Source organism: Pseudomonas sp. H11T01 (assembly GCF_048515765.1).
In the GTDB taxonomy this organism is placed as follows: domain Bacteria; phylum Pseudomonadota; class Gammaproteobacteria; order Pseudomonadales; family Pseudomonadaceae; genus Aquipseudomonas.
The window spans coordinates 1-99,535 of sequence record NZ_JBLYED010000022.1 but is presented as its reverse complement, the minus strand read 5'-3'; the positions used below and the strand labels follow the sequence as shown (position 1 = coordinate 99,535).

The window sequence follows — 99,535 nt, the reverse complement described above, 5'->3', positions numbered from 1 at the left end:
GCGTCAATTGATGGCATTGATGGGCTGAAAGGCCCTTTTTTCCTGAGCACCTCAGAAAAACAAATGCCCCGACAAGTCGGGGCATTTGTTTTTTGGCCTTGGCCGGCTGTGTTTTCACACAGTCTGCTCTCAGCCGGGTTTTTTATGCCTGACGCGCAGCTTACAGCTTGCCGGCGTTCTCGGTCAGGTAAGCAGCAACGCCTTCTGGCGAAGCAGTCATACCTTTGTCGCCTTTTTTCCAGTTGGCAGGGCAAACTTCGCCGTGCTCTTCATGGAATTGCAGTGCGTCGACCAGACGGATCAGCTCTTCCATGTTACGACCCAGTGGCAGGTCGTTGACGATTTGCGAACGGACTACGCCTTTGTCGTCGATCAGGAATGCGCCACGGAAAGCCACGCCGTCTGCGGACTGAACGTCGTAGGCTTTCATGATTTCCTGCTTGATGTCGGCAGCCATGGTGTATTGAACCTGGCCGATGCCGCCATTGTTGACCGGGGTGTTGCGCCAGGCGTTGTGGGTGAAGTGCGAGTCGATCGACACAGCGATCACTTCAACGTTGCGAGCCTTGAAGTCAGCCATGCGGTTGTCCAGAGCGATCAGCTCGGACGGGCAGACAAAGGTGAAGTCCAGTGGGTAGAAGAACACCAGGCCGTATTTGCCTTTGATGGCCGAGGACAGGGTGAAGCTGTCAACGATCTCGCCATTGCCGAGTACGGCCGGTACGGTGAAGTCAGGGGCTTGCTTGCCTACGAGTACGCTCATTGGATATCTCCTGGTGTAATAACGTGAAGAACAGGGTTCGCACCAGCCTGCCACCCTTAGGCGACAGCCCTGTGACACGAACCCGCTTCGCAAGGGCCGACCATCATACACTGCGATTTTGACCTGTCCTTAGCGGTTTTTTCGAGGCAGGTAAAAAGGCCGCTGCTGTATTTCCCCATGGATGGCGTGAAGGGAAAACCGTTCGTCAGTCACATGCCTCTCTGAGGCAAAGCTTTCAGAAAGCACTTTGACAATCATTCTCGTTAACATTAAGATCCATCGCAATTGAGCCACAACCAGCGACGGTTCTCACTTATGTATGTCTGCCTCTGCACTGGCGTCACTGACGGGCAAATCCGCGATGCGATCTTTGAAGGTTGCTGCAGCTACCGTGAGGTGCGCCAAGCCACCGGCGTTGCCAGCCAATGCGGTAAATGCGCGTGCCTTGCCAAGCAAGTGGTACGCGAAACCCTGACCGAACTGCAAAGCAGCCAGGCAGCGATCCCCTACCCCGTAGAATTTTCCGCCGCTTAAATAATGTATTTTAAAGAACCGGACTTAGTGTCCGGTTTTTTATGCCTAGAATTCAATCGCTTAGGATCAAGACGCGGAACACAAACATTCTTATTCCGATTAATTTTTATATATTATTCAATAACTTAGGTTTGACACATGTAACTACGCGGCTCAAACTCGGCCTTATATACAGTGCATACAGGGCAGGATTCCCATCATGAAAGGCGACATTACAGTCATCCAGCATCTCAACAAGATCCTTGCCAATGAGCTGGTCGCGATCAATCAGTACTTCCTGCATGCGCGCATGTATGAAGATTGGGGCCTGAACAAACTCGGCAAGCACGAGTATCACGAATCCATCGACGAAATGAAGCATGCGGATAAGCTGATCAAGCGCATCCTGTTCCTCGAAGGCCTGCCGAACGTACAAGACCTCGGCAAGCTGCAGATCGGCGAACACACCAAGGAAATGCTTGAGTGCGACCTGCGCATCGAGAAGACCGGCCATGCCGACCTTAAGGTGGCCATCGCGCATTGTGAAGTGACGGGTGATTTCGGCAGCCGTGAACTGCTCGAAGAGATTCTCGAGTCAGAAGAAGAACATATCGACTGGCTGGAAACCCAATTGGGCCTGATCGATAAAGTCGGTCTTGAGAACTACCTGCAATCGCAGATGGGCGAGTAACCTGGCGCCCTGCTCTCGATACAAAGTCTCGATACAACAAAAGTCTCGATGTAACAAAAAGCCCCGCCCTCTTTCGAGAGGCGGGGCTTTTTATTGCCCGGGGTTTTAGGCAAGACCTAAAACCAATGTGGGATCAGGCTTCGGTCTTGTTCGCTGCGGCTTTTTCGACAGCAGCTTTGATCGTGGCCTGCAATGAACCGTCAGCAGCCATTTCAGTCATGATGTCGCTACCGCCGACCAGCTCACCACCGACCCACAATTGTGGGAAAGTTGGCCAGTTGGCGTATTTTGGCAGGTTGGCGCGGATTTCCGGGTTCTGCAGGATGTCCACGTAAGCGAACTTCTCACCACAGCCCATGACGGCCTGAGCGGCTTTGGCGGAGAAGCCACACTGCGGGGCATTCGGCGAGCCTTTCATGTAAAGCAGAATGGTGTTGTTGGCAATCTGCTCTTTAATAGTTTCGATGATATCCATGGAGCACCTCGGCTGAACTTTCCGACTCAGTTGTCGGCACGGTGGCGCATTGTAACGGAAAGCCGAGCGCTATGCTCGGCCTCCCCGACAGACACTCATCATCGCAAATTCCTTGCGCAGCACTCAGGCCGCCGCCACCTTTACCGGCACGCCGTTCAACGCCGCATTGCCCGAAAGCTCATCCAGCTGTCGCTCATCAGTAAGGTCATTGGCGCTCGCACCCGGCTGGCCGCAAGCAATTCCCATCTGCACGCCAGGCCGTGCATGCCCCCAACCATGGGGCAGACTGACCACACCCGGCATCATCTCAACGCTGGCCAGCACTTCGACTTCGATAGCGCCGACTCTCGAGCTGACACGCACCCGCTGCCCATCACTGAGGCCGCGGCTGGCCAGGTCATCCGGGTGCATCAACAATTGATGACGCGGCTTGCCTTTCACCAGGCGGTGATAGTTGTGCATCCAGGAATTGTTACTGCGCACATGCCGACGCCCGATCATCAACAACTCGTCAGCCAATGGCGCTTGCAGCGCAGCAAAACGCTTCAGGTCCGCCAGAATCGCCGCCGGCGCTGCTTGAACACGCTGATTCTCGGTCTTCAAACGCGGCCCGAGATTCGCTTTGAGTGGCCCCAGATCGATCCCATGAGGATGATCGAACAAGGTCGCGACAGACAACTTATGCATTGAAGCATCGCCATACAGGCCGGCACGCAACCCTCGGTCGATCATTTGCGCTGGAGCGATGGTCGGCTTCAGTTCTTTACCGGTCTTCGCTGCAAAGGCCTGTGCCAGTCCAACAAATATTTCCCAGTCGTGCAACGCACCTTCAGGCTTGGCCAGAATCGCCCGATTGAAACGACTGACGTTACGCACCGCGAACATATTGAAGGTGGTGTCGTAGTGGTCGTTCTCCAGTGCCGACGTCGACGGCAGGATCAGGTCGGCATAACGGGTGGTTTCATTGATGTACAAGTCGATGCTGAGCATGAACTCCAGACCGTCCAGCGCCTGTTCCAGTTGCCGACCATTGGGCGTGGACAGCACCGGATTTCCGGCCACCGTGATCAGTGCGCGCACCTGACCTTCGCCTTCGGTGAGCATTTCTTCGGCCAGCGCCGATACCGGCAACTCGCCGCCGTACTCCGGACGCCCTGATACTCGGCTTTGCCAGCGATTGAAATGCCCACCCGAAGTGGAAGCCACCAGATCCACCGCAGGCTCCGTGCACAGCGCACCGCCCACCCGGTCGAGATTGCCGGTCACCAGATTGATTAACTGCACCAGCCAGTGACACAAGGTGCCGAACGACTGGGTGGAGACACCCATCCGGCCATAGCAGACCGCTTTGTCCGCTGCTGCGAAGTCTCGCGCCAACTGGCGGATCTGCCCGGCAGGGACAGCGCAAAGCGGGCTCATCGCCTCGGGGGTGAAGCGGCTGATCGCCTGACGGACCTCGTCCAGACCCTCCACCGGTAAATGGCTCTCGCGGGTCAAGCCTTCATCGAACAAGGTGTTGAGCAACCCGAACAATAGCGCAGCATCTCCACCTGGGCGGACAAACAGATGTTGATCGGCGATGGCCGCCGTTTCGCTGCGTCGAGGATCGACCACCACAACCTTGCCACCCCGCGCCTGGATCGCCTTCAAGCGCTTCTCCACATCCGGCACAGTCATGATGCTGCCGTTGGAGGCCAACGGATTGCCACCCAGAATCAGCATGAAATCGGTGTGATCGATGTCCGGAATGGGCAGCAACAAGCCATGGCCATACATCAAATAGCTACTCAGGTGCTGGGGCAACTGGTCGACCGAGGTGGCGGAAAACCGGTTGCGGGTTTTCAGCAGACCGAGAAAGTAATTGCTGTGGGTCATCAGCCCATAGTTGTGCACGCTGGGGTTGCCCTGATAGACCGCCACGGCGTTCTGTCCATGGAGCTCCTGAATCGCCCCGAGCCGCTCGGCCACCAGCGCAAACGCTGCATCCCACTCGATCGGCTGCCATTCGTTGCCGACCCTGAGCATGGGTTGGTGCAGACGGTCCGGGTCGTTCTGGATATCCTGCAGCGCTACCGCCTTGGGGCAGATATGACCGCGACTGAAGCTGTCCTGCGCATCCCCCTTGATCGAGGTGATCTGCACAGCAGCGCCGTCGACTGCAGTGGTTTCGATGGTCAAGCCGCAGATGGCCTCACACAGATGGCAAGCACGGTGATGGAGAGTCTTGGTCATGGCCAGCCTCTATTTTATTCGGAGCAGCCAGCATCAGGCCGCGAGAACAAAACTATGGCGTCTGACCGGCCACTGCGCCAGAGACGTTCGTTTTGTGAATCCAGAGGCATCAGGCCAACCGATACCGGCCAGCCACCCTTCAGTTCAACGGAAGCCCGAACGGGGTCTTCAACTGAACTTCCTCAATGGTTTCGATCTGCTCATGGGCCACATGGACCCCGGTGAGTTCGCCGATCAATCGCCAGTGCTCGTCGAGCCCGGCACTGATGGTTGCCATGCGGTCGATCATGCGCCGACCCGCGGCCTTGGTCACTTCGTCCTCACTGCGCAGCAACTCGAAAGACATCGAGGTCACGGAGGCGGTGAGGTGGGTCAGGGAGCGCGACATCAGTCCCAGTAACTCCATTAATTGCTGCTCTTTTGATTCCATTCCAGAAACTCCTTCTATCGCCCATGACACTTTCACAGCCTAGCACCTTGTGCCAGGAAATGTTTCGGCTGGGACAGCCTTACCGAGACTGCCCGCAAAAACCCCCGCCTGACCAGTCAGAAACCGACCATTACGGCGCTTTGCCCGTCCCGTTTGATTGCCAAGCCGCGCGAGGGCAGTGTACAAATGGCGGGCTGCAGTCAGGAAACAGGCTTCAAAAGCGCTACCGCGACATCCTCGTAGCACCGCTGAACTCCCCTAAGAACCGTAGCCCTATTGGTAAGGCGCGACATTTAATGTCAAGATCGCGCCTTCCCCTATTTCGTCGCCCCGCGCGGCTTTCGCCGCAGGTCTCGCCCGTTTTTCAATTAAACAAGGCTTTGAGTATCTGCGGTCTGTTGCAAAAAGGTAGTTAATGATGAGCGCAAGGCACTTTCTCTCCCTGATGGATTGCACGCCCGAAGAGCTGGTCAGCGTGATTCGTCGAGGCATCGAGCTGAAGGACCTGCGTAATCGCGGCGTACTCTTCGAGCCATTGAAAAACCGCGTTCTCGGGATGATTTTCGAGAAGTCCTCGACCCGTACCCGCCTCTCCTTCGAAGCCGGCATGATCCAGCTGGGTGGCCAAGCGATCTTTCTCTCGCCACGCGATACTCAATTGGGCCGTGGCGAGCCGATTGGCGATTGCGCCATCGTCATGTCGCGCATGCTCGATGCAGTGATGATCCGCACTTTTGCCCACAGCACCCTGACCGAATTCGCCGCCAACTCCCGCGTGCCTGTGATAAACGGCCTGTCCGACGACCTGCATCCGTGCCAGTTACTGGCCGACATGCAAACCTTCCTCGAACATCGCGGCTCGATCCAGGGCAAGACCGTTGCCTGGATCGGCGACGGCAACAACATGTGCAACAGCTATATAGAAGCCGCCATTCAGTTCGACTTCCAACTGCGCATCGCCTGCCCGCAAGGTTACGAGCCGAACCCTGAGTTCGTCGCCAAGGCCGGCGATCGCGTGACCATCGTCCGCGATCCTCGGGATGCAGTGATCGGCGCTCATCTGGTCAGCACTGACGTCTGGACCTCCATGGGCCAGGAAGAGGAAACCGCCAAGCGCCTCGCGCTGTTCGCCCCCTTCCAGGTGACACGCGCCCTGCTCGACATGGCCGCACCGGACGTGCTGTTCATGCACTGTCTACCCGCTCACCGTGGCGAGGAGATCAGTCTCGACCTGCTCGACGATCAGCGTTCTGTCGCTTGGGATCAGGCGGAAAACCGTCTTCACGCACAAAAAGCCCTGCTCGAGTTTCTGGTCGAGCCGGCGTACCACCACGCATGAGCCAGCCATTACTGCTTAACCTGCGTAATCTGGCCTGCGGCTACCAAGACCAACGGGTCGTGCAGAACCTCAACCTGCACCTCAATGCCGGGGATATCGGTTGCCTGCTCGGCTCGTCCGGTTGTGGCAAAACCACCACCCTACGAGCGATTGCCGGTTTCGAGCCAGTGCACGAAGGTGAAATCAAACTGGCCGGTGAAGTCATCTCAAGCGCCGGTTTCACCCTGGCGCCAGAGAAACGTCGGATCGGCATGGTGTTCCAGGACTACGCGCTGTTTCCGCACTTGAGCGTGGCCGACAACATCGCCTTCGGAATTCGCAAACATCCGCAAAAGGATCGCGTGACCGAAGAACTGCTCGAACTGGTCAACCTGAAAAACCTCGGCAAGCGCTTCCCCCACGAACTGTCCGGTGGTCAGCAGCAGCGTGTCGCGCTGGCTCGCGCACTGGCGCCAGAACCTCAACTGCTGTTGCTCGACGAACCCTTCTCCAACCTCGACGGCGAACTGCGACGCAAGCTCAGCCATGAGGTGCGGGACATTCTCAAAGCCCGTGGCACCAGCGCGATTCTGGTGACCCACGATCAGGAAGAAGCCTTCGCGGTCAGCGACCACGTCGGCGTGTTCAAGGAAGGTCGGCTGGAGCAGTGGGACACGCCGTACAACCTTTACCACGAGCCATTCACCCCCTTTGTCGCGAGCTTTATCGGCCAGGGTTATTTCATTCGCGGCCAGTTGCTGAGCCCGGAATCAGTGCAGACCGAACTGGGTGTACTGCGAGGCAATCGCGCCTATACATGGCCGATTGGCGGTGCCGTCGACGTGCTGTTGCGTCCCGACGATATCGTCTATGCGCCGGACAGCGAACTGAAAGCACGAATCACCGGCAAGACTTTCCTCGGTGCTTCGACCTTGTATCGCCTGCAATTGCCGACCGGCAGCCAGCTGGAATCGATCTTCCCAAGCCACGCTGATCATCGGGTCGGTACGGACGTCGGGATTCGTGTCGCGGCAGAACATCTGGTGTTGTTTCAAGCGTCCGGCAGTACGGCGGCGCAGATTCCGTAGGAGCTGCCGCAGGCTGCGATCTTTTGATCTTGCTCTTTGGCACTCCCGGCACCGCTAAAAAATCGTCCGAACGCGGCCCAAACCTGCGGCAGCTCCTACGCCGATTAGATACACCCGCAGATCTTCGGGTGTACACAAATCCTGTAGGAGCTGCCGCAAGCTGCGATCTTTTCAAGGTCCACGCAATATAGCGTCAACCCAGCATCAACTTCCCACTCGCCACTAACGTCGCATTCCCGCCGATCTTTACTCGATCCCCTTCCAGACGACAGAACAACTCGCCACCACGCGCCGAACATTGATACGCCGTCAGGCTCGATTTGCCCAAGCGTTGCGACCAGTACGGGATAAGGCTGCAATGGGTCGAACCGGTCACAGGATCTTCGTTGATCCCTATCGCCGGGGCGAAATAGCGTGAGACGAAATCATGCCGAGTCCCTCGCGCTGTAACGATCGCTCCTGGCCACGGCAATTTCGCCAATGCAACCATGTCAGGCTTGCAATCAAGCACTGCCTGCTCGGACGCCAACACCACAAACAATTCGTTGCTGCCCAATACGTCGACCGCCTCGACCCCCAACGCGCGCTCCACATCCAGCGTCACCCCGACCTCGCGGGGCACAATCGCCGGAAAATCCAGCCACAGACGCTCGCCTTCGCGGCTGACGCTCAAGGGACCGGACTTGCTAATGAAGTCCAGTCGCTCGACTGGTTCCTTATACATCTCAAACAAGACATAGGCGCTGGCCAGGGTGGCATGACCACACAGCGGCACCTCAGTGGTGGGTGTGAACCAGCGGATATGCCAACCCTGACCTTCGCGTACCACAAAAGCGGTTTCTGCCAGATTGTGCTCGGCGGCAATCTTCTGCATCAGCTCATCGGCGAGCCATGCATCGAGCCGATAGACCATTGCCGGGTTGCCACTGAATGGCCGATCGCTGAACGCGTCGACCTGATAAAACTCAAGTTGCATGACCATACCTCTCCTTGAATATGCGACAGCGAGCATGCCCCCGGACGTACTCCGGGGCTAGTCACAGAGAAGGGTAATTTTCGCCATACAGCGACGATTCAAACCATCAAGCCCGACCAATATCGGCGAACTTCGCCTGAGTATGCTCGGCCAGTACAGCAGCTGACAGCTCGACCTCAAGGCCCCGGCGCCCCGCGCTGACAAAAATACTGACGAAGGGCTGAGCGCTGTTATCGACGAAGGTTCGCAAACGCTTCTTCTGCCCCAAGGGGCTGATCCCACCCAGCAGGTAACCGGTCGCCCGTTGTGCAGCGGCCGGGTCAGCCATCTCGACTTTCTTCACTCCCGCAGCATGGGCCAGTGCCTTCAGATCCAGACTTCCGACGACCGGCACCACCGCCACCAATAATTCGCCCTTTTCACTGGAGGCCAACAGCGTCTTGAACACCTGAGCCGGATCGAGCCCAAGCTTTTCCGCGGCCTCCAGACCATAAGAAGCAGCCTTCGGGTCATGTTCGTAACTGTGCACCCGATGTTCGGCTCGAACTTTTTTCAACAAATCCAATGCAGGTGTCATGGCGGCTCCGGGCTTGGCCAATGGAGAAAAACGCTGATGGAAGATTCTAGGCCATCAGTCGATAAAAGGCTCTATTGCACGGCCGTTACGCCAGCTCACTGTTGAATCCATTGGTCATCATCCTACTCATTGGCAGCGTTTTCGCACGCCCGCCACGCGATCATTCTGACGGCTAATAGTTTAAAAATGACTGACGGTTCACTTTCGACCTTTGACATCAGTGTTTCTTGTCTATATTTTTTCGAATCTGAATATGGATCCAACAACTCCAAAGTCGTACCCGGCCGCAAGCCGAGACAAAGATCGGGATTCTTGCCTTGGTGAAAATCGCGCTCTGACCCTTTCGAAAAGCGCCAGACAACAACAATAAACGAGGTTTTCAATGACGACTGCTCTACAACAACCTTCGCTCTCGAGCCAATGCATGGCCGAATTCCTGGGTACTGCTTTATTGATTTTCTTTGGTACCGGCTGCGTTGCCGCGCTCAAAGTCGCGGGTGCCAGCTTTGGCTTATGGGAGATCAGTATCATCTGGGGGATCGGCGTGAGCATGGCGATCTACCTGACCGCGGGCATTTCCGGCGCGCACCTCAACCCGGCAGTCAGTATTGCACTGTGCATTTTTGCCGACTTTGAAAAACGCAAACTGCCGTTCTATATCTTCGCTCAGGTCGCCGGAGCCTTTTGCTCAGCGTTGTTGGTTTACACGCTTTACAGCAACCTGTTCTTCGATTACGAACAAACTCACCAGATGGTTCGCGGCACACAAGCCAGCCTCGAACTGGCCTCGGTGTTCTCCACGTTCCCGAACCCAACCCTGTCGACGGGCCAGGCGTTTCTGGTGGAGGTGATCATCACCGCCATCCTGATGGGCGTGATCATGTCCCTCACCGACGACAACAATGGTCTGCCGAAGGGTCCACTGGCGCCGCTGCTGATCGGCCTGTTGATTGCCGTCATTGGTAGCTCGATGGGCCCGCTGACCGGTTTTGCGATGAACCCGGCACGGGACTTCGGTCCTAAACTGATGACCTTCGTCGCCGGCTGGGGTGAAATATCCTTCACCGGTGGACGTGATATTCCGTACTTCCTGATTCCGATATTTGCACCAATCATGGGTGCCTGCCTCGGCGCTGCCGCCTACCGCGGGCTGATTGCTCGTCATCTGCCCATCGCCATACCTGCTACAAAGGATGCAGAACACGCCATTGACGGCAAAGTAAGAATTTCTTGAAAACGGCGGCGCGCAATCCTGCCCAACCCTGATCTCGCGCCTCACCCCACTCCCTTATTTCGTCCAAGGCAATCGACATGACCGACACTCAGAATAAGAACTACATCATTGCCCTCGATCAGGGTACAACCAGCTCCCGGGCGATTATTTTCGACCGCGACGCCAACGTGGTCTGTACCGCTCAGCGCGAATTCGCCCAGCACTACCCGCAAGCCGGTTGGGTGGAACACGACCCGATGGAAATCTTCGCCACCCAAAGCGCGGTAATGGTCGAGGCCCTGGCTCAAGCCGGCCTGCATCACGATCAGGTCGCGGCCATTGGCATCACCAACCAGCGCGAAACCACCGTGGTCTGGGACAAGACCACCGGCCGCCCGATCTACAACGCGATCGTCTGGCAGTGCCGTCGCAGCACCGAGATCTGCCAGCAACTCAAGCGCGACGGTTATGAGCAGTACATCAGCGAAACCACCGGTCTGGTCACCGACCCGTACTTCTCCGGCACCAAGCTGAAATGGATTCTCGACAACGTCGAAGGCAGCCGCGAACGCGCCCGCAACGGCGAACTGCTGTTCGGCACCATTGACAGCTGGCTGATCTGGAAATTTACCGGTGGCAAGACCCACGTTACCGACTACACCAACGCCTCGCGGACCATGCTCTTCAACATCCACACCCTGGAGTGGGATGCGAAGATGCTTGAGGTGCTGGACATCCCGCGCGAGATGCTCCCGGAGGTCAAGTCGTCGTCAGAAATCTACGGCCACACCAAGAGCGGCATCGCCATCGGCGGTATTGCCGGCGACCAACAGGCGGCGCTGTTCGGCCAGATGTGCGTCGAACCCGGCCAGGCGAAAAACACCTACGGCACCGGTTGCTTCCTGCTGATGAACACCGGTGACAAAGCGGTGAAATCCAAACACGGCATGCTCACCACCATCGCTTGCGGCCCACGCGGCGAAGTCGCTTATGCGCTGGAAGGCGCGGTATTCAACGGTGGCTCCACCGTGCAATGGCTGCGTGACGAGTTGAAAATCATCAACGACGCTCACGACACCGAATACTTCGCCAACAAGGTCAAGGACAGCAACGGCGTGTACTTGGTCCCGGCGTTCACCGGACTGGGTGCACCGTACTGGGACCCGTATGCCCGTGGCGCGCTGTTCGGCCTGACCCGTGGTGTACGCGTGGATCACATTATTCGCGCAGCCCTGGAGTCGATTGCCTACCAGACCCGCGACGTGCTCGACGCCATGCAACAGGATTCGGGCGAACGCCTCAAAGCCCTGCGCGTGGATGGCGGTGCGGTGGCGAACAACTTCCTGATGCAGTTCCAGGCGGACATTCTCGGCACGCATGTCGAACGCCCGAAAATGCGCGAAACCACCGCCCTCGGCGCTGCCTATCTGGCGGGCCTGGCCTGCGGTTTCTGGGGCAGCCTGGATGAGCTGCGCGGCAAGGCTGTGATCGAGCGCGAGTTCAAACCGCAACTGGCCGAAGCAGAGAAGGAAAAACTCTACGCTGGCTGGCAAAAAGCCGTGAGTCGCACCCGTGACTGGGAACCGCACGAAGAGGTTAAATAAGCCACACGACAGAGTCGTATCTGTATGTAACTGGCCGGGAGTAGATTCCTGCGGCATCATGGGCAAATTTTGCACGGCAGCCCAAAGGAAGCCCCATGAATCTGCCTCCCCGTCAGCAGCAAATCCTCGAACTGGTCCGCGAACGCGGCTACGTCAGCATCGAAGAAATGGCTCAGCTGTTCGTCGTTACACCACAAACCATTCGCCGCGATATCAATCAATTGGCGGAACTGAACCTGTTGCGCCGCTATCACGGCGGCGCAGCTTACGATTCGAGCGTAGAAAACACCGCCTACGCCATGCGGGCCGATCAAATGCGCGATGAGAAACAACGCATCGCCGAAGCCATCGCCGCTCAAGTCCCCGATCATGCCTCGCTGTTCATTAACATCGGTACCACTACCGAATCCATCGCCCGAGCGCTGCTCAATCACACCCAGCTCAAGGTGATCACTAACAACCTGCATGTCGCCTCGATCCTCAGCGCCAAGGATGACTTCGAAGTCCTGCTGGCCGGCGGCAATGTGCGCCGCGACGGCGGTGTCGTCGGCCAGGCCAGCGTTGACTTCATCAACCAGTTCAAAGTCGACTTCGCCCTGGTCGGCATCAGCGGCATCGATGAAGATGGCAGCCTGCTGGATTTCGACTATCAGGAAGTGCGGGTTTCCCAGGCGATCATCGCCAATGCCCGACAAGTCATACTGGCAGCCGACTCCAGTAAATTTGGTCGCAACGCCATGGTCCGACTGGGACCGATCAGCCTGATCGATTGTCTGGTCACCGATCAGCCGCCAGTGCCAGCGCTGGCGCAACTGCTGAGTCAGCACAAGATTCGGCTGGAAGTGGTTTAAGCCTCTATTAAGCTGGGCACGCTCCCCTGTGGCGAGGGAGCTTGCTCCCGCTCGGCCGCGCAGCGGTCGCAAAACCGATAAATGCGTTATATCTGAAAACTCGCGTATGCAGTTTTTAGGGCTGCTGCGCACCCCAGCGGGAGCAAGCTCCCTCGCCACATAGACCGCTCCCGCCCCTTCCCTTTGTAAAATGTTCGAAAATTTTCCTTTAGCCCCCGTTCGATCAGTATTTTCAATCGAAGTTGACTGGCTGTGCCCGTGTTTATGCGCTACTATTTTCGAAATTGAACATAAATGTTCGAATTCCAATATAAAGAGACTCCCGAGGCCAGCCGATGCCCACTTCTACCTTGCCTACGTCCCCTCTTGCCGAGGTTTACGATATCGCCGTCATCGGCGGTGGGATTAACGGTGTAGGGATTGCAGCTGATGCCGCCGGTCGCGGTCTGTCGGTGTTCCTTTGCGAAAAAGACGACCTGGCCAGCCACACCTCATCCGCCAGCAGCAAGCTGATCCACGGCGGTCTGCGTTACCTCGAACATTATGAATTCCGTCTGGTGCGCGAAGCTCTGGCCGAGCGCGAAGTGCTGCTGGCCAAAGCGCCACACATCGTCAAACCGATGCGCTTCGTGCTGCCACACCGCCCTCACCTGCGTCCAGCCTGGATGATTCGTGCCGGCCTATTCCTTTATGACCACTTGGGCAAGCGGGAAAAGCTCGCCGGTTCCAAAAGCCTGAAGTTCGGTGCCGACAGCCCGCTCAAAGCGGAAATCAGCAAAGGCTTCGAATATTCCGATTGCTGGGTCGATGACGCCCGCCTGGTCGTCCTGAACGCCATGGCCGCCCGCGAAAAAGGCGCCCACGTTCACACCCAGACTCGTTGTGTCAGCGCCCGTCGCAACAAAGGGATGTGGCACCTGCACCTGGAACGCACCGATGGCAGCCTGTTCTCGATCCGCGCCAAGGCGCTGGTGAACGCCGCCGGCCCGTGGGTCGCCAAGTTCATTCGCGATGACCTGAAGATGGAATCGCCATATGGCATCCGCCTGATCCAGGGCAGCCACCTGATCGTGCCGAAACTCTACGACGCGCCGAATGCCTTCATTCTGCAGAACGAAGACCAGCGCATCGTGTTCGCTATTCCGTACCTGAACCACTTCACCCTGATCGGTACCACCGACCGCGAATACACTGGCGACCCGGCCAACGTAACGATTACCGAGGGCGAAACCGATTACCTGCTTAACGTGGTCAACGCGCACTTCAAGAAGCAACTGACCCGCGATGACATCCTGCACAGCTATTCCGGTGTTCGTCCGCTGTGCAACGACGAATCCGACAACCCATCGGCCGTAACACGCGATTACACCCTGGCGTTGTCTGGCAACGCCGAAGAAGCGCCGCTGCTGTCGGTGTTCGGTGGCAAGCTGACGACTTATCGCAAACTGGCCGAATCGGCGTTGGCTCAACTGGCGCCGTACTTCAAAGACATCAAGCCAAGCTGGACCGCCCAGTCGACACTGCCAGGCGGCGAAGACATGACCACCCCACAGGCGTTGAGCTCAAAGATCCGCGATAAATTCGACTGGGTGTCGAGCGAAATCGCTCGCCGCTGGGCCACCACCTATGGCAGCCGCGTCTGGCGCTTGATGGAAGGCGTGCAGAACCTTAGCGACATGGGCGAGCACATCGGTGGCGGCCTCTACACTCGCGAAGTCGATTATCTGTGCAGTGAAGAATGGGCCGTGAGCGCGCACGATATTCTGTGGCGCCGCAGCAAACTGGGACTGTTCACCACCCCGGCAGAGCAGGAAAAATTGCAGCAGTATCTGGACAAAGTCGTAAAGAACCGCAGCAAGATCGAAGCGGCCTGATCGGGAATCCGGTCATAGAAACGCCCCTGAGCCGAAAAACTCAGGGGCGTTTTCGTTTGTGCAAAAGCCTGGCCCCCACAGAGGACGAGGAATGCCAATCAATCATTCGGTTTTCCGAACGTGCCTTACAGCCTGATTCGGTTTACCGGATATTCCACCCGCGAAATTGTCGCCATAAATATTTAATACCCTTTTAAATCAATTACTTGATCTGACCAACCTGGCCTGGCACGAGTCATGCTCTACACTCTTGGACGAATGCCTGATGTGCCAACACTTCAGAAGCCCTCAAGGTATTTGCAGTACAGAAAGGCCGATGACCTGGCTCCATAAAAAAAACAATGTCGAGGAAAATTTGATGCGTATCGTTCCCCATCTTCTGGGCGCAGCAATCGCTGTTGCTCTGATTAGCACTCCAGTTTTCGCAGCCGAACTCACCGGCACCCTGAAGAAAATCAAAGAGTCCGGCACCATCACCCTCGGACATCGCGACGCTTCCATTCCGTTTTCCTACATCGCAGACGCTTCCGGCAAACCGGTCGGCTACTCCCACGATATTCAACTGAAAATCGTCGAAGCCATCAAAAAAGACCTGGACATGCCGAACCTCAACGTCAAGTACAACCTGGTCACCTCGCAAACCCGTATCCCGCTGGTGCAGAACGGCACCGTGGACGTGGAATGCGGCTCCACCACCAACAACGTCGAGCGTCAGCAGCAAGTTGACTTCTCCGTCGGCATCTTCGAAATCGGCACCAAGCTGCTGACCAAAAAAGACTCCGTGTACAAAGACTTCGCTGACCTCAAAGGCAAGAACGTCGTCACCACCGCCGGCACCACGTCCGAGCGCATCCTGAAGTCGATGAACGCCGACAAGCAGATGGGCATGAACGTCATCTCCGCCAAAGACCACGGTGAGTCCTTCCAGATGCTGGAAAGTGGCCGTGCCGTTGCCTTTATGATGGACGACGCGCTACTCGCCGGTGAAATGGCCAAGGCCAAGAAGCCGACTGACTGGGCCGTGACCGGTACTCCACAGTCGTTTGAAATCTACGGCTGCATGGTCCGCAAGGGCGACGAGCCGTTCAAGAAAGCGGTCAACGACGCCATCATCGCGACTTACAAATCCGGCGAAATCAACAAGATCTACGAAAAATGGTTCATGCAGCCAATCCCGCCAAAAGGCCTGAACCTGATGTTCCCGATGAGCGAAGAGCTCAAGGCATTGATCGCCAATCCGACCGACAAAGCGGCTGACGAAAAGAAATCCTGATTTCTGACTAACCTTACATCCTGAAAGGGCAAAAGCTCTTTCAGGAGTCTGTCACTACCTGCTGGCATTTTTGGAAACACTCGAACCGGTGGTTGTCGAGCCGATCGCGTGTGCCTGACGTCAACGTCAGGTGGGAACGGATTTCCTCCAAGCAGGTGCTTGTACATCGATCGATCAGAGGGGAGACCCTAATGAATTACAACTGGGACTGGGGCGTGTTCTTCAAGTCCACCGGCGTGGGCAGCGAGACTTATCTCGACTGGTTCATCGCAGGTTTGGGCTGGACCATTGCCATCGCCGTGGTGGCCTGGATTGTCGCCTTGCTGTTGGGCTCGATACTCGGCGTCATGCGCACCGTACCGAATCGCATCGTATCGGGCATCGCGACCTGCTACGTCGAACTCTTCCGTAACGTGCCGTTGCTGGTTCAGCTGTTCATCTGGTACTTCCTGGTACCGGACATGCTGCCGGAGAACCTGCAGGAGTGGTACAAGCAGGACCTCAACCCGACCACCTCTGCTTACCTGAGCGTTGTCGTGTGTCTGGGCCTGTTCACTGCCGCACGGGTCTGTGAACAAGTGCGTACCGGTATCCAGGCGCTGCCTCGCGGCCAGGAAGCCGCCGCTCGCGCCATGGGCTTCAAGCTGCCGCAGATCTACTGGAACGTGCTGCTGCCCCAGGCCTACCGGATCATCATTCCGCCGCTGACCTCGGAATTTCTCAACGTCTTCAAGAACTCCTCCGTGGCCTCGCTGATCGGCCTGATGGAGCTGCTCGCGCAGACTAAGCAGACCGCCGAGTTCTCCGCCAACCTGTTCGAGGCCTTCACACTGGCCACCCTGATCTACTTCACCCTCAACATGAGCCTAATGCTGCTGATGCGTATGGTAGAGAAGAAGGTCGCAGTGCCCGGTCTGATTTCCGTGGGGGGTAAATAATGGACTTCGATTTCAGTGGAATCGTCCAGGCCACACCGGGCCTGTGGAACGGCATGGTGATGACCCTCAAGCTAATGGCCTTGGGCGTCTCCGGCGGGATCATCCTCGGCACGATCCTGGCGCTGATGCGCCTGTCCCACAATAAACTGCTGTCGAACATTGCCGGCGCCTACGTTAACTACTTCCGTTCGATCCCGCTGCTGCTGGTCATCACCTGGTTCTACCTGGCGGTGCCGTTCGTACTGCGCTGGATCACCGGCGAAGACACCCCGATCGGCGCTTTCGCCTCGTGCATCGTGGCCTTCATGATGTTCGAAGCGGCGTACTTCTGCGAAATCGTTCGGGCCGGCGTGCAGTCGATCCCCAAAGGTCAGATGGGTGCTGCTCAGGCATTGGGCATGAGCTACGGCCAGATGATGCGGTTGATCATCCTGCCGCAAGCGTTCCGCAAGATGACCCCGCTGCTGCTGCAACAGAGCATTATCCTGTTTCAGGACACCTCTCTGGTCTACGCGGTCGGTCTGGTGGATTTCCTCAATGCTTCGCGCGCCAGTGGCGACATCATCGGCCGCTCCAATGAGTTCCTGGTCTTCGCAGGTCTGGTGTATTTTATAATCAGCTTTGCCGCCTCGCAGCTGGTCAAGCGTCTACAAAAAAGGTTTGCCGTATGATCTCTATCAAGAACGTCAACAAGTGGTATGGCGACTTCCAGGTACTGACTGATTGCAGCACCGAGGTCAAAAAAGGCGAAGTGATCGTGGTGTGCGGCCCGTCGGGCTCCGGCAAATCCACCCTGATCAAATGCGTCAATGCTCTGGAACCGTTCCAGAAAGGTGACGTTGTGGTCGATGGCACCTCCATCGCCGACCCGAAAACCGATCTGCCAAAACTGCGTTCGCGGGTCGGCATGGTGTTCCAGCATTTCGAGCTGTTCCCGCACCTGACCATTACCGAAAACCTGACCATCGCACAGATCAAGGTGCTGGGCCGCAGCAAGGAAGAAGCCACCAAGAAAGGCCTGCAATTGCTTGAACGCGTAGGTCTCTCGGCCCACGCCCACAAGCACCCGGGCCAACTCTCCGGTGGTCAGCAGCAACGTGTGGCCATTGCCCGTGCGCTGGCAATGGACCCGATCGTCATGCTGTTCGACGAACCGACCTCGGCACTCGACCCGGAAATGGTCAACGAAGTACTCGACGTGATGGTGCAACTGGCTCATGAAGGTATGACCATGATGTGCGTGACCCACGAAATGGGCTTCGCCCGTAAAGTGGCGGACCGGGTGATCTTCATGGACCAGGGCAAGATCATCGAAGACTGCAAGAAAGAAGAGTTTTTCGGTGATATCAACGCCCGCTCCGACCGTGCCCAGCACTTCCTCGAGAAGATTTTGCAGCACTAAAAACCGGACAACTGCTGGATGCCACACACATCCCCTGTGGGAGCAAGCTCGCTCCCACAGGGGCCGGTGGTGGCTCCCTAGTAAGAGCTCTGGTTGACCCAAGGCATCTGTGATGAAATGCGACCCCACTCTCTATCGCGCCGCGCCGCCATCACTCGCCGTGAAACCCCGCCTGATTCGCCATCTGTTCCTGCCTCCACTGATCATCCTGTTGATGATCGGTTTGGGTTATGTCGGCTTCTGGGTCAGCGAGCACTACGGGATTCGTACCCTCAGCGAGAACGGCGAGCGTCAGTTGGAACTGCACGCCCGCGCCGTCGAAAGCGAGATCAGCAAATACACCTACCTGCCCAGCCTGCTGGAGCTCGAGTCCAGCGTCTCGAAGCTGCTGGCTGACCCGTCCCCGGAAAACCGGCAGACGGTCAATGATTACCTCGAAGGCCTGAACCGGCGCAGCCGCAGTCGGGCCATCTACATTATGGATACCACCGGCCGGGTGATGGCCACCAGTAACTGGCGTGACTTCGACAGTTATCTGGGCGAAGACCTGTCCTTCCGTGCCTATTTCCAGAACGCCGTGCGTGGCCAGCCAGGGCGTTTCTATGGCATCGGCAGCACCAGCGGCGAACCCGGCTATTACCTGGCCCACGGCCTGGAAGAGCAAGGCAAGATCATCGGTGTCGCAGTGGTCAAAGTGCGCCTCGAAGCCATGGAAGAGCGTTGGCAACGGGCGCGCCTGGAAGCCTTTGTCAGTGACGAAAACGGCATCATCATCCTCTCCAGTGATCCCGCACGACGGCTAAAATCGGTTCGTCCGCTCAGTGATGAAACCAAGGAGCGGCTGGCGCGCAGCCTGCAGTATTACTGGTTCCCGCTCAACGAACTGCAACCGCTGGCCCGCGAACACCTGGCCGAAGGCGTAGAGAAACTGACCTTCCCGGCCAACACCGAACTGGTGTCGAATGAAAAGGAAATCAGTTACCTGTCGCAGACCCGGCCGCTGAGCGATACGCCGTGGAACTTCACCCTGCTGACGCCCCTGCAAGACCTGCGGCGCGAAGCCATCAATCAGGGGATTCTGGTGGCCGTGGCGTTTGCCTTGGTCGCGTTTTTGCTGATTGCATGGAACGAACGGCGCAAGGTCATCGCCACCCGCCTCGCAGCCCGCGAAGCCCTGCAAGAAGCCAACAACCAGTTGGAGCGCAAGATCGCCGAACGCACGGCCGACCTGCGCGCCAGCAACGAACGCCTCAAGAGCCAGATCCGCGAGCGGCGCCAGGCCGAAGAAACCTTGCGCCGCGCCCAGGATGAATTGGTGCAGGCCGGCAAGCTGGCAGCCATCGGCCAGATGTCCACCAGCATTGCCCATGAACTGAACCAGCCGCTGGCGGCCCTGCGCACGCTGTCGGGCAATACCGTGCGCTTCCTGGAGCGCGGTGCACTGGACACCGCCAGTGCCAACCTCAAGACCATCAACGAGCTGATCGACCGCATGGGTCGCATCACCGCCAGTTTGCGTTCCTTCGCCCGCCGCGGCGATGACCTGGGCCAGGCCAGCCTCGGCAAAGCCGTCGACGCCGCCTTGCAGTTACTCGGCAGCCGGCTGGAAAGCAGTGAACTGCAACTGCACCGCGATTTCAGTGACGTGCAGGTGCAGATCGACCAAACCCGTCTGGAGCAGATACTGGTCAACTTGATCGGCAACGCACTGGACGCCATGCAGGCGCAACCGTTGCCCGAGTTGTGGCTGGAAGGCGAAACTGTCGACGGCAAATACCGGCTGCGGGTGCGCGATAACGGCCACGGCATCGACGCCGAGACGCGCAAGCATTTGTTCGAACCCTTCTTCACCACCAAACCCGGCGAACAGGGATTGGGCCTCGGCCTGACCCTGTCGGCGAGCCTGGCCGCCGCTACCGGCGGCAATCTGGGCGTCGAACACCCGGCCAGCGGTGGTACCGCCTTCGTCCTCAGTTTACCGTTGGTAAGCCCCCTTCAAGCCGAGCCAATATGAACAACGACCTTACCGTGCTGATCGTCGAAGACGATCCCCATGTCCTGCTCGGCTGCCAGCAAGCCCTGACCCTGGAAGATATTCCCTGCATTGGCGTCGGCAGCGCCGAGGAAGCCCTGGCGCAAGTCGGCGATAATTTCGCCGGGATCGTCATCAGCGACATTCGCTTGCCAGGCATCGATGGCCTGGAATTGCTGACCCGCCTCAAGGCCCGCGATCGCAGCCTGCCCGTGGTGTTGATTACCGGCCATGGCGACATCTCCATGGCGGTGGGCGCCATGCAAAAAGGCGCGTATGACTTCATGGAGAAACCCTTCTCTCCCGAGCGGTTGGTGGACGTGGCCCGACGTGCACTGGAGCAACGCAGCCTGGCCCTGGAGGTTTGGTCGCTGCGTCGGCAACTGGCCGAACGCGATTCGCTGGAAGGTCGGATCATCGGGCGCTCACCGGCCATGCAAAACCTGCGCGAGCTGATCGCCAACGTCGCCGACACCTCGGCCAACGTGTTGATCGAAGGCGAGACCGGTACCGGCAAGGAACTGGTCGCGCGCTGCCTGCATGATTTTAGCCGCCGCCATTCTCAGCAATTTGTCGCACTGAACTGCGGCGGTCTGCCGGAGAACCTGTTCGAAAGCGAAATCTTCGGCCATGAAGCCAACGCCTTCACCGGTGCTGGTAAACGACGGATCGGCAAAATCGAACACGCTCACGGTGGCACGCTGTTCCTCGATGAAGTGGAAAGCATGCCGCTGAACCTGCAGATCAAACTGCTGCGGGTGTTGCAGGAGCGCACGCTGGAACGCCTCGGCTCGAACCAGAGCGTCGCCGTCGACTGCCGGGTGATTGCGGCGACCAAGTCCGACCTGGATGAGTTGAGCAAGGCCAGTCAGTTTCGCAGCGACCTGTATTACCGCCTCAACGTGGTGACCCTGGAACTGCCGCCGCTGCGTGAACGCCGCGAAGACATCCTGCAATTGTTCGAACACTTCCTGCAGCAGTCGTCCCTGCGCTTTGACCGCACCGCACCGGAACTGGACAACCAGACTCTGTCGAACCTGATGAGCCATGACTGGCCGGGTAATGTGCGCGAGTTGCGCAACGTCGCCGAACGTTTCGCCCTTGGCCTGCCGGCCTTCAAAAAGTCCGGTAGTAACGTCAGCCAAGGCTTGGGGTTTGCCGAGGCGGTCGAGGCTTTCGAGCGCAACCTGCTCAACGACGCCTTGCAGCGCAGCGGCGGCAACCTGACTCAAGCCAGCCTGGAATTGGGAATGGCCAAGACCACGCTGTTCGACAAGGTCAAGAAATACGGACTGAGCCACTAACCCTGCACCTGCGAGTACATTGTGGATTTATTGTTGAAAGCGACATTGGGCGCCGCCGTGGTGCTCATCCTGGCCGCTCTGGCGAAAACCAAGAACTACTACATCGCCGGGCTGGTACCGCTGTTTCCGACCTTCGCGCTGATCGCCCACTACATCGTCGGCAAGGGCCGCTCGCTGGATGACCTGAAGACCACCATCGTGTTTGGCATGTGGTCGATCATTCCCTACTTCATTTATCTGGCGACCTTGTATGTGATGGTCGATCGCTTGCGTCTGGAGTTGTCGTTGGCCGTTGCCGCCGTGGCGTGGTTGATGGCGGCGACGGTGTTGGTGACACTTTGGGTTCGGTTTCACGCCTGAGATTGCTTCGCGAGCAAGCTACATGATCGGCACCAGACCAAAGGATCCGAATCCAATGCTGGCCCGTCCCTTGCATTTACCCTGAAAAGCCCGCTCGGCCTGCATTCATGATCGATGAAGCCGGTGTCTGAGGGGGGCTGCCTGGGGTGAATCCAAGCCTTGAATATTCTAGATCTCGACCACAGCCTGACGGCTCAGGCGCCTATTGCTCGATTGCTGGAAAGTGGCCGCGCCAGGCGTCTGGACTTGCTCGACCTCGGGCCGAAACTGCGTTTGTGGTCCAGCGAAAAAAACTACCGGCGCTTCGCCGAACGCCTGCGGCAGCGGCCCAAACACAGCGGCCCGCAGCCGGAAATCTTCTTTGTCGGCTCAGGCGATTACCATCACTTGACCCCAGCCTTTCTCGCCGACCTGACGGAGCCGGTCAGCCTGATCCACTTCGACAACCATCCTGACTGGGTGCACTTCGCGCCACGTCGGCATTGCGGTTCGTGGGTCAACCGGGCATTGAAGCTGCCAAACGTCAAACGCATCGTGACCCTCGGTCCGTGCAGCGATGACCTGCAAAACCCGCAGCTCAAGGGCGGTAACCTCGGTGCCCTGCGACGCGGTGATCTGCAGCTGTTCCCTTGGCAACACCCACCGTCCAAGGTCTGGGGCCGGGTCGGTGATGGCGCCGGTCATCGCCAACAAGAGAACCTCCTGCACTGGCGCAACCTCGCGGATCTTGACTGGCCCGAGTTCCTCGCGCAGCTGATCCACAGCCTGCCGACCGAAGCGATCTGGATCACCATCGACAAGGACGTGCTCGCCAGCGAAGACGCCGCGACCAACTGGGATCAGGGCGGCATGCGCCTGGCGCACCTGTTGCAAGCCCTGCGCATACTGGCCGCGGGCAAACGAGTCGTCGGTATCGACGTCTGCGGTGAGTTCGCGGTGCCTGTGTTCAGCAATGCCTTCAAACGCTGGGAAGCCAAGTCCGATCAACCGCCCGCCGAGCGCTGGAGCGAAGCGGATTTGCTGCGCAATTCAATAACCAATCAAGCCTTGATCGCGCTGTTTGAGGAACTGTTCCCGTGACTTTGACCGTAACGTTGCTGTTGGCTTTCTCCATTGTTCTGGACGTCATCGGTCAGCTCTGCTTCAAGCTCGGCCTGGACCGTTTGCCTGAGCTTGAAGGCGACTTCCGGCTGAATGCCTTCTGGGGGCAAGTGTTCAACGCGCCGCTGCTCTGGTGCGGTATCGGCGCTTATGTCATCGAGTTTTTCGTCTGGCTCGAGGCACTGTCCCGCGCGCCGCTGAGCCTGTTGTTTCCGGCGGCGGCACTGGCTTACTGCGGTGTGGTATTCGTCGGCAAAGTGATCCTGGGTGAAACCGTCAGCCTGCGCCGCTGGCTCGGCACATTGGTGATTACCCTGGGCGTGATGCTGGTCTGTATCGCCGGGACCTGAGACTCGATCAATGAGCTCGATCAATGAACAAAAGAGGAACACCGCAATGACCCGTGCTACTGCGCAGGATTGGCTCCACGGACGCTTGGGCACCATCGTGCTCTGGGCGTTGTTGATCGGTTTTGAAAGTTCCGGGCAAATCGCGACCAAAGTCGGCGGCGATCAATTAGGACAGATGGCGTTCAGCATCCAATGGCTGCTGGCCGTGGCCGTCAATCCAGGTGTACTGCTGGCCATCGTCTGCTATATCGGCGCGTTTTTCGTCTGGATGCTGATCTTGCGCCGCAGCAGCCTGTCTTTGGCCTTTCCACTGAGTTCGCTGGTGTTTGTGGGGGTCCTGCTCGGTTCCTGGCTGGGCCTGGGCGAACAGATCAGCCTGCTGCACTGGGTCGGAGTGGCAGTGATTATTGGCGGAATAGCGTTGCTGGCGGAGGGGAAAGAGGCATAAGAGCAACACGATCCCCTGTAGCAGCTGCCGCAGGCTGCGTTCGGCCGGGGACCGGCCGCAATTCTGGCGTCTCAATATGCCTGACGAACCGCATTCTATGGTTTACGACTGCTGCGCAACCGAACGCAGCCTGCGGCAGCTGCTACGAGAGCCTCGTCATCTTCAGAATTTATAACTAACGACCACCTGCACCTCGCCCTGGTTCACATGCCCCTCCTGCCTGACGATGCTGCTGTCCGCCGCCGAGCCGGTCAGGTGAATCCAGCTGGCACTGGTCAGCAGCGACCAATGCCTTGCCAGAGGAAACTCAAAGCTCTGGGTCAGCGCCAGGTTCTGCAAGCCGCCACTGGCGTGGTATTCGCGGATTCCTGAGGCCTGTGCCTCTTGGGCATTGACCCCAAAGAAGGTCTGGGTCTGACGACCATCGGCGAAGTGCGCGGTGAGGTTGCTGCTGCCGATAATCCCTGCACCCAGCGGATAGCCCAGTTCACCGCCAACACGCCCCAGTACCCCGCCCTGACCGCTCCTGCCGCCTACGGCCTGCCCGACTTGGGCGAAGACCCGCCAGAAGTCTTGCGGGCTGTACTGGATGAACCCGCCCACCTCAGCCATATCCGGCACATTGCGCAGCCCTTGTAACGAACCATTGGCGGTGCGGCCCGGCAGGTAATTAACGAACGGACCCGCGCTAAAGCCGTTGGCTTTGAAGGCATTCCAGACCAAACCGTCGTCTGTGCTCAGGCTGACATCCCCCCAGTCCAGATCGAGGTACGGCACCGGCACCGTTTCATAACGACTGCCAGTCGGATCGTGGGGTTGATAGCTGATACCGAGGCCAGCCTCACCCTTGATGCCATCGGCCAACGCGCCGGCGCTGAAGCACAGCAGACCGGCCAGCAAAGCGAAAGTAACCCTGCACATGGAACACATTCCTTATCTGAACCTACGCGCATCAATCCCGAACGCGCCTGCTCACGCAAGCACTCATGTTGTTTGTAGCGACCTACAAAAATTGTAGCTTCAAACACCTGTAATACCGGCCAAAGCCCGCCAGCGGTGGGCCACAGTCACTTGGCACAGTCCCTGCTCTCCCCCTTGGCATGCGCAACAGCGCGCTCCTACCCAATAGGTAATGCAGATGATTGACTGGCATATCGTGTGTGATTTCGACGGGACCATCACCCGCACCGACGTGATCGACAACATCCTCCAACGCTTCGCCGACCCAAGCTGGGAAACGATCGAAGACGAGTGGTTGTCTGGCCATATTGGTTCCCGTGAATGCTTGAGCCGGCAGTTGTCACTGGTCAAGGCCTCGCCCACCGAACTGCTCGGGTTCTTCGACAGCGTCGAAATCGACGCCGACTTCCCGGACTTCGTCGACCACGTGGTGGGCCTCGGAGCCTCCATCGAAGTGGTCAGCGACGGCATCGAGCAAGGCATCGCCCGGATCCTGGCGCGCAACTACGTAAGCCTGTTGCCGATCCTCGCCAACCGCCTGCGTCAGGTCGATCACAACAGCTGGCGCATCGATTTCCCGTATTCGAGTGACGCCTGCCGCGCCGCCTCCGGCAACTGCAAATGCAAGTCCACGCCCAAAGGCAAACGCGTGCTGGTGATCGGTGACGGTCAATCCGACATGTGCGTGGCCGCCTCCGCCGATTTCGTCTTCGCCAAGGATCGTCTGGCCGAGCATTGCGAACGCAATGGCATCGCCCATGCCCGCTTCGACTCCTTCGCCGAACTCCCCGCGTTGCTGGCCAAACTGCCGAACAGCAGCGCCGCCAACGCCAACGCCTTCTCGCTTGAACACTCTTCAGAACACTCTTCAGAACAACAGGAACTCTTCCATCATGTCTGATATTCGAATCGCTACCGCAGAAGACCAGATTCTTCTGGAAAAAGAAGCCAAGTACTGTTCCTACGGCGACACCGTTCACTACATCGAACCGCCACGCATCTTCAGCCGTTGCGAAGGTTCCTACGTATGGGACACCAGCGACCAGGCCTACCTCGACCTGCAAATGTGGTACTCGGCGGTCAACTTCGGTTACGCCAACCCGCGCCTGAACAACGCGCTGAAAAAGCAGATCGACACCCTGCCGCAGATCGCCAGCCAATACCTGCACAAAGGCAAGATCGAGCTCTCGGAAATGATCGCGGTCGACGCCAAGAAGAAGTTCGGCCTCGACGGTCGCGTGCACTTCAACGTCGGTGGTTCGCAGTCCATCGAGGACTCGCTGAAAGTCGTGCGTAACGCCAGCAACGGTAAGAGCCTGATGTTCGCCTTCGAAGGCGGCTACCACGGCCGGACCCTCGGCGCGTCGTCGATCACCTCCAGCTACCGCTATCGCCGCCGTTATGGCCACTTCGGTGAGCGCGCGCAATTCATCCCGTTCCCGTACCACTTCCGTGGCCCGAAAGGCATGACCAAGGAAGAATACGGCAGCCACTGCGTGCAGCAATTCGCCCGTTTGTTCGAGACCGAATACAACGGCGTCTGGGACCCGAAAACCGGCCAGTGCGAATACGCAGCCTTCTACGTCGAACCGATCCAGGGCACCGGCGGCTACGTGATTCCGCCGATGAACTTCTACAGCGAACTCAAGCAGGTGCTGGATCAGCACGGCATATTGATGGTGGTCGACGAAATCCAGATGGGCTTCTACCGTACCGGCAAGCTGTGGTCGATTGAGCACTTCGATGTCAAACCGGACGTGATCGTTTTCGGCAAAGCGCTGACCAACGGCCTCAACCCACTGGGCGGCATCTGGGCTCGAGAAGAATTGATCAACCCGAAAATCTTCCCGCCAGGTTCGACCCACTCCACCTTCGCCTCCAACCCGCTGGGTACGGCCGTGGGTCTGGAAATGTTCAAGATGACCAGCGAAGTCGACTACGGCGCAATGGTCATGAACAAAGGGAAATACTTCCTCGAAGGCCTCAAAGACCTGCAAAAACGCTACCCGATCATCGGCGATGTCGATGGCCTGGGTCTGGCGCTGCGCTGCGAAATCTGCGGCCCGGATGGCTTCACCCCGGACAAGGCCACCCTGGACTTCATGGTCGAAGAAGGCATGAAGGGCGACATCGAAATCGACGGCAAGCGCTTGGGTCTGATCCTCGATGTGGGCGGTTACTACAAGAACGTCATCACCCTGGCACCGTCCCTGGAAATCAGCTACCCGGAAATCGACCTGGGCCTGGCCCTGCTCGACCGTCTGCTGCACCGGGCCATGAAGCGGTGAACATGGCAGAGATCGATCTGGGCGAAGGCAACGCCGGCTTCGTTCTCGGCAATGGTCCGATCGGGGTCTTGTTGATCCACGGCCTGACCGGCACCCCGACGGAACTCCGTCGGGTGGCCCAGGGCCTGGTCAAGGGCGGGACGTGCACGGTGTACGTGCCCACACTGGCCGGGCACTGCGGGGACAACAGCGACTTGCAAGCCACCGGCTGGCAGGACTGGTACGAAGGCGTGCGTAAAACCTTCATCGGCGTGCGTCAGCGCCACGAGCAGGTGTTCGTCGGCGGCCTGTCCATGGGCGCGGTCATGTCCATGTACATCGCCTCCGAGCACCCAGGACAGATCAGCGGCCTGTTGATGTATTCCACCACCCTGCGCTACGACGGCTGGAGCATCCACAAGCTGGCGTTCCTGACCCCGCTGTTGATGAGGATTCCGTTCGGCGTGCACATCTGCAATTTCGAGGAGAAATCGCCCTATGGCATCAAGAACGAACGCCTGCGGGCCATCGTCGAACGCCAGATGAAGGCAGGTGAAAGCAGCAACGCCGGACTGTTGACCATGGAAGGCGTCACCGTGCGCGAATTGCACCGGATGAACGCGGTGGTCAAAAAGCGCATGCCGTCGATTAACACGCCGGCCCTGGTGCTGCACGCCATCGAGGACGACATCACCAGCCGCTGGAACGCCGATTATGTCGAGCGAAAACTCGGTGGCCCGGTGACCAAAATCATGCTGGACAATTGCTATCACATGATCACTGTCGACCTGCAATACCGCCGTGTCGTGGAGTTGAGCGCAGAGTTCATCGAACAGCATTCCCTAAACCAGACCTCGCGCGAAGATTTTCGACAGCTAGCCTAGCTTAAGGAAAAGCCGTGATCACCACCCAAGCCTTTTCGACCATTCAGGCCATCGAGCGCAGTGCCTGGAATGATTGTTTTCCAGATGCTCTGGAGGGTTGGGACTATTACGTCGCCGTGGAAAATGCCGGTATCGAGGACTTTCAGTGGCGCTATCTGGCCCTGTACGAGGACTCGACGCTACTGGCCGTGGCGCCAGCGTTCATGACCCGGTATCGACTCGACACTACGGTTCAAGGCGTGGGTAAGCGTTTTACCCAACGCCTGGAACAACTGTGGCCGGGTATCCTGCAGTTGCGCCTCTATGCCATCGGCTCGCCGGTGGCCGAGCAGTGCAATGCAGGGACCGCCAGCCATGTTGCTGCGCATCGACGCCAAGCGTTGCTGGAGCAGTTACTGAGCGCGGCCCGCTGCGATGCCGACAGTTTCGGTATCGGTCTGCTGGCCGTCAAAGATGCACCCAGTAATGATGAGCAATGGGCCGCCAGCTGCCTTGGTGCAGGTTTTCAAGCGATGCCAAGCCTACCGACAGCGGTGCTGCCGGTGCCGTTCGGCTCGATCGATGCGTACCTGGGCTCTCTTGGAAAATCTACCCGCAAGGACCTGCGGCGCAAGCTTCGCGCCCCCGCGCCACGGATCGAGTGGCGGCGTTCCATCGACGACGTTCTGCCGAGCATAATGCGGTTATACGAAGCGACGTTGTCGCGCAGCGATCTGCAGTTCGAACGACTACCAGCAAGCTACTTCACCGGCATCCTCAAACACCTCGAAGATCGCGCAGTCTGCGTGCTGTATTGGGTCGACGAGCAGTTGGTGGCGTTTAACCTGATACTGATTGACCAACAACGCCTGATCGACAAGTTTTTCGCCCACGACATCGAATCCAGTCGTGAGTACAACCTGTATTTGCGTAGTTGGCTGGCCAATGTCGACTACTGTATTCAACACAATATTGCGCTGTACGAGTGTGGCCAGGCTGGCTATGCCAGTAAGCTGCGGCTCGGCTGTGAGTTTCAGGGCAACACGCTGTTCTTCCGCCATCGCAACTGGCTAATTAACACGCTGCTGAAACTGGTGAAACTGTTTGTCCGACCGGATCGATCCGACCCTGCCATGGCTGCTGCGATAAGCGAAACCTGATGACCACAAAAGACCACCGTCCCCCGCGTCCGTTTGCCATCTCGCATTGGAGTCTACAGCGCAAGCTGGTGCTGGCGTTCTGGCTGGTCAGCGTGATCCCGACCATGATTGCCGCCGAGCTGGCGGCCGCTACCCTGTCGCAAATTTTCGATAGCAACGTGCGAATCTGGTTGCAGGAGTCGACCAAGATCGTAGAAGACGAGATCAGCGAGATTCAGCGCGAAAACGCACGGGTCGCGCAGCTGTTCTTGCGCTATACCCGCCCGCCGACGGATCGGTCCGCGGCCAAACACGGCAAAATGACCGTCGACATCGCCGACTCAATGGGCATCGACGTGGTGGCGTTAATCCGTGCCAGCGACCACAAAGTGGTGTTCAGCACCGTCTCTGATGACATCGTCGGGCAAATCAGCACCGCACCCAATGCCGTGCTGCAGACCCTCCAGGTCGGTGGCGTAACGACCGGCGCCGTGGTCTCGACCTTTGAGACCACCCAGGCCGGTGTCGACTACCAGTTGCTGATCGTCACGTACCTGGACAGCAGCTTTCTCACCAGCGTCGCCGAAGTGCATTCCCTCGACCTGCGTTTGTACCTGTCGAAGGCGGGTGAGTTTTCCGAGGTCTTTGCCTCCCAGCGCTTCGAGGATCACCCGGCGCAGGTGCCACACAACGTCGAGGAAATCCTGCGCACCACCAAGCAACCCAGTGAACAATTCACCAATCGTTACAGCGGGCTCTATCGGCCGATCTTCAACGATGGCGGTGATCTTCAGGGGGTGATCTTCAGCGGTTTGCTGCGCCACAGCAGCCTCGTCGGGCTGGTGAACCAGAGTGACCTGTTCATCCTGATCTTCCTGCTCAGTTCGGCAGCATCACTGTGCGTCGGCTGGCTGGTCTCGCAACGCCTGACCCGACCCTTGCGCGATCTTTCCAAAGGGGTGCGAGCAGTGATCGCCGGCGATTATCAGCAACGGGTGGTAGTGACGGGCGGCGACGAACTGGCCGAACTGAGCAGCACCTTCAACCACATGACCGCACGCCTGGGCGAGCTGCAAAATCTGGAAGCGCAGCTGCGCCGCCGCGATCGCCTGCATGCGCTGGGCGAGGTGGCCATGGGGTTGGCCCATGAAATCCGTAACCCGCTGGGCATCATCAAAACCGCCACCCAACTGCTGCACCGACGCGCCGACCTTCCGGAAAACGACAAACGCCATCTGGAATACGTGGTCAGCGAAGTCAGCCGAATCAACGACCTGATCACCGAGTTTCTCGACTTCGCCAAACCCAGCGCACCCATGCGCTCGACTCAGCCGGCGCGGCCATTGGTCGAAGAGCTTATTGGCTTTTGTGCTCCTGAGCTTGCGACCCACAACATTGATGCGCGGATCGACGATCAGGCGCCGGGCGCGACTGTCCACGCCGATGCGCGGCAACTCAAACAGGCCTGTCTGAACCTGATTCTCAACGCCATCGACGCCATGCCCGAAGGGGGTCGTTTGACCCTGGGTATTGGCAAAGACCAGGAAGAGACGATCATCAGTGTGTCGGATACCGGCCAAGGCATCGAACCGGACATGCTCGAGCGTATTTTCACCCCGTTCGTCACCACCAAGGCGACCGGTACCGGGCTGGGTCTGGCGAAAGTTTTCTCGATCATGGAAAACCATGATGGACATGTCGAATGTGTCAGTGAAAAAGATGCCGGCGCCACCTTCAGCCTGTACATTCCGGCCAACGGTGAAGACAGCGGTGAGGACAACGATGACGCATAACATTCTGGTGGTCGACGACGAGCCCAAGCTCTGTGACCTGTTGTCTTCAGCCCTGAGCCAGAACGGCATTCAAGTGTTCACTGCCGGTAACGGCCTGCACGCGCTGACCGTTCTCGAGCAGGAAGATATCGACCTGGTGATCAGCGATTGGCGCATGCCCGGCATGGACGGACCGCAGTTGCTGGCGGAAATCAAATTACGTTTTCCGCAACTGCCGGTGATCGTCATGACCGCTTACAGCACGGTGAAAAACGCTGTGCAGTCCATGCGCAATGGCGCCTTCGACTACATCGCCAAGCCGTTCGACATCGACGAACTGGACATCACCGTCAGCAAGGCTTTGCAGTTTCGCGACATTCTCAAAGACAACCAGCGCATGCGCGCCGAACTCGACGAACACCAACAAATCGACAGTCTGGTGGGCGACAGCCCGACCTTTCGCCGGGTGCTGCAAGCGGTCGATTCGGTCCGCGAAAGCAACGCCACCATCCTGCTGACCGGCGAAAGCGGCACCGGCAAGGAAATGGTCGCCCGGGCCATCCATAAACACGGCAACCGCGCTGACAGACCCTTTGTTGCGGTCAACTGCGCGGCGATCCCCGAAGGCCTGTTGGAAAGCGAAATGTTCGGCCATCGCAAAGGCGCGTTTACCGGCGCTGTCGCCGATCGCGTCGGGCGCTTCATGCAGGCCGACAAGGGCACGCTGTTTCTTGACGAGGTCGGCGACATGCCACTGGCCTTACAGGCGAAGATTCTGCGGGCCTTGCAGGAACGCGTGATCGAACCCGTGGGCGACCCGCGTGAGCGCAAGGTCGATGTGCGGGTCATCGCCGCCACCAACAAGAACTTGCTGGAGGCGGTGGCCAACAAAGAGTTTCGCGAAGACCTCTACTACCGACTGAACGTGTTCCCGATTCCCCTGCCTGCCCTGCGCAATCGGGTCGAGGACATCGCGCCGCTGGCCCGGCATTTCGCCCACACCCTGGGTGCCACCGCCGGCAAGCGTATCACCGGCTTCAGCCCGCAGGCCTTGCAGGCCATGACCCATTACACCTGGCCGGGGAACATCCGCGAACTGCAAAACTGCGTGGAGCGCGCGACCATCGTTGCCACCGGCAGCATCATCGAAGACAGCGACCTGCCGGCCTATTTGTTCGCCTCACAACCCACTGACAGCAGCGCCAGTGCGATTATCCGCGAAGGTTCCGGCGTGCCAACGGACCTCGACGCAGCGCTGGCCGAAGTCGAGAAGACTTACATCCTCGCCGCCCTGCAACAAAGCAACGGCGTCCAGGCCGCTGCTGCGCAGCTTATCGGCATCTCCGAGCGCAGCTTCTGGTATCGGCTGAAAAAGCTCGGGATTCATGTGGACAAGATTGTGCGGTGAATTCCTGAGATATTGATCGTTCCCACGCGCAGCAAAGGAATGCAGCCCGTGACGCTCTGCGTCACATTCAAGAGCGGACGCAGAGCGTCCATTGAGGCGTTCCCACGCAGCGTGGGAACGATCTGCACCAGTTCTAAAGCAAATTCGGCGCCAGCACCGGATCAATCTGCGCCCAATGCGACGTATCTTCGCGATGGCTCTGCAAATACGGCAGTACCGCCGCCAGCAACGGCGCCTTGAATGCCTCCTGAAACCGATGAGCCAACCCTGGAATCAGCTTTAACTGACTGCCCTGGATGTGCGCCGCCAAGTGCACACCGTGCATCACCGGCAGCAACGGGTCGGCGGTGCCGTGCACCACTAACGTCGGCACCCGCAATTGATTGAGCAACGCCACCCGGCTCGGTTCAGCGAGAATCGCCATGATCTGGCGCTTCACGCCTTCAGGATTGAAGGCGCGGTCATAAGAAACCGCCGCCTGATGCAGCAACGCCTGCCGATCATCCACCACCTGCGGACTGCCCAAGGCTGCCAGCAAATCCGCCTGTTGCTCGAGCGCCACTTCGCGGCTCGGTGCACTGCGCCGTGAGAGCAATTGCACCAACGCCGCGTTTGGCGCCGGCAAGCCTTCGGCGCCGGAGCTGGTCATGATCAGGGTCAGGCTTTCCACCCGTTGCGGCGCCATGGCCGCCATGTGCTGGGCAATCATCCCGCCCATGCTCGCACCCAGAACGTGGAACTGCTCCACATGCAAGGCATCCATCAGGCCCAGCGCATCGTCCGCCATATCGGTGAGGGTGTACGGTGCCGCCACCGGCAAACCGAGTTTGTAGCGCAACACCTCAAAGGTCAGGTTGGCGCTGGCGGGCGCTTGGCGCCAGGTGGAAAGTCCGACATCGCGGTTGTCATAGCGAATCACCCGAAAGCCCTGCTGACACAGCGCGGCCACCACCTCGTCCGGCCAATGAATCAACTGCCCGCCCAGGCCCATCACCAGCAGCAAGGCCGGATCCGAGGCACGGCCAATGCTCTGATAGGCCAGGCTGACCTGATTCAGTTCAACCCGTTGGGTCGGTACGTTGACGTCGCAACGCGACGCCGCAAAAGACGGTAGGCCGAATAGCAGCGCGACCAGAAAAAGTGTCGCTTGAGAAAACAATGCACGCATGAAAAACACCGAAACGCAGAACTCCAGTAGAGCGCGAGTCTGATGAACTTTGATCAAGCGCGCTGCCACAGTTGCGTGACAGTTTGATGAAGATTGCCGAGTGGTCGTTTTAGCGACCGCGTTATCGTTCATCGCGAGCAAGCCCGCTCCCACACTTGACCAGTTCAGCCGCCGAATTTTCGGCTAACACAGATCTAATGTGGGAAGGGCCGGGCGACGTTCGTTTGCTCGCGATGGCGTCCGAACTGGCGATATAGAGCGCTAAGCCAACTGGTTGCGCAACTGCCGCGCCGCCGCAACCATGTTCACCAGGGCCACTTCGGTTTCCGGCCAGGCCCGGGTTTTCAGGCCGCAGTCGGGGTTGACCCACAACCGTTCGGCCGGGATGCGTTTGACGGCTTTGCTCATCAACTTGACCATCTCGGCGGTGTCCGGCACCCGCGGCGAATGGATGTCGTAGACGCCCGGGCCGATATCGTTCGGGTAGTCGAAGGCCTCAAACGCTTCCAGCAGTTCCATGTCCGAGCGCGAAGTCTCGATGGTGATCACGTCGGCGTCCATGGCCGCGATGGACGTGATCACGTCGTTGAATTCGCTGTAGCACATGTGGGTGTGGATCTGGGTTTCGTCAGAAACGCCCGATGCCGTGAGGCGGAAGGCTTCCACCGCCCAATCCAGGTATTGCTGCCATTGCGCACGGCGTAGCGGCAAGCCTTCACGGAAGGCGGCTTCGTCGATCTGGACGATTTTGATCCCGGCCTTTTCCAGGTCCACGACCTCATCACGCAGGGCCAGCGCCAGCTGCTGCGCTTGAACTTTGCGCGACACATCTTCACGCGCGAAGGACCACATCAGCATGGTGACCGGCCCCGTCAGCATGCCTTTCATGACCTTGTCGGTCAGGCTCTGGGCGTATTGAATCCAGTCCACGGTCATGGCGTTCGGGCGGCTCAGGTCGCCGAAGATGATTGCCGGTTTCACGCAGCGCGAACCGTAGCTCTGCACCCAGCCAAAGCGCGTGAACAGGTAGCCGTCGAGTTGCTCGGCGAAGTATTCGACCATGTCGTTGCGCTCGGCTTCACCGTGGACCAGCACGTCCAGCCCCAGGCGCTCCTGGACGTGTACGGCGTGGCGGATCTCGCTGTGCATGGCGTCGGTGTAGTCGTTGGCCGACAGCTTGCCCTGCTTGAAGGCCTGACGCGCCAGACGAATCGACGCGGTCTGCGGGAACGAACCGATGGTGGTAGTCGGAAATGCCGGCAGTTTCAGGCGAGCGCGCTGCACCTCGATGCGCTGGGCGAACGGCGATTGACGCTGGCTATCGGCAGCGCTGATGGCGGCGATACGGGCCTGGACCTCAGCTTTGTGAATGCGCGGCGACGCAGCACGGCTGGCCTGTACGGCACGGTTCTCAGCCAGCGCGGCTTGCACAGCCGGGGCTTGCGGATCATTCAAGGCATCGCGCAGTACGGCAATTTCGCCACACTTTTGCACGGCGAATGCCAGCCAGCTTTTCAGCTCGGTATCGAGTGTGTCTTCGCGGCTCAGATCCACCGGGCTGTGCAGCAGCGAACAGGAACCGGCCACCCAGAGGTTGTCACCGAATCGCTCTTGCGCGGTTTTCAGTTGTTCCAGCGCCTGTTCCAGCTCACAGCGCCAGACGTTGCGGCCGTTGACCAGACCCACCGAGAGCACTTTGTAAGTCGGCAGGCGATCGAGTACCGCCGCCAGTTGGTCTGGAGCGCGCACCGCGTCAATGTGCAGGCCATCCACCGGCAGACCGACGGCCAGCCCGAGGTTGTCTTCCAGACCGCTAAAGTAGGTCGCCACGAGTTTTTTCAACGGCGAATATTGCAGGATGTGATAGGCGCGCTCGAAGGCGTTTTTCCATTCCTGTGGCAGGTCCAGAGTAAGGATCGGCTCGTCGATCTGCACCCATTCCACACCTTGGGCCGCCAGACGACCGAGGATTTCGCCGTAAATCGGCAGCAAGCGCTCCAGCAGGTCGAGCTTGTCGAAGTCGCCGCCTTTGGCCTTGCCCAGCCACAAGTAGGTTAACGGGCCGATGATCACCGGTTTGACCTTGTGACCCAGCGCCAGCGCTTCGTCGACTTCCTCGACAAGCTGCTCCCAGCTCAGTTTGAATGCTTGGTCCGCGCTGAATTCCGGGACCAGGTAGTGGTAGTTGGTATCGAACCACTTGGTCAGTTCCTGAGCGTATTGCGCCTGGGCATGTTCGCCGCCGCAGCACGACGCGCTGGCGCCGCGGGCCATGGCGAACAGGGTGTCGAGGGTCGGCAGGCCACGGGCATCCTTGACACTGTCGAAACGCTCGGGGATCACTCCGAAGGTCAGCGAGTGGCTCAATACCTGGTCGTACCAGGCGAAGTCACCGACTGGCAGCAGGTCGATACCCGCGTCTTTCTGCAGTTGCCAGTGTCTGGCGCGCAGTTCACGGCCAACGCTTTGTAACGCGCTCTGTTCGAGGTCGCCCTTCCAATAAGATTCGAGGGCTTTTTTCAGTTCGCGGTCAGCGCCAATGCGCGGAAAACCAAGATTGTGGGCCAGGGCCATGACGACATTCCTCCATAAAAGATGGTGCTATTGTCGACAGCCACAGCAACATGAGACAAACTCAACCTTTTCGTGTTGATCACAAGTTTTTCTCATGGAGGCCCCGGTGCTGGAAATCCGTCACCTGAAGACCCTGCACGCCTTGCGCGAAGCAGACAGCCTGGTGGAAGCCGCCGAGCGCTTGCACCTGACCCAGTCCGCGTTGTCCCACCAGTTCAAGGAGCTGGAGGAACGCATGGGCATGCAACTGTTCGTGCGCAAGACCAAACCGGTGCGTTTCACCAGCGCCGGGCTGCGTCTGCTGCAACTGGCCGATGCTACTCTGCCGCTGCTGCGCGGCGCCGAACGGGATATCGCCCGGTTGGCTGGCGGCACCGCTGGGCGTTTGCACATGGCCATCGAATGCCACAGTTGCTTCCAATGGCTGATGCCGACCATCGACCAGTTCCGCGATGCCTGGCCAGAGGTTGAGCTGGACCTGGCCTCGGGGTTCTCCTTCGCGCCCCTGCCCGCCCTGGCACGTGGCGATCTGGATTTGGTGGTGACGTCCGACCCGCTGGAGTTGGCGGGTATTACGTATGTGCCGCTATTCACCTACGAAGCGATGCTCGCGGTGGCCAATCAGCATCGATTGGCGAGCAAGCCGTACATCGTGCCGGAAGATTTGCTCAGTGAAACCCTGATCACCTACCCGGTGGAACGGGATCGACTGGACATCTTCACCCGCTTCCTGGAACCAGCCGACATCGAACCGGCGCAGGTCCGCACCTCGGAGCTGACGGTGATGATGATGCAACTGGTGGCCAGCGGCCGTGGCGTGTGCGGCATGCCCCACTGGGCGCTGCATGAATACAGCTCACGGGGTTACGTGAAGGCCAAGCGGCTAGGCGAGAAAGGTTTGTTTGCGACGCTGTACGCCGGGATTCGCGCCGATATGCTGGACGCGCCGTACATGCGCGACTTCTTGCTGACCGCCAAAGACACCTCGTTCTCGACCCTGGATGGAGTGAGTGCGGTGCGCTAAAAGCCCACGCCCTCAAGATCTGCGCGGTCCTTGTGGGAGCCGGGCTTGCCCGCGATGAACGATAACGCGGTACATCAGGCAAACCGCAGCGTCTGCTTCGCGGGCAAGCCCGGCTCCCACAGGATTTGTACCGCTATTGGGATATTTACTCCGCCCCCAACTCCCGCCACATATGAATCTTGTCGAGGTACTCCTCGCCCACCCTCACCGCCAGCGGCTCAAGCCCGAATTGTACGAAACCGCAGCGTTGATACAGGGCAAACGCCGCGTTGTTGCCGGCGGTGACGGTCAGTTGAATCAACTTTAACCCTTGATGCACCCGCGCCTCGGCGAGTGCGGCTTGAACCAGTTGATAACCCAACCCGCCATGGCGAAACCCGGCCGACACATACATACCGAACAGTGTGGCCTTGTGCCGGGCTTTTTCCCGTGGTTCGAAGGCCAGACCGACGATCCCCACCAGGTTGTCACCCTCAAATGCACCGAGCACCCGATCCAGATCACTGGTCAGGCGTGACTCCCACCAGGCCAATGGCATCGCCGCACGTTCGGCGACACTCGAGGTGAACGCCTCGGGATGCAGACCGTAGGCTTCGAGCATCAACGCCCGATACCGCATGGCGTGTTGTGGGCTGAGACGTTGAATGGTCATAGCTTCTTCAAATCAGCGATGAAGGATGGCGCATGTGTTCCCCCGATCAAGCAGTTCGACGCTGTTCGAGCATCAAACGCACCGCGAGCGCGGCCAGCACAAACCCCATAAAGTAGCGTTGCACCGCCAGCCACAATGGGTTGTGGACGAACCACGCCGCAATCCCGGAGGCGAATAGCGCGATCAGCAGATTGACCGAAAAGCTCACGCTGATCTGGGTCACACCGAGGACGATACTCTGGGTGAACACCGAACCGTGCTCAGGGTTGATGAACTGCGGAAACACCGACAGGTAGAACACCGCGATTTTCGGGTTCAAGGCACTGGTGAGAAAACCCATCAGGATCAGTTTCTTCGACGAGTCCGGCGGCAATTGCTGGGCCTCGAACGGCGAGCGGGCCCCAGGTTTTAGCGCCTGCCAGGCCAGCCACAGCAAGTACAGCGCGCCGGCCCATTTCAGCACTTCATAAGCTATCGGCACAGCGAGGAATACCGCCGTCAAACCCGCGGCGGCGGCGAACAGATGCACGAAGAAACCCGCCACCACCCCCAGCAATGAGGTGACTCCGGCCTTGCGGCCCTGGCAGATCGAACGGGAAATCAGGTAGATCATGTTCGGCCCGGGTGTGAGCACCATGAGCAGCGCTGCGGCGGCGAACACGAATAAGTCTTGAGTGGGAATCATGGGGCAGTCCTTTGTCCTCTGAAGATCAGGTCGATTGTGATGTTCGATAAAACGGCAAAATCAGGTCCCGTGTCAATGGCGCCAACACCAGGCCGCCATCGGTGGCCGGATCAATCCAGACCACTTCTTCGATCTCCGCGGCCGGAGCTACATGAGAGGCGATATTCAGCTGGAACAACTCGGCCTCCACTATAAAACCCGGCTCGTTGGCGGCCGAGGCCGAGAACTTTCCAAGGTAGGTTGCTTGAGTGGGGTCAATACGCAAACCGAGCTCTTCTTCCAGCTCACGAGCCAGGGCATTCACCGGCTGCTCCTGGCGTTCAATCTTGCCGCCTGGCTGCATGAAAGCCTGAGTGCCCCTCTTGCGGACCAGCAAAGTCCGACCGTCCGGGCCGATCAACAGCCCGGCGGCGATGCGGATGATGGAGGGAATGGGTGCGGACGATGAAAGAGTCATGGATGAAAAGTGGCCTTGAGCACAAAGGCGCAAGGATCACATGGGCTTGGTATCGGTGCAATTGAGCCCGATGCAAATCCCCTGTGAGCGTCAAACACTCTCACGCCAAAGCAGCCTCCACTTCCTGGAAACGTCCGATATTCCCTGAGATTGAACTACAGGCTAGACGATTTCCCCTCTTTCAACGGCGATTTGACGTCATTCGTCCGGCGAGTTCAAAAGAGTCGAACTATGATCTAGGAGCTCGGATCCAATCTTTATACCCGCAGAACCAGACGATCAGGAAGGGATGCCATATGGACTCAACGCGCATGACGGGTGTTTTCCTTGGTGTGCACCAATGAATCCGTCCCACGAGCGGGCAAACCGACGCATCCTGATCGTCGATGACTCCGCCTCGATTCATCAGGACTTTGCCAAAATCCTCAGCCCACAAGCCCTCAATGAGGATGCACTGAGTAGCACCGAAGAGGCCCTGTTCGGCTCCCCGGTGGCTGCATCCCTGCTGAGCTTTGTACTCGACTCGGCCTTTCAGGGCCTCGAAGCCCTGAGCAAGGTGGAATCGGCGCTGGCCAAAGATCTGCCGTATGCCATGGCTTTTATTGATATGCGCATGCCGCCCGGCTGGGATGGCCTGGAAACCATCGAGCGGCTCTGGCAGGTCGACCCCAAGCTGCAAGTCGCGCTCTGTACCGCGTATTCCGACTACTCCTGGGAAGACATCGCCGAGCGTCTCAATCTGGGTGACCGGCTGCTGATCCTGAAAAAACCCTTCGATGCCATCGAAATTCGCCAGATGGCCAGTGCGCTGACGGTCAAATGGCAAATGACCGAAGACGCAGAGCTGAAAATGAGTCTGCTGGAACAGGCGGTCGAGGAGCGCACCCGGGAGCTGTCCGACGCCAATATCATTGTGCAAAACAGCCCGACCATTCTTTATCGCCTGCGCGGTGAGCCTTCGTTCCCGCTGATGTACATTTCCCACAACATCACCAAATTCGGTCACATAGCGGCCAAACTGGTGGCTTCGGCTAACTGGGCCAAGGAACTGATTCACGCCGATGATCAGGAGAAAGTCGACGACGCCATGGCCCGGGTCCTGGACCGACACGCTGCGGGTGCCTCCATCGAGTTCCGCCTGCGCACCGGCGACGGTACCTGGCGCTGGGTCGAAAACCGCTACATCCCGGTACGTGATAGCGAAGGCCGGTTGCTGGAAGTCGAAGGGGTCATCATCGACATCACTGAGCGCAAGGCGGCCGAGGAGAAGATTTTCCTGCTCGCACGCACAGACGGGCTGACCGGCCTGGTCAACCGTGCCACCCTGATTGAACGCCTGCACCAGGCGTTTGCCGCAGCTCGACGCGGCGCCGCAGCCTTTGCAATGCTCTATCTGGACCTGGATCACTTCAAACGGATCAACGACATCCACGGCCACCCCGTAGGTGATTTGTTGCTGCAAGAAGTCTCCCGGCGTATCAAAGCCTGCGTGCGTGAGAACGATGTGGTGGCGCGACTGGGCGGCGACGAGTTTGTGATATTGCAGCTGGACATGGGCGACCCGACCCACTGCGCAGCCCTGGCCGCGAAGGTCCGTGATGCATTGGTCCTGCCCTACTCGCTTGGTGGCAACGACGTACGGGTGTCGGTCAGCATCGGTATTAGCATCTACACGCTAGACACCCTCACCGCCGACAGCCTGCTGATTCAGGCCGATATGGCGCTGTACCGCTCCAAGGAAAAGGGTCGCAACCAATATTACTTCCACTCTGAAGAGATCAATCAGGAGGTGGTCGACCGTGTGACCCTGACCAACGATTTGAAACAGGCCATCGAACAGGGCGAGCTCGAACTGCACTATTTGCCTGAGGTCGATCTGGGTTCGGGAAAAATTCTCGGCATGGAAGCCCAGGTACGCTGGAACCACCCCGAGCGCGGGCTGCTGGAGGCCGATGTGTTCGTCCCTGCCGCAGAAAAAACCGGGGCCATCATCCCGCTCGGGCATTGGGTGCTGGATCAGGCCTGCCAGCAAATGTGCCAATGGCGCGACCAGGGCGTGGCACCACCGCTGATTGCGATCAAGCTCTCCCTGGCCCAGCTCAAGAGCGGCCCGGACTTGATCTATGACGTCCTGCGAACCACCACCCGCTGGGACCTGTGCCCGTGGGATCTGCGCTTCGACGTCACCGAAGCGACCCTGGCCCAGACCAAATGGACCCACAACGATGTACTGCCGCGCTTGCGCGAACTCGGGGTAAAGATCGCCATCGACGATTTCGGCACCGAATACTCGTCGTTCGATTACCTCAAGACCTACCAGGTCAACCATCTGAAAATCGCTCAGGCCTTTATCGACACTGCCTCCCGGGACCCGGCCAGCGCCACAACGCTGCGCGCCATCATCAATTTCGCCCGCGATGTCGGAATCGGCATCATTGCTGAAGGCGTGGAAACCCAGGAGCAGCGGACCTCACTGATGTCCACTGGCTCGCCAATGAATGCCCAGGGTTTCTACTTCAGCAAAGCAGTCAGCAGCCAACAGGCAGCTGAGCTGCTGATGGCCGGCAGCATCGTACCGGCGCCCCTTGCCGATGCCGCGAACCCTGCGGTCCAGATGTTGCCGCGTCCACCGGAGGCCCCACAATGAAACCCTCTTTGGCGGTTACCAACCGACGCATCCTGATCATTGACGACACGCCTTCGATCCATCAGGACTTTCGCAAAATCCTGGGCCCCGAACCTGCGAGTGAGTCGCCTCTGGCCAGTTCCGAAGAGGCGCTATTTGGCATCTCGCAGCCTGTACGACCGTCCTTCGACCTCGATTCGGCCTATCAGGGCCAGGAAGCTGTGATGCTGGTCGAGCGCGCCCAGGCCGAAGGCCGGCCCTACGCTATGGCGTTCACCGATATGCGCATGCCGCCGGGCTGGAACGGGCTGGAAACCATCGAGCGTCTATGGGAAGTCGACCCTCATCTGCAAATCGCGCTGTGCACGGCGCATTCCGACTATTCCTGGGAAGCAATGGCCGAGCGCCTGGAGTTTGGCGACCAGCTGCTGGTGCTGAAAAAGCCCTTCGACAGCCTGGAAATTCGCCAGATGGCCAGTGCGCTGACCTGGAAATGGCAGATGGCTCAGGATGCGGCGCTAAAAATGCTCAGCCTGGAGCGAACCATCGAGGAGCGCGTCCATGAGCTGCTCAAAGTCTCTCATCTGCTGCAGTACGACGTGCTCACCGAACTGCCCAACAGCACCCTGCTCGGTGACCGACTGACTCAGTCCCTGGCGCTCTCCAGACGCCATAACAAACAACTCGCGGTAATGTTTCTGGGTCTGGATCGTTTCAAGCGGATCAACAATGCACTGGGGCATCCGACAGGCGATGAAATGCTCAAACGGGTTGGCCAGAGCCTGGTGGCGACCGTGCGTGCGTCCGATTCGGTGTTTCGCTACGGTTCCGACGAGTTCGTGGTGATCCTCGCCGACGTTCATCACCCCCAGCAGACCAAGGGCATTGCCGAAAAACTCTTGAGCGCCGTGAGTGCCCCCCAGCACATTGCCGGTCATGACCTTAGCGTGACCGCCAGTCTGGGCATCAGTATTTATCCCGACGATGGCTTCGATGCCCTGGCGCTGATCAAGAAAGCCGAAACCGCCATGCGCAACGTCAAAGACAGCGCACCGAACGATTTCGGCTTTTTCATCGACGACATGAATCAACGCGCCCGCGAACAACAAAGTATCGAGTCCGGCATCCGCCTCGCCCTTGAGCGCAACGAATTTGTCCTGCACTACCAGCCCAAACTCGACCTCAAGTCCGGCAAGGTAGTCGGTGCCGAGGCGCTGGTTCGCTGGTTAAAACCAGGACACGGCTGGGTCTACCCGTCGGACTTCATTTCCGTTGCCGAAGACAGTGGCCTGATTGTCCCGCTGAGCAAATGGGTATTGGCCGAGGCCTGCCGTCAAGCCTGCGCCTGGCAGGCGGCCGGGCTGCCACCGGTCAGCATGTCGGTGAATGTTTCCGCCATCGATTTTCGTCAACGCGGCTTTGTCGAGGGCATTGTGCAGATACTGGAAGAAACCGGTCTCGATCCGGCGTTACTCGAACTTGAGATTACCGAAAGCGTGCTGATGCAAAACGTCGACGCCACCGTGGCGACCCTGCTAGCTATCAAGGCGCTGGGGGTCCGGCTGGCCATCGATGATTTCGGCACCGGTTACTCCAGTCTGAGTTACCTGCGTCGGTTTCCCATCGATGTGTTGAAAATCGACCAGTCCTTCATTCGCGGACTGAGCAACGACAACAATGATGCAGCATTGGTCAGCGCCATCATCAGCCTAGGTAAAAGCCTCAACCTGAACATCATCGCCGAAGGTGTGGAAACCCTTGAGCAACTGGACTTCCTCAAGGCCAATCACTGTGAGGAAGGTCAGGGCTATTTCTTCAGCAAACCAGTAGAAGCCCAGGCCTTTGCCCGACTGCTGACATCAGGAGACCTGCAAGCGCCGCCGGACGAATAGTCAACACCTCGCCTCCTTCAGGTTTAACGACACCCAGGCACCCGGCCAAGGAATCATCAGATGTCGCCATACCGCCCTAACCTGATCGGTGTCCTGTTACTTGGAGTGTGCCTGACAGCAAACGCCGCACCACTCGACGAACCGCTCAAACCGCTGCCGCCGGTCCCGCACCAGGATCCCCAGCGTATCGAGCTGGGTCGACAGTTGTTCAACGAAACACGTTTATCGGTCAATAACAGCCTGTCCTGTGCCAGTTGTCATCATCTGGAAAAAGGTGGCGCCGATAACAAGCCGTTTTCCCTCGGCTTCGACGGCAAGCCGCTGGCAATCAATACCCCCAGTGTATTGAACGCCAGCCTGAACTTCAGACAGTTCTGGAACGGCCGGGCCGATACTCTGGAAGCGCAGGCCCACGCAGTCGTGCAAAGCCCCAACGAAATGGCCAGCAGTTGGGAGTATGTGGTTCAGACACTTTCCGCCGACCCGACCTACCACTCGGCCTTCGCCACGGCTTACCCGGACGGCGTAACGGCCACCAATGTGCAGAACGCTCTGGCAACCTACGAACGCACGCTGCTGAGCAGCAACTCGCGCTTCGACCAATACCTGCTGGGCAATACCGACATCCTGACGCTGGATGAAAAGTACGGTTACCAGCGTTTCAAGGATTACGGCTGCATCGCCTGCCATCAAGGGGTGAACATCGGCGGCAACATGTTCCAGAAGTTAGGTGTAATGGGCGACTACTTCCAGGCCCGGGGCAACCCGACCGAGTCCGACCTGGGACGTTATCTGGAGACCAAGGACGAGGAGGACCGCAATGTGTTCAAGGTTCCCAGCCTGCGCAATGTCGCAGTGACCGCCCCGTATTTTCACGACGCTTCGGCCAGAACCCTCGAAGACGCGGTCGATGTGATGTTCAAATTTCAGCTAGGGCGTGTCCCTTCTGACCAGGACAAGACCTTGATCATCAAATTCCTCAAAACCCTGACTGGAGAATGGGGAGGCAAACCCTTATGAAAATGTCTCGCCGTTTCAGCCGGGTACTGCTCACCGGCGCGACCCTGCTGCTCGCCTCGATTCTGCTGTTCCTGTACCTCAAGTCCAGCACCAATCAAAACGCAGCCTTTATCGAATCACGGGATCTGATCGCACAGATAAAACAGCTGAATGCGCAGTGGGAAACCGAGGTACTCAAGGCCCGCGTCGCCATCAACCACAACTACGATTCACTGGTTTCGCCGCTGACCGAAATGACCAGCCTATGGGGCAGGTTCGAGACAATAGTGCCCAACCATGGCCGCAACAACTCGGAGCAATGGCAGGCCAGCCATGACGCCTACCTCAATGCGCTCAAGGAAAAGACCCGTCTGGTGGAGCAGTTCAAATCCCACAACGCGGTATTGCGTAACTCCGAGGCGTTTCTGTCGACCGCCGAGGACGATATTCAGGGCCAGCTCGCTCACCTCTCGGACGATGACAAACTGTTGCTGCAAAACATCGCCACCGATACGTATGACCTGTTGCTCAGCGGCCTGGCGTTCGCTCAGGCCTCCTCCAATGACAAGGCTGCCGACATCCTGGTCGGCCTGAACAAACTGGCGGTAAACAAGGAACGCTTACCGGTCGAACTTCATGCCCCGATAGAAATTCTCAGCAACCACATCGCGCTGATCCTGCGCGAACAGCCGGTGGTCAATGCCTTGCTGGTGAAAATCGCTGCAATCCCGGTGGCTGAGCGCCTGGACGACATCACCAAGCTGCTCAATTCAGACCAGCAACAGGACGACATCATCGACCAGAGATACGACTTCTATACGTTGGTGTTTTCGACCCTGCTGGTGATCTTGTTGCTGTATCTGGCGATTCGGCTACAGCGCAGTTTTGCGGTGATCAACCGTGTCAACAAAGACCTGCAGGTGTCCAACGAAGGGCTTGAACAACGGGTCGAAGAACGTACCCGTGAACTCAAGGACACACAGAGCGAACTGCTGGATACCGCGCGCCAGGCCGGGATGGCCGAGATCGCGACCAACGTGCTGCATAACGTCGGCAATGTGCTCAACAGCGTGAATATCTCCGCCGACCTGGTCACCCGCAAACTACGCACCAGCAAGGCGCTCGGGTTGGGCAAGGCCATGCAATTGATCAACGAACATTCGCACGACCTTGGCGAATTCATCACCCGGGATGAAAAAGGCAAGCTGTTGCCGGGGTACTTGAACCAGTTGGTCGACGCCATAGCCGTCGAGCAACAAAGCATCACCGAGGAATTGGCCCTGTTGAGCAAAAGCGTCGACCACATCAAGGACATCGTCGCCACCCAACAGTCCTACGCCGGCGCTTCCAGCCTGTTGGAACCGCTGCACGTCAGCGACCTGTTCGAAGACGCCCTGCGCATGAACTTCGGCGCCCTGACCCGGCACCATGTAAAGGTGGTCAAGGACTACAGCGATGTGCCGCGGGTGATGGGTGATAAACACCGGCTGCTGTTGATTCTGATCAACCTGATCAGCAATGCGAAATACGCGATGTCCGACCTCAGTGATCGCCCTCGGCAAATGACCCTGGGAGTGAAGGTCGTCGACAATGCGACCCTGCAGGTGAGCGTCAAGGACGAAGGTGAAGGGATCGCGCCCGAGAACATGACGCGGATCTTTGCCCACGGTTTCACCACCCGCAAGGAAGGCCACGGCTTTGGCCTGCACAGCTGCGCCCTGGCCGCCATTGAGATGAACGGCCATCTCACCGCCCACAGCGACGGGCCGGGCAAGGGCGCACTGTTCACCTTGCAGATCCCCTTGATAAACGCAGAGGTCAAGCATGAACAACCTGTCGAACCGGCGAGCAACGAGGCCAAGCGCACTCTCCCGGGTGGATTCCAACCAGGAGTGGCAGCGGGCCAATCTGCAACAGGGCCTCGAATCAACCCTGAACATCGTCGCCAATGAGCTCACGTACAAGGCCAACGTCATCAAGGACGATTACCATCCGCAATGGTATTGAAGGGGACAACGTTTCGGGTTGAACTACTGGTTCGGCAATCGAAAGCGAACGCCTGAATGGACCACTCCCCCTGAAGGCGGTTGAACGTTCATCCCTGATCCCGGCTGGCCCTGCGCGCCTTGAAAAACTCGCTCAACACCGTACCGCATTCTTCGGCCAGGACCCCGCCTTCGAACAACACCCGGTGGTTGAGAAAGCCCTGGTTGAAGAACTGCCCCTGGCTTTGCACGATCCCGGCCTTGGGCTCCAGCGCCCCGTACACCACACGCGCAATCCGCGAATGCACGATCAATCCGGCGCACATGCTGCACGGTTCCAAGGTGACATACAGCGTACTGCCGGGCAGTCGATAGTTGCTGGCCGCTTGCGCCGCAGCACGGATCGCCATCATCTCGGCATGAGCGCTGGGGTCGCTGCCGCTGATCGGGCAGTTGAAGCCGCGGCCGATGATTTCACCGTCCTGCACCAGCACCGCGCCCACCGGCACTTCGCCTAACGCGGCGCCTTGGGCCGCAAGGGCCAGGGCTTCGCGCATGAAATCCTGGTCGCGGCTGCGGTCGATGATGTGCGGTTGACGCATTTGGCGCATCAGGAGACCTCGATAGCGGCCATCAGGCCGGTTTCCATATGGTCGATCACATGGCAGTGGAACATCCACACCCCCGGATTATCCGCCACCAGCGCGACGCGAGCCCGCTCGTTTTTACCCAGCAGATAGGTGTCGGTGAAGTACGGAGTGATCTTCTTGCGGTTCGAGGAGATGACCTTGAAGCTCATGCCATGCAAGTGAACCGGGTGCTGATACTGAGTCATGTTCTTCAATTCGAAAATGTAGCTTTTGCCCTTCTTGAGCGTGGCGATCGGGCGGTCGGCGCAGGTCTTGTCGGTGATGTCCCAGGCCTTGCCATTAATCTGCCACAGGCTCGGCGGCCTATTGTCCACGTTCACCGAGACCGAGCCAACCCACTCGAAGTTGAAGTTGAGTTTCTCGGCGTTGGCAATGTCCGGTTCGGAGATCGGGTTGGCCGGCAGCGCGGGTGGCCACTCGGTCGGTGCATCGTTGTTGGCCACAGAACGGAACGTGCCGATACGTACCGGACCGTTGCGCAGGGAAAGCTCTTCGCCGGCCGGCGGCGCTTTGATCGCCAGGCAGATGCGCATGCCAGGTCCCAGCCAGTATTCCTTGCCCAGCGGCCGCGGCTCGATGGGATTACCATCCAGCGCGTATATCTGCGCTTCAACGTCAGGAATGTTGATGCGATAAGTCAGCGTGTTATCGAGGTTGAGCAACCGCACCCGGGTGATCTGCCCGGCCGGGAGGTCGACCACCGCTTGCGATACGCCATTGATGGTCGACAGTCGCCCGGCCGTACCGCCGCGGGCCGCTTCACGAGGAATACTGAAGGGCACGAAGGCGCCTTCTTCATCGACGTGCCAACTCTTCAGGCTCAAGGTGCGCTCATACTTGAAACCGGTGGGCTCGCGCTCTTCGATGATCAGCGGCCCGACCAGCCCGCGGCCCAGCTCTTCGCTGCTATTCACGTGAGGGTGATACCAGTAGCTGCCAGCGTCCGGCACGCGGAATTTGTAGTCGAAATACTCACCGGGCAAGACCGGCAGTTGCGAAACGTAGGGTACGCCGTCCATCTCCAGTGGCAGGCGAATGCCGTGCCAGTGAATGGTGGTAGCGACCGGCAAGTGGTTGATGAAGCGCACCCGCAGCCACTCGCCCTGACGCACCCGCAACTCGGTGCCCGGCGCCGAGAGGCCAAAGGCCCAGGCCTCGGTTTTGTGTCCGGCGACCAGTTCAACGTCCAGAGGGGCGGCAATCAGCTCGTAATCGTGGCCAGCATCAGCGTCGGCCATCTTCCCCAGCCAATAGCGCGATGCGCCACCCGCCCCGACGCCAACCACTACAAGACCGGCCAAACCACCGAGTATTTGTCGACGGGAAAAGGACATGGACTCAACTACCTCACGTATCAGCCGCGAGCCTACACCCGCAAAAGGCGAATACGATACACCTGCAATTGAGAAACAGTAAGGGTGGAGAGATTTGTGTCGCCTGAAAGGACGCCTTCGCGGGCAAGCCACGCTCCCACAGTAGATCGCAGCCTTAAAGAGGAATGCGGTCAAATGTGGGAGCGTGGCTTGCCCGCGATCGGCCGCGCAGCGGTCGCAAAACGGTGAATGCGGTCTGTCTGACAAACCGCGATGGTAGATTTCAGGGCTGCTTCGCAGCCCAGCGGGAGCAAGCTCCCTCGCCACAGGATCCGCTTACGCCTCCAACCCCATTACCAGATGAACGACCCCACCCGCCAACGTCATCACTCCCGGCACACCGGCCGCACGCAACGCCACCGGGTCCAACTGCGCCTCATCGTGCAGTTCCACCCGCACCCGCGTCAGGGCGATTCGCTGTTGGGATTTGAGGTTATTCAACCCACCCAGCGCGGCCAGAACTTCAGGTTCCAACGTTGAAGAACCTTGCGGCTGAACAACCGCTTTGGGCTGATCCACCACCAGATCCGGCGTCAGGGCTTTCCAGAACGCCCGCTGCAATTTCTCGAACATATTCAGCTCTCCAAAACCAATGAGGTAACGACCGCCGTCTGTTGATGCCGCTGCAAGGCTTCACGTACCTGCTCGGCACTTTCCAGGCCCAAAACGTGTTGCGCGATGACCTGGCAATCTTTCAGGTCCACTTCGCGAATCGTCGCTTTGATCGCCGGGATCAATGGCACGCTGACCGACAGTTCATCCACCCCCAGCCCCAGCAACAGCGGCACCGCCAGGGTCTCGGAAGCCAGTGCGCCGCACACGCCGACCCACTTGCCATGGGCATGAGCGGCTTTCACGGTGCTGGCGATCAGGCGCAGCACAGCCGGGTGGAGACTGTCGGCCTGACTGGCCAAACGTGGGTGATCACGGTCCATGGCCAGGGTGTACTGGGTCAGGTCGTTGGTGCCGATGGAGAAAAAGTCCACCTCGGGAGCGAACAAATCGGCCATCAACGCCGCCGCTGGAACCTCGATCATGATGCCGAGTTTCGGCAGCTCCTTGAGCCCCAGCGTCAGCGCTTCCTCTTCGAGCATTTGCCGCGCCTCGCGCAACTCGGACAGCTGGGTGACCATCGGCAGCATGATGTGCAAACGGGCCAGCCCGGCGCAGGTCAGAATCGCTCTGAACTGCTCACGCAACAGCTCAGGACGTTCCAGGCACAGGCGAATCCCGCGCATGCCCAGGAATGGGTTCGCTTCGCTGTCCATCGGCACGTAGGCCAGTGGCTTGTCGCCACCGACATCCAGCGTGCGCACCACAAGATTGCGTTCCGGCCCCAGCGCTCGGGCGATGGCGCTGTAGGTGACCGCTTGTTCGTCATGGCTCGGCGCAGTGTTGCGCTCCAGATAAAGAAACTCCGAACGCAACAGACCGACGCCCTCGCCGCCCAATGCCATCGCCTGCTTGGCCTCAGGCAGCGAGGCGACGTTGGCCGTCACCTCGAAGTGATGGCCGTCACGGGTACAGGCCGCCAGCGAGGCATGCTCGAGTTCGCGCTGATGCCGTAGTCGTTGCTGCTGACGTTTGGCCTGTAGCTGTTCGATAGCCGCCAGATCAGGGTCCAGTTGCAACTCGCCCTTGTCGGCATCCAGCAAAACCTGAGTCCCGCTGACCAGCGACAGCACTTGAGTAGGCAGCCCGCAGATGGCCGGCAAGCCAAAAGCCCGGGCGAGAATCGCCACATGGCTGGTGGCGCCGCCGCCCACGGTGGCAAAGCCCAGCACCTTACTGGTGTCCAGCCCGGCGGTTTGCGATGGCGTCAGTTGTTCGGCAATCAGGATCGCTTGTTCCGGCAAGACCCAGGCACTGTCCTGTACGCCGAGGATCAACTTGAGCACCCGCTGGCCGACGTCTGCCAGGTCAGCCGCACGCTCGGCCAGCAAAGCGCTGCCGAGGTTTTTGAACAAATCCGAAGTCGCCTCGGTCGAACTGCGCCAGGCGAACGCGGCGCTTTTGCCTTCAGCGATCAGGACCTGAGCCTGTTCCAGCAAGCTCGGGTCTTCCAGCAACTCCTGATGCGCCTTGAAGATCTCCGCCTGGGCAGTGCCCGTCGCGTTGTCGCGCAGGATCTGCAGTGCTAACGCAGCCTGAACCAACGCCTGTTCCAGGCGCCTGCGTTCAAGGGCCTGATCGGAGGCGAACTCAACCACTTCAAGGGTCTGCTCCGCCACCTGCACGACCCGCCCGAACGCCGAACCCGGCGATGCACAGACACCACGCAACAGCTTTGCCGAAGATGCTTCGACCCGCACAACCGGTTCACTCACCACCATCACCGCAGCGACTGCTTCACCACAGCCCGCGGCCAGCAATTCAGTCAGGGTCTTGATCGCCAGTTCAGCGTCCTCGCCCACTGCACTGACCTGCAAGGCATCCCCCTGCGCGGTTTGCAACGCCATGATCGCCACCAGGGATTTGGCGTTGGCGCTGGCCTGTTGTTTATGCAGACAAATGCTCGCCGTAAACCCCTTCGCCGCCTGAGCAAATACCGCCGCAGGACGTGCATGCAATCCGTTCGGATTGGGCAAGGCCACCGGTTTCGAGAACAGCGCTTCTCCTTCTTCCACCGCAGCACTTGAAACCTGATCGCCCAGACTCAAACGCAACAACGGCTGGCCGCTCTCCACCAGACCGCTGTCGGACGTCAGCAGGGTGAAGGGCTCAGCACTGACCACCAGCATCAGAGTCAGCAGGCTGCGGGCATTCAAGGCGATGTAGTCGGCGTTGAATTCGATCAGCGCCTGGCCGGCCTCGACCCGCTGCCCCTCTTCCACCAGCCGTTTGAAACCCTGGCCGTCGAGGTTCACCGTGTCCAGACCGATGTGCATCAACACCTGCACACCGCTGTCGTCGGTGATGCTGATCGCATGACCACTGCGCTGCACATTGCTGATCACCCCGGCCAGCGGCGCGCAGAGGGTCTGCGACGTCGGATCGATGCACAGACCATCACCGATCAGACGACTGGAAAATACCGGGTCCGGCACTTGATCGAGTGGCATCAGCACCCCGGACAGGGGCGCTAGCAGTTGCAAATGTTGGGTTGTGGCCATGACTTCACCTGCTGTTTTGTTCTTTGAAGTGCCGATGGAGCGCGAGCCCCGACAGCATCGCTTATTTCCACCAATACTCGACCTGCAATCCGACGTTCGAACCATGCAGCGCCGTACCAAAAGCCCCGGTGTCGGACAACGCCGAACCTGCCGCCAATTCATTCGCCGCACGTTTGGCCGCCTCGTTCCAGCTGGCATACGTGTAGTACAGACGTACTTCCGGGCGCGCCCAGAAATCCGGCCCCTTTGGCGACCAGGTCGGGGCGAAGGTGAACTTGCTCAGCTTACGCGTACCGCCGGGGGCCTCGACCTGGTCGTGCCCCAGTTCGGTGACCAGCTTGAACTGTTCAGTGATGGCATAGGCCGGACGAATGCCGAGGGAAATCCAGTTCTGATCGTTGCCGTCCGGGCGAATGTCTTTCTGATAGACCGCCTCGACCTGACCACCGAAGCGCGGCGTCACTTGCCAGTCGAAGAACTCCACCAGCCGGTAGCTTTTGTTGCTGTCGTCCAGGCCAACATCGCCGGTGTAACCCAAACCGGTGCCCGGCCCCTCGCCGTATTGCAGTGCCAATTTGTTCTTGCCGCCCAAAAAGTCTTTCTGCACATGTTGGGCGGTGATTGCCCAGCCTGCGTGCGCGTCACGGCGGTCGGGTTTGTCGATGTAGCTCAGGCCAAACTCCAGCTCACCGCCAGGGTTGGTATCAAAGCCTGAGACGTTGAAATCCTGCCGGGTGACGTAGTCCTTCTGGTACAGGTTGTCCTTGCGCGAAAACGCGTAGCTGTATTTCAGGTCGCCGATCTTCACGTCCTCGATACCGCCGCCGGTGGCGCTCTGGTTCCAGTAGTAAAAGTCGGAAATATGGATGTCGTTACGCTTGTAGTAACGCCGCCCGGCCCACAGCGAACCGCCGTTGAGGCTCGGCAGGTTCGACCACTGCGCGTACAGCTGCGGCATGCGCACCGAGCCGTTGTCGCCCTGAAAGGTCAGGTTGCGGTCGTATTGGTTATACAACGATGCCATACCATCAACGCTGAGCACCGAACCGTCATCAAGGGTGAACAGATCCTGGCGCAGTTCCAGCTCCGCGTATTGCTCGCATTCGTTACCCAAGCGGTATTTAGACTGCGCGCCTTGCAATTGAAAACACGACTGCGAACTGCTGTTGACCGAAGTTCCCACGCCGCTGCGCAAATAACCGGCGAACTCCAGTGCCTGGGCCGAGAGCGGTAATGCCAGGCACACACTCGATGCAGCAAGGCTGCGACTTATTGTTGTTTTCAAGAGCCACCTCATTATTTTTATTGTGTAAAACCGGCAAAAGCGGCGCGCAAAGCTCCCCCGCGCAGCGCTCTGCGAGTTGTTTTAAACAGTGCTTTTTAGTGGTCGGTCAGATGCAGAACAAACGACTCGTAAGGCCGCAGGAATACCTGCCGATGGCGGGTTGAACAGTCCCCATAGTTGCTGATCACCAAGCGTTGCCCCATCGCGTCGTTGATCACCCCTTCTGGCAATTCAACTTCACAGGCCGTGGCGTAGAAGTTGTTCACCACCAGCAAACGCTCACCTTTACCTTCGCGCAGGTAAGCCCAGACTTGCGTGTGTTCGGGCAAGAGCTGGCGATAGACACCGTCCTGGATCAGCGGCTCGCTGCGACGCAGGGTGATCAGTTCACGGTAGTGATGCAGCACCGAGGCCGGGTCGTTGAACTGCTGCTCAACATTGATCTGCGCCGCGTTTTCCGGCACGCCGATCCAGGGTTCGGCACCGCTGAAACCGGCATTCGGCTGAGCATTCCAATGCATCGGCGTGCGGCTGTTATCCCGGGACTTCTGCATGATCGCCGCCATGCTTTCAGCCTCGGACTCACCGGCCTCACGCTTGAGGCGATAGATGTTCAGCGTCTCGACATCGCGGTACTGGTCGATGTGATCGAAGCCCGGATTGGTCATGCCCAGCTCTTCACCCTGGTAAACAAAAGGCGTGCCCTGAAGGAAATGCAGCGCGGTGCCGAGCATCTTCGCCGAGACCACCCGGTGTTCGCCGTCATCCCCGAAACGCGAGACCACCCGCGGCTGATCGTGGTTACACCAGAACAGCGCATTCCAGCCACCGCCAGCCTGCATGCCGGTCTGCCAATCGGAGAGGATGCGCTTGAGGTCAAGGAAATCGAAATCGGCGCGAATCCACTTCTGCAGGTTCGGATAATCAACTTTCAGGTGATGAAAGTTGAACGTCATCGACAGTTCTTTCGACTCAGGGCGCGAGTAACGAATGCAGTGCTCGAGACTCGTGGAGGACATCTCGCCGACATTGATCAAGTCGTGACCTTCGAAAACTTCGCGGTGCATTTCCTGCAAATAGTCGTGAACGTTCGGGCCGTCGGTGTAGAAACGTCGGCCGTCGCTGTTGTCCTCGGGAAAGTCCGCCGGCTTCGAGATCAGGTTGATCACGTCCAGACGGAACCCGCCGACGCCCTTGTCGCGCCAGAAACGCATCATCTTGAAGACTTCGGCGCGTACCAGCGGATTGTCCCAGTTCAGGTCGGCCTGGGTGTGGTCGAACAGGTGCAGGTAGTACTGACCGGTTTGCGCCTCGTATTCCCAGGCCGAACCGCCGAACTTGGATTCCCAGTTGTTCGGCTGATCGCGCCAGATGTAGAAGTCGCGGTACGGGTTATCGAGACTGCTGCGAGCCTGCTGGAACCACTGGTGTTCGATGGAAGTGTGGTTGACCACGATATCGAGCATCAACTTGATACCGCGTTTGCCCGCCTCGGCTATCAATAGCTCACAGTCGGCCATGGTCCCGTAGCTTGGGTCGATGGCGTAGTAGTCGCTGATGTCGTAACCGTTGTCGCGCTGTGGTGAACGCAGGAACGGCGTGATCCACAGGCAGTCGACGCCCAACCAATGCAGGTAGTCGAGCTTGGCCACGACACCGAGCAAGTCACCCGTGGGGTTGCCTGCGTGGCTGTGAAAACTCTTGGGGTAGATCTGGTAGATCACCGAACGCTGCCAGTCTTGCATGGCGTATTCCTTTAATAAGTTTTGTATCGGGCTTAAGGGCCCCTTCGCGAGCAGGCTCGCTCCCACAGTTGATCGCATTCCAATGTGGGAGCGAGCCTGCTCGCGATAGCGATCTATCAGGCGACTCGGTATCCAGGCCGAACAATCTTCATGCTCAACCCACAGGTCAGCACGAACGGCACCACCATCGCGATCACCATGCCGATCACAAACATCGGGATGTACTGGGGAATGATCGAGATGAAACCCGGCAGCCCGCCCACACCGATCGCCGAAGCCTGGACCTTGTTCAGGGAAAGAAAGATGCAGCCCAGCGCCGAGCCGATCAGGGCGGCGTAGAACGGAAATTTGTAGCGCAGGTTGACGCCGAACATCGCAGGCTCGGTGATACCGAAGTAGGCGGAAATCGCCGAGGTCGAGGCCATGCTGCGGTCCCGGGCATTGCGACTCATGGTGAACACCGCCAGCGCCGCGCTGCCTTGAGCGAGGTTGGACATGACGATCATCGGCCAGATGAACGTGCCGCCCTGAGTGGAGATCAGTTGTAGGTCGACGGCGAGGAACATGTGGTGCATGCCGGTGATCACCAGCGGCGCGTAGAGCAGACCGAAAATCGCCCCGCCGACCATCGGCGCCAGGTCGAACAAGGTCACCACGCCTTCGGTAATCAAAATGCCCAGGTGACGGGTCACCGGACCGATCACCGCCAGCGCCAACACCCCAGTCACAACGATGGTGGTAATCGGCACCACCAGCAATTGAATGGCGTTTGGTACCCGCGCCCGCAGCCATTTTTCAATGACGCTCATGACGTAGGCTGCCAGCAGGATCGGCAGGATCTGTCCCTGGTAGCCGACCTTCTCGATCTTGAACCAGCCGAAAATATCGAAGTACGGCAGGCTCTGGCCGTCCAGCCCGGCTACCGCTTTGCCGTAGTTCCAGGCGTTGAGCAGGTCCGGGTGAACCAGCATCAAACCGAGGACAATGCCAAGGATTTCACTGCCGCCAAAGCGCTTGGCCGCCGACCAGCCGACCAGCGCCGGGAGGAACACGAACGAGGTGTTGGCCATCAGATTGATCAGGCTCCAGACACCGTCCAGCGTCGGGTACGCCTCAAGCAGGGTCTTGCCCGCGATGAACATGCCTTTGGCGCCGATCAGGTTATTCACGCCCATCAGCAGGCCGGCAATGATCAGCGCCGGCAGAATCGGCATGAACACATCGGAAAACACCCGCACCAGCTGCTGCATGGCATTGGTCTTGTCGGCGCCTTTCTTTTTCACGTCGGCAATGGTCGCAGCGGCCAGGCCAGTCTGTTGGCGCAAAGCGGCATAGACCTTCTCCACTTCGCCGGGGCCGATGACGATCTGAAACAGCCCGCCGGTAAAGAACGAGCCTTTGACCAGATCGATCTGATTCAGCACTGCACTATTGACCACGCTTGGGTCTTTGAGCGCCAGCCGCAGCCGGGTGACGCAGTGGGCCGCTTGCTCGAGGTTGTCTGCACCACCGAGGCTTTGAAGAATCTCGCTGGCGATTTTCGGATAATCGTGGCTCATGCTTTTTCTTCCACTGGGATTCTTGTTATTGGAGGGCGTTATTGGCAGCACGCCGAAGTGAAAAGTACTCGTCTGTACGAGTTAAAGCAACAACTCGTACAGACGAGTTGCAAATTGTTTATCCTGAACCCGACCAGCGGTGAGTTTTCCTACGCGATCTATCTACATGGACAAACCCCACCTCTGCCCTTAAGGTTCCAGACCTTGAGCACAGCGGCACAGAGCCATCCCCATGAGTAAGTACAACCAGATCTACACCGATCTGCTTGCCAGCATCACCACCGAACGTCTGGAACGTGGCGCCCGTTTGCCCTCCGAAACCGAACTGATGGACAGCTACCAAGCCAGTCGCGGCACCGTGCGCAAGGCCATCGAGCAACTTCAGGAGCGCGGTTTCGCCCAGAAAGTCCACGGCAAAGGCACCTTTGTCTTGTCGACCAACCCGATCGAGTTCCAATTGGGCGGGATCGTCAGCTTTCAGGAAACCTACCCGCGGCTGGGCAATGACGTCAGCACCGAGGTGGTCGAATTCGGCCAGTTTCCCCTCGAAGGTGCCCTGCTCGAACACATCCAGGCGCAAGAAGGCAGCCTCATCACTCGCATCAAACGGGTGCGAAGGATCGACGGCAAACGGGTGATCCTCGACATCAACCACTTCGTCGCTGAGCTGATTCCAGGTCTGGACCGCGAGATCGCCGAACATTCGATCTACGCCTTTATCGAGCAAACCCTGCAACTGCAAATCAGCTACGCGCAGCGGACCATCGAAGCGGTGCCGTGCAGCAAGGATGACCGGCAGCATCTGGACCTCGACGGCCAGAGCCATGTGATCGTGGTCAGCAACCAGACCTTCCTGCAGGACGGCCGCCAGTTCGAGTACACCGAGTCGCGGCATACGCTGGACAAGTTCTATTTCTCGGACGTTGCACGGCGCTGAGCCCTACCCTGGCACTCGCCATGTCCTGCTCCTTCTGTCAACGGCTGCTCGCCACCAGCTACCCGCCGCCTTACAGATAGAATCGATGCCCCTTGAGATAGTGAGCGGACCTCAACCACCTCTCAAGGACAGCATCATGGAAGATACTGATTACATCACTGCGCCCAACGCCGCCGAGGCGTTGGCACTCCAGGCCCTGATCCCTGATCTTGTTGCCGATTGCCCCGACATGTACGCCATGGCGTACCAGGTCGCCAAAGACATCCTCACCCGGCACCACATCACGGACATCGAGCCCGACAAGGTGTATTGGCACCGCTTTCGTGCCGCTCAAAGCAGCTCGAAGACCTTTACCGGCTGGCAGCACGTCTTTGAAAAGCCCAGGGAATCGATGACTTTCCCGCAACTGGTCATGCAGCGTTTCAGCGTCCACGACCAGGACAACGCTGATCTGCTGGACACTGACAGCGGCTTCTACCGCGTCGGTGCGGATGCCGAAAACTACGATGAAACCAACGAAGTTCGCCTGCACTCCAGGGATGCGCTGAAAGCCTTCTGGGATATCAATTTCAGTGATCGTTACAAGACGGCCATTGCCACGTTTTGGGAAAAACACGGCGCCAACTTCCGTGCGCTGGCCAAATGCACCTTCATCGCCAAAGCCATTGAAGACTACGAGAAGGGATACCTGACCCGCGAACACTTCACCATGGTGCTCAGGGCGGCCACCGGAAATGTGAGTAGGCCACTCACCCGGCAAATGCTGCTGGACGAGGCGGCAGCGGGCAGCGGTTTATCTATCCACAAGTTTTGCATTGATCAGTACGTGTCGACGGACATTTTCAGTATCACCGACGACCGTGACCTGAACATTCTCTACGTTCCGGGTGAGCCCAGAGGTTTTCACTGCTTCACCAGCGTCGAGCAATTGCACGAATGGCTGGCCAATGAAGTCAAGGATACCGAAGGCCGTGAGCGCATGCTCATGCACTTCAAGCAGCAAGACCGCGACATTATTCAGGACAAACCCACTTCACTGGGGCACAAGCTCGCCAACTTCACCGGCATTGGCCTGATCATTCATGCGCTTGAGGAGACGGAAACCGAAAATATCGGCCTCACCCATGCCTATGACGTATTGCCCGGCGACTATGCCGTCGCAGACCATCATTTGCTCCATTACCGTGGCGAGAAAATCGCCGGTGATGCGTTCACCCATCTGAACCGGTCCACCCATGAGCGCATGCTCAGCGACGCCAACTTTCTACTGCGCTCCAACGGCGAGATCAGGAAGAAGCTGTGGATCGGCTATCTCAATGCCTTCAACCACACCTTCGGGCCGATGGCCGCCCTTGCATGGCCAGCAGCGCTTGTCGTTATCGGCGCCGGCATCGCCAATGTCGGGCTTCACATCGACCAGGCCATCAACGGTTCTACCCCGCTGGAACGCAAGGCGGCAGTGACTGGCGCCATTCTTGGCAGCGTGGATGTGCTGTTCAATTTGCCATTTTTGAGGGGGGCAGCCGAACTTGCAGAGGCCTCCGAATTCGCAGAGAGCGCTGAGACAGAAGAGACGCTCACCGCCGAGCTGGAACCGAACACAGAAGTTGAGCCGACCCCACCCCCCACACTGCCCATCGAGACCGTCGTTCCTCGCCCTACCGACGCCGACATTCTCGCCCCTTTTGAAACCAATGAGGTCCTCGACGGAGACTTCCCGGTCAGTGACGAAGGTAAATTCCAGGGTATTTATCAACCCCGGATGGGGGGGAACTACATTGCAATCGGTGACCGTTTTTACCAGGTGCGCTACAGCAATGAACTGAAGACCTGGACCCTCATCGACCCGACCAATCCCTACTCGTTTTTCCGCAATATACCGGTGCGCCTGAATGAACTCGGTGAATGGGTGGCCATCACGCGTCACGGCCTGGCCGGCGGTGGCAAGTTTTCCGAGCTGTTTGCCAGGGCCGAGCCTGCACTCCCCGACTTCGATGCCCCACCCACCCCTTACGACGTTCCGCAGGAGCTGAGGCCGGCGTTGCAAAAGGCAGCCGAAGGCATGTCCACGAAGTGGAACTTGAAGGACGGTTTTGTGAACACAAACAACCCGGACAACGAGTTCGAGGCGTTCAAAAAGCTGCGTAAAACGCTGCATAACGATGCCGTGACTTTCTATTCAGACCTACAACTGCCACCCAGGCCGGAGATTCCATCGTTCATCCCGACAGCCAAACCCAAGGACATCATCAAGACCATTTTCAACCGGTCACCTGGCCTGGTGGTCGGCGAGAGCCATCACAGTGTCGGCAGCAAGCAGTTTCTGATCGAGAACATGAAAGTGCTGCGTCAGCAGAAGGTCAAAACCCTGTACATGGAACATCTGCTGACAGATTTCCATCAGGCTGATCTGGACGTATTCAACAGAACCGGCGTGATGTCCGAGAGTCTGGAGCGCTACCTCAAAGACCTTGACGTTGGCCACGGGACTGAACCCAGCGGTCAATTCACCTTCGAGCAAGTCGTCAGGACCGCACAAAAGAACCGCATCCGCATTCAGGCCATCGACTCCATGGCCAGCTATCGCAGCACCGGTATCCAGGGGGCAGATATCAACTTTCGACAGAAGATGATGAACTACTTCGCCCACCAGGTGATCAGCGCCGACCAGATTGCACGGGGCCCCCATCGATGGGTGGCGTTGATGGGTAATAGCCACGCCAACACCTTTGCCGGCGTAGCGGGTGTCAGCGAACTCGAAGGCAGCATCGGACTGCGCATCGAAAGTGTCAGGCCAGATGAGCTCGCCGGTATCAAGGCAGATCCGGGCGTCTCGGACGAAGCTCGACCCGGTCAGGACGCAGGCTTTGCAAAAAATGACTTGCTGCTGCAAATCAAGACACCGCAAAGCGTGATCCTTGCAAAAAGGCTGGAGGAAGGCCTGCCCGATGCTGGCATGTACACCCTCAGCATCAGTACCGATCAAGCATTGCTGGTTCACCGCAGTTCGGACATCGAAATAGACGGTCTCCTGAGAAAAGGCCCCATCGTTCGCACCCCGATCCTGCGCGATGGCCATCGGTATTACATCGAACGCACCTCCTGGCCGTGGATTAGCGGCCAACGTTTTGAAACCCCTGCTGGCTTGAGTGCCTCCCTTGCACGCCACGGAATGACGCTCGTTCGCTTGCCGGGCGTCTAAAACGCAAAAAGGCCGTGTGAACACGGTTCACACGGCCTTTTCAGTTACCTGCAATCAAGCCATCAAGGCTTGCGCCCGATCATTCCCACTCAATGGTCGCTGGCGGCTTGCTCGACACGTCGTAGGTGACGCGGGAGATGCCTTCGATTTCATTGATGATCCGGCCGCTGACGGTTTCCAGCAGCTCGTAAGGCAGGTGTGCCCAACGGGCGGTCATGAAGTCGATGGTTTCCACCGCACGCAGGGCCACAACCCAAGCGTAACGACGGCCATCGCCGACAACGCCAACGGATTTCACTGGCTGGAACACCACGAACGCTTGGCTGACTTTGTGGTACCAGTCGGCCTTGCGCAGTTCTTCGATGAAGATGTGGTCGGCACGACGCAGCAGGTCGGCGTATTCCTTCTTCACTTCGCCGAGAATCCGCACGCCCAGACCCGGGCCCGGGAACGGGTGACGGTAAACCATGTCGTACGGCAGGCCGAGTTCCAGGCCCAGACGACGGACTTCGTCCTTGAACAGCTCGCGCAGGGGTTCAACCAGCTTGAGGTTCATTTCTTCCGGCAGACCACCCACGTTGTGGTGGGACTTGATCACGTGAGCCTTGCCGCTTTTGGCGCCAGCCGACTCGATCACGTCCGGGTAGATGGTGCCTTGGGCCAGGTACTTGATGTTGTCGAGCTTGCAGGATTCGGCATCGAACACGTCGATGAAGGTACGGCCGATGATCTTGCGCTTCTTCTCAGGGTCTGACTCGCCTGCCAGATTATCGAGGAACTGATCGGCAGCATTGGCGCGAATCACTTTAACGCCCATGTTCTCGGCGAACATGGCCATCACTTGCTCACCTTCGTGCAGACGCAGCAGACCGTTGTCGACGAAGACGCAGGTCAGTTGGTCGCCGATGGCCTTGTGCAGCAACGCAGCCACTACCGAGGAGTCAACACCGCCGGACAGGCCGAGCAATACGTTGTCGGTGCCGACCTGGGCGCGAATGTTGGCAATGGCGTCGTCAGCGATGTGCGACGGCGTCCACAGGGCTTCGCAGCCGCAGATGTCGAGGATGAAGCGCGAGAGGATGCGACCGCCCTGCTTGGTGTGGGTCACTTCCGGGTGGAACTGCACGCCGTAGTAGCCACGGGCGTCGTCGAACATGCCGGCGATAGGGCAGCTTGGGGTGCTGGCCAGGATGTGGAATTCCTGTGGCATTTTGGTGACCTTGTCACCGTGGCTCATCCATACGTCGAGGCCGAACAGGCCATCGGCGTCGATGTGGTCTTCGATGCCGTCGAGCAGACGGCTCTTGCCGACCACGTCGACACGGGCGTAACCGAACTCACGCAGTTCGGAACCTTCAACCTTGCCACCCAGCTGTTCAGCCATGGTCTGCATGCCGTAGCAAATACCGAAGACCGGTACGCCCAGATCCCAGACGGCTTGCGGTGCGCGCGGGCTATCAGCGACGTGTACGGACTCGGGGCCGCCGGCGAGGATGATCCCGCGCGGTGCGAATTCGCGAATCGCTTCGTCGTCCATGTCGAACGGATGCAGTTCGCAGTACACGCCGATTTCACGCACGCGGCGGGCGATCAGCTGGGTGTACTGGGAACCGAAGTCGAGGATCAGGATGCGGTGGGCGTGAATGTCGAGGGCCATGAGTCATTCTCGTCTAATTTCAGAAACGACGCGGGGCTGAAGAAAACAGCCCCGGTTACTAAATTCATCAATCACCTTCAGGCCTGAACCTGAAGGTGATCACTATCAACCTACGCGATAGTTTGGAGCTTCTTTGGTGATCTGCACGTCGTGGACGTGAGATTCAGCCATGCCGGCGCCGGTGATGCGCACGAACTCAGGTTTGGTGCGCATTTCTTCGATATCGGCACTGCCGGTGTAACCCATCGAAGAACGCAAGCCGCCCATCAGTTGATGGATGATGGCGCTCAGGCTGCCCTTGTACGGAACGCGACCTTCGATACCTTCCGGCACCAGCTTCTCGGCACCCGCGGAGGAGTCCTGGAAGTAGCGGTCGGAGGAACCTTGAGCCTGGGACATCGCACCCAGCGAACCCATGCCACGGTAAGCCTTGTACGAACGGCCTTGAAACAGTTCGATCTCGCCTGGAGCTTCTTCCGTACCGGCGAACATCGAGCCCATCATCACGCAGGAAGCACCGGCAACGATGGCCTTAGACAGGTCACCGGAGAAACGGATACCGCCGTCGGCGATCAATGGAACGCCAGTGCCTTCAAGGGCAGCTGCAACATTCGCGATGGCGCTGATTTGCGGCACGCCGACACCGGCAACGATACGGGTGGTGCAGATCGAGCCTGGGCCGATACCGACCTTGACTGCGTCGGCGCCGGCTTCAACCAGGGCTTTTGCCGCAGCACCGGTGGCGATGTTGCCGCCAATGACCTGCACTTGCGGGAAGTTATCCTTGACCCAGCGAACGCGGTCGATCACGCCCTTGGAGTGGCCGTGGGCGGTGTCGACGACAACGACGTCAACGCCGGCAGCAACCAGCGCTGCAACACGTTCGCCAGTGTCCTTGCCGGTACCGACAGCGGCGCCAACGCGCAGACGCGCCTGGTCGTCTTTGCTGGCCAGCGGGTAGGCTTTGGCTTTTTCGATGTCTTTGACGGTCATCATGCCTTTAAGGGCAAACTTGCCGTCGACGATCAGGACTTTTTCCAGGCGGTGCTTATGCAACAACTCGCGGACTTCGTTCTTGTTGGCGCCTTCGCGAACAGTGACCAGACGCTCTTTAGGCGTCATCACTTCACGAACGGTGGCATCCAGACGGGTTTCGAAGCGTACGTCACGGGAAGTGACGATACCGACCAGATCGCCATCGTGCAGAACCGGAACGCCGGAAATGTTGTGCATGCGGGTCAGTTCGAACAGATCACGAACCGTGGCGTCAGCCTCGATGGTGATCGGGTCTTTGACAACGCCGGCTTCGAACTTCTTGACCTTGCGCACTTCGGCAGCTTGCTGCTCGATGGTCATGTTCTTGTGGATAATGCCGATGCCGCCTTCCTGAGCCATGGCAATTGCCAGACGGGCTTCAGTGACGGTGTCCATGGCAGCGGAAACCAGAGGAATATTCAGCTCGATGCCACGGGTTAGGCGGGTCTTGAGACTGACTTCGTTAGGAAGCACCTCGGAATAACCGGGCACTAGGAGAATGTCGTCGAATGTCAGAGCTTCTTGGCTGATACGCAGCATCGCGGGGGCTCCCGAGCGGGAAAATGGAAGCGCGCCATTATACTCAGACACCCCCTTGGGCTCAATGTAAAACTCTGCCTATTATCGGTAATGTTGATATACGGGTATCGCCGTTCCCTACAACTCGACCTTGACCCAAGTCACCGGCTGATCGAGCCAGTCGGCAAACTCATCGAGAAAGCTCTGCTTGAACCCCGCCTCGGCCCAGTTATTAAAGATGAAGCCCAGGTTGGAAAAGCCGCATTCCTGCAAAAACAGAAAGCCGTTGATGTCATCTTCATGGCCGCATTCAGGGCAGATGAAGTTGTCAGTGCGCCCGGGCATCCAGTCTTCCAGACTGTCGAACAGTGCCTCGCCCACTTCTTTACGGCATTCGGCGCAACCGGCTTCTTCGAGAAAGCCCTTGGCCGGCGTATAGATGCAACGCTTGGTGATGATCTCCAGACCGTTCACCGGCTCACCGAAAGGTAGCGCCTCAGGGTGCAGCACCACACTGCGGGCCCCCGGCGCAATGGCATGGGCCATGCGATTGCCCGTGCGACCGCAGGTGGTCAGCTCTTCTTCGATGATGTTCTTGCGCACCAGCCAACGCACGATCGCCCGCGCCCGGGGTTCGCGCACCGGCAGTGTGGAAATTTTCGGGACGATGATGCTTTGGGAGTTCATGGGTGGGGCCTGGTGCGTCTAATGAGAGTTGTGCGGCATGCCATCTGAGGGCCGGCAGCTTAATCCCTGACGAAACGAGGTCAAGTACTCAGATAACGGGTAATCAACGCAATACCACTGGCCAGTACCAGCCAGGTCACTAGCCGCACAAAGGCCTCTCGGGACAGCTTCATCGTCAATCGGCGGCCGATCCACAGTCCCAGCGCCATTGCCGGCAGTAAACACAGGGCCAGTAGCAATAAGGGTAGCTCGGCATACACGCCCGCGAGCGTAAACAGACTCAAACGCACCACCGTGCTGCAACTGATCAATGCACTCTGGGTCGCCCGTGCCGCATCTTTCGGCAACCGGCTATTCAAATAGATCGCGTATAGAAAGCCACCGCTGCCAAACAAAGCACCGAACAACCCTCCTACCGTCCCCATCGGAATCGCCCAACCGGCTGCTAACTGAGTGGGCCGAACCTTCACCGCCAGGCTGTAGATCGCATAAGCACTGATAAAAAGCCCCATTAATAGCAGCAACACGTCGGACTTGAGGTTGAGTAGAAAAATCACCCCCAGGGTGCAACCCACCGCCATGCACGGCAGCAGCCTCAATAACTCAGGCTTGACCACATCACGCCGCGAAGGCAACAAATTGCCGAATGCTGCGACAAAATCCAGTAGCACCAGCAGCGGCACGATCTTCGACAGCGGTATAAACAGAATCAAAATCGGCCCGGCCACCAGCGCCGTACCAAAGCCCGCGATACCAAACACGATATAGGCCAGAGCGACACCCAGCTCGATTACCAGCCAATCAACCACGCCGAACGGCCATTGGTTTAACAGTGCGACAACACTCATCGGTACGACATCCTTGATCCCTTTTTAGAATGACACGTGGGGATTGCGTGAACGTAGAGATTGTCGGTCGAATGCCTTTATCATGCGCCCCATGATTAAAGACCCCTTTGCAAGACTCGGCCTCGACCGCGAAGTCCTGACTGTCAGCCAGCTCAACGGCCGCGCGCGGGTGTTGCTGGAAGATGTGTTCAGCAACATCTGGGTCGAAGGCGAAATCTCCAACCTCGCCCGCCCGGCTTCCGGCCATGTATATTTCACCCTCAAGGACAGCGGCGCCCAGGTTCGTTGCGCGCTGTTCCGGCAGAACGCCGCGCGGGTGCGTCAGGCGTTGAAGGACGGCTTGGCGGTGAAGGTGCGCGGCAAGGTTTCGTTGTTCGAAGGCCGTGGCGACTACCAGCTGATTCTCGACACCGTGGAGCCTGCCGGTGACGGCGCACTGCGTCTGGCCTTCGATGCGCTGAAGGAAAAGCTCAGCGCTGAAGGCCTGTTCAGTGCCGAACGCAAAGTGCCGCTGCCCGCCCATCCGCAACGCATTGGCATTATCAGTTCGCCGACCGGTGCGGTGATACGCGACATCATCAGCGTATTTCGCCGCCGTGCGCCACACATCCAACTGACTCTGATCCCCACTGCCGTGCAGGGCCGTGAAGCTACCGCGCAGATCGTCCGCGCCCTGAAGCTGGCCGACGCCCGCGGCTTCGACGCGCTGATCCTGGCGCGCGGTGGCGGCTCGCTGGAAGACCTCTGGTGTTTCAACGAAGAAGCCGTCGCCCGTGCGGTGGATGCCTGCGTAACACCGATCGTCAGCGCGGTTGGCCATGAAACCGATGTGTCGATCAGCGACTTTGTGGCCGACGTCCGCGCACCGACGCCTTCGGCTGCTGCCGAACTACTGGCACCGGATTCCAGCGATCTGCAACGCCGGGTCGAAAGTCTGCACCGCCGTTTGGTGATGCGTATCCGTGATCGGCTGATGCGCGAGCGCTTGCGTCTGGAAGGCATGGCTCGTCGCCTGCGTCATCCCGGGGAACGCCTGCGCCAGCAAGCGCAACGTCTGGACGATCTGGACATGCGCATGCGCCGCGCTTTCGAGCGCAGCCTCAATACCCGTCGCGAACGGTTAATCCGCCTGGAAACCCGCCTCGCCGGGCAACATCCCGGTCGGCAGCTAGCGCTTCTTAGGCAACGCCTCGACAGCCTCGCCGAGCGCTTGCCACGTGCAATGCGCGAAGGTTTAAAGGCCCGCCGCCTACACCTGCAAAGCCAGATGCAGACGCTGCACGTGGTCAGCCCGCTGGCGACCCTCGGCCGTGGTTACAGCATTCTGCTGGATGAACGCGGCCAGGCCATTCGCAGCGCCGCACAGACCCACACCGGTCAACGTCTGAAGGCCAAACTCGGCGAAGGCGAATTGCAGGTGCGCGTCGAAGACAACCACCTGACGCCTGTCACCCTTTCTTTACTGGATTGATCCATGCCGCGCTTTCTTAGCTCCCTGTTGTTGCTTTGCCTGACCTTCAACGCCCACGCTGACAGTTACATCACCCGTCTGCTGAACAAACCGGTGCCCGGCGGCGTCGCAGTCGTCGAACTCGGTTCTTCGGCTCAAGCACCAAAGGCCAGTTATCAGGGCAAACCGGTGCTGGTGGTCAAGGAACAGAACAACTGGCTGGCGATTGTTGGCGTGCCATTGACGACCAAACCGGGCAGCCAGCAGATCAGTGCGGGCGGCCGCAACCTGAGTTTCAACGTCGGCACCAAGAATTACCCGGAACAGCGCATCACCCTGAAAAACCAGCGTCAGGTCAATCCGGACCCGGCCGACCTGAAACGCATCGACGCTGAACTGGCCGAACAGATCCGCGCCTACCGTAGCTTCAGCCCGAACACACCGAGCAACCTGCTGCTGGACAAACCGGTCAAAGGCCCGCTTTCCAGCAAATTTGGCGTGCGCCGCTTCTTTAACGGCGAAGAACGCAATCCCCACGCCGGGCTGGACTTCGCCGTGCCCGCCGGTACACCGATCAAAACCCCGGCCACCGGCAAGGTGATTCTGATCGGCAATTACTTCTTTAATGGCAACACGGTGTTCGTCGATCACGGCCAGGGCTTTATCAGCATGTTCTGCCATATGTCGAAAATCGACGTAAAAGTCGGCCAGCAATTGGCCCGCGGTGATGTGGTCGGCAAAGTCGGTTCCACCGGTCGTGCGACCGGACCGCATATGCACTGGAATATCAGCCTGAATGATGCTCGGGTTGATCCGGCGATTTTTATCGGTGCATTCCAGCCCTGAGGGTTGTGGTGAGGTAAGGGCCTCATCGCGAGCAAGCTCGCTCCCACAGGGGAACGCGGTGTCCTTGTGGGAGCGAGCTTGCTCGCGATAGCAATCTCAGAGCCAACATCGCAGCAAGCCTGGCAACCCTTAAAAATTCAATTGCTGACCTTTAGACATCAGCGCAATTTAACCAACAACAAAATCAATCCAGCGCTACAAAATCTCGATAAATTCTCAAAAGTCAGAAATTCTCTCAATTTTTTTCACCTGCTTGCCATCCTTCACCCCAATGGTTAGGGTTGAAGGCATGAAAACCTCTCACACCCTCATTCAGCGTCGCCAACACCGCAGCCTCTGCCTCGTCAGTGCACGACTGCCAGGGTGAATCGCGGTGCCTCGCCCCCGGCTTCATCCATAGAACATTTGATTCAACGGCAGGCCGCCTCTTTTCGGCCAACACAATAGGGATTTCCTGATGACCATGCTCAAAGACCCGTCTTCGAAGTACCGTGCGTTCCCGACCATCAACTTGCCGGATCGCACCTGGCCGTCGAAAACCATCACCACCGCGCCGATCTGGTGCAGCTCGGACTTGCGCGACGGCAATCAGTCGCTGATCGAGCCGATGGACGCGGTCAAGAAGCTGCGTTTCTGGAAAACCCTGGTTGCCGTTGGCGTGAAGGAAATCGAAGCCTCCTTCCCTGCTGCTTCGCAAACCGATTTCGACTTCGTGCGCACCCTGATTGAAGGTGGCCACATCCCGGACGACACCACCATTCAGGTGCTGACCCAAGGCCGTGAAGACTTGATCGAACGCACCTTCGAGTCCCTGCGCGGTGCGAAAAAAGCCATCGTTCACTTGTACAACGCCACCAGCCCATCCTTCCGCAAGATTGTCTTCAATCAGGACAAGGACGGGATCAAGGCGATTGCCGTGAACGCCGCCAAGCTGTTCGTCAAATACGCAGCCCGGCAGCCGGACACCCAGTGGACCTTCGAATACTCGCCAGAGACCTTCAGCGCTACCGAGCTGGAATTCTCCAAGGAAGTCTGTGACGCCGTGATCGAGGTCTGGAACCCGACGCCTGAAAACAAGGTGATCCTCAACCTCCCGGCCACCGTTGAATGCGCGACCCCGAACATCTATGCCGACCAGATCGAATGGTTTGGTCGTCACATCAACCGTCGTGACAGTGTGTTGATCAGCCTGCACACCCACAATGACCGTGGTACGGGTGTTGCTGCCACTGAACTGGGCTTGATGGCCGGTGCCGATCGCGTCGAAGGCTGCCTGTTCGGCAACGGTGAGCGTACCGGTAACGTCGACCTGGTGACCGTGGCGTTGAACCTCTACACCCAAGGCGTCGATCCCGAGCTGGACTTCTCCGACATCGACGGCGTGCGCAAAGTCGTTGAAGAGTGCAACCAGATCCCCGTGCACCCGCGTCACCCATATGTCGGCGACCTGGTTCACACTGCGTTCTCCGGCTCGCACCAGGACGCCATCCGCAAAGGCTTCACTCAGCAAAAACCAGACACCCTCTGGGAAGTGCCGTACTTGCCGATCGACCCGGCCGACATCGGTCGCAGCTACGAGGCGGTGATCCGCGTCAACAGCCAGTCGGGCAAAGGCGGTATTGCTTACCTGCTGGAACAGGAATACGGCATCAACTTGCCGCGTCGCATGCAGATCGAGTTCAGCCAGGTGGTACAGCGTGAAACCGATCGTCTGGGCCTGGAAATGACTGCCCAGCAGATCCACGCCTTGCTTCACAGCGAATACTTGCAGGCCAACCTGCCTTACGCGCTGGTCAGCCATCGCTTGCAGGAAGAGAACGGCCACAGCGCGGTCGAGATAGAGGTTCACTGCGACGGCGAAACCCAGCACTGGCGCGGCAAGGGCAATGGCGCCCTGGAAGCCCTGGTGGCTGGTCTGCCGATCGCCGTGGAGATCATGGACTACAACGAACACGCCATCGGCGCGGGTACCAATGCCAAGGCTGCGGCCTACATTGAACTGCGCGTGAACGGCGAGCGTGCGGTACACGGTGTAGGCATCGATGAAAACATCACCACCGCCAGCTTCAAGGCCCTGTTCAGCGCGCTGAACCGCTCCCTGAGCCAGCCGCAGGCCCAAGAAGCGGCGTAACCAGTCGTTGAAATACAAAAGGCCCCGGGGTGAAAACCTCGGGGCCTTTTTGTTGGGCGGCTGGTTTTGAGTTGAGCCTGTTATTGAGCGGTGCGCCTATCGCGAGCAAGCCCGCTCCCACATTAAATTGAGTCGTTCACACAATCTGTGGATTGAAGAAGATCCAATGTGGGAGCGGGCTTGCTCGCGATGAGGCCCTGACTGGCAGCGATATTTTCAGGTGAACTCGAAGGTATCGGCATCCAGATTGGCCGGGAACCGCGTCCGGTAGGCCGCCAGTTCGGCAGCGTTCAGGCAGACCTGAAACACCCCATCCGCCTCGCCGGCACTGAGCAGGGTTTCGCCCTGGAAATCCAGCACCTGACTGTCGCCGGTATAAGCGAAGCCTTTGCCATCGGTGCCCACCCGATTCACCGCCGCCACATAGCAGAGGTTTTCGATCGCGCGCGCTGGCAGCAGGCGATTCCAGTGCTGACGTCGTGCGCCAGGCCAGTTAGCGGTATACAGCAGCAAGTCGGTGTCCTGAGCATCGCGACTCCACACCGGAAAGCGCAGGTCGTAGCAAATCAGCGGACGAACCCGCCAGCCTTTGAGCTCGAACTGCACCTGACGCTCCCCCGGTGTGTAGTGATTATGCTCACCGGCCATACGGAACAAGTGACGCTTGTCGTAATGCCAAACTTCACCGTCCGGCCGGGCCCACAACAGGCGATTGCGATGGCTGCCATCGGCGGCGTGGATGATCACGCTGCCGGTGATCACTGCATCCAGTTTTTTCGCCTGGCTACGTAGCCACTTGCTGGTGGGGCCGTTTTCCGGCTCGGCCAGGGTTTCGGACTCCATGGAAAAACCGGTGGTGAACATCTCCGGCAAGATGATCAAGTCCGCACCCCGAGCTTGCTCGAGCAGTTGCTCGAAATGCTCAAGGTTGGCCTGACGGTCATGCCAAGCCAATGTCGTCTGAATCAACGCAACGTTCAGATTCGGCAAAGCACTCAGATCGCGCATAGTTTTTCCGCTGCCTCACGCAACGTCTCCTCACGTTTGGCAAAACACAGACGGACCAGACGCTGCTCTGTCGGTGGGTTCTGGTAAAACACCGAGATTGGGATGCTCGCCACACCCTGCTCACGGGTCATCCATAGCGCCATGTCGACATCATTGAGGTCCGGACGAATCTGCGAATAATCCACCAACTGGAAATAGGTACCGGCGGCTCGAGTGAAACTGAACCGCGAAGGCGTCAGCAAATCGCAGAACAGATCACGCTTGGCCTGATAGAAGCCTGGCAACTCTTCGACATGTTCAGGGTGTTCGGCCATGTAGTCGGCCAAGGCATATTGCAACGGCGTGACGCCGCAGAAACTGACGTACTGATGCACTTTGCGCAACTCTACGGTCAAGGCTGGCGGGGCAACCACGTAGCCGGTTTTCCAGCCTGTGACGTGGTAAGTCTTGCCGAACGAACTGACCACAAAGGCCCGTTGATAAAGCTCTTCATGGGCCAGGACGCTGACGTGAGGCACACCGTCGAACACCAGGTGCTCGTAGACTTCGTCGCTGATCAAGTAGATGTCGCGATCGCGGATCAACGTCGCCAATTGATCCAGTTCGGCACGGGAAATCACTGCACCACTGGGGTTGTGCGGAGAGTTGAGGATGATCATCCGCGTACGCGGGCTCAGCGCTTCGCCGAGCTTTTGCCAGTCGATGGCGAAGTCATTCAGGCCTAACTGTACATGCACGCAGCGACCGCCGGCCAGTTCTACCGACGGTTCATAGCTGTCGTAGCATGGATCAAAAACGATGACTTCATCGCCGCTGTGAATCACCGCTTGAATAGCGCAGAAAATCGCCTGAGTCGCGCCCGGGGTAATGGTCACTTCGCTGTCGGCGTTCACCGTGCAGCCATAGCTGCGAGCGATCTTGGCTGCGACTTGATGGCGCAGCGCTGGCAGCCCGGTCATGGGGGAATACTGGTTGTGGCCACTGGCGATATGCCGGCCAACGGCATCACGCAGGGCCTGCGGGCCGTCAAAATCGGGAAAACCCTGGGACAGATTCAGCGCGCCGGTTTCCACCGCGAGCTGTGACATACGAGTGAAGATGGTGGTGCCGACATTCGGCAGCTTACTGGTGATCATGGGTGATTCCCTGCTGAACACCCGGCTCTACGGCGGCACGGGAGAGCCCGAGGATAGCCCAAACGGCAGGCGTGAAAAAGGGCGCCATGGGCGCCCTCTTCCTGATATCAACCTGTGGGAGCGGGCTTGCCCGCGAAAAAAGCGCTGCGGTTTATCAGGTACACCGCGTCATCGTTCTTCGCGGGCAAGCCCGCTCCCACATAGGCCAATTTCACATAGCCCAATCAGCGTTTGTCTTTACGCTTCTTCTCGGCTTTTTTGTGGTGGGTCATCAAACGACGCTTCTTGTTGACCTGACGGTCTGTGAGCGTGTTCTTGAGACCTTCGTACGGGTTCTCGCCACCTTTGAACTCGATCCGGATCGGTGTACCGACCAGTTTCAAGACACGGCGGTAGGTGTTTTCCAGGTAACGGACGTAGGACTTCGGAACGCGCTCGACCTGGTTACCGTGGATCACGATGATCGGGGGGTTAGCGCCACCCAAGTGGGCATAACGCAGTTTGATCCGGCGGTTGTTAACCATCGGTGGCGCGTGCTCGCCGACCGCATCTTCAAGAATCTGAGTCAGACGGTTGGTCGGCCAGCGGGTAACCGCCGACTTGAACGAGTTCTGTACCGATTGGTACAGGTTGCCCACGCCAGTGCCGTGCAAGGCCGAGATAAAGTGAATGTCGGCGAAGTCGACGAAGAACAACCGGCGTTGCAGCTCGATCTTCACGAACTCGCGCTCGCTCGGCTCCATGCCATCCCACTTGTTCAGTGCGATAACCAGAGCACGACCGGCTTCCAGGACAAAGCCCAGCAGGTTGAGGTCGTGATCGACCACGCCTTCGCGGGCGTCCATGACGAAGACCACCACGTTGGCGTCTTTGATCGCCTGCAGGGTTTTCACCACGGAGAACTTTTCGACTTCCTCGTGGATCTTGCCGCGCTTGCGCACACCCGCGGTGTCGATCAGCGTGTACTTCTCTTCATTACGCTCGAAGGGAATGTAGATGCTGTCGCGCGTGGTGCCGGGCTCGTCATACACGATAACCCGGTCTTCACCGAGCATACGGTTGACCAGGGTCGACTTGCCGACGTTCGGACGGCCAATGATGGCGATCTTGATACCGTCTTTTTCGCTCGGGCCTGGAATGCGCTTGGCTTCCTGACCTTCGGCGACGATTTCAGCTTCTTCACCTTCTGCCGGCTCTTCCTCATCTTTCGGGAAATCGCGCAGGCAGATTTCCAGCATCTGAGTGATGCCGCGGCCGTGAGCACCAGCGATCGGGATCGCATCGCCCATGCCCAACGGGCTGAACTCGGCACGGGCCAGCTCAGGGTCGATGTTGTCGACCTTGTTGGCGACCACGTAGGAACGCTTGTTGCGCTTGCGCAGGTGCTCGCCAATCATTTGGTCAGCAGCAGTGAAACCTGCACGGGCGTCTACCAGGAACAGGACGACATCGGCTTCTTCAATGGCCAGCAGCGACTGCTCGGCCATCTTTTCGTCCATGCCATGCTCGTCGCCGGAAATACCACCGGTGTCGACCAGAATGTAGGAGCGCCCTTGCCACTTTGCCTCACCGTACTGGCGATCACGGGTCAGACCGGACAGGTCGCCAACAATGGCGTCACGGGTCCTGGTCAGGCGGTTGAACAAGGTGGACTTGCCGACGTTCGGTCGGCCCACCAGGGCGATTACGGGAACCATGCGGCTCTCCACTTCGTTATTTCAGAAAATACAAAAGCCGCTGCTAGGCAGCGGCTGGTGCTCGGGGCAACGCTTGAAGGCGCTGCGAGCCCCGCAGAACGGGGCCGCTTGGGGGTTAACCCCAAGCATAGTCAAAACATTACTTGATGGTCAGGGCTTCCAGCTTGCCACTGTTGCCATACACATAAATCGTGTCACCCATCACCAGCGGACGGGCACGCAGGCCATCGCTGTCGATGCGTTCACGGCCGACGAAACGGCCATCCACCTGACTCAGCAAGTGCAGGTAACCTTCCATGTCACCGACTGCAACGTAGCTGGAAAACACTTCCGGTGCCGACAGTTGACGGCGAGCCAGCGAATCGTTGCTCCACAATGCTGTGGTGGAACGCTCGTCGACACCTTCAACGGTGCCCGAAGCCAAGCTCACGTAAACGCTGCCAAAGCCTTGTGCGACGCCTGCATAGCTGGAAGCATCACGCTGCCAGAGCGGACGACCGCTTTCCAGGTCCAGAGCCGTAACGCGACCTTGATAGCTGGCCACATACAGGGTGCTGCCGGACAACAGCAGGCCACCGTCGATGTCGACCACGCGTTCGAGCTCCGAACGACCTTGTGGAATCGCCACGCGTTGTTCCCAGACCGGTACGCCGTTGCGAGTATCAAGTGCAACGACTTTACCGGTCGACAAGCCAGCAATGGCCAGACGGTTGGTAACGATCGGCGCACTGGTGCCGCGCAGAGTCAGTACCGCAGGGGTGCTGTCGTAGAGCCAGCGTTGATTACCGGTGGCGGCGTCGAGGCCAATCAGACGGTCATCCTGAGTCTGGACCACAACCACATCACCGTTGGTGGCAGGCGGTGCGAGGACTTCACTGGTCACGCGAGCGCGCCATTTCTCTTCACCGGTGCTGGAATCCAGCGCTACCACTTGGCCTTTCAGCGTGCCTATCATGACCAGACCGTAACCCACACCAACGGCGCCGGAAACAGGCAGTTCCAGATCTTTCTTCCATTTGACGTCGCCGTTGCTGCGATCCAGTGCCATCACCACGCCGGTGACATCGCCCGCGTAGATGGTGTCGCCGTCAATAGCCGGCACCAGCATGTTGTAGGTTTTGCCCTGACCATCACCGATCGAACGGCTCCACTGCTTCTGCAGGACCACTTCTTCTTTGAAGTCGACCAGCTCAGCCGGTGGCAGTTCTTTTTTGCTGTTGCTGCTGCAACCCGCGGCCAGAATGGCCAGAGCCAGCAATGCTGCATGCTTCCAACGGATCACGTCACGCATCCCCTTTGGCCAGGTCGTCCAGCTTGATTTGTAAACCACCCACCGCCGCCTCATCAGACAGCGCAGCCTTGGCCTTTTGATACGCGGCATAGGCTTCATCGGTACGACCCAATTGGACCAACAGGTCACCCTTGAGCTCTTCACGAGTGGCCAGGAATGCCTTGTCAGCATCGCCTTCGAGCAGCTTCAGCGCTTCATCGGCCTTGTTCTGTGCCGCCAACACCTGAGCCAGACGCTGACGCGCGATTTCGCCCAAGGCCGGGTTGGCCGGTTTGTCGGCAACCGCTTTGAGCTCGCTCGCCGCGTCGTCCAGCTTGCCGCTATCGACTGCGACTTTCGCCACGAACAGGCTGCCGTATTGCGCGTAGGCGCTGCCGCCGAACTCGCTGTTGAGCTTGCCAGCCAGATCCGCAACACGGGCCGCATCCGGCTTGCCATCAGGGGTCAGCGTGGTTTCCAGCAATTGCTGATAGAGCATCGAGGCGCCTTGCGACTGGTTGCTCTGATACTTGTGAAAGGCCTGCCAGCCGAACACGATGACCAGGGCCAACAGACCGCCAGTGACCAAGGGTTTGCCGTTGCGCTGCCACCAGTCTTTCAGGTCGGCCAGCTGTTCATCATCAGTACTCGACACCCCAATACTCCTTATTCGCTAAATCGGCTGTTTGACAGCTTCAACCCTGCACGACGCAGGTGGCCAAGTGCGCGGCAAGCGCATCCCAGGCAATGCTTTGTTGTTCGCCCTGGCCACGCAGGGGTTTGAAACCTACCACTTGCTGGGCCATTTCATCGTCACCGAGGATCAGTGCATACAACGCACCGCTCTTGTCGGCCTTCTTGAACTGGCTTTTGAAGCTACCGGCGCCGGCATTGATCTGCAGGCGCAGGTTCGGCAATTGATCGCGTACCCGCTCGCTCAAGGTCAGGGCTGCGAGTTCAGCAGCTTCACCAAAGGCGCAAAGGTAGACATCGACCTGACGGGAGATTTCTTCCGGGATCTGTTCCAGGGTTTCCAGCAGCAGAATCAAACGCTCGATCCCCATGGCGAAACCAACGCCCGGGGTCGGCTTACCGCCCATCTGCTCGACCAGACCGTCGTAACGACCACCGGCACATACGGTGCCCTGAGCGCCCAACTGATCGGTGACCCATTCAAAAACGGTCTTGCTGTAGTAATCCAGCCCGCGTACCAGCTTCGGGTTGATCACGTAAGGAATCCCGGCGGCATCCAGGCGAGCCTTGAGGCCCTCGAAGTGCACACGGGACTCTTCGTCGAGGTAATCGGCCATTTTCGGCGCGTCTACCAGCACGGCTTGAGTATCGGCGTTCTTGGTATCGAGCACCCGCAACGGGTTGGTTTTCAGACGACGCTGGCTGTCTTCATCCAATTGGTCCAGGCGAGCCGAGAGGTAGTCAACCAGGGCTTCGCGATAACGACCGCGGGATTCGCTGGTGCCCAGACTGTTGAGTTCGAGCTTCACCGCATCGCGAATGCCCAGCTCGCCCCAGAGGCGCCAGGTCAGCACGATCAGCTCGGCATCGATGTCCGGACCGTCGAGGTTGAAGACTTCGCAACCGATCTGGTGGAACTGACGATATCGGCCTTTTTGCGGACGTTCGTGGCGGAACATCGGGCCGATGTACCAGAGCTTCTGCACCTGGCCACCGCCAGTGATGCCGTGTTCCAGTACTGCGCGAACGCAAGCTGCGGTACCTTCCGGACGCAAGGTCAGGGAATCGCCGTTGCGGTCGTCGAAGGTGTACATCTCTTTTTCGACGATGTCGGTCACTTCACCGATGGAGCGTTTGAACAGCTCGGTGAATTCAACAATCGGCATACGGATCTGCTTATAACCGTAGTTATCCAGCAGACGCGAAACAGTGCCCTCGAAATGACGCCACAGGGGAGTCTGCTCGGGCAGGATGTCGTTCATGCCACGAATGGCTTGCAGAGACTTGCTCACTTAAAATCCTTAAATTCGTTCGGCTCTTTAGTCAGGCTCAGCCGCGGGCGATCAGCGCCGCGTCGGCTTCGACCTTTTCGGCCGCCTTCTGCCGGATCAGCCTTTCGAGCTCATCCACCAGATTGTCATTCGTCAGTTTCTGCGCTGGCTTGCCGTCGATATAAATCAGGTTCGGCGTACCACCGGTCAGCCCGATATGTGCCTCTTTGGCTTCACCCGGACCGTTCACTACACAACCGATGACCGCGACATCCAGCGGCACCAGCAGGTCTTCAAGGCGCACTTCCAGCTCATTCATGGTTTTAACCACATCGAAGTTCTGCCGCGAACAGCTTGGGCAGGCGATGAAGTTGATTCCACGGGACCGCAGATGCAGGGATTTGAGAATGTCGTAGCCGACTTTCACTTCCTCGACCGGGTCGGCCGCCAACGAGATGCGAATAGTATCGCCAATCCCATCGGCCAGCAGCATACCGAGGCCCACGGCAGATTTCACTGTGCCTGAACGCAGGCCACCGGCTTCGGTGATGCCCAGGTGCAGGGGTTGAATGATTTCCTTGGCCAGCAAGCGATAGGCTTCGACAGCCATGAACACGTCAGAGGCTTTTACGCTGACCTTGAAGTCCTTGAAGTTCAGACGTTCGAGGTGCTCGACATGGCGCAATGCGGACTCGACCAGCGCGGCAGGGGTCGGCTCACCGTATTTCTTTTGCAGGTCTTTTTCCAGAGAACCGGCGTTGACGCCGATACGGATCGGGATCCCGCGATCACGGGCGGCATCGACCACAGCACGCACACGGTCTTCACGACCGATGTTGCCCGGATTGATCCGCAGGCAGTCAACACCCAGTTCGGCTACGCGCAGGGCGATTTTGTAGTCGAAATGAATGTCCGCGACCAAAGGCACTTTGACCAGTTGTTTGATCCGGCCGAAGGCTTCAGCAGCATCCATATCCGGCACAGAAATACGCACGATATCGACGCCAGCAGCTTCCAGGCGGTTGATTTGGGCTACGGTCGCGGCAACATCATTGGTGTCACTGTTGGTCATGCTCTGCACCGCAATGGGCGCATCGCCGCCCACGGGTACGGAGCCAACCCAGATCTTGCGGGACTCGCGACGTTTGATTGGAGATTCGCCGTGCATGACTTATTGACCTAACTTCAGGCGAGCGGTCTCGCCACTGGTGAACGGAGCGATATCGACCGCCTGACCGTTGTAGCTGACCTGCGCGCCACGGGCATAGCCCAGACGCACGGCAAACGGTGGCTTACCGCTGACTTCGACGGTCTCGCCTTTGCGCTTGAGACCGCTCAACAGCACTTTGCCGTTGCCATCGGTCACTTGAGCCCAGCAATTGGCGACAAATTGCAGCCGAACCCGACCGGCACCCGCGACTGACGCCGTCGCAGCAACAGCAGGTGCTACCGGTGCAGTCACAGGTGCAACAGGCGCTGGTGTTGCTACAACCGGGGCCGCAGCGGTGTGAGTTACGGCAGCAGGCGCGATTGGCGCAACAGCTGGAGCAGCCGGAGCCGGTACAACCACATTGGCCTGGACTTCAGCCGGCGGCTGGCCATTAGGCAGTGCCAGAGTGGTCCCCTCTTCGGTTTGACCTTCAACGACTGCCTGATCTTCCGGCTCGTCGAGCGGGTGAATCTGTGTGGTGCCATCGGCACCTTCAACTTCGACGTGCTCCGGATTGGTTCCAACCAGGTCCTTGGTGCGCAAGGACGTCTGATCCTGCCACCAGATAAAGCCACCGCCGATCACCGCAATCAGTAACAGCAGGCTGACGATACGCAAAATGGTGTGGGAAACACGTACAGGCTCTTCGATACGGCCCAGGCTATGGACGCTGCTGCCTTGGGAGTCGGTACCGGAGTATTGGTCGAATTGCTGGACCAGGACGGTCTGGTCCATGCCGAGCAATTTGGCATAGGCACGAATATAGCCACGGGCAAAGGTGTGCCCTGGCAGCTTGTCGAAAGCACCAGTTTCCAGGTTGCCCAGTGAACCTACAGTGAGGTTGAGCTTCAGAGCCACTTCCGCCAGCGACCAACCATTGCTTTCGCGGGCCTGACGCAAGGTGTCACCAGGGTTTACGCGAGTCGCTGCTACAACTTCGGGATGCGCCGCTTTCATCATTGCTCCGACAGGTATTGCTGATATTCCGGCGTACCGGGATAGAGTCGTTTTAATTGCAGGCCGAAACTTGCGGCCTTGTCGCGATCTTCGAACACTTTGGCCAGCCGAACGCCGAGCAATAGACTACGTGCATTTTGCTCGGTCAGCAGGCTAAAACGATCGTAATAGTCACGTGCGGGCACATAATGCCTGTCTTCGAAGGACAACTCAGCCATTTCCAGCAATGCGCGGGGTTGTTGCCGGTTCAATCGCAGGGCTTTTTCCAGCTGCTGCTGGGCCAAATCACGCTGGCCAAGCATCGAAGCGGTCATGCCCAGGTTCTCGAACACCCGCGAGCGCTCAGGATAAAGCGTATCGGCAGCGGCTTGTTCAAAGCGCTGGTAAGCCTCTTTGTAGCGTTTTTCTTCGAAGAGAAAACTGCCGTAATTATTCAGGATACGTGCATCACCGGGGCGCGAGGCCAATGCCTTGCGAAAATGCTGATCGGCGAGCTCAGGCTCCATCTCGGCCTGAAAAACCAGCCCCAGGGCCGCATTGGCATCAGGATCCGAGTCATCCAGATCGAGGGCTTTCTTCAGTGGAGCTTTCGCCCTTTCTGTCATGCCCTGCTGCAGATAACCCAGCCCCAGCTGCACATAGGCCACACGCGCCTCGTCCCGCCCCTTGCTCGTTTTCATTGGGTTGAAATCACCCGATAAAACACAACCAGCCGACAGGCTGGCGAAAAGCAAAAGCAGCGCAACGCGCAGGGACATAGAGTTCCTCTCTTAGGTACGATTCACAGCGTTTTGCGGTACATCGGACTCGGCGCTCAACTCGCGCACCGCGATATAACGTTCGCTGCGACGGGTGCGATCCAGCACCTGTCCTACTAATTGACCACACGCCGCATCAATATCTTCACCGCGGGTGGTGCGTACAGTGACATTGAAGCCTGCATGATGCAGTTGATCCTGAAAACGGCGAATGGCGTTGTTGCTAGGGCGCTCGTAACCAGAATGAGGGAATGGATTGAACGGGATCAGGTTGATCTTGCAAGGGATGTCCTTGAGCAACTCAATCATCTCCACAGCGTGCTCGACCTTGTCATTGATGTCTTTGAGCAAGGTGTACTCGATGGTCAACACGCGCTTTTCGCCCAGAGACGACATGTAGCGCTGGCACGACTCGAGGAGCATCTTAAGCGGATATTTCTTGTTGATCGGCACCAATTGGTTACGCAATGCGTCGTTCGGTGCGTGCAGGGACAACGCCAGGGAGACGTCGATGTGCTTGGACAGCTCATCGATCATCGGCACCACGCCAGAGGTGGACAGAGTCACCCGGCGCTTGGAAATGCCATAGCCCAGATCATCCATCATCAGATGCATGGCGGCGACGACGTTGTCGAAGTTCAGCAGCGGCTCACCCATGCCCATCATCACCACGTTGGTGATGGCACGGTCGGCGGTTGCCGGGATGCTGCCAAACGATTTATTGGCAATCCACACCTGGCCGATGACTTCGGCGGCGGTGAGGTTGCTATTGAAGCCTTGCTTGCCGGTGGAGCAGAAACTGCAATCCAGGGCACAGCCTGCCTGGGACGAAACGCACAAAGTGCCGCGTTTGCCCTGGGGGATGTAAACGGTCTCGACGCAGCTGCCAGATTCCACGCGCACTACCCATTTACGGGTGCCGTCGGTGGAGATGTCCTCGCTGACCACTTCCGGACCACGAATTTCAGCAACGACCTTGAGCTTTTCACGCAAGGCCTTGCTGACGTTCGTCATGGCGTCGAAATCATCGACGCCAAGGTGGTGAATCCACTTCATTACCTGACCGGCACGGAAACGCTTCTCCCCGATTGAGTCGAAGAATTTTTCCATTTCCAGCTGAGTAAGACCCAACAGGTTTGTTTTGCCAGTCGATGTAGTCATGGATTCATCCTCACTCGGTGGCCTTAGGCCTGACGAGCGGTTACTTCAGTAGCGGCGAAAAAGTAAGCGATTTCACGTGCAGCGGCAGCTTCCGAATCGGAACCGTGTACAGCGTTGGCGTCGATGGAGTCAGCGAAGTCAGCACGGATGGTGCCGGCAGCAGCTTCTTTAGGGTTGGTAGCGCCCATCAGCTCGCGGTTCAGAGCGATGGCGTTTTCGCCTTCCAGAACCTGAACAACAACTGGACCGGAGATCATGAAAGCAACCAGGTCGCCGAAGAAACCACGGGCGCTGTGCTCAGCGTAGAAGCCTTCAGCTTCAGCCTTGGACAGTTGCTTCATTTTCGAAGCTACGACCTGCAGGCCAGCTTTTTCGAAACGAGTGACGATCTCGCCGATAACGTTTTTAGCAACGGCGTCAGGCTTGATGATGGAGAAAGTACGTTGAACAGCCATGGTGTAACTCCAGAAACGGTGATTAATACGAAAAATTAAACCCGCGAATTATACGCGGGTTTAGGGGGATTGCCTAACTGCGTAGGGTGCGTTCAGTCTGCTTCTTCGATCCAGGCAGCCTGAATGGCCTCGAGCACTTTCTCGCCACCATGCTTGGGATCGTCACTAAAATCCGGCAATTCCAGAACCCAGCGGTGCAGATCGACGAAGTTAACCGAAAGCGGATCTACATCCGGCTTGCTTTCAGCCAGTTGGATCGCGATTTCCAGTACATCAACCCATTTAAGACTCATGACAATTCCTTGAATCAGTGCGGCGCTTCGGCTGCATGGTTAAGCGAATATTTCGGGATTTCGATGGTCAGGTCTTCAGTTCCGACGATGGCCTGACAGGTCAGCCGCGACTGAGCCTCCAGACCCCAGGCCCGATCAAGATAGTCTTCTTCCAGCTCATCAGCCTCATTCAGCGAGTCGAAACCTTCGCGAATGATGCAGTGACACGTGGTGCAGGCGCAGACGCCGCCGCAAGCGCTCTCGATCTCGATATGGTTGTCATGAGCCACGTCGAGAATGGATTGACCGGTCTCAGCCTCTACAACCATACCGTCCGGGCAATGCTCGGCGTGTGGCAGAAAAATGATCTGCGGCATCAGTTATTCCTCGATTTCATTCAGGTTGCGCCCCGCCAGAGCGGCTTTCACCGTCGAGTCCAGGCGGCGGGCTGCAAAGGCATCGGTCACTTGCGACAGACGCTTGGTCTGCTGCTCGATGGCGTAACCATCGGTGCCTTTCATCAATTCGGTCAGTTCCTGCATCTGCAATTCGATGACCATGCGCTCTTCGGCGTCGAGCAGGCGTTCACCGTCGACATCGAGGGCGCCCTGCACCGCCTCGATCAGACGCTGGGCATCGACCTGCTGTTCACGCAGCACCCGGGCGACCTTGTCGTCGTTGGCATGCTGGAACGAATCCTTGAGCATCTTGGCAATTTCGCCGTCGGTCAGGCCGTAGGACGGTTTGACCTGGATGCTGGCTTCAACGCCCGAACCCAATTCGCGGGCCGAGACACTGAGCAGACCATCGGCATCGACCTGGAAGGTCACGCGAATCTTCGCCGCGCCGGCCACCATCGCCGGAATACCGCGCAGTTCGAAGCGTGCCAGGGAACGGCAGTCGCTGATCAGTTCGCGCTCGCCCTGCAACACGTGGATCGCCATGGCCGACTGGCCATCTTTATAAGTGGTAAAGTCCTGGGCGCGGGCGACGGGGATGGTGGTATTGCGCGGAATCACCTTCTCCATCAGGCCGCCCATGGTTTCCAGCCCCAGAGACAGCGGAATCACGTCAAGCAACAGCAACTCGCCGCCATCGCGTTTGTTACCCGCCAGGGTATCGGCCTGAATCGCAGCACCGATGGCCACCACTTGATCCGGATCGATTTCGGTCAGCGGTTCGCGACCAAAGGCTTCGGCAACGGCTTCGCGCACGCGAGGCACGCGCGTCGAGCCGCCAACCATGACCACTGCATGGACTTCTTCCAGCTCGATGCCGGAGTCACGCACGGCGCGACGGCAAGCTTTCAGGCTGCGAGCAACCATCGGCTCGATCAGTGCATCAAAGGCTTCACGGGTCAGCTGAGCTTTCCAGTCGCCGTAAGCGACTTCAACGGTCGCGGCATTCGTCAGCGCTTCTTTAGCCGCGCAAGCGTTTTGCAGCAGATTACGTTGCGCACCCGGATCGAGGTCGGCGGACAGACCGGCGCTCTCAATGATCCAGCCCGCGATAGCGTGGTCGAAGTCATCGCCGCCCAGGGCGCTGTCGCCACCGGTAGCCAGGACTTCGAACACACCGCCAGTCAGGCGCAGAATCGAAATGTCGAAAGTGCCGCCGCCCAGGTCGTAAATGGCGACCAGGCCTTCGGCGTGTTGATCCAGACCGTAAGCCACAGCGGCGGCGGTTGGCTCATTGAGCAAACGCAGCACATTCAGACCGGCCAGTTTGGCCGCATCTTTGGTAGCTTGACGCTGAGCATCATCAAAATAGGCCGGAACCGTGATCACCGCGCCTACCAGTTCGCCACCCAGAGTTGCCTCGGCGCGCTGACGAAGCACCTTAAGGATATCGGCGGAGACTTCGACCGGGCTTTTTGGGCCCTGGATCGTATCGATGAACGGCATGTGCGACTCGCCGCCGACAAAGCGGTAGGGCAGTTGATCGCCCAATTGCTTGACGTCGGACAGACCACGACCCATCAAGCGCTTGACCGACAGCACGGTGTTCAAAGGATCGGTAGCGGCGGCCAGCTTGGCCGACTCGCCAACTTCGACGCGATCCGCGTGATAGCGCACGGCAGACGGCAGGATGACCCGCCCTTCTGCGTCGGCCAGAGGCTCGGAAAGACCACTGCGCAATGCAGCGACCAGCGAATTGGTAGTGCCCAAGTCGATCCCCACAGCCAGACGACGCTGGTGCGGTTGAGGACTTTGGCCGGGTTCGGCGATCTGCAGTAGGGCCATCGTTATCAGGACTTATCTGTATATCAGGCGTGCGACCGGAGCGGCACTGGGTTAATCGTCGAGGCGCTCTTCTAACTGGCGCACTTCGTAGGTGAGCTTGTCGAGGAACTGCATGCGTCGCATCAGGCGTTCGGCCTGTTCACGTTGCGCTGCATCATCCCAACAGGCTGCGAAGCTTTCGTTCAGTTCATCCTGCGCGACCTTCAAGCGGCGCTTGAACACGGCAACGCCGGCCAGGTCGGAACTGTCTTGCAGGTCTTCGAGCTCTTCACGCAACTCCATCTGCTGCAGAAGAAACTCCGGATCATGCACCGTGACCTCCAGCGGCAGCTCGCGACCGCCCATGGCGAGCAGGTATCGTGCGCGCTTGGGGGGATTTTTGAGCGTCTGGTAGGCCTCGTTGAGGCTCGCGGATTGCTCTAGCGCCAGCCGCTGCTCGCGCTCGGAAGCGTCAGCAAAGCGGTCTGGATGAACGCCGCGCGCCAACTCTCGGTAGCGCGTAGCCAACTGCTCGAGATCCAGACGGAAACCCGGCCGCAGTTCAAATAAAGCGAAATGACAAGGAGTACCCACGACCAGCCTCAGATGTTGAAGCTTTCGCCGCAGCCACATTCACCGCGCACGTTGGGGTTGTTGAACTTGAAGCCTTCGTTCAACCCTTCCTTGACGAAATCGAGCTCAGTGCCGTCCAGGTACGCCAGGCTTTTCGGATCGATGATCACTTTCTCGCCGTGACTTTCGAACACCTGATCGTCTGCAACCACCTCGTCGACAAACTCCAGCACGTAGGCAAGACCGGAACAGCCTGTGGTGCGAACACCCAGACGAATTCCTTCACCTTTGCCGCGCCCATTGAGGGAGCGTCGCACGTGTTGAGCAGCCGCTTCTGTCATGCTGATAGCCATCGGTGACTCCTTACTCGTCGCCAAATCTTGAAAGTCAGATCAAGCCTTTCTTCTGCTTGTAATCGCGAACGGCCGCTTTGATAGCGTCTTCAGCGAGTACCGAGCAGTGAATTTTTACCGGCGGCAAGGCCAGTTCTTCAGCCAGCTGAGTGTTCTTGATGGTCTCTGCTTCATCCAGAGTCTTGCCTTTCATCCACTCGGTCGCCAGGGAGCTGGAGGCGATGGCCGAACCGCAACCATAAGTCTTGAATTTGGCGTCTTCGATGATGCCTTGTTCGTTGACCTTGATCTGCAGGCGCATTACATCGCCGCATGCTGGAGCGCCGACCATGCCGGTGCCGACATCAGGATCTTCCGCATCCATCTTGCCGACATTGCGCGGGTTTTCGTAGTGGTCGATGACCTTTTCGCTGTAAGCCATGATTCTTAATCCTCACTCATCAGAGAGTCGCTCTTGAGGCCCTATAACCCTCGGTATTCGATAGGTTTTACAGGGCCCGTTTGCGGCGACTTAAATTCAGTGTGCCGCCCACTCGATTTTCGAAATGTCGACGCCATCTTTGTACATATCCCACAGCGGCGACAGAGCGCGCAGCTTGGTAACGGCCTCGCACACTTTCTTCGCGGCGTAGTCGATTTCTTCTTCGGTGGTGAAACGGCCGAAGGTGAAACGGATCGAGCTGTGCGCCAGTTCGTCGTTGCGGCCCAGGGCGCGCAGAACGTACGAAGGCTCCAGGGAAGCCGAGGTGCAGGCCGAACCCGAGGAAACCGCCAGATCCTTGAGCGCCATGATCAGCGACTCGCCTTCAACGTAGTTGAAGCTCAGGTTCAGGTTGTGCGGTACGCGGGAAGTCATGCTGCCATTGATGTACAGCTCTTCCAGCTCTTCGACCTGCTTGAAGAAACGGTCGCTCAGGGCTTTGATTCGTACGTTTTCGGCAACCATGTCTTCCTTGGCTACACGGAACGCTTCGCCCATGCCAACGATCTGGTGAGTCGCCAGAGTGCCGGAGCGCATGCCACGCTCGTGACCGCCGCCGTGCATGGTCGCTTCGATGCGAACACGCGGCTTGCGGCTCACGTACAGTGCGCCGATGCCTTTAGGGCCGTAGGTTTTGTGGGCAGAGAAGGACATCAGGTCGACTTTCAGCTTCGACAGGTCGATCTCGACCTTGCCGGTGGACTGTGCGGCGTCGACGTGGAACAGGATCCCTTTGGAACGGGTCAGTTCGCCGATGGCCGCGATGTCGTTGATGGTGCCGATTTCGTTGTTCACGTGCATGACCGACACCAGAATGGTGTCCTCACGCAGTGCAGCTTCGATCATTTCAGGCGTAACCAGACCATCTTCACGAGGCTCGAGGTAGGTGACTTCGAAACCTTCACGCTCCAGTTGGCGCATGGTGTCGAGGACAGCCTTGTGTTCGATCTTGGTGGTGATCAGGTGCTTGCCTTTAGTGGCATAGAAATGCGCGACACCCTTGATTGCCAGGTTGTCGGACTCGGTGGCACCGGAGGTCCAGACGATTTCACGCGGGTCGGCGTTGACCAGGTCAGCGACCTGACGGCGAGCGTTTTCCACGGATTCTTCGGCTTTCCAGCCAAACACGTGAGAACGGGACGCCGGGTTACCGAAGTTTCCGTCGACCAGCAGGCATTCACTCATCTTTTGCGCGACACGCGGATCAACCGGGGTGGTCGCAGAGTAATCAAGGTAAATCGGCAATTTCATGGACTATCTCCTAAATCAGGCTGGCTGGCGTGCCGCTAGCTCTATGGCAGTCATTCGACGGCGGACGCTTCAATCTTATCCAGACGCGGCGCCTTGCTATTACTGCGGCGCAGGTCCTGACGCTGGGCTACTTCTTGCACCTCACGGCGAGTCACAAGGTCAGCCAAGCTGATACCGCTCAGAAATTCATGGATCTGCAGGCTGAGATCGCACCACAAGTGGTGGGTCAGGCAAGTGTCACCGGCATGGCAGTCACCAAGCCCCTGGCAACGAGTTGCATCGACCGACTCATTCACCGCATCGATCACCTGGGCGACCTGGATCCCCTGCATGTCACGCGATAGCTGATAGCCACCACCGGGACCACGGACACTGGACACCAGATTGCTGCGGCGCAATTTGGCGAAAAGCTGTTCGAGATAGGACAGGGAGATGCCTTGGCGCTCAGAGATATCAGCCAGGGACACCGGCCCGTTTTGCGCGTGCAACGCCAAGTCAAGCATGGCAGTTACGGCGTATCGGCCTTTTGTAGTCAGTCTCATGGACAAGTACCACGGAGTTTCGGAATGGGGGCGAGTATGCAATTCCCGAGTATTTAAGTCAACTATAAGACCTAGCGTTTTACTCGGGTTTACCAGCGAAAGAGCGCGCGAATGATAGCAGGGTCTGCGGGGCAATGGCACGCCCTGGTTCCACCCCAGCAGGACTCTGCAGCAGCCGAACGCAGACTGCGCCAGCCGCTACAAAAAGCATCGATGGACGTTAGCCGACCTGACTCTCATCCTTGCCTTTTACACAGGCAAAGTCTTCTTCGCGCAGTTCGGGCAGGTCCTTGGCGCAGTAATTACTGCCCAGATCCTTGAGCGCACCGCACATGCCTTCGAGACGACCATCCACTGCCTGCAGGTGATCGAGCAACTGACCAATGGCCCTCGCGATCGGATCTGGCATGTCTTCGCCGACACCGTAGGCATCGAAGCCGATTTTTTCCGCCATCGCTTTGCGCCTGGCTTCCAGCTCGTCGTCGGACTTCATGATGATCCGCCCCGGAATGCCGACCACCGTCGCACCCGCCGGCACAGCCTTGGTCACCACCGCATTGGAACCGACCTTCGCCCCGGCACCGACCGTGAACGGGCCCAACACCTTGGCGCCCGCCCCTACCACTACGCCGTCTTCCAGCGTCGGATGGCGCTTGCCTTTGTTCCAACTGGTACCGCCGAGGGTCACCCCCTGGTAAAGCGTGACGTCATCGCCGATCTCGGCGGTTTCACCAATCACAATGCCCATGCCGTGATCAATAAAGAAGCGCCGACCGACCCTGGCCCCCGGATGAATCTCGATTCCGGTCAACCAGCGACCGAAGTTCGACACCACCCGCGCCAGCCACTTCCAGCCCATCCCCCACAAAGCCGAAGCCAGACGATGGATCCAGATGGCATGCAGACCGGGATAGCAGGTCAGCACCTCAAAAGCGTTACGCGCCGCCGGATCACGATGGAAAACACTCTGAATATCTTCACGCAAACGCTCGAACATCATTAATCCTTCCGTTTAAGAAGCTCGCCACGGGCCGCTTTCTGGGTTTCCGTGAGGATGCCACGCAAAATATTCATTTCGGCCCGGCTGACCGAGCTGCGTCCGTACAACCGGCGCAGGCGCGCCATCAAGTGCCGTGGTTTTTCAGGATCGAGGAACTCGATGGCCACCAGGGTCTGCTCCAGGTGCTCATAGAATCGCTCTAGCTCATCCATGGTCGCCAGCTCACCACTCTTGGTGGACGCCACTTCATCCTTCTCAACCTTGCTTGGCTGGCCTTGAGCCGCCAACCAGGACATGCGCACTTCATAACTCAGCACCTGCACCGCCGCCCCCAGGTTCAGCGAGCTGAACTCAGGGTCGGATGGGATATGCACGTGATAATGACATCGTTGCAGCTCTTCGTTGGTCAGGCCGGAATCTTCACGACCAAACACCAAGGCAATCTCGGCACCTTGCTCGGCCTCCTCGACCACCTTCACCCCGCACTCACGGGGGTCGAGCAGTGGCCACGGGATGCGACGGTCACGAGCGCTGGTGCCCAACACCAGATTGCAGCCGACCAGGGCATCTTCCAAAGTGGCGACGACTTGCGCATTTTCAAGGATATCCCCAGCACCCGAGGCCCGTGCGTCGGCCTCGTGGTGCGGGAAAAGCCGCGGCTCGACCAGCACCAGCCGCGTCAGCCCCATGTTCTTCATGGCACGCGCAGCCCCGCCGATGTTCCCGGGATGGCTGGTATTGACCAGGACGACACGAATGTTTTGCAGCAAGGGAGGCGCTCTCGGACACAGGAAAGGGGAGCAAATCTTACAGACCATCCTGGCGTTAAGCTATGAAAGCGAACGTCGACCTTCATCTGTAGAAAGTTTCTGATAGAATGCTCGGCTTTCTTTAACAACCTTAGGTGACACATCCATGCAGCCCATGCTGAATATCGCGCTGCGCGCCGCCCGCAGCGCCAGTGAATTGATTTTCCGCTCCATCGAGCGCCTGGATACCATTAAGGTCGACGAAAAAGACGCCAAGGACTACGTGTCCGAAATTGATCGTGCCGCCGAGCAAAAGATCATCGACGCGTTGCGCAAGGCCTACCCGACTCACGCCATCCTCGGCGAAGAAACCGGCATGCACCCGGGCAGCGGCGAAGGTGAAGAATACCTGTGGATCATTGACCCACTGGACGGCACCACCAACTTCCTGCGCGGCGTTCCACACTTCGCTGTCAGCATCGCCTGCAAATACCGCGGACGCCTGGAACACGCTGTGGTTCTGGACCCGGTTCGCCAGGAAGAATTCACCGCCAGCCGTGGTCGCGGCGCTCAGCTCAACGGTCGTCGCCTGCGTGTCAGTGGTCGCACCAGCCTTGAAGGCGCCCTGCTCGGCACGGGCTTCCCGTTCCGCGATGATCAGATGGACAACCTCGACAACTACCTGGGCATGTTCCGCAGCCTGGTTGGCCAGACCGCCGGCATCCGCCGCGCTGGTGCCGCCAGCCTCGACCTGGCCTACGTTGCCGCCGGTCGCTACGACGCCTTCTGGGAGTCGGGCCTGTCCGAGTGGGACATGGCTGCAGGCGCCCTGCTGATCCAGGAAGCTGGCGGCCTGGTGAGCGACTTCACCGGCGGTCACGACTTCCTTGAAAAAGGCCACGTTGTTGCCGGCAACACCAAATGCTTCAAAGCAGTACTGACGGCCATCCAACCGCACCTGCCTGCTTCGCTGAAACGCTAAGTTTCAGGCACAAAAAAAAGCACCTCTTTAGGTGCTTTTTTTATGGGCGGGATTTGAGCGCTGAACTCGATCTCCCTGCAAACCACAATCACTGCAGGAGCAGCCGGTCGACGCTCCTACAATTGGATCTTCAGCGTTATTGAGCTGGTTGGTTCTGACCCAGAATCAGCTGGCCGTCTTTATTGACCGGAATCTGGTTGCCTGGATCACGATCCATGCGCACTTTGCCTTCCTTGCCATTCAACGAATACCTCACGTCATAACCCACGACCTTGTCGCTGATGTCATTGACCGTATTGCAGCGGGTCTGAGTCGTGGTGTACGTGTCCTTGTTCTGCATGTTTTCCTGGACCTTGTTGCCGGCGTAACCGCCGCCAACTGCGCCCGCAACGGTGGCGAGCTTCTTGCCATTACCGCCACCCACCATGTTGCCCAACAAACCACCGCCGACAGCACCGATCACCGTACCCATAATCTGGTGCTGATCCTTCACCGGCGCCTGCCGGGTCACGGTGACGTCCTTGCAGACCTCACGCGGTGTTTTGATCTGTGTTTTGACCGGCTCAACTGCCAGCACTTGCGCATACTCAGGGCCGCTATTAACCAGCTTATAGGTGGCTACGGCACCCCCGGCAGTTACACCGACAGCACCCAGTACCGCACCCACCAGCATCGACTTGTTCATCATGAACCTCCTGACTATCACATGCGGGACATGCCCGCGCTTCTCCCAGCCTTGGAGCACAAAAAAAGGCGCGAGTTCAATACTCGCGCCTTTTGGCTGAAACCGGGAGGGACGATTGCCGTTATGGGCGGTCGTCGACTTCCTTTTCAGTGTTGACCGAAGGAATCAGATCCTCAGTGCTCAGGTTCAGCCAGATCAACACCACGTTGGCGATGTAGATCGACGAGTAGGTACCCGCCAGAACACCGACAAACAGCGCGATGGAGAAGCCGAACAAGTTATCGCCACCAAAGAACAGCAGCGCCGCGATCGCCAGCAAGGTGGAAATCGAGGTCGCCATGGTCCGCAGCAGGGTTTGCGTGGTCGAAATGTTGATGTTCTCGATCAGGCTGGCCTTGCGCAGCACCCGGAAGTTCTCACGAACCCGGTCGAATACCACGATAGTGTCGTTCAGCGAGTAACCGATGATCGCCAGCACCGCCGCCAGCACCGTCAGGTCGAAGGTGATCTGGAAGAACGACAGGATACCCAGGGTCACGACCACGTCGTGGATCAGCGAGACAATGGCACCGACCGCGAATTTCCACTGAAAGCGGAACGCCAGGTAGATCATGATACCGCCCAGCGCCATCAGCATGCCGAGGCCGCCCTGGTCGCGCAGTTCCTCACCCACCTGCGGACCGACGAACTCGACGCGCTTGACCACGGCCGGGTTATCCCCGCCAACCTTCTGCAGCGCTTCAGCCACCTGGTGACCCAGTTGCGGGTCCTCACCTGGCATGCGCACCAACAGGTCGGTGGTCGCACCGAAGCTCTGAACGATAGCTTCGTGGTACCCGGCTTCTGTCAACTGGGTACGAACCTTGGTGACATCGGCCGGACGCTCGTAGGTCAGCTCGATGAGCGTACCGCCGGTGAAGTCCAGACCGTAGTTGAGGCCCTTATGGAACCAGCTGAACAACGCAAGAGCCGTAAGGAGCAATGTGACGCCGAACGCAACGTTGCGAACGCCCATGAAGTTGATTGTACGTAACATGGCAGCCCCTTAAATCCACAACTTCTTGAAGTCACGACCGCCGAAGATCAGGTTGACCATCGCGCGGGTCACCATGATGGCCGTGAACATCGAGGTAAAGATCCCGAGGGACATGGTCACCGCAAAGCCTTTGACGGGGCCTGTGCCCATGGCAAAGAGAATCCCGCCGACCAACAGAGTGGTCAGGTTGGCGTCGAGAATCGCGGTGAATGCCCGGCCGAAGCCTTCGTTGATTGCTCGTTGCACAGTCATGCCGGCAGCGATCTCTTCACGTATCCGCGAGAAGATCAGCACGTTGGCGTCGACCGCCATACCCATGGTCAAAACGATACCGGCGATACCTGGCAAGGTCAGCGTCGCACCCAACAAGGACATCAAGGCCAGCAGCAGCACCATGTTCACTGCCAGCGCGACCGTGGCAATGATGCCGAAGAAGCGGTAGATAGCCATGATGAACAGCGAAACGAACAACATGCCCCACAAGGATGCATTGATACCCTTGGTGATGTTGTCAGCACCCAGGCTCGGACCAATGGTCCGCTCTTCAGCGAAGTACATCGGCGCCGCCAAACCACCAGCACGCAGCAGCAGGGCCAGCTCGGAAGACTCGCCCTGACCGTTCAGGCCAGTAATGCGGAACTGAGCACCCAGCGGCGACTGAATGGTCGCCAGGCTGATGATCTTCTTCTCTTCCTTGAAGGTCTGGACCGGCACGTCTTTCTCGACACCGTTGACCATTTGCTTGACGTAAGTGGTGACAGGCCGCTGCTCAATGAAGATCACCGCCATGCTGCGACCGACGTTGGAGCGAGTCGCACGACTCATCAGTTCGCCGCCGTGACCGTCGAGACGGATATTCACTTCTGGAGTACCGTGCTCACCGAAACCAGCCTTGGCGTCAGTGACCTGGTCACCAGTGATGATCAGACCACGTTCGATTTGCGCAGGCGGACGCTTGCCTTCACGGAACTCGAAAGTCTCGGAAGTGGCTTTCGAAGCACCTGGCTCTGCAGCCAGACGGAATTCAAGGTTGGCAGTCTTGCCGAGGATCCGCTTGGCTTCAGCGGTGTCCTGCACGCCCGGCAGCTCAACCACGATACGGTTGGCACCCTGACGCTGAACGATAGGTTCGGCAACACCCAGCTCGTTGACGCGGTTACGTACCGTGGTCAAGTTCTGCTTGATGGAGTATTCACGGATTTCCGCCAGCTTGGCCGGGGTCATCGCCAGACGCAGCACTGCCTGGCCATTGAGGTCGGCCGGAGTCACGTCGAAATCGTTGAAGCTCTTGCGGATCAGTGCACGGGCCTGTTCGCGGGACGCTTCATCACTGAAGCCCAGCTGAATGGCACCGCCCAGTTGCGGCAGGCTGCGATAGCGCACGCGCTCTTTACGCAACAGGCTCTTGACGTCGCCTTCATAGACTTTCAGGCGTGCATCAAGGGCTTTATCCATGTCCACTTCCAGCAGGAAGTGCACACCACCGGACAAGTCCAGACCCAGCTTCATCGGGTGCGCGCCAAGGCTGCGCAGCCATTGTGGCGTGGTCTGTGCCAGGTTCAGTGCGACGACATAGTCATCACCCAACGCCTTGCGCACAACGTCTTTGGCTGGAAGTTGATCTTCCTGCTTGGTCAGACGCACCAGACCGCCCTTGCCGTTCGCCGACACAGCGGAAGCCTTTACCGCGATCCCGGCATCGGTAAGCGCTTTGCTCACACGATCCAGATCGGCCTGATTGACCTGCAGCGCGGTACTGGCGCCACTGATCTGAATAGCCGGATCGTCAGGATATAAATTGGGAGCGGAATAAATAATACCGATCGCCAGCACCGCCAGGATCAATACGTATTTCCACAGAGGGTATTTGTTCAGCATCACGCCGCCCGCTTATGACGCGGGGCGCCTTGCGCGCCCCGTCGATTGGTAGAAGTTGGAACTTAGATCGCTTTCAGCGTGCCTTTTGGCAGCGTGGCGGCGATGGCGCCTTTCTGGAACTTCAACTCTACCGAGTCGGAAACTTCAAGAACCACGAAATCGTCGGCCACTTTAGTGATCTTGCCGGCGATACCACCGGAGGTCACAACTTCGTCACCTTTTTGCAAGTTGCCCAGCAGGTTCTTCTGCTCTTTGGCGCGCTTGGCCTGTGGACGCCAGATCATCAGGTAGAAAATGACCAGGAAGCCGACCAGGAAAATCCATTCAAAACCACCGCCCATAGGGCCAGCAGCGGCAGGTGCAGCGGCGTCCGCGAAAGCGGCAGGGATCAAAAAGCTCATTTAGCACTCCAGTTGCAAATATTGAATCTTAGGGTCAGAAAACTCAGTCCAGAGGCGGAACAGGTAACCCGCGTTTGGCATAGAAGGCATCGACAAAGGCGGCCAATGTACCCTGTTGAATAGACTCGCGCAAACCAGCCATAAGCACCTGGTAATGGCGCAAATTGTGGATGGTATTCAACATGCTACCCAGCATTTCGCCGCACTTGTCCAGATGATGCAGATAAGCGCGGGAGAAGTTCTGGCAGGTATAGCAATCGCAGGTCGGATCCAGCGGCGAATCATCATGGCGATGGAACGCGTTGCGAATCTTCAGCACGCCAGTATCAATGAACAGATGCCCATTGCGGGCATTGCGGGTTGGCATCACGCAATCGAACATGTCCACACCGCGGCGCACACCCTCAACCAGATCTTCCGGTTTGCCAACGCCCATAAGGTAACGAGGTTTGTCAGCCGGCATCAGGCCTGGCAGGTAATCCAGTACCTTGATCATCTCGTGCTTGGGCTCGCCCACCGACAAACCGCCGATGGCCAGGCCGTCGAAGCCGATCTTGTCCAGGCCTTCCAGGGAGCGCATGCGCAGGTCCTGGTGCATGCCGCCCTGAACGATACCGAACAGCGCGGCCGTGTTGTCGCCATGGGCATTCTTCGAACGCAGAGCCCAGCGCAACGACAGCTCCATGGACACTCGCGCAACGTCTTCATCGGCCGGGTACGGCGTGCATTCGTCGAAAATCATCACGATATCCGAGCCCAGATCGCGCTGAACCTGCATCGACTCTTCCGGACCCATGAACACTTTCGCGCCATCGACCGGCGAGGCGAAGGTCACGCCCTCCTCCTTGATCTTGCGCATCGCGCCCAGGCTGAACACCTGAAAACCGCCGGAGTCGGTCAGAATCGGGCCTTTCCACTGCATGAAATCATGCAGGTCGCCGTGCTTCTTGATCACTTCAGTGCCAGGACGCAGCCACAGGTGAAAGGTGTTGCCGAGAATAATTTCAGCGCCCGTGGCGGTGATATCACGCGGCAGCATGCCCTTGACCGTGCCGTACGTGCCGACCGGCATGAACGCAGGGGTTTCGACGGTACCGCGGGGAAAGGTCAGACGACCACGACGAGCCTTGCCATCAGTGGCGAGCAACTCAAAAGACATACGACTCATGCTTGATCCTCAGGGGCCAAACCCTTGGGGGCAGTTGGCGCAGGGTTACGGGTGATGAACATCGCATCACCGTAGCTGAAAAAGCGGTACCCATGCTCGACGGCCGCTGCATAGGCAGCCATGGTTTCGGGATAACCGGCGAACGCCGAAACCAGCATCAACAATGTGGATTCGGGCAAATGGAAGTTGGTCACCAGGGCATCGACCACATGAAACGGCCGGCCCGGGTAGATAAAGATATCGGTGTCGCCACTGAACGGCTTGAGCACGCCATCGCGGGCCGCGCTTTCCAGCGAACGCACGCTGGTGGTCCCCACCGCAATCACCCGCCCACCACGGGCACGGCAAGCGGCGACTGCATCCACCACATCCTGGCCAACTTCCAGCCACTCCTTGTGCATGTGGTGATCTTCGATACGCTCCACGCGCACCGGCTGAAACGTCCCGGCGCCCACGTGCAGGGTCACAAACGCCGTCTCGACGCCCTTGGCGGCAATCGCCTCCATCAGCGGCTGATCGAAATGCAGCCCCGCCGTCGGCGCCGCCACCGCGCCCAGGCGCTCGGCGTAGACCGTCTGATAACGCTCGCGGTCCGAGCCTTCATCCGGGCGGTCTATATAAGGTGGCAACGGCATATGCCCGACGCGATCAAGCAGCGGCAGCACTTCCTCGGCAAACCCCAGCTCGAACAACGCATCATGGCGCGCCAGCATCTCGGCTTCGCCACCGCCGTCGATAAGGATCTTCGAACCGGGCTTGGGCGACTTGCTGGACCGCACATGGGCCAGCACCCGATGGCTGTCGAGCACCCGCTCAACCAGAATTTCCAGCTTGCCGCCGGAAGCCTTCTGGCCAAACAGCCGCGCCGGAATCACCCGGGTATTGTTGAACACCATCACATCGCCCGGGCGCAAATGCTCAAGCAAATCAGTGAATTGACGGTGTGCGAGGGCGCCGCTGACCCCATCCAGGGTCAACAGGCGACTGCCACGACGCTCAGCCAAAGGATGGCGAGCAATCAAGGAATCAGGGAGCTCGAAGGTAAAGTCAGCAACGCGCATGATGGGGTTCGTCTAGCAGGGCCGGAAAGTTTAGCGGAAATAGTAAAAATTCACCACGAAACGTGATTGACCAACGGTAATCTCATCTCTATACTTCGCCGCCATTGAGCCCTGATGGCGGAATTGGTAGACGCGGCGGATTCAAAATCCGTTTTCGAAAGGAGTGGGAGTTCGAGTCTCCCTCGGGGCACCATATAGCAGTACATAGACGACTACCAGCGTCTACGCAACACCCCTAGAGCCCGCTAACTGCGGGCTTTTTGGTCTCTGGGATTCCATCCCCGTCCCTTGCAAGCCAGCCTCTTTTTGGTACATTTTCTGTACAGATTCCAGTTCGAGAACCGGAGGTGTACAGCCATGCCCCTCACCGCCTTGCAAGTCAAAGCGTCCAAGCCTACCGACAAGCAATACACACTGGATGATAGTTCGGGTCTTGCCCTTTTGGTTCAGCCGAAGGGCGCAAGTACTGGCATTTCCGCTATACGTACCTTGGTCGGCCGGCGCGGGTGTCGCTTGGTGTCTATCCGAGCATCTCCTTGCAGGAGGCTCATGAACGGGCTGCTGGATGAGCGTGGCGCATTCCAGCGCTAACACGCCAGTGAAATCTCCACAGCTTTGCCTTCCACGCGGGCCCTTCCAAGCAGGGCTGCAAAGCCGCCCTGCTTGGAAGGGCCTCACTTGAAAAATCTAAAAATCAGCGTAACCATCTTCTAGAAACCATGGATTTCCATAGACGCCTTATGCCATTCGCAGCCCCGCCCACGTCTTCGGAAGTGTTCAGGAGGCCAGATCATGAGATGCCCAAGCTCCTGGCCGTAAGGAGCCGCCAGTACCGCGTTAGCGGACAACCCTCACAGGTCGCAGGGGCCTTGATCCCTGATGACACTCAACATTCTTGGCGGGATGACGTGGGGGAAGGTTTTAAGAGTTTGGCTTCGAGAGGAATGTGATCATGGCGTTGGTCGGTAGACGGGATGGGCGCAATTTTGGCTATGGTCGGCAGCTGAGCTATGCCGGGCCGCAAGCGCTAAAAGATCTGTTTGGCGGCGGGCATTATGGGACCGTCAAAGCGCACAGTGATCGTTGGCAGGCGTTCGTGCGCTGGTGTCGGTCGGAGGATGGCCCGGGATTTAACGATGAAAAAATCCAGGATGGCACTAAAGGTGGCCGCGGCGGCGCAACCGCGCCTCGTTGGATCACGGTGGATGACCATATTCGCGAAGCGCTCAGGTACGCCGAACGGGTCTCTCCCGACGGTAGCCGCAACCTGCTGGCACCGAACGAGAGCTACCTCGATTTCCAACCGAGCGCCATACGCCCCGCCCGAGACATCCTCCATACGCACAACCTCAAAGGCTTCCACGAACTGCGCGCGGCTTATGCGTGCGAACGCTATGAGCAGATTACCCATCACCTAGCGCCCATCAACGATGGCAAGTGCAGGCGCCTCGATCCACGCCTTGATCGAGAGGCACGCTTACAAATCAGCTATGAGCTGGGACACGGTCGAAAAATTCTAGTGCTAACGGAGCGGACGGAACATGTGGATGCCCTTGAATTAGAATTGAAGCAGCGCGTGCATAACCTTTTCACGCTTCATGGGCGAGTGCCTAAGAAACAGCGGATTTCCCGTATGCATGAGCTTGAGTCCCTTCCCCCTGATGCTCCACGGGTGCTGTTGGCAACAGGAAAACTAGTAGGTGAAGGCTTCGATCACCCGCCGTTGGACACGCTGGTGCTGGCAATGCCCATCTCATGGAAGGGAATCCTTCAGCAATATGCGGGGCGGTTGCATCGATCGCATGCCGATAAGGCCGACGTGCGAGTGATCGACTTCGTTGACGGGGGTAATATCGCGCTGCTGAGGATGTGGGATAAGCGCCAGGCGGGTTACAAAGCGATGGGCTACCGTATAGCTGATTCCATGGTCACCATGGACCTACTCTAACGCGGTTGACCGTTGACATATCAACTACCCCACTTTCGTAGACGAATGACCGGCCGCTGTGGGTCGACTTCGGTCAGTTGTGACAGGCAGAAGGAGGTCACTCGTTTATGCACTGTGTCCTTTTCGAAATCCGCCGCGGTTCGATCTGATGCATGGAGGCAAATCGATCCGCGCCGTCATCGAGTTCCGATGAACTACCGGTCTGGGGCACGACCCCAGGCACTTTTGTCTGACACCCTGAAACGGAGACGCCAGCATGAGCACCTTGCAACTTCACCCTGCACTGGACAATGGTATCCAACCCGCCGCCGCGAATTTCACAGGTGGCACCCTGCAATGCCTGTGTGCGACCGACAAGGTCGAGGTCAAGATTGACGCACAAACTCTGCATAACCACGCGTGCGGCTGCAGCAAATGCTGGAAACCACAAAACGCGACATTCGCCGTCATCGCGGTAGTGCCTCGAGATAAGGTCAGCGTCATTGCCCACGGCGAAAAACTGGCGATTGTCGACGAATCCGCCACCATCCAGCGCCACGCCTGCAAGCAGTGTCACGCCCATCTCTTTGGGCGCATCGAGAACAAGGACCATGCGTTTTATGGCCTGGACTTCGTCCACACCGAGCTTTCGCCACAGAGCGGATGGGCTGCGCCGGGATTCGCGGCGTTCGTGTCCTCCATCATCGAAACCGGCACACCGCCAGCGCAATTGAAGGCTATCCGCGAGCGCTTGCGCTCGATCGGCCTGGAACCCTATGACTGCCTGTCCCCGGACTTGATGGACGCACTGGCGACTCATGTCGCTAAACAGAAAGGCCTGCTCCCCGCCGCCTGATTGATCGGTCGCCGCGGTTTCTTTTCCGGTCGCGGCTCCGATTCACCTTTGATGTTGTGCGCCCCACATAATTAACTGGGAGGCTGTGGGCATTAAGACAACGGGTTACGCCAGTTTTCAATTCCGCTCGTACCAATTTTGTACCACCTGGCTCTCTCAACCCACCTTTTCGCTATGGCTAACTGCATCTACATCAGGCAGATAACGGCCGATTCTGTTGAAAAAGTCCGGCTTGGTTCTCACGACAGAAAAGTACGCGTCTGAGATTGAACTCCTTGCTTTCAGCAGAGGCTTCCGGACTCGGATTTTACGTAGCAGCGTGCAAAAGATGTGTTTTTACCCATCAATATTCGAGCAGTTTGAGAAAACCGACTTTTACAACAGAATCGGCCAAAAGGAGCCAGTCGGATGTGTCTAGGAAATCAGAGGCACGAACTATGAAGGCCACCTCTTTTCCGATATCAATGCTAGAGCTAGTACGAAACACTGACACATAATTCTTCAAGGGAGATATCCATGACGTCAGGGCAATGTCTTTGTGGGGTTGTACGCTTTTCTCTAGGGGTTGAGCCACGATTTTTTTATCGCTGCCACTGCACCCTATGCCGCAAGCAAACCGGGGTCGGCCATAATCTCGCCACGCTGGTAAGGGCCCGTGATTTTCGATGGGAAGAAGGGCAAGGAGCAATCAACAGCTGGCGCAAACCCAGCGGGTATAGAAATGACTTTTGCTCGCAATGTGGCTCGACTGTGCCTAATGCCCTGCGCGAGACGCCTTACTTTTGGATTCCACTGGGACTTATCGAGGCCGAGCTGAGCATGGAGTGTGTTGGAGATTTCTGCACCGATGACTCTATGCCCTGGGATGAACAACGCTCGGAGAAAAGCCATAGCGCAGCGCCAGACTCACTTGGATTTCTTTTGCATGAACTCCAGATCGACAATGATTGATCCAACAGCGGTCGTTCGGAATGTCCACGAAACCAGATGCAATTCAACCTCCGTACCAGTCTCCGAATGCTTTTTTCGAGGACAAACAAAACCCCTACCTGCAGATGCAGATAGGGGTTTCGGAAGTTAATCTTGACGATGACCTACTCTCACATGGGGAAACCCCACACTACCATCGGCGATGCATCGTTTCACTGCTGAGTTCGGGAT

Annotated in this window: 88 protein-coding genes, 1 tRNA gene and 1 pseudogene; 40 read left to right on the top strand and 50 right to left on the bottom strand. The window is 58.4% G+C overall.

Annotated features, from left to right (window positions below):
* Positions 1-160: 160 nt before the first annotated feature.
* Entirely contained in the window at positions 161-763 is a 603-nt protein-coding gene (locus ACN1C3_RS25305; RefSeq protein ID WP_419118474.1) for a peroxiredoxin, read from the bottom strand.
* 315 nt (positions 764-1,078) lie between these two features.
* Here ACN1C3_RS25305 and ACN1C3_RS25300 point away from each other — a divergent pair, with 315 nt between their 5' ends.
* Positions 1,079-1,297: a bacterioferritin-associated ferredoxin gene (locus ACN1C3_RS25300; protein WP_419118473.1), complete on the top strand. Its 219-nt coding sequence runs from the start codon at positions 1,079-1,081 to the stop codon at positions 1,295-1,297.
* Between the two features lie 199 nt (positions 1,298-1,496).
* A complete protein-coding gene (gene bfr, locus ACN1C3_RS25295) occupies positions 1,497-1,967 on the top strand; it encodes a bacterioferritin (protein ID WP_419118472.1) in 471 nt (156 codons plus the stop codon).
* 133 nt (positions 1,968-2,100) lie between these two features.
* Here bfr and grxD read toward each other — a convergent pair whose 3' ends face one another.
* From grxD to ACN1C3_RS25280, 3 genes are all read right to left on the bottom strand, one after another.
* On the bottom strand, positions 2,101-2,442 hold the full coding sequence (gene grxD, locus ACN1C3_RS25290) for a Grx4 family monothiol glutaredoxin (protein WP_150643657.1): 342 nt from the start codon (positions 2,440-2,442) through the stop codon (positions 2,101-2,103).
* A gap of 123 nt (positions 2,443-2,565) precedes the next feature.
* Positions 2,566-4,674: a molybdopterin oxidoreductase family protein gene (locus ACN1C3_RS25285; protein ID WP_419118471.1), complete on the bottom strand. Its 2,109-nt coding sequence runs from the start codon at positions 4,672-4,674 to the stop codon at positions 2,566-2,568.
* Positions 4,675-4,813: 139 nt separating this feature from the next.
* Positions 4,814-5,104 carry a hypothetical protein gene (locus ACN1C3_RS25280; RefSeq protein WP_419118470.1) on the bottom strand — a complete coding sequence of 97 codons (291 nt, stop codon included), beginning with the start codon at positions 5,102-5,104 and terminating at the stop codon, positions 4,814-4,816.
* 418 nt (positions 5,105-5,522) lie between these two features.
* Here ACN1C3_RS25280 and argF point away from each other — a divergent pair, with 418 nt between their 5' ends.
* Both argF and ACN1C3_RS25270 read left to right on the top strand, forming a co-directional pair.
* Positions 5,523-6,443, top strand: coding sequence for an ornithine carbamoyltransferase (gene argF / locus ACN1C3_RS25275; protein WP_419118469.1), 921 nt, complete (start codon positions 5,523-5,525; stop codon positions 6,441-6,443).
* Positions 6,440-7,510 (top strand): ABC transporter ATP-binding protein, encoded by a 1,071-nt coding sequence (locus ACN1C3_RS25270; protein ID WP_419118468.1) that lies wholly within the window; start codon positions 6,440-6,442, stop codon positions 7,508-7,510. The genes argF and ACN1C3_RS25270 overlap by 4 nt, the downstream gene beginning before the upstream one ends.
* Positions 7,511-7,703: 193 nt before the next feature.
* On the opposite strand, the gene ACN1C3_RS25265 is transcribed toward ACN1C3_RS25270, so the two are convergent.
* Both ACN1C3_RS25265 and ybaK read right to left on the bottom strand, forming a co-directional pair.
* A complete protein-coding gene (locus ACN1C3_RS25265; RefSeq protein ID WP_419118467.1) occupies positions 7,704-8,486 on the bottom strand; it encodes a PhzF family phenazine biosynthesis protein in 783 nt (260 codons plus the stop codon).
* Positions 8,487-8,592: 106 nt separating this feature from the next.
* Positions 8,593-9,063: a Cys-tRNA(Pro) deacylase gene (gene ybaK, locus ACN1C3_RS25260; RefSeq protein ID WP_419118466.1), complete on the bottom strand. Its 471-nt coding sequence runs from the start codon at positions 9,061-9,063 to the stop codon at positions 8,593-8,595.
* 382 nt (positions 9,064-9,445) lie between these two features.
* On the opposite strand from ybaK, the gene ACN1C3_RS25255 reads away from it, so the two are divergent.
* From ACN1C3_RS25255 to ACN1C3_RS25190, 14 genes are all read left to right on the top strand, one after another.
* Positions 9,446-10,297 (top strand): MIP/aquaporin family protein, encoded by an 852-nt coding sequence (locus ACN1C3_RS25255; protein ID WP_419118465.1) that lies wholly within the window; start codon positions 9,446-9,448, stop codon positions 10,295-10,297.
* Positions 10,298-10,374: 77 nt separating this feature from the next.
* On the top strand, positions 10,375-11,880 hold the full coding sequence (glpK, locus tag ACN1C3_RS25250; protein WP_419118464.1) for a glycerol kinase GlpK: 1,506 nt from the start codon (positions 10,375-10,377) through the stop codon (positions 11,878-11,880).
* 95 nt (positions 11,881-11,975) lie between these two features.
* Entirely contained in the window at positions 11,976-12,731 is a 756-nt protein-coding gene (locus ACN1C3_RS25245) for a DeoR/GlpR family transcriptional regulator (protein ID WP_419118463.1), read from the top strand.
* A gap of 335 nt (positions 12,732-13,066) precedes the next feature.
* Complete coding sequence (gene glpD / locus ACN1C3_RS25240; protein ID WP_419118462.1) at positions 13,067-14,605, top strand: glycerol-3-phosphate dehydrogenase; 1,539 nt, start codon at positions 13,067-13,069, stop codon at positions 14,603-14,605.
* A gap of 358 nt (positions 14,606-14,963) precedes the next feature.
* Complete coding sequence (locus ACN1C3_RS25235) at positions 14,964-15,878, top strand: glutamate/aspartate ABC transporter substrate-binding protein (RefSeq protein WP_419118461.1); 915 nt, start codon at positions 14,964-14,966, stop codon at positions 15,876-15,878.
* A gap of 191 nt (positions 15,879-16,069) precedes the next feature.
* Positions 16,070-16,816 (top strand): amino acid ABC transporter permease, encoded by a 747-nt coding sequence (locus ACN1C3_RS25230; RefSeq protein ID WP_419118460.1) that lies wholly within the window; start codon positions 16,070-16,072, stop codon positions 16,814-16,816.
* Positions 16,816-17,487 (top strand): amino acid ABC transporter permease, encoded by a 672-nt coding sequence (locus tag ACN1C3_RS25225; protein ID WP_419118459.1) that lies wholly within the window; start codon positions 16,816-16,818, stop codon positions 17,485-17,487. Before ACN1C3_RS25230 ends, ACN1C3_RS25225 begins: the two co-directional genes overlap by 1 nt.
* Positions 17,484-18,218 (top strand): amino acid ABC transporter ATP-binding protein, encoded by a 735-nt coding sequence (locus ACN1C3_RS25220; protein ID WP_401116171.1) that lies wholly within the window; start codon positions 17,484-17,486, stop codon positions 18,216-18,218. The genes ACN1C3_RS25225 and ACN1C3_RS25220 overlap by 4 nt, the downstream gene beginning before the upstream one ends.
* Before the next feature lie 112 nt (positions 18,219-18,330).
* Positions 18,331-20,232 (top strand): sensor histidine kinase, encoded by a 1,902-nt coding sequence (locus ACN1C3_RS25215; protein WP_419118458.1) that lies wholly within the window; start codon positions 18,331-18,333, stop codon positions 20,230-20,232.
* Entirely contained in the window at positions 20,229-21,554 is a 1,326-nt protein-coding gene (locus ACN1C3_RS25210; RefSeq protein ID WP_419118457.1) for a sigma-54-dependent transcriptional regulator, read from the top strand. The genes ACN1C3_RS25215 and ACN1C3_RS25210 overlap by 4 nt, the downstream gene beginning before the upstream one ends.
* Before the next feature lie 30 nt (positions 21,555-21,584).
* On the top strand, positions 21,585-21,914 hold the full coding sequence (locus ACN1C3_RS25205; protein WP_419118479.1) for a GlpM family protein: 330 nt from the start codon (positions 21,585-21,587) through the stop codon (positions 21,912-21,914).
* A gap of 159 nt (positions 21,915-22,073) precedes the next feature.
* Positions 22,074-22,994 carry an arginase gene (locus tag ACN1C3_RS25200; protein ID WP_419118456.1) on the top strand — a complete coding sequence of 307 codons (921 nt, stop codon included), beginning with the start codon at positions 22,074-22,076 and terminating at the stop codon, positions 22,992-22,994.
* Entirely contained in the window at positions 22,991-23,365 is a 375-nt protein-coding gene (locus tag ACN1C3_RS25195; RefSeq protein ID WP_419118455.1) for an EamA family transporter, read from the top strand. Before ACN1C3_RS25200 ends, ACN1C3_RS25195 begins: the two co-directional genes overlap by 4 nt.
* Positions 23,366-23,411: 46 nt before the next feature.
* A complete protein-coding gene (locus ACN1C3_RS25190) occupies positions 23,412-23,813 on the top strand; it encodes an EamA family transporter (protein ID WP_419118454.1) in 402 nt (133 codons plus the stop codon).
* 162 nt (positions 23,814-23,975) lie between these two features.
* Here ACN1C3_RS25190 and ACN1C3_RS25185 read toward each other — a convergent pair whose 3' ends face one another.
* Positions 23,976-24,734 carry a MipA/OmpV family protein gene (locus tag ACN1C3_RS25185; protein ID WP_419118453.1) on the bottom strand — a complete coding sequence of 253 codons (759 nt, stop codon included), beginning with the start codon at positions 24,732-24,734 and terminating at the stop codon, positions 23,976-23,978.
* Positions 24,735-24,951: 217 nt separating this feature from the next.
* On the opposite strand from ACN1C3_RS25185, the gene ACN1C3_RS25180 reads away from it, so the two are divergent.
* Genes ACN1C3_RS25180 through ACN1C3_RS25155 form a run of 6 tightly spaced genes read left to right on the top strand, consistent with a single transcriptional unit; the run spans position 24,952 to position 32,222 of the window.
* Positions 24,952-25,674, top strand: coding sequence for an MtnX-like HAD-IB family phosphatase (locus ACN1C3_RS25180; protein WP_419118452.1), 723 nt, complete (start codon positions 24,952-24,954; stop codon positions 25,672-25,674).
* Positions 25,667-27,061, top strand: coding sequence for an aspartate aminotransferase family protein (locus tag ACN1C3_RS25175; RefSeq protein WP_419118451.1), 1,395 nt, complete (start codon positions 25,667-25,669; stop codon positions 27,059-27,061). The genes ACN1C3_RS25180 and ACN1C3_RS25175 overlap by 8 nt, the downstream gene beginning before the upstream one ends.
* The gene (locus tag ACN1C3_RS25170) at positions 27,058-27,924 is read left to right on the top strand and encodes an alpha/beta hydrolase (protein WP_419118450.1); all 867 of its coding nucleotides are present in this window, start codon (positions 27,058-27,060) and stop codon (positions 27,922-27,924) included. The genes ACN1C3_RS25175 and ACN1C3_RS25170 overlap by 4 nt, the downstream gene beginning before the upstream one ends.
* 14 nt (positions 27,925-27,938) lie before the next feature.
* Positions 27,939-29,063 carry a GNAT family N-acetyltransferase gene (locus ACN1C3_RS25165; protein WP_419118449.1) on the top strand — a complete coding sequence of 375 codons (1,125 nt, stop codon included), beginning with the start codon at positions 27,939-27,941 and terminating at the stop codon, positions 29,061-29,063.
* Complete coding sequence (locus ACN1C3_RS25160; RefSeq protein WP_419118448.1) at positions 29,063-30,835, top strand: ATP-binding protein; 1,773 nt, start codon at positions 29,063-29,065, stop codon at positions 30,833-30,835. Before ACN1C3_RS25165 ends, ACN1C3_RS25160 begins: the two co-directional genes overlap by 1 nt.
* The gene (locus ACN1C3_RS25155) at positions 30,825-32,222 is read left to right on the top strand and encodes a sigma-54-dependent transcriptional regulator (protein ID WP_419118447.1); all 1,398 of its coding nucleotides are present in this window, start codon (positions 30,825-30,827) and stop codon (positions 32,220-32,222) included. Before ACN1C3_RS25160 ends, ACN1C3_RS25155 begins: the two co-directional genes overlap by 11 nt.
* A 133-nt stretch (positions 32,223-32,355) precedes the next feature.
* On the opposite strand, the gene ACN1C3_RS25150 is transcribed toward ACN1C3_RS25155, so the two are convergent.
* Both ACN1C3_RS25150 and metE read right to left on the bottom strand, forming a co-directional pair.
* Positions 32,356-33,390 carry an alpha/beta fold hydrolase gene (locus tag ACN1C3_RS25150; protein WP_419118446.1) on the bottom strand — a complete coding sequence of 345 codons (1,035 nt, stop codon included), beginning with the start codon at positions 33,388-33,390 and terminating at the stop codon, positions 32,356-32,358.
* 261 nt (positions 33,391-33,651) lie between these two features.
* Positions 33,652-35,964 (bottom strand): 5-methyltetrahydropteroyltriglutamate--homocysteine S-methyltransferase, encoded by a 2,313-nt coding sequence (metE, locus tag ACN1C3_RS25145; RefSeq protein WP_419118445.1) that lies wholly within the window; start codon positions 35,962-35,964, stop codon positions 33,652-33,654.
* A 106-nt stretch (positions 35,965-36,070) separates the two neighbouring features.
* On the opposite strand from metE, the gene metR reads away from it, so the two are divergent.
* A complete protein-coding gene (metR, locus tag ACN1C3_RS25140; protein WP_419118478.1) occupies positions 36,071-36,988 on the top strand; it encodes a transcriptional regulator MetR in 918 nt (305 codons plus the stop codon).
* Between the two features lie 145 nt (positions 36,989-37,133).
* Here metR and ACN1C3_RS25135 read toward each other — a convergent pair whose 3' ends face one another.
* The 3 genes from ACN1C3_RS25135 to ACN1C3_RS25125 are packed head-to-tail and all read right to left on the bottom strand — an operon-like array spanning position 37,134 to position 38,782.
* Positions 37,134-37,640, bottom strand: coding sequence for an N-acetyltransferase family protein (locus tag ACN1C3_RS25135; RefSeq protein WP_419118444.1), 507 nt, complete (start codon positions 37,638-37,640; stop codon positions 37,134-37,136).
* A 46-nt stretch (positions 37,641-37,686) separates the two neighbouring features.
* Positions 37,687-38,325: a LysE family translocator gene (locus tag ACN1C3_RS25130; protein ID WP_419118443.1), complete on the bottom strand. Its 639-nt coding sequence runs from the start codon at positions 38,323-38,325 to the stop codon at positions 37,687-37,689.
* A 25-nt stretch (positions 38,326-38,350) separates the two neighbouring features.
* The gene (locus ACN1C3_RS25125; RefSeq protein WP_419118442.1) at positions 38,351-38,782 is read right to left on the bottom strand and encodes an NUDIX hydrolase; all 432 of its coding nucleotides are present in this window, start codon (positions 38,780-38,782) and stop codon (positions 38,351-38,353) included.
* A 340-nt stretch (positions 38,783-39,122) separates the two neighbouring features.
* Here ACN1C3_RS25125 and ACN1C3_RS25120 point away from each other — a divergent pair, with 340 nt between their 5' ends.
* From ACN1C3_RS25120 to ACN1C3_RS25105, 4 genes are read left to right on the top strand one after another with little or no spacing between them, the layout of a single operon-like run.
* The gene (locus ACN1C3_RS25120) at positions 39,123-41,429 is read left to right on the top strand and encodes an EAL domain-containing protein (protein ID WP_419118441.1); all 2,307 of its coding nucleotides are present in this window, start codon (positions 39,123-39,125) and stop codon (positions 41,427-41,429) included.
* Positions 41,426-43,300, top strand: a complete 1,875-nt coding sequence (locus ACN1C3_RS25115; protein ID WP_419118440.1) for a putative bifunctional diguanylate cyclase/phosphodiesterase — start codon at positions 41,426-41,428, stop codon at positions 43,298-43,300. The genes ACN1C3_RS25120 and ACN1C3_RS25115 overlap by 4 nt, the downstream gene beginning before the upstream one ends.
* 60 nt (positions 43,301-43,360) lie before the next feature.
* Positions 43,361-44,320 (top strand): cytochrome-c peroxidase, encoded by a 960-nt coding sequence (locus ACN1C3_RS25110; RefSeq protein ID WP_419118439.1) that lies wholly within the window; start codon positions 43,361-43,363, stop codon positions 44,318-44,320.
* On the top strand, positions 44,317-46,251 hold the full coding sequence (locus tag ACN1C3_RS25105) for a DAHL domain-containing protein (RefSeq protein WP_419118438.1): 1,935 nt from the start codon (positions 44,317-44,319) through the stop codon (positions 46,249-46,251). Before ACN1C3_RS25110 ends, ACN1C3_RS25105 begins: the two co-directional genes overlap by 4 nt.
* A gap of 143 nt (positions 46,252-46,394) precedes the next feature.
* On the opposite strand, the gene tadA is transcribed toward ACN1C3_RS25105, so the two are convergent.
* The 7 genes from tadA to treP all read right to left on the bottom strand — a co-directional run bounded on the left by tadA (position 46,395) and on the right by treP (position 56,009).
* Positions 46,395-46,895, bottom strand: coding sequence for a tRNA adenosine(34) deaminase TadA (gene tadA / locus ACN1C3_RS25100; RefSeq protein ID WP_419118437.1), 501 nt, complete (start codon positions 46,893-46,895; stop codon positions 46,395-46,397).
* Positions 46,895-48,268, bottom strand: a complete 1,374-nt coding sequence (locus tag ACN1C3_RS25095) for a multicopper oxidase family protein (RefSeq protein ID WP_419118436.1) — start codon at positions 48,266-48,268, stop codon at positions 46,895-46,897. Before ACN1C3_RS25095 ends, tadA begins: the two co-directional genes overlap by 1 nt.
* Positions 48,269-48,583: 315 nt before the next feature.
* Positions 48,584-48,880 (bottom strand): PTS glucose transporter subunit IIB, encoded by a 297-nt coding sequence (locus ACN1C3_RS25090; RefSeq protein ID WP_419118435.1) that lies wholly within the window; start codon positions 48,878-48,880, stop codon positions 48,584-48,586.
* A 2-nt stretch (positions 48,881-48,882) separates the two neighbouring features.
* Positions 48,883-51,420, bottom strand: a complete 2,538-nt coding sequence (gene ptsP, locus ACN1C3_RS25085) for a phosphoenolpyruvate--protein phosphotransferase (RefSeq protein WP_419118434.1) — start codon at positions 51,418-51,420, stop codon at positions 48,883-48,885.
* 61 nt (positions 51,421-51,481) lie between these two features.
* A complete protein-coding gene (locus ACN1C3_RS25080) occupies positions 51,482-52,705 on the bottom strand; it encodes a maltoporin (RefSeq protein WP_419118433.1) in 1,224 nt (407 codons plus the stop codon).
* Positions 52,706-52,800: 95 nt separating this feature from the next.
* Positions 52,801-54,450: an alpha,alpha-phosphotrehalase gene (gene treC / locus ACN1C3_RS25075; RefSeq protein ID WP_419118432.1), complete on the bottom strand. Its 1,650-nt coding sequence runs from the start codon at positions 54,448-54,450 to the stop codon at positions 52,801-52,803.
* Between the two features lie 116 nt (positions 54,451-54,566).
* Entirely contained in the window at positions 54,567-56,009 is a 1,443-nt protein-coding gene (gene treP / locus ACN1C3_RS25070; protein WP_419118431.1) for a PTS system trehalose-specific EIIBC component, read from the bottom strand.
* Between the two features lie 232 nt (positions 56,010-56,241).
* On the opposite strand from treP, the gene treR reads away from it, so the two are divergent.
* Positions 56,242-56,946 carry a trehalose operon repressor gene (treR, locus tag ACN1C3_RS25065; protein ID WP_419118430.1) on the top strand — a complete coding sequence of 235 codons (705 nt, stop codon included), beginning with the start codon at positions 56,242-56,244 and terminating at the stop codon, positions 56,944-56,946.
* 136 nt (positions 56,947-57,082) lie between these two features.
* Positions 57,083-60,148 (top strand): membrane-targeted effector domain-containing toxin, encoded by a 3,066-nt coding sequence (locus ACN1C3_RS25060; protein ID WP_419118429.1) that lies wholly within the window; start codon positions 57,083-57,085, stop codon positions 60,146-60,148.
* A 79-nt stretch (positions 60,149-60,227) separates the two neighbouring features.
* Here the strand turns inward: ACN1C3_RS25060 and guaA are convergent, their stop codons facing one another.
* The 4 genes from guaA to ACN1C3_RS25040 form a co-directional block, all read right to left on the bottom strand.
* Positions 60,228-61,805, bottom strand: coding sequence for a glutamine-hydrolyzing GMP synthase (gene guaA, locus ACN1C3_RS25055; protein WP_419118428.1), 1,578 nt, complete (start codon positions 61,803-61,805; stop codon positions 60,228-60,230).
* Between the two features lie 105 nt (positions 61,806-61,910).
* Positions 61,911-63,380 carry an IMP dehydrogenase gene (gene guaB / locus ACN1C3_RS25050; RefSeq protein WP_419118427.1) on the bottom strand — a complete coding sequence of 490 codons (1,470 nt, stop codon included), beginning with the start codon at positions 63,378-63,380 and terminating at the stop codon, positions 61,911-61,913.
* 117 nt (positions 63,381-63,497) lie between these two features.
* A complete protein-coding gene (locus ACN1C3_RS25045) occupies positions 63,498-64,046 on the bottom strand; it encodes a sugar ABC transporter ATPase (RefSeq protein ID WP_419118426.1) in 549 nt (182 codons plus the stop codon).
* A gap of 80 nt (positions 64,047-64,126) precedes the next feature.
* Complete coding sequence (locus ACN1C3_RS25040) at positions 64,127-64,894, bottom strand: sulfite exporter TauE/SafE family protein (RefSeq protein ID WP_419118425.1); 768 nt, start codon at positions 64,892-64,894, stop codon at positions 64,127-64,129.
* A gap of 91 nt (positions 64,895-64,985) precedes the next feature.
* Here ACN1C3_RS25040 and xseA point away from each other — a divergent pair, with 91 nt between their 5' ends.
* The 3 genes from xseA to leuA all read left to right on the top strand — a co-directional run bounded on the left by xseA (position 64,986) and on the right by leuA (position 69,321).
* Positions 64,986-66,365 (top strand): exodeoxyribonuclease VII large subunit, encoded by a 1,380-nt coding sequence (gene xseA / locus ACN1C3_RS25035; protein WP_419118477.1) that lies wholly within the window; start codon positions 64,986-64,988, stop codon positions 66,363-66,365.
* Positions 66,366-66,368: 3 nt separating this feature from the next.
* Positions 66,369-67,190 (top strand): peptidoglycan DD-metalloendopeptidase family protein, encoded by an 822-nt coding sequence (locus ACN1C3_RS25030; protein WP_419118424.1) that lies wholly within the window; start codon positions 66,369-66,371, stop codon positions 67,188-67,190.
* Between the two features lie 457 nt (positions 67,191-67,647).
* A complete protein-coding gene (gene leuA, locus ACN1C3_RS25025; RefSeq protein WP_419118423.1) occupies positions 67,648-69,321 on the top strand; it encodes a 2-isopropylmalate synthase in 1,674 nt (557 codons plus the stop codon).
* A 216-nt stretch (positions 69,322-69,537) separates the two neighbouring features.
* Here the strand turns inward: leuA and ACN1C3_RS25020 are convergent, their stop codons facing one another.
* The 21 genes from ACN1C3_RS25020 to trmJ all read right to left on the bottom strand — a co-directional run bounded on the left by ACN1C3_RS25020 (position 69,538) and on the right by trmJ (position 88,401).
* Positions 69,538-70,329, bottom strand: a complete 792-nt coding sequence (locus tag ACN1C3_RS25020) for an amidohydrolase (protein WP_419118422.1) — start codon at positions 70,327-70,329, stop codon at positions 69,538-69,540.
* Positions 70,317-71,465 carry a pyridoxal phosphate-dependent aminotransferase gene (locus ACN1C3_RS25015; RefSeq protein ID WP_419118421.1) on the bottom strand — a complete coding sequence of 383 codons (1,149 nt, stop codon included), beginning with the start codon at positions 71,463-71,465 and terminating at the stop codon, positions 70,317-70,319. The genes ACN1C3_RS25020 and ACN1C3_RS25015 overlap by 13 nt, the downstream gene beginning before the upstream one ends.
* 224 nt (positions 71,466-71,689) lie before the next feature.
* Positions 71,690-73,162 (bottom strand): ribosome biogenesis GTPase Der, encoded by a 1,473-nt coding sequence (der, locus tag ACN1C3_RS25010; RefSeq protein WP_419118420.1) that lies wholly within the window; start codon positions 73,160-73,162, stop codon positions 71,690-71,692.
* A 139-nt stretch (positions 73,163-73,301) separates the two neighbouring features.
* A complete protein-coding gene (gene bamB / locus ACN1C3_RS25005) occupies positions 73,302-74,453 on the bottom strand; it encodes an outer membrane protein assembly factor BamB (protein ID WP_419118419.1) in 1,152 nt (383 codons plus the stop codon).
* Positions 74,446-75,087 carry a tetratricopeptide repeat protein gene (locus ACN1C3_RS25000; protein ID WP_419118418.1) on the bottom strand — a complete coding sequence of 214 codons (642 nt, stop codon included), beginning with the start codon at positions 75,085-75,087 and terminating at the stop codon, positions 74,446-74,448. Before ACN1C3_RS25000 ends, bamB begins: the two co-directional genes overlap by 8 nt.
* Positions 75,088-75,127: 40 nt before the next feature.
* A complete protein-coding gene (hisS, locus tag ACN1C3_RS24995) occupies positions 75,128-76,417 on the bottom strand; it encodes a histidine--tRNA ligase (protein ID WP_419118417.1) in 1,290 nt (429 codons plus the stop codon).
* Positions 76,418-76,454: 37 nt separating this feature from the next.
* Positions 76,455-77,564, bottom strand: coding sequence for a flavodoxin-dependent (E)-4-hydroxy-3-methylbut-2-enyl-diphosphate synthase (gene ispG / locus ACN1C3_RS24990; protein ID WP_419118416.1), 1,110 nt, complete (start codon positions 77,562-77,564; stop codon positions 76,455-76,457).
* A 3-nt stretch (positions 77,565-77,567) separates the two neighbouring features.
* Positions 77,568-78,563 (bottom strand): RodZ domain-containing protein, encoded by a 996-nt coding sequence (locus ACN1C3_RS24985; protein ID WP_419118415.1) that lies wholly within the window; start codon positions 78,561-78,563, stop codon positions 77,568-77,570.
* Positions 78,563-79,321: a type IV pilus biogenesis/stability protein PilW gene (gene pilW, locus ACN1C3_RS24980; RefSeq protein WP_419118414.1), complete on the bottom strand. Its 759-nt coding sequence runs from the start codon at positions 79,319-79,321 to the stop codon at positions 78,563-78,565. The genes ACN1C3_RS24985 and pilW overlap by 1 nt, the downstream gene beginning before the upstream one ends.
* A 12-nt stretch (positions 79,322-79,333) precedes the next feature.
* Complete coding sequence (gene rlmN, locus ACN1C3_RS24975; protein ID WP_419118413.1) at positions 79,334-80,482, bottom strand: 23S rRNA (adenine(2503)-C(2))-methyltransferase RlmN; 1,149 nt, start codon at positions 80,480-80,482, stop codon at positions 79,334-79,336.
* Positions 80,483-80,505: 23 nt separating this feature from the next.
* On the bottom strand, positions 80,506-80,937 hold the full coding sequence (gene ndk, locus ACN1C3_RS24970) for a nucleoside-diphosphate kinase (protein WP_419118412.1): 432 nt from the start codon (positions 80,935-80,937) through the stop codon (positions 80,506-80,508).
* A gap of 92 nt (positions 80,938-81,029) precedes the next feature.
* Complete coding sequence (gene iscX, locus ACN1C3_RS24965; RefSeq protein WP_419118411.1) at positions 81,030-81,230, bottom strand: Fe-S cluster assembly protein IscX; 201 nt, start codon at positions 81,228-81,230, stop codon at positions 81,030-81,032.
* A gap of 14 nt (positions 81,231-81,244) precedes the next feature.
* Positions 81,245-81,586, bottom strand: coding sequence for an ISC system 2Fe-2S type ferredoxin (gene fdx / locus ACN1C3_RS24960; protein ID WP_419118410.1), 342 nt, complete (start codon positions 81,584-81,586; stop codon positions 81,245-81,247).
* A 3-nt stretch (positions 81,587-81,589) separates the two neighbouring features.
* Entirely contained in the window at positions 81,590-83,452 is a 1,863-nt protein-coding gene (hscA, locus tag ACN1C3_RS24955) for a Fe-S protein assembly chaperone HscA (protein ID WP_419118409.1), read from the bottom strand.
* Between the two features lie 51 nt (positions 83,453-83,503).
* Positions 83,504-84,025, bottom strand: coding sequence for a co-chaperone HscB (gene hscB, locus ACN1C3_RS24950; protein WP_419118408.1), 522 nt, complete (start codon positions 84,023-84,025; stop codon positions 83,504-83,506).
* A gap of 8 nt (positions 84,026-84,033) precedes the next feature.
* The gene (gene iscA / locus ACN1C3_RS24945; protein WP_145015127.1) at positions 84,034-84,357 is read right to left on the bottom strand and encodes an iron-sulfur cluster assembly protein IscA; all 324 of its coding nucleotides are present in this window, start codon (positions 84,355-84,357) and stop codon (positions 84,034-84,036) included.
* A 34-nt stretch (positions 84,358-84,391) separates the two neighbouring features.
* A complete protein-coding gene (gene iscU, locus ACN1C3_RS24940; RefSeq protein ID WP_003443374.1) occupies positions 84,392-84,778 on the bottom strand; it encodes a Fe-S cluster assembly scaffold IscU in 387 nt (128 codons plus the stop codon).
* A gap of 96 nt (positions 84,779-84,874) precedes the next feature.
* On the bottom strand, positions 84,875-86,089 hold the full coding sequence (locus ACN1C3_RS24935; protein WP_419118407.1) for an IscS subfamily cysteine desulfurase: 1,215 nt from the start codon (positions 86,087-86,089) through the stop codon (positions 84,875-84,877).
* 50 nt (positions 86,090-86,139) lie between these two features.
* A complete protein-coding gene (iscR, locus tag ACN1C3_RS24930) occupies positions 86,140-86,631 on the bottom strand; it encodes a Fe-S cluster assembly transcriptional regulator IscR (RefSeq protein ID WP_419118406.1) in 492 nt (163 codons plus the stop codon).
* Positions 86,632-86,851: 220 nt separating this feature from the next.
* Positions 86,852-87,628, bottom strand: coding sequence for a serine O-acetyltransferase (cysE, locus tag ACN1C3_RS24925; protein WP_419118476.1), 777 nt, complete (start codon positions 87,626-87,628; stop codon positions 86,852-86,854).
* Positions 87,629-87,630: 2 nt separating this feature from the next.
* Entirely contained in the window at positions 87,631-88,401 is a 771-nt protein-coding gene (gene trmJ, locus ACN1C3_RS24920; protein ID WP_419118405.1) for a tRNA (cytosine(32)/uridine(32)-2'-O)-methyltransferase TrmJ, read from the bottom strand.
* A 145-nt stretch (positions 88,402-88,546) separates the two neighbouring features.
* Between trmJ and suhB the strand changes: the two genes are divergently transcribed.
* Positions 88,547-89,362 (top strand): inositol-phosphate phosphatase, encoded by an 816-nt coding sequence (gene suhB, locus ACN1C3_RS24915; protein ID WP_419118404.1) that lies wholly within the window; start codon positions 88,547-88,549, stop codon positions 89,360-89,362.
* 136 nt (positions 89,363-89,498) lie between these two features.
* Here suhB and ACN1C3_RS24910 read toward each other — a convergent pair whose 3' ends face one another.
* The 6 genes from ACN1C3_RS24910 to queA form a co-directional block, all read right to left on the bottom strand.
* On the bottom strand, positions 89,499-90,047 hold the full coding sequence (locus ACN1C3_RS24910) for a glycine zipper 2TM domain-containing protein (RefSeq protein WP_419118403.1): 549 nt from the start codon (positions 90,045-90,047) through the stop codon (positions 89,499-89,501).
* 121 nt (positions 90,048-90,168) lie between these two features.
* Complete coding sequence (gene secF / locus ACN1C3_RS24905) at positions 90,169-91,083, bottom strand: protein translocase subunit SecF (protein ID WP_419118402.1); 915 nt, start codon at positions 91,081-91,083, stop codon at positions 90,169-90,171.
* Positions 91,084-91,092: 9 nt separating this feature from the next.
* Positions 91,093-92,961: a protein translocase subunit SecD gene (gene secD, locus ACN1C3_RS24900; protein ID WP_419118401.1), complete on the bottom strand. Its 1,869-nt coding sequence runs from the start codon at positions 92,959-92,961 to the stop codon at positions 91,093-91,095.
* 62 nt (positions 92,962-93,023) lie between these two features.
* The gene (yajC, locus tag ACN1C3_RS24895; protein WP_419118400.1) at positions 93,024-93,362 is read right to left on the bottom strand and encodes a preprotein translocase subunit YajC; all 339 of its coding nucleotides are present in this window, start codon (positions 93,360-93,362) and stop codon (positions 93,024-93,026) included.
* Between the two features lie 43 nt (positions 93,363-93,405).
* A complete protein-coding gene (gene tgt / locus ACN1C3_RS24890; RefSeq protein WP_419118475.1) occupies positions 93,406-94,521 on the bottom strand; it encodes a tRNA guanosine(34) transglycosylase Tgt in 1,116 nt (371 codons plus the stop codon).
* Positions 94,522-94,526: 5 nt separating this feature from the next.
* Positions 94,527-95,591: a tRNA preQ1(34) S-adenosylmethionine ribosyltransferase-isomerase QueA gene (gene queA / locus ACN1C3_RS24885; protein ID WP_419118399.1), complete on the bottom strand. Its 1,065-nt coding sequence runs from the start codon at positions 95,589-95,591 to the stop codon at positions 94,527-94,529.
* Positions 95,592-95,699: 108 nt separating this feature from the next.
* On the opposite strand from queA, the gene ACN1C3_RS24880 reads away from it, so the two are divergent.
* The 5 genes and pseudogenes from ACN1C3_RS24880 to ACN1C3_RS24860 all read left to right on the top strand — a co-directional run bounded on the left by ACN1C3_RS24880 (position 95,700) and on the right by ACN1C3_RS24860 (position 99,325).
* Positions 95,700-95,784, top strand: a tRNA-Leu gene (locus tag ACN1C3_RS24880).
* 310 nt (positions 95,785-96,094) lie between these two features.
* A pseudogene (locus tag ACN1C3_RS24875) lies at positions 96,095-96,160 on the top strand (hypothetical protein); the annotation flags it as partial.
* A gap of 383 nt (positions 96,161-96,543) precedes the next feature.
* Complete coding sequence (locus ACN1C3_RS24870) at positions 96,544-97,539, top strand: helicase-related protein (protein ID WP_419118398.1); 996 nt, start codon at positions 96,544-96,546, stop codon at positions 97,537-97,539.
* A gap of 256 nt (positions 97,540-97,795) precedes the next feature.
* Positions 97,796-98,374: an S-(hydroxymethyl)glutathione synthase gene (gene gfa / locus ACN1C3_RS24865; RefSeq protein WP_419118397.1), complete on the top strand. Its 579-nt coding sequence runs from the start codon at positions 97,796-97,798 to the stop codon at positions 98,372-98,374.
* A 516-nt stretch (positions 98,375-98,890) separates the two neighbouring features.
* Entirely contained in the window at positions 98,891-99,325 is a 435-nt protein-coding gene (locus ACN1C3_RS24860) for a GFA family protein (protein ID WP_419118396.1), read from the top strand.
* Positions 99,326-99,535: the final 210 nt, after the last annotated feature.

What these genes read in the sequence shown, in the direction of transcription:
- gfa (WP_419118397.1), top strand. Translation starts at nt 97,796, where the DNA reads ATGAGCACCTTGCAACTTCACCCTGCACTGGACAATGGTATCCAACCC.
- guaB (WP_419118427.1), bottom strand. Translation starts at nt 63,380, where the DNA reads ATGCTGCGTATCAGCCAAGAAGCTCTGACATTCGACGACATTCTCCTA.
- pilW (WP_419118414.1), bottom strand. Translation starts at nt 79,321, where the DNA reads ATGTCCCTGCGCGTTGCGCTGCTTTTGCTTTTCGCCAGCCTGTCGGCT.
- ndk (WP_419118412.1), bottom strand. Translation starts at nt 80,937, where the DNA reads ATGGCTGTTCAACGTACTTTCTCCATCATCAAGCCTGACGCCGTTGCT.
- ACN1C3_RS25300 (WP_419118473.1), top strand. Translation starts at nt 1,079, where the DNA reads ATGTATGTCTGCCTCTGCACTGGCGTCACTGACGGGCAAATCCGCGAT.
- glpK (WP_419118464.1), top strand. Translation starts at nt 10,375, where the DNA reads ATGACCGACACTCAGAATAAGAACTACATCATTGCCCTCGATCAGGGT.
- ACN1C3_RS24870 (WP_419118398.1), top strand. Translation starts at nt 96,544, where the DNA reads ATGGCGTTGGTCGGTAGACGGGATGGGCGCAATTTTGGCTATGGTCGG.
- ACN1C3_RS25215 (WP_419118458.1), top strand. Translation starts at nt 18,331, where the DNA reads ATGAAATGCGACCCCACTCTCTATCGCGCCGCGCCGCCATCACTCGCC.
- ACN1C3_RS25245 (WP_419118463.1), top strand. Translation starts at nt 11,976, where the DNA reads ATGAATCTGCCTCCCCGTCAGCAGCAAATCCTCGAACTGGTCCGCGAA.
- ACN1C3_RS25185 (WP_419118453.1), bottom strand. Translation starts at nt 24,734, where the DNA reads ATGTGCAGGGTTACTTTCGCTTTGCTGGCCGGTCTGCTGTGCTTCAGC.
- ACN1C3_RS24985 (WP_419118415.1), bottom strand. Translation starts at nt 78,563, where the DNA reads ATGAAAGCGGCGCATCCCGAAGTTGTAGCAGCGACTCGCGTAAACCCT.
- ACN1C3_RS25045 (WP_419118426.1), bottom strand. Translation starts at nt 64,046, where the DNA reads ATGAACTCCCAAAGCATCATCGTCCCGAAAATTTCCACACTGCCGGTG.
- fdx (WP_419118410.1), bottom strand. Translation starts at nt 81,586, where the DNA reads ATGCCGCAGATCATTTTTCTGCCACACGCCGAGCATTGCCCGGACGGT.
- leuA (WP_419118423.1), top strand. Translation starts at nt 67,648, where the DNA reads ATGACCATGCTCAAAGACCCGTCTTCGAAGTACCGTGCGTTCCCGACC.
- ACN1C3_RS25180 (WP_419118452.1), top strand. Translation starts at nt 24,952, where the DNA reads ATGATTGACTGGCATATCGTGTGTGATTTCGACGGGACCATCACCCGC.
- argF (WP_419118469.1), top strand. Translation starts at nt 5,523, where the DNA reads ATGAGCGCAAGGCACTTTCTCTCCCTGATGGATTGCACGCCCGAAGAG.
- ACN1C3_RS25020 (WP_419118422.1), bottom strand. Translation starts at nt 70,329, where the DNA reads ATGCGCGATCTGAGTGCTTTGCCGAATCTGAACGTTGCGTTGATTCAG.
- yajC (WP_419118400.1), bottom strand. Translation starts at nt 93,362, where the DNA reads ATGAGCTTTTTGATCCCTGCCGCTTTCGCGGACGCCGCTGCACCTGCC.
- hscA (WP_419118409.1), bottom strand. Translation starts at nt 83,452, where the DNA reads ATGGCCCTACTGCAGATCGCCGAACCCGGCCAAAGTCCTCAACCGCAC.
- ACN1C3_RS25220 (WP_401116171.1), top strand. Translation starts at nt 17,484, where the DNA reads ATGATCTCTATCAAGAACGTCAACAAGTGGTATGGCGACTTCCAGGTA.
- treR (WP_419118430.1), top strand. Translation starts at nt 56,242, where the DNA reads ATGAGTAAGTACAACCAGATCTACACCGATCTGCTTGCCAGCATCACC.
- ACN1C3_RS25130 (WP_419118443.1), bottom strand. Translation starts at nt 38,325, where the DNA reads ATGATTCCCACTCAAGACTTATTCGTGTTCGCCGCCGCAGCGCTGCTC.
- suhB (WP_419118404.1), top strand. Translation starts at nt 88,547, where the DNA reads ATGCAGCCCATGCTGAATATCGCGCTGCGCGCCGCCCGCAGCGCCAGT.
- ACN1C3_RS25095 (WP_419118436.1), bottom strand. Translation starts at nt 48,268, where the DNA reads ATGTCCTTTTCCCGTCGACAAATACTCGGTGGTTTGGCCGGTCTTGTA.
- ACN1C3_RS25265 (WP_419118467.1), bottom strand. Translation starts at nt 8,486, where the DNA reads ATGCAACTTGAGTTTTATCAGGTCGACGCGTTCAGCGATCGGCCATTC.
- ACN1C3_RS25030 (WP_419118424.1), top strand. Translation starts at nt 66,369, where the DNA reads ATGCCGCGCTTTCTTAGCTCCCTGTTGTTGCTTTGCCTGACCTTCAAC.
- ACN1C3_RS25160 (WP_419118448.1), top strand. Translation starts at nt 29,063, where the DNA reads ATGACCACAAAAGACCACCGTCCCCCGCGTCCGTTTGCCATCTCGCAT.
- ACN1C3_RS25280 (WP_419118470.1), bottom strand. Translation starts at nt 5,104, where the DNA reads ATGGAATCAAAAGAGCAGCAATTAATGGAGTTACTGGGACTGATGTCG.
- ACN1C3_RS25015 (WP_419118421.1), bottom strand. Translation starts at nt 71,465, where the DNA reads ATGATCACCAGTAAGCTGCCGAATGTCGGCACCACCATCTTCACTCGT.
- bfr (WP_419118472.1), top strand. Translation starts at nt 1,497, where the DNA reads ATGAAAGGCGACATTACAGTCATCCAGCATCTCAACAAGATCCTTGCC.
- ACN1C3_RS25190 (WP_419118454.1), top strand. Translation starts at nt 23,412, where the DNA reads ATGACCCGTGCTACTGCGCAGGATTGGCTCCACGGACGCTTGGGCACC.
- ybaK (WP_419118466.1), bottom strand. Translation starts at nt 9,063, where the DNA reads ATGACACCTGCATTGGATTTGTTGAAAAAAGTTCGAGCCGAACATCGG.
- ACN1C3_RS24860 (WP_419118396.1), top strand. Translation starts at nt 98,891, where the DNA reads ATGACGTCAGGGCAATGTCTTTGTGGGGTTGTACGCTTTTCTCTAGGG.
- ACN1C3_RS25120 (WP_419118441.1), top strand. Translation starts at nt 39,123, where the DNA reads ATGAATCCGTCCCACGAGCGGGCAAACCGACGCATCCTGATCGTCGAT.
- ACN1C3_RS24935 (WP_419118407.1), bottom strand. Translation starts at nt 86,089, where the DNA reads ATGAAATTGCCGATTTACCTTGATTACTCTGCGACCACCCCGGTTGAT.
- queA (WP_419118399.1), bottom strand. Translation starts at nt 95,591, where the DNA reads ATGCGCGTTGCTGACTTTACCTTCGAGCTCCCTGATTCCTTGATTGCT.
- ACN1C3_RS25305 (WP_419118474.1), bottom strand. Translation starts at nt 763, where the DNA reads ATGAGCGTACTCGTAGGCAAGCAAGCCCCTGACTTCACCGTACCGGCC.
- ACN1C3_RS25225 (WP_419118459.1), top strand. Translation starts at nt 16,816, where the DNA reads ATGGACTTCGATTTCAGTGGAATCGTCCAGGCCACACCGGGCCTGTGG.
- metE (WP_419118445.1), bottom strand. Translation starts at nt 35,964, where the DNA reads ATGGCCCTGGCCCACAATCTTGGTTTTCCGCGCATTGGCGCTGACCGC.
- ACN1C3_RS25115 (WP_419118440.1), top strand. Translation starts at nt 41,426, where the DNA reads ATGAAACCCTCTTTGGCGGTTACCAACCGACGCATCCTGATCATTGAC.
- iscR (WP_419118406.1), bottom strand. Translation starts at nt 86,631, where the DNA reads ATGAGACTGACTACAAAAGGCCGATACGCCGTAACTGCCATGCTTGAC.
- der (WP_419118420.1), bottom strand. Translation starts at nt 73,162, where the DNA reads ATGGTTCCCGTAATCGCCCTGGTGGGCCGACCGAACGTCGGCAAGTCC.
- secD (WP_419118401.1), bottom strand. Translation starts at nt 92,961, where the DNA reads ATGCTGAACAAATACCCTCTGTGGAAATACGTATTGATCCTGGCGGTG.
- ACN1C3_RS24910 (WP_419118403.1), bottom strand. Translation starts at nt 90,047, where the DNA reads ATGAACAAGTCGATGCTGGTGGGTGCGGTACTGGGTGCTGTCGGTGTA.
- xseA (WP_419118477.1), top strand. Translation starts at nt 64,986, where the DNA reads ATGATTAAAGACCCCTTTGCAAGACTCGGCCTCGACCGCGAAGTCCTG.
- rlmN (WP_419118413.1), bottom strand. Translation starts at nt 80,482, where the DNA reads ATGACTACATCGACTGGCAAAACAAACCTGTTGGGTCTTACTCAGCTG.
- iscA (WP_145015127.1), bottom strand. Translation starts at nt 84,357, where the DNA reads ATGGCTATCAGCATGACAGAAGCGGCTGCTCAACACGTGCGACGCTCC.
- treP (WP_419118431.1), bottom strand. Translation starts at nt 56,009, where the DNA reads ATGAGCCACGATTATCCGAAAATCGCCAGCGAGATTCTTCAAAGCCTC.
- guaA (WP_419118428.1), bottom strand. Translation starts at nt 61,805, where the DNA reads ATGGCCCTCGACATTCACGCCCACCGCATCCTGATCCTCGACTTCGGT.
- tadA (WP_419118437.1), bottom strand. Translation starts at nt 46,895, where the DNA reads ATGCGCCAAATGCGTCAACCGCACATCATCGACCGCAGCCGCGACCAG.
- ACN1C3_RS25135 (WP_419118444.1), bottom strand. Translation starts at nt 37,640, where the DNA reads ATGACCATTCAACGTCTCAGCCCACAACACGCCATGCGGTATCGGGCG.
- ispG (WP_419118416.1), bottom strand. Translation starts at nt 77,564, where the DNA reads ATGCACGGCGAATCTCCAATCAAACGTCGCGAGTCCCGCAAGATCTGG.
- ACN1C3_RS25090 (WP_419118435.1), bottom strand. Translation starts at nt 48,880, where the DNA reads ATGTTCGAGAAATTGCAGCGGGCGTTCTGGAAAGCCCTGACGCCGGAT.
- ACN1C3_RS25110 (WP_419118439.1), top strand. Translation starts at nt 43,361, where the DNA reads ATGTCGCCATACCGCCCTAACCTGATCGGTGTCCTGTTACTTGGAGTG.
- ACN1C3_RS25285 (WP_419118471.1), bottom strand. Translation starts at nt 4,674, where the DNA reads ATGACCAAGACTCTCCATCACCGTGCTTGCCATCTGTGTGAGGCCATC.
- ACN1C3_RS25060 (WP_419118429.1), top strand. Translation starts at nt 57,083, where the DNA reads ATGGAAGATACTGATTACATCACTGCGCCCAACGCCGCCGAGGCGTTG.
- ACN1C3_RS25230 (WP_419118460.1), top strand. Translation starts at nt 16,070, where the DNA reads ATGAATTACAACTGGGACTGGGGCGTGTTCTTCAAGTCCACCGGCGTG.
- glpD (WP_419118462.1), top strand. Translation starts at nt 13,067, where the DNA reads ATGCCCACTTCTACCTTGCCTACGTCCCCTCTTGCCGAGGTTTACGAT.
- treC (WP_419118432.1), bottom strand. Translation starts at nt 54,450, where the DNA reads ATGCAAGACTGGCAGCGTTCGGTGATCTACCAGATCTACCCCAAGAGT.
- ACN1C3_RS25235 (WP_419118461.1), top strand. Translation starts at nt 14,964, where the DNA reads ATGCGTATCGTTCCCCATCTTCTGGGCGCAGCAATCGCTGTTGCTCTG.
- ACN1C3_RS25040 (WP_419118425.1), bottom strand. Translation starts at nt 64,894, where the DNA reads ATGAGTGTTGTCGCACTGTTAAACCAATGGCCGTTCGGCGTGGTTGAT.
- ACN1C3_RS25105 (WP_419118438.1), top strand. Translation starts at nt 44,317, where the DNA reads ATGAAAATGTCTCGCCGTTTCAGCCGGGTACTGCTCACCGGCGCGACC.
- grxD (WP_150643657.1), bottom strand. Translation starts at nt 2,442, where the DNA reads ATGGATATCATCGAAACTATTAAAGAGCAGATTGCCAACAACACCATT.
- tgt (WP_419118475.1), bottom strand. Translation starts at nt 94,521, where the DNA reads ATGTCTTTTGAGTTGCTCGCCACTGATGGCAAGGCTCGTCGTGGTCGT.
- ACN1C3_RS25125 (WP_419118442.1), bottom strand. Translation starts at nt 38,782, where the DNA reads ATGACTCTTTCATCGTCCGCACCCATTCCCTCCATCATCCGCATCGCC.
- ptsP (WP_419118434.1), bottom strand. Translation starts at nt 51,420, where the DNA reads ATGGCCACAACCCAACATTTGCAACTGCTAGCGCCCCTGTCCGGGGTG.
- bamB (WP_419118419.1), bottom strand. Translation starts at nt 74,453, where the DNA reads ATGCGTGACGTGATCCGTTGGAAGCATGCAGCATTGCTGGCTCTGGCC.
- ACN1C3_RS25155 (WP_419118447.1), top strand. Translation starts at nt 30,825, where the DNA reads ATGACGCATAACATTCTGGTGGTCGACGACGAGCCCAAGCTCTGTGAC.
- iscU (WP_003443374.1), bottom strand. Translation starts at nt 84,778, where the DNA reads ATGGCTTACAGCGAAAAGGTCATCGACCACTACGAAAACCCGCGCAAT.
- ACN1C3_RS25175 (WP_419118451.1), top strand. Translation starts at nt 25,667, where the DNA reads ATGTCTGATATTCGAATCGCTACCGCAGAAGACCAGATTCTTCTGGAA.
- secF (WP_419118402.1), bottom strand. Translation starts at nt 91,083, where the DNA reads ATGTTACGTACAATCAACTTCATGGGCGTTCGCAACGTTGCGTTCGGC.
- cysE (WP_419118476.1), bottom strand. Translation starts at nt 87,628, where the DNA reads ATGTTCGAGCGTTTGCGTGAAGATATTCAGAGTGTTTTCCATCGTGAT.
- ACN1C3_RS25270 (WP_419118468.1), top strand. Translation starts at nt 6,440, where the DNA reads ATGAGCCAGCCATTACTGCTTAACCTGCGTAATCTGGCCTGCGGCTAC.
- iscX (WP_419118411.1), bottom strand. Translation starts at nt 81,230, where the DNA reads ATGAGTCTTAAATGGGTTGATGTACTGGAAATCGCGATCCAACTGGCT.
- ACN1C3_RS25210 (WP_419118457.1), top strand. Translation starts at nt 20,229, where the DNA reads ATGAACAACGACCTTACCGTGCTGATCGTCGAAGACGATCCCCATGTC.
- ACN1C3_RS25150 (WP_419118446.1), bottom strand. Translation starts at nt 33,390, where the DNA reads ATGCGTGCATTGTTTTCTCAAGCGACACTTTTTCTGGTCGCGCTGCTA.
- ACN1C3_RS25255 (WP_419118465.1), top strand. Translation starts at nt 9,446, where the DNA reads ATGACGACTGCTCTACAACAACCTTCGCTCTCGAGCCAATGCATGGCC.